Origin of the sequence: Citrobacter sp. RHB35-C21, assembly GCF_013816515.1 — a bacterium.
Classification (GTDB): Bacteria; Pseudomonadota; Gammaproteobacteria; order Enterobacterales; family Enterobacteriaceae; genus Citrobacter; species Citrobacter braakii.
The window spans coordinates 1,268,624-1,383,966 of sequence record NZ_CP057147.1 but is presented as its reverse complement, the minus strand read 5'-3'; the positions used below and the strand labels follow the sequence as shown (position 1 = coordinate 1,383,966).

The following is a 115,343-nucleotide window of genomic DNA, read 5'->3' as shown; positions in this document are numbered from 1 at the left end:
TTGTACCCGATGGCTTTGAAGTCAAATCTCTGGAGTCTCTGCAACTGGCTCCGTCGCGTATTCGTCAGAGCGCTAACCTGATTTCTCCGGGTTCACTGATCGCTTACATCCAGCGATTCCGTGATGAACGTACTGTAGTTTTCGCGGATAAAACCAAAACGCGCATTGTCGCCGTGCTGGATTTCCACCAGAACGCAGACAATCCGAGCTGGGCTGCTCATAAAGCTGTTTATGACTGCCCGTTCTCCGACGAATGGAAATCATGGACTGCCAACGATGGCAGCAAAATGGACCAGATCAACTTCGCTGAATTCCTGGAAAACAATATTCAGAATGTTGCGCCGGTTAGTGATTCATACCAGGGCCCGTCCGGTACTGAACTACTCGAAATGGTTCTGGCATTCCAGGAGACTCGCAAATCTGAGTTTAAGTCTGTTAAACGCCTTTCTGATGGTACCTGCCAGTTCCAGTTCAGCGATGAAAAATCAGGTTCTGGTAATACCAAAATGCCGGAAAAAATCAGCCTGGCAATTTCGCCATTCCACAACGGCTCTCCTTACCAGGTCGATGCACGTATCCGCTACCGCCTGCGTGATGGTCAGTTAGTCCTCTGGTATGAGCTGATCGAACCGAAGAAAGTTGTTGAGCACGCATTCCAGGAGATCGTCACCGATATGGAAAGCCAGCTTGGCGAAGACCTGCCTATCTACGAAGGCTCTGTTTAATCCCACCGTGTGTTGTTTTATGCGCCTGCCCTGCGGGCGCATAGCAAAGCACTCTCCCACTACATGAAGGAGTAACCATGCCCAGTTTAGGCCAGCTCTATAATGATAAAGAAGCCGGGTTAACTACCCGCAAAACCTACAATGTTCCGCTGGATAAAATTTACGCCGAAGAAGGCTACAACGTTCGTGAACTTAATCGGGCGCATGTTGAAGAATTCCGCGATGCGTTTATTGCCGGTGAATATATCCCGCCGCTGGCCGTGGAAGTTACCGAGCGGGGCGTGAAGGTTATCGACGGCCATCACCGCTATCACGGTGCGCTGGCTGCTATCGAAATGGGCCACGACATTGTGCGCCTGGAATGCAAAGATTTCGTCGGTAGTGAAGCCGACAAGATCGCCTTCATGGTAACCAGCTCGCAAGGATTGGCGCTTACTCCTCTTGAACGTGGCGCTGCATATCATCGCCTTCAGAATCAGGGCTGGAGTCCTTCAGAAATAGCGGCAAAAGTTAAACGTTCTGAGTCCGATATTCTGCAACACCTTCAACTTCACGAATGTACTCCATATATCAAAAAACTCGTTCGTGATGGTTCCATGAATTATGCCATCGCCATCGGTATCTCCCGCGAGCATGGTGTGTATGCCGATCGCGAAGCTTCACGTCTGATGAAGAAAGCAGAAGCGGCAGGAAAGAAAAAAATAACCAAGAGCATCGCCAATCCCCAATTTAATGCCGGAAAAGCAAGAAAGTTTCTTGAGCTTATTTCTTCATGTGCTGAGGACTCTGGCGAAACGTTGACCATTGAAGTGCCACCAGCAATGCAGGCTGAAATAATCTCAATTCTTCGCGAATTTCGTCACGAGGCTGATGGGGTGACCTCATGAAAAAAGTTTCTGAACTGGTGATGTGGACACTGCTCTTTTCTTCTCTTACCGGAATTGGTTTAACCGCGGGGTTCTATTGTTTCATCGCCACGGCACGACTTATAGCGAGGGTTATTTCATGAATATCGAATACCAGGATAAGGGTGCTGCGGCAAACATCATCATCACCAGTACCGTTTTTGAGTTTCGTCGTCATGTTCGCGTCGTTGATATGGTTCTGATGTGTACGCCGGGGGTTATTGCCGAGCGTTGCGGCTTCTTCCTGATGAAGACTGTGATCTCAGGTCGCTCTAAAGAAATGCTTCGAGCCAATAAGACGGCGAGGCGGGAGGCGGCGCGATGACGGTTTTTGAATACATCCAGGCTCATCCAAACACCACCAGCGGTGACATCGCCAGAGGGCTGAACAAGAAGACACCCGCTGTATCAGGCGCAATATCCCAGCTTTATACCACTGGTCGCGTTGTGAAATCAGGGATGTGCAACGGTGTCCCTACTTACCGCGTTAACGATCTCCCTTATGGGTGTGGTAACGCAATGCTAATTCAATTCAATCAACTACTGATGGAGTGTCGCCGTGAAGCAGTCTGATTTACCAAGATGCCCTACGTGCGGAAATATGCCCGAGTACTCGCTGAAACCCAATCATCTTGGCTGGGTTTGGGGTGGTATCAGATGCCCGTATGACCATTACAGCGTGAAGCTCAACGGACCTGCCAGTAGCCGCGAAAAAGCAGAAAATACACTGGCACCGAAGTGGATTGAGTTAGTCGAAAAAGTTACCCAGGAGGCAGCCCAATGACGGCACTCAACAAACAGGCGCTGCGGAGTAAGGCGCGGTCAGCAAGCGCAGGCGAATGGATTAAAGAGTCTGGTGATGGTTGGGAGGCTATTTGCAGTTCTGACGACCAGGCCAACGGCAACTTCATCATCGCGCATTTTGAAGGCCCAGATGCGAAAGCTAACCGTGAGTTTTCGCAGGCCGCCAACCCCGATACCGTGCTGGCGCTGCTGGATGAGCTGGAAGCCGCAAATGAGTTGGTAGAGCTTCAACGCTTCAAGCTTGAGCGACAAGCAGAGGATTTACACCAAGCTAAATCACTGGAAAGCATCCACCGGGATAAGCGATTAGAAGTAGAACGAGAGTTCCGTGGCTACAAGGACCGCGCTGAAAGCAACTCAATGAGGCTGGCTAAAGAGGTGTGTCGTCTCGAAGATGAACTACAGGCCGCTGGCATTGGCGTGAAGGGGGAGTGAGATGGCATTAACTCATAACGAACTTTGCCAAATAGCGTACTTATTCCTTAAGCGCAATGGGTTCAAGGTTTGCTTTCATGATCGATTTATTGCGGTAACAAGCACAGGTGAGCAGCCTGATGCTATGGGTTTCAGAAATTTTGCATCTTGCCTAATCGAAGCTAAGTGCTCGCGTGCAGACCTTCTTGCTGACAGGAAAAAGAGATTTCGTCAGCAACCGGAATTGGGGATGGGTGACTGGCGATTCTTTATCAGTGAACCAGGAATTGTCGAAGTTAGTGATTTGCCTGACGGATGGGGTTTATTGCATGTGGTTAACGGAAGGGTCCGTAAAGTGCATGGGTGGCCGCAGGGTAATTGTTGTTGGGGGAACCCTGAAGATAAGCCATTTACAGGAAATAAGCAGGTCGAATGCGATTACATGCTATCTGCTCTGCGGCGCATGGAGCTGCGTGGACATCTCAATGAAATCTATGACGGTGTGATAGTTAACAAATCAGAAGGAACCGAAGCATGACAACTAACCACCCGGCGCACGGTCCTGTATCACTCGATCGCCTGCACCAGATACGTGAACACCTGCTGCATGATACCCAGTACTCAAACGGGGGGAACAGAGCTTACATTCTCGCTGATGTATTGAAGGTGATTGATGTGGCAATAACATCGTTTAGCGCTGAGCCTGTGACGTGGACAGACGAGGAGGAGTTGCGCGACGCGAAAGTTGCTGGAATCGGTTATTTGTTTGGCATTGACAAAGATGCCAATAAATTTGCTGACCCACGCCGCCAGATAATGCTCTATCGCCACGCACAGCCAGTTCCGGTAGTGCCAGATGGTTACGTTATTGTGCCGATTGTTCCTACCGAGGACATGATTATTAACGGCTTCGAATCGGTTCCAGACCCGCACTTCAGCGATGAAAAAAAGTGGGAGGAATACGAAGCATTGAGTGGATGCCGACAGGCGGCGCGCCGGGCTGAGTTGTGCTGGGCAGCAATGATTAAAGCAGCACCGAAACAGGAGAATATTTAACGTGAACAATTTAATGATCGACCTTGAAACTATGGGGAATAAACCAAATGCCCCCATCGTCTCTATCGGTGCTGTGTTTTTTGATCCTTCAACTGGTGAACTGGGCCCTGAATTTTACCGGGTTGTTAGCCTGAAAAGCGCGATTGCTGGAGGTGCCGTTCCTGACCCTGAAACAATAATTTGGTGGATGCGGCAAAGCGAAGGAGCTCGAATGGCTATTTGCGATGAGGATGCGACAACGATTTCAGCCGCCCTGATAAAGCTGAATACCTTTATTCTTGATAACTCTGACATTGATAAAGTTCAGGTCTGGGGTAATGGCGCTACCTTTGATAATGTAATCCTCCGCTCCAGCTATGACCGTGAATTAATCCCCTGCATGTGGAAATTCTGGAATGATCGTGATGTCCGAACTATCGTCGAATTAGGAAGGAAAATAGGAATCAACCCACGCCGGGACATACCGTTTGAAGGTGACATGCATAATGCCCTAGCCGATGCAAAACATCAGGCTAAGTATGTCTCAGCTATCTGGAAGCGGCTCATCATCACCATCGATAACAGTGAGGAATAACATGACTGAACAACCTGATGATCTCCTCACTCCGGACGAGGTATGCCAGAAATTAGGGATTACGCAAAAAACATTATGTAAATGGAATACAGAACACCGGCACCGTTCTACATTAGCCCCTGTAAAATTCAGCGCTAAAGTCGTTCGCTATGAGCGCCGTAATGTAGAGGCTTTTATCCAGAAATGCCGGAGCCAGTATTAACCCCGTCGTCTTAGTAGTGCAACCTGCGCGAGTATGCTCCGCTCGTGAGCCTCAAATGCCTCGCGCTTTAACGCAATCTCTTCCTGCAAAATCTCATCTGAAAAGTCGTAGTGTTCTGCCATCGGGTCATCTGACTTGCTGGAATGGTGAAGACACAGGAGGCTTACTTCCCTTCTATCTGATCGGGAGTAGCCTCTTTCCTTCATCAGGGCAATAACATTGCTCTTAAGGAATTTACGGCACATCGTATTAAATGCCCCTTCTTTCCCTTTTATTGTCCCGTCATGCTTCATACCCTTTACCGCCCCTTCCGGGCTGTATGTTTTCACCAGTTTATCCAGTGATCGTTTTGAAAATGCTTGCATAGGGTCGCGCGGCTGCAAGAACACATAATTTTTATTGCACTCAGGAACTGAATCGCGCCAGGTTTTCTGCTCGTCGATAATCCTCCTGATCTCTGGCGTTATCGGCAGGCGGAAAGCCTTTTGTGTTTTCATCGCCCCGCGCATACCGATCACGCCTTCTGGATAAACGATTTCATCTGCATCTTCGTTGACGTAATCCCAGCGCAAGTTATTAATGTTTATCGGGCGAACGCCAGTAATAATCATGAATCTAACGGCATTTTTCTGGTGTATAGAAGTGCAGGCAGCCACATTGAGCCAAAGACGGGCGATTGATTCAATATCCGTAAATAGTCGCGTTGGAGTTGGTTTCTGCACACGAGAAGAAACATAATCATCTGGCAAACTGGCGGCAATGTTACGCCCATTGCAAAGTGTAGGAGCACAAAATTTCCAGAACCGACGAAGCTCACCAAATAACTCTAGCGCGTTATTATTGGAACGTGTTGCGATCCACTCATCCAGAACATCCACCAGCCGACTGTATGTCACATCACTGAACACTTCACGCTCTCCGAACGTCGCTTTGATTCTGTCTATACGTACCCCGTAGGTCGTGAAGCTATCAGGACTTAACTTCTGCCGGTCAACTTTTGCTTTAAGGTCGTCACGGTACATTTCCAAAGCGACGTGAACAGATTCAGCACGCAACCCACCCTCTGCCATTTCTGATGCTTTCTCTCTGGCTATTTGAATTGCGAGTTCGGGCCATTCACCAAGTTTTTTACCTTTCAGTCCCATCTTTTTAGGGAACTCGGCGTAAAATGTCACCTTACCTGCTTTACTAAAATCAATACGGAGATAATTTTCTTTTTCGTATTTGGAGCGACGGGCGACGCCAGAAGCGGAGAGGATAGTTTTGGCGGCAGCAACACAGATTTTCATGTGTGAGCTGGTATAGGGGGGTTTACAGGCATCCCACTTTTCAGACGAGGCTAAAACATCGTCATTATTGGGGCTATCCGGTTTATGTGTTACAGTGCGCGGCATTCTCAATCCTTATCTGTGAAGGCACAGAAAACAAGCTCACACATGCAGGTCTTTTCAGCGTGACAAAATGCAATGTGTTGCGGCTTTGTGTTACTGGACTGAGTTTATCAGGGTTAAATACACTGTATCAACATACAGTAAGTAAATAATAGAGAGCGATAGAGAAACTCTTTAACTTGCTGATTTTAAAATGATTTGACGGTAATTCATTGAAATGTCTTTACTAATTACTAAACGCTGTATCAATTGCGATATGTGCGAGCCCGAATGCCCGAATGAGGCGATTTCGATGGGTGACAGCATTTACGAGATTAACAGCGACAAGTGTACTGAATGCGTAGGCCATTACGACACGCCAACCTGCCAGAAGGTGTGCCCGATCCCTAATACTATTTTGAAAGATCCGGCACATGTCGAAACGGAAGAGCAGCTGTGGGATAAGTTTGTACTGATGCACCACGCCGATAAGCTGTAACGTTGCCTGATGACGCTATGCTTATCAGGCCGATGAAACGTTAGCTCTCGATAATCACCGTGGCGCAGGCGTAGTGACGCTCATCGGCCAGCGTCACATGCATATGTGCGACACCGAGTTTTTCCGCCAGTTTTAACGCCTCCCCCCATAACCGCAGACGCGGCTTACCGAGTTCGTCGTTAAAGACCTCAAACTGATTAAACGCCAGACCGTTGCGAATACCGGTACCAAAGGCTTTTGCTGCCGCCTCTTTGACCGCAAAACGTTTCGCCAGAAAGCGCACCGGTTGCTGATGCGTCTCCCAGATTGCCCATTCGTTGTCGCTGAGCACGCGTCTTGCCAGACGGTCGCCGGAACGGGAGATCACCGCTTCGATGCGGGCAATCTCCACGATATCCGTACCTAATCCCAGAATCGCCATTAGCCACGCGCTTCCAGCATCAGGCGCTTCATTTCGACTACTGCATCTTTCAGACCGCTCATCACCGCGCGGCCGATAATGGCATGGCCAATGTTCAACTCGTGCATTTCCGGGATCCGCGCGATGGCTTTAACGTTATGGTACGTCAGGCCGTGCCCCGCATTCACCTTCAGACCAAGGCTGGCGGCAAAGGTCGCCGCTTTGGCGATACGCGCCAGTTCGCTGGCCTGTTCAGCGTCGGTTTTCGCATCGGCGTAACAGCCGGTGTGAATTTCGATGTACGGCGCGCCGACTTCAGCAGCGGCCTTAATCTGTTCGTCATCAGCATCGATAAACAGCGAAACCAGAATGCCTGCGTCCGCCAGGCGTTTGCAGGCATCACGCATCTTGTCACGCTGACCGGCGACGTCCAGGCCACCTTCAGTCGTCACTTCCTGACGTTTTTCCGGCACCAGGCAGCAAAAATGCGGCTTAGTCTCAACGGCAATCGCCAGCATCTCTTCGGTTACCGCCATTTCCAGATTCATACGCGTATCCAGCGTCTGGCGCAAAATGCGCACGTCGCGATCGGTAATATGGCGACGATCTTCACGCAGGTGCACGGTAATGCCGTCTGCGCCCGCCTGCTCAACGATAAACGCCGCCTGAACCGGGTCAGGGTATGCGGTGCCGCGTGCATTACGTAAAGTGGCAATGTGGTCAATGTTGACGCCTAACAGTAATTCGGCCATGGCAATCCATCCTCGTTAATCATTTTTTGTTTTTACTGCGCGTTTTGGCATAAATTGCCGGAACAGTTCCCGGCTTTTTAACGGCTTACCACCAAGATACGGCTTTAACGCCATGCGGGTAAAGCGTTTCGCGGCGCGAAGCGTATCAGCATCCGGAAATTCCCGCGATTCGAGTGCTTTCAGATGGCGTCCGGTAAAGGTGGCGTTATCAATCACTACGCTTGCGATAAACCCTTTTTCTTCCCGGTAACGATAGGTCATGGTGTCGTCCACCGGCTCGCCACTACCCGCACAGTGGGTAAAATCGACGCCGTACCCCAGATGTCCAAGTAAGGCCAGCTCAAAGCGACGCAGCGCAGGCTCTGGCGAACCCGTCGCGCCAGCCAGCGCCTGAATACAGTTCAGGTAGTCGAAAAAGAGTTCAGAAAAGCGGGTCTCATACTCAAGCACACGAGAGATAAGCTCGTTGATATACAAGCCGCTGTACAGTGTGATACCGCTAAGGGGGAGAGCCAGAGAAACGGCTTCGGCACTGCGTAAGGTTTTGACCTCACCACGTCCACCAAAGCGAAGCAACAACGGAGTAAAAGGCTGGAGCGCGCCTTTGAGATTAGAACGTTTGGAGCGCGCGCCTTTAGCCACCAGGCGCACACGACCCGATTCTTCCGTAAAGACGTCCAGCACGAGACTGGTTTCGCTCCACGGGCGGCTATGCAGGACAAAAGCGCGTTGCCATCCTTCCATCATACCCGCCGTCTTTCAAGCTGCAGGTGTGTTGGCTGCGCCCACTCACCCCAGTCACTCACTTGAGTAAGCTCCCGAGGATCTGCGGTCTTGCCGCCTTCCTGCACCTCGAAAGCCATAACCTATGAAAAATTAGACGTCGTCGCCGTAACCGAGGCTACGCAGCGCGCGCTCGTCATCGGCCCAGCCGGATTTCACTTTCACCCACAGCTCGAGGTGAACGGGCGCTTCGAACATCTCCTGCATGTCTTTACGCGCTTCGATGCCGATGGTTTTAATTTTGGCCCCTTTGTTGCCAATAACCATCTTCTTCTGCCCTTCACGTTCAACGAGGATCAGCCCGTTAATATCGTAACCACCGCGTTCGTTAGAGATAAAACGTTCAATCTCCACGGTAACGGAGTACGGCAGTTCAGCCCCCAGAAAACGCATCAGCTTTTCACGGATGATTTCAGACGCCATAAAGCGCTGAGAACGGTCGGTGATGTAATCTTCCGGGAAGTGATGAATGGCTTCCGGCAGGTGCTTACGCACGATGCCCGCAACGGTATCAACATTCAGGCCGGTTTCGGCAGAAATCGGGACAATATCAAGGAAGTTCATCTGGCTTGCCAGGAACTGCAGGTGCGGCAGTAAATCGGCTTTTTCCTGAACGTTGTCAACTTTGTTCACAGCCAGAATAACCGGGGCTTTACCGTCGCGCAGCTTGTTGAGCACCATTTCGTCGTCCGGCGTCCAGCGGGTGCCTTCCACAACGAAAATAACCAGTTCAACATCACCAATCGAGCTGCTTGCCGCTTTGTTCATCAGGCGGTTGATCGCCCGTTTTTCTTCCATATGCAGGCCCGGGGTATCAACATAAATCGCCTGATACGTACCTTCGGTATGGATGCCAACAATACGGTGACGTGTTGTCTGAGCCTTACGTGAGGTAATGGAAATCTTCTGCCCAAGCAGATTATTCAACAGGGTGGATTTGCCGACGTTCGGGCGACCGACGATGGCAATAAATCCGCAGTAAGTTTTCTCTTCGCTCATTCCAGCTCCAGTTTTTTCAACGCCTGTTCGGCGGCAGCCTGCTCAGCCTTACGACGGCTCGAACCTGTGCCAACCACCGGTTCACTCAGGCCGCTGACCTGGCAGTGGATAGTAAATTCTTGATCGTGTGCTTCACCACGAACCTGCACCACCAGATAGGACGGTAGCGGCAGGTGGCGACCCTGCAAATATTCCTGCAGGCGCGTTTTCGGATCTTTTTGTTTATCGCCTGGGCTAATTTCATCCAGACGAGTCTGATACCAGTTCAGGATCAGTTGTTCAACGGTTTGAATATCGCTGTCGAGGAAGACGCCGCCGATCAAGGCTTCAACGGTATCTGCCAGGATCGATTCACGACGGAAACCGCCGCTTTTCAGCTCGCCTGGCCCCAAACGTAAACATTCACCGAGGTCAAACTCACGGGCTAATTCAGCCAGCGTATTGCCGCGAACCAGCGTCGCGCGCATGCGACTCATATCACCTTCATCCACACGCGGAAAACGGTGATACAGCGCATTAGCGATAACAAAGCTCAGAATAGAGTCGCCTAAAAATTCTAAACGCTCGTTATGTTTGCTGCTGGCGCTACGGTGAGTTAATGCCTGCTGCAACAGCTCCTGATGATTAAAAGTGTAGCCCAGCTTCCGTTGAAGCCGATTAATTACGATGGGGTTCATGCGATACCAATAAATGAATGCGTCAACAATTCAGCACACGAAACAGACCTGATATACGCATTTCGCTTAGCCATCCCGCTTCGGCTGAATGCATTTATACACAAACCAACGCTGTTTCGTGTGCCGTGGCAACCTGTCGGTGCCAACCTCAAACTTCGGGGGAATATTCTATACACAACGACAAGGGATGTCGTTAGTCTGCGGGAATTTATCCGAGAAATAATTCACGCTGTCGCCATAATGACGACAACGTGAACGATTATCAGCGATTAGTGAATGCCACCAATACGGCTTAAACGCACACCGGTCGGCCATTCGCCTTCTTGCTTATCGAAACTCATCCAGATAGCGGTCGCTTTACCAACCAGATTCGCTTCCGGCACAAATCCCCAGTAACGGCTGTCCGCGCTATTGTCACGGTTATCACCCATCATGAAGTAGTGTCCCGGCGGGACGATCCAGGTTGCCAACTGCTGGCCAGGCTGGCGGTAATACATCCCCACCTGATCCTGCGCGATTGGCACGGTCAGAATGCGGTGCGTTACCTCACCCAGCGTTTCTTTACGCTCGGAGAGGCGAATACCGTTATCTTTCGTTTCATTCAGCGGAACCTCAAAGAAGCCGCTGGTCGCTTCACCGCCGTTACGACGCGCAAATGTCTGCACAAAATCACTTGGCTGAACATCAGAGTACGTTACCGGCAGCGCGTTTTCACACGCCTGACCGGAACTGCATCCTGGCTGAATAGTTACCTCTTTCGCCACCGGATCGTACGTCACTTTGTCTCCCGGTAAACCGACAGCACGTTTGATGTAGTCCAGACGCGGATCTTCCGGGTATTTAAACACCACGATATCACCGCGTTTCGGATGGCCGGTTTCGATCAGCGTTTTCTGGTAAATCGGATCTTTAATCCCGTAGGCGAATTTCTCCACCAGGATAAAGTCACCGATAAGCAGTGTCGGCATCATCGAACCAGACGGGATCTGGAACGGCTCATAAATAAATGAACGCACCACCAGCACAATAGCTAAAACCGGGAAAACGGATGCCCCGGTTTCCAGCCAGCCCGGCTTAGGGGCCACTTTTTTCAGCGTTGCTTTATCCAGTGAATCACCTGCAGCAGCTTGCGCTGCTGCCTGACGCTCCCGGCGTTTTGGCGCGAAGATGAATTTATCTACGCACCATAAAATGCCCGTCACCAGTGTGGCAATCACCAGAATCAGGGCAAACATGTTCGCCATGCCAACTCCTTAAGATTATTTGCTGTCTTTACCGACATGCAGAATGGCGAGGAAGGCTTCCTGTGGCAGTTCGACGTTACCGATCTGCTTCATGCGCTTTTTACCCTCTTTCTGTTTTTGCAGCAGCTTTTTCTTACGGCTGATATCGCCACCGTAGCATTTCGCCAGAACGTTTTTACGCAACTGCTTAACCGTTGAACGCGCGATGATGTGCGTACCAATGGCCGCCTGGATCGCGATATCAAACTGCTGGCGAGGGATCAGATCTTTCATCTTCTCGACCAGTTCACGACCACGGCTCTGGGAGTTGTCGCGGTGGGTAATCAGCGCCAACGCATCGACACGTTCGTTGTTGATGAGAACATCAACGCGCACCATGTCAGACGCCTGGAAACGTTTGAAGTTATAGTCCAGCGACGCATAGCCGCGAGAAGTTGACTTCAGACGGTCGAAGAAGTCGAGTACCACTTCCGCCATCGGAATTTCATAGGTCAGCGCCACCTGGTTACCGTGGTAAACCATGTTGGTCTGTACGCCGCGCTTCTCGATACACAGCGTGATGACGTTACCGAGGTAAGCCTGCGGCAGCAGCATATGACACTCAGCAATCGGCTCACGCAGTTCGTATATGTTGTTCAACGGCGGCAGCTTGGACGGGCTATCGACGTAGATCGTCTCTTTCGCCGTGGTTTCGACTTCGTAGACTACGGTCGGCGCGGTAGTGATCAGATCCAGATCGTATTCACGTTCCAGACGTTCCTGAATGATCTCCATGTGCAGCAGACCGAGGAAGCCACAGCGGAAGCCGAAGCCCAGCGCGGTTGAGCTTTCCGGTTCATAGAACAGGGAGGCGTCGTTGAGGCTCAGCTTGCCGAGCGCGTCACGAAAGTTTTCGTAGTCGTCAGAGCTCACCGGGAACAGACCGGCGTAAACCTGCGGCTTCACTTTTTTAAAGCCTGGCAACGGCTTGTCCGCCGGGTTACGCGCCTGCGTCAGGGTATCGCCAACCGGTGCGCCCAGGATGTCTTTAATCGCACAAACCAACCAACCCACCTCGCCGCATTTCAGCTCGGTACGGTCAACCTGTTTTGGCGTGAAGATACCCAGACGGTCAGCGTTATAGACCTGACCGGTGCTCATCACTTTAATTTTGTCGCCTTTACGCATGGTGCCGTTTTTAATACGCACCAGTGATACGACGCCAAGGTAGTTATCGAACCAGGAGTCGATGATCAGCGCCTGTAACGGACCTTCCGGGTCGCCTTCCGGCGGCGGGATGTCGCGCACCAGACGTTCAAGAACGTCAGTGACGCCAACGCCGGTTTTCGCCGAGCAGCGAACGGCATCCGTCGCATCGATACCGACGATATCTTCGATCTCTTCCGCCACACGCTCAGGATCGGCGGCTGGCAGGTCAATTTTGTTCAGTACCGGCACTACTTCCAGATCCATTTCCATGGCGGTATAGCAGTTAGCCAGGGTCTGTGCTTCGACGCCCTGTCCGGCATCAACCACCAGCAGTGCGCCTTCACAGGCGGCAAGCGAGCGGGAAACTTCATACGAGAAGTCAACGTGGCCCGGGGTGTCGATAAAGTTAAGCTGATAGGTTTCACCATCAGATGCTTTGAAATCGAGCGTCACGCTCTGCGCTTTGATAGTAATACCGCGCTCACGCTCAAGATCCATCGAGTCGAGAACCTGCGCTTCCATTTCACGGTCAGACAGGCCACCGCAGATCTGGATAATACGGTCAGACAGCGTCGATTTACCGTGGTCGATGTGAGCTATGATTGAAAAGTTACGTATGTTCTTCATATAGTGTAATTATTGTGCCTTACGCCCGCCTGAGCAGGCTCTGAGAAGTCGCTGATCTGAGCTTAACGTCTGTTTAAGTGAAACGCCGCATTCTACACTACAACGCTGAGGCGAGGAAATGTTCATAGAGCAAGGATAGCGGGAACTGGAAACAACTTTGCAAAGTCGGTGAAACTTTTGCCGGATGGCGACACAAGCGCCATCCGGCAAAGCTATCACTGTTGGGTTTCGACGCGAATGAGATCGGGTGGGAGAGCAACGTTCAGAATGACCGGCTGCCAGGCTTCGCGCTCAGCAAGCTTACGAGAGTATCCACGGGCAATCAGGAATCCGCCCACGCCCCCCAGCACGGCTCCGCTTAATGCCGCAAGGTCGGAACCAAACAGCACCTGGAATAGCGCCGCGAAGAGAAAGAGCCCCGCCAACGGAGACATGTAGACCAACATCGCTGAACCCAGCAGGCTACCCTCGGCAATACCCAGTTCAACTTTTTGACCGGGCGCTAAGGGTTCGTCGCTGGGCACCACGATGGTATGCGTGTTCTGCGGCCCAAGTTTGTTCAGCACGCGGCTCCCGCATCCGGCCCGCGAAGCACAGCTGCTACATGATGCTTTAACATCACAGCTGACCGTCGCCAGACCATTTTGCCAGGAGACGACTGTCGCCCACTCTTTAATCATTGTGCAGCCCTGAACTTAATATTGTCCGCGATACGCTTCGCCGTTTGCGGTGGAAGCTCGCCCACAATCGTAATTTCCGCGTTATCACGCACGCTGGTACTAACCGTTCTACGCCCGGTTCGCAACAGCTGATCGGCGCTGTTTTGCATCGCACGGTTTACGTTCACGGAGAAACTGAACAGGCCATCAGAATATAGGCGCGATTCGATCGGCATGTTATCCATCGTCGGCAGCGGACGTCGACTGCTGGAAACTTCGCTGAAGCCTTGCGGCAACCACGACGGACTCCAATTGAAGTTGGTTTTCTCGCCCGCAGGAACTGACAGCAACGGCGGTAGATTGGCTTTCGCCAGCGCCTGCATGCTATCGCTAACGCCGTTGTTTACGGTAAACGCGATAACACGGAACTGTTCCAGCGTCTCACCATCACGGTCGAGAAGATCGACGCGCATCGGCAGCTTAGTCTCCGTGTCCATCCAGACGATATAGCTGTAACGCGTACCGTCACGGGCGACTACGCGGATCACTTCACAGAGCCGATCGGCAATGCGGGTGCGACCTACTGAGATAAAGTCATAGTAGGGAGCAAGACGTTTGAAGTCGGTGTAAATCAGAGAGGGCAGAGAGTCAACGATATAGTCGCCGTTCAGCGTGAACGGTTCGAGACCAGGCTCAAAATAGCTGATTTCATTGCCACGCTGCACCACTTCCCGGCGCGGTCCATCCATTTGCAACAGTTGCGCTAGCGGACGGTTATCCAGGCGGGCATGGCGATAACGTAGGGATTCAACACCCTGCTTATTGATGCTGACAAATGACAGCTCATAGGTTAGCGACTGGCTGGCCAGATTCATCTGCTGCAATAACGCCCCGGACGCAGGATTGGCCGAGGCGTTTACAGAGAAAAACAGGCTACCAGCCACAAGTGACATGGCAAACCAAAGTTGCTTCATTACTGCGATTGCGTTCCTAAAGTTTGAATTCCTGGCACCTGCACAGCGGCTTGCTGTGTTTGGGCCTGCTCAAACTGAAGCTGTTCAGAGTGCAGTCGACGTTGCAGTTCGTAGTCCTGCAACATGGCATTAATACGACGACGCTGCTCCTGTACCTGCTGTTGCTGACCGCCGCTGGCCGTCGCGTCAGAGGGTACACCCAAGCTTACCGGACTGGCTTTACCCATCATCGGTAATGTATTAAATACCGGCGTTTCGGGCTGCTGGGACGTTTCAGATTGCCCATTATAGTGCTGGACGCCAACAATAACTGCAAGTGATACACACGCGGCCACACCCATTTGGGTAAGCTGCGCAGCCCATGGACGCATTTTCTTCCAGAATGGCATTTTCTGCCACTGGTGCGGTGCTGGCTGGGCCTCAGGAATCAATGGCACCGTCTGACGTACTGGCTCATCCTGGATGGCAGCCATTACGCGGGCGGAAATATCGAAATGGAGAACGTCGGCGGTATCACCTCGCATAGAATCGCGAATCAGGTGATAACTCTCCCAGGTTTTTTGCATTTCCGGGTCCTGAGTCAGCTCTTTGAGTAACTCAGTATCCAGCGTTTCGCCATCCATTAAAGCGGAAAGTTTTTCTTTCTGCATGCCTAATACCTTTTCCAGTATCCCGCTATCGTCAACGCCTGATAAGCGGTTGAACTTTATTATCAATAGCTTCCCTCGCTCGGAAGATACGTGAACGCACCGTACCTACCGGACAATCCATGATAGCGGCTATCTCTTCATAGCTCAGGCCATCCAGCTCCCGCAAGGTTATTGCCATGCGTAAATCTTCCGGGAGGGACTCAATAGTCCGGAAAACTATCTGTCTCAGTTCTTCTGACAACATTAAGTTCTCAGGGTTCGAAATTTCTTTCAGCGCACCGCCACTTTCGTAATTTTCTGCTTCAATCGCATCAATATCACTGGAAGGTGGACGACGCCCCTGAGCGACCAGGTAATTCTTCGCTGTATTGACTGCAATACGATACAGCCAGGTATAAAAAGCACTATCTCCCCGGAACGAGTCCAGCGCACGATAGGCCTTGATAAATGCTTCTTGTACTACATCGGGTACATCGCCCGACGGTACATAGCGAGAAACCAGACTCGCCACCTTATGCTGATAGCGCACTACCAGTAGGTTAAAGGCTTTCTGATCTCCCTTCTGGACCCGTTCTACCAGGACCTGGTCCGTTAACTGCTCGCTCATCCGAGGTAAAGTCTCCCCAAACCAAATTTCCACGCGCCTTCGAAACGCCACTCCATCAGCTTCACTATGAGCAAGCAAATGCTTAGAGTGCTCAAGTTTCGTAAAGTTCCGTTACGCATTGTTTTTTGTTTGTCATGTTGTAGACAGGTCTTATCTCTCATTATAAGTCTACATAATCCGATCGACGCACTATCTGTTTAGAAATGCCCATTTCACCGCTTGCAGAGTAACCCAACGGCCACTTTATTTCATCACATAATCTGGTGCTAACGGCCTGCTTCACAAAATATTTTTGCTCATTTCGTCCTCGTCATGCTTTTTTTTCATGTTTAGTCACTGCAACACATTTAAAAATAAAACGTGCAGTATCGCGCAATGTGGTGCTATGGTGACCAAACAGTGTTTAGTAAATTAAACAAAAATCATGAATACGACTCCTGAATTATCCTGTGACGTGCTGATCATTGGCAGCGGGGCTGCCGGACTCTCACTGGCGCTGCGCCTGGCCGAAAAACATCAGGTTATTGTCCTGAGCAAAGGTCCGGTCAGCGAAGGCTCGACATTTTATGCCCAGGGCGGTATTGCCGCGGTGTTTGATGAAACCGACAGCATCGATTCCCACGTTGAAGATACTCTGATTGCCGGGGCCGGCCTGTGCGATCGCCATGCGGTTGAATTTGTCGCCAGCAATGCCCGCACCTGCGTTCAGTGGCTTATCGATCAGGGCGTCTTATTTGATACGCAGGTTCAGCCCAACGGTGAGGAGAGTTATCACCTGACCCGTGAAGGCGGTCATAGCCATCGACGCATTCTGCACTCTGCGGATGCCACCGGTAAAGAAGTCGAAACCACCCTCGTCAGCCAGGCACAAAATCACCCCAACATACGGGTTCTTGAGCGCAGTAATGCCGTCGATCTGATTGTCTCCGATAAAATCGGTCTACCGGGAACGCGTCGGGTTGTCGGAGCCTGGATCTGGAACCGTAATAAAGAAGCCGTAGAAACCTGCCATGCCAAGTCAGTAGTGTTGGCCACCGGCGGCGCGTCAAAGGTGTACCAATACACCACCAATCCAGATATTTCCTCGGGTGACGGGATTGCGATGGCCTGGCGCGCGGGATGCCGTGTCGCCAACCTGGAATTTAACCAGTTTCACCCGACGGCGCTGTATCACCCGCAGGCGCGCAACTTTCTGCTAACCGAGGCGCTGCGTGGCGAAGGTGCACATCTGAAGCGCCCGGACGGTTCGCGCTTTATGCCCGATTTTGACGAGCGTGGCGAACTAGCTCCCCGCGATATTGTTGCCCGCGCCATTGACCACGAAATGAAGCGCCTGGGCGCTGACTGCATGTTTCTCGACATCAGCCATAAACCGGAAGAATTTGTTCGTCAGCATTTCCCGATGATTTATGAAAAATTGCTGGGACTGGGCATCGATTTGACCAAAGAACCGGTTCCCATCGTTCCTGCCGCGCACTATACCTGCGGCGGCGTGATGGTGGATGACTTTGGCCGTACGGATGTCGACGGGCTGTATGCGATCGGCGAAGTGAGTTACACCGGCCTGCATGGAGCCAACCGGATGGCGTCAAACTCATTACTGGAGTGCGTGGTTTACGGCTGGTCCGCGGCTGAAGATATCGACAGGCGAATGCCTTATGCTCGCAGCGTCAGCACCCTCCCGGATTGGGATGAAAGCCGGGTAGAAAACCCGGATGAACTGGTTGTGATTCAGCATAACTGGCATGAGCTGCGGCTATTTATGTGGGATTACGTCGGTATCGTGCGCACAACTAAACGTCTGGAGCGCGCCCTACGCCGTATCACCATGTTGCAACAGGAAATCGACGAGTATTACGCTCATTTCCGCGTGTCGAACAACTTGCTGGAACTGCGCAATCTGGTGCAGGTTGCTGAGCTGATTGTCCGCTGCGCGATGATGCGTAAAGAGAGTCGGGGCCTGCACTATACGCTGGATTATCCAGAACAGCTTCCAGAGGCGGGCCCGTCCATTCTCTCACCGCTAAGTCATCACATGAACAGATAAAACGCCTGGGTCAGCGCTGTGTAACCTTCAGAGTAACGTTGGTCTGGCCCACGGATCACCAGCCTGTCACTAAAGCACTCCCCGGCCTGCGGGGAGAATGCCAGCAGTACCCGATTCGGTAGTCGGGCCTCGGTTTCTGCTACATCCGTGCGCAATCGCAGATGCCAGCCCATGCCCAGTGCCTGCTGGGAAAATGCGTTACCAATCTGTTCGGGCAGCACCACACAGAAAAAACCTTCTTCCGTAATGCTGTCTGCCGCCAGCGTCAGCAATACTTGATGATCGAGCGTGGTGGTGTAGCGAGCCTGCTCGCGCTGCGGCGTGGCACATTCCACTCCCTGTTCATAATAGGGAGGGTTGCTGATGATCAAATCAAAGCGCACGGTCTGGCGCGGTACCCACTGCTGCACATCTTCCGTATGAACGTTCACGCGATGCATCCACGGGGATTGCGCGATGTTCTCCTGCGCCTGCTGCGCGGCATCAACATCAAGCTCCACAGCGTCAATGATGACGTTTTCATCTGTGCGCTGGGCCAGCATCAGCGCCAACAGGCCGCTCCCGGTACCAATATCCAGGATCCGCTTTACGCCAGCAACAGGGGCCCAGGCCCCCAATAAAATGCCGTCCGTTCCGACTTTCATTGCACAACGATCGTGTGCCACAAAAAACTGCTTAAAAGTAAATCCATTACGTCTAAGTACGGATGTAGACTGGGGCATGAAGAACAACCTTCCTGGAAAAAAAACGATAACATAGGATAAAAACAATACCTGAGAAGGTATATCCATACAAACAGATGAAGATTGCAGCCGTAACGTCTATAATCAGCGCCCCACTCAGAGGTAGAACATGACTGTAACGACTTTTTCCGAACTTGAACTCGATGAAAGCCTTCTGGATGCCCTCCAGGAAAAAGGTTTCACTCGCCCGACCGCCATTCAGGCTGCCGCCATTCCGCCTGCGCTCGATGGCCGTGATGTACTCGGTTCTGCGCCGACAGGCACCGGTAAAACGGCGGCATATTTGCTGCCAGCGTTGCAGCACCTGCTCGACTTCCCGCGCAAGAAATCTGGCCCGCCGCGCATTTTGATTTTGACACCGACGCGCGAACTGGCGATGCAGGTTGCCGAACACGCCCGTGAACTGGCGAAGAATACGCATCTGGATATCGCCACGATTACCGGCGGCGTGGCTTACATGAACCACATGGAAGTCTTTAGCGAAAACCAGGACATCGTGGTCGCCACTACCGGTCGTCTGCTGCAGTACATTAAAGAAGAAAACTTCGACTGCCATGCGGTTGAGACACTAATCCTCGATGAAGCAGACCGCATGTTGGACATGGGCTTTGCCCAGGACATCGAGCATATCGCTGGAGAAACCCGCTGGCGTAAGCAAACTATGCTGTTCTCCGCCACGCTGGAAGGCGATGCGATCAAAGATTTTGCTGAGCGTCTGCTGGAGGATCCGGTCGAAGTTTCGGCGGATCCGTCTACCCGCGAACGCAAGAAGATTCATCAGTTTTACTACCGTGCCGATGACATCGAGCACAAAACGGCCCTGCTGATCCATTTGTTAAAACAGCCGGAAGCGACTCGCTCGATTGTCTTCGTACGTAAACGCGAGCGTGTGCACGAGCTGGCAGGCTGGCTGCGCCAGGCGGGCATTAATAACTGCTATCTCGAAGGCGAGATGGTGCAGAACAAACGTAATGAAGCGATCAAACGCCTGACCGATGGTCGTGTGAACGTGCTGGTAGCAACCGACGTTGCCGCTCGTGGGATCGATATTCCTGACGTCAGCCACGTGTTTAACTTCGACATGCCGCGCAGTGGCGATGCCTATCTGCACCGCATTGGCCGTACCGGTCGTGCAGGCCGTAAAGGTACTGCGATCTCTTTGGTTGAAGCCCACGACCATCTGCTGCTCGGCAAAGCGAGCCGCTATATTGACGAGCCACTGAAAGCACGCGTCATCGACGAACTGCGTCCAACCACGCGCGCGCCAAGTGAGAAATCTAACGGTAAGCCATCCAAGAAAGTGCTGGCGAAGCGCGCCGAGCAAAAAGCAAAAGAGAAAGAGAAACCGCGGGTGAAAAAACGTCACCGCGACGCCAAAAATATCGGCAAACGCCGTAAGCCGAGCGGAGCTGCTACCCAGCAGTCCGACAAAGAGTAAACCGAATGCCGGGCCGTTTAGCCCGGCATTTTATGTGCACAAAAAAGCGGAAGATACGTTGGCATCTTCCGCTTTCAGATTCTCTGCCAGACGGGGTTATTCCCCGTGAGCCTTACAGGCTCTCAGTAAAGGTACGAGCAATAACGTCGCGCTGCTGTTCTGGCGTCAGAGAGTTGAAACGCACGGCATAACCAGAAACACGGATGGTCAGCTGCGGATATTTTTCCGGATGCTTAACCGCATCTTCCAGAGTTTCGCGGCGCAGAACGTTCACGTTCAGGTGCTGACCACCTTCCACACGGACTTCCGGCTGTACGTCTACCGGTACTTCACGGTATTCGATTTCACCCAGTTTGCTGACAGCAACGACTTCATCAGCATTGAAACCTGCTTTAGCAACGATGCAGCGTGCTTCGCCTTTTTCGCTGTCCAGCAGCCAGAAAGAGTTCAGCAGGTCGTCATTTGCAGCTTTAGTAATCTGGATACCTGTAATCATTTGATGCCTCCCCGGCAAAATTATTTGATCTCGGTTGGCCGTCATCCGGCCAATTGGTAAAACCATTGTTGCTTGAGTGTATATATACCCCTCACACACCCTTGAATCTTTGATTTAAATCAATAAAAACCACACACGGAAAGTGGTGGTAGGTGGATTTTATTGTTTTACATCAACTTACGCCACATGCACAGCTAAACTTTTTACATAAATTTTCAACTATCTTTAAGGGGTAGACCCTTGAGAAACGTACAGAATTTTGCGACACCGAAAGAAGCAGTTAAGCTAGGGGGATTGAAAATTCGCAGGAGAGCGAGATGGCCACCGAATTAACCTGGCACGATGTGCTGGCAGAAGAGAAACAGCAGCCTTATTTTATTAACACGCTGCATACTGTGGCGGGCGAGCGTCAGTCAGGTATGACAATTTATCCGCCACACAAAGATGTATTCAACGCTTTTCGCTTTACCGAACTTGGCGACGTGAAAGTCGTCATCCTGGGGCAGGATCCATACCACGGTCCGGGCCAGGCACACGGTCTCGCGTTTTCTGTCCGCCCCGGTATTGCCACCCCGCCCTCGTTGCTGAACATGTACAAAGAGCTGGAAGCAACGATTCCTGGCTTCACACGCCCAACGCACGGATATCTGGAAAGCTGGGCACGCCAGGGTGTGCTGTTACTCAACACCGTGCTTACCGTCCGTGCCGGGCAGGCACATTCGCACGCCAGTCTGGGATGGGAAACATTTACCGATAAAGTCATCAGCCTGATTAACCAACATCGGGAAGGCGTGGTATTCCTGCTCTGGGGTTCACACGCACAAAAGAAAGGTGCGATTATTGATGCGCAGCGTCACCATGTATTGAAAGCGCCGCACCCATCACCGCTCTCTGCGCATCGCGGTTTCTTTGGCTGCAATCATTTTGTACTGGCTAATGAGTGGCTGGAACAGCGAGGTGAAAAGCCGATTGACTGGACGCCGGTATTACCAGCAGAAAGCGAGTAAAAAAATGCCAGCGAATCGCTGGCATTTTTGTTATCAGGCTTTGTTCTGACGCCACCACTCCGCGAGCAGCACGCCGGTCGCAACAGAAACGTTGAGCGTTTCTACGTTGCCCGTACCGTCTATCGCCACGCACAGGTCGTCGGCTGAGCATGCTGCTTCTGGCAGAGCCTCGCGCTCACGCCCTAATACCAGCACCATTTTTTCCGGCAACGTGGTAGTAAACAGCGGCTTACCTTTCACGCTTGAGGTCATCACTACCGTGTAACCCGCATTACGGAAGTCGTCCAGCACATCGACAATACTGTCACCGGTGATCGGCTGAACGTGCTCAGCTCCGCCTTCAGCGGTGCGGATAGCCGCACCTGATTCCAACAGCGCCGCATCCTGTACCACCACGCCTTTCACACCGAAGTGCGCGCAGCTACGCATCATGCCGCCCAGGTTGTGCGGGTTAGCAATGTCTTCGAGGGCCAGCACACAATCCTGCGCCCCGGCCTGACCAACCCACTGCTTAACAGTGGTACCGTTACGTTTTTTGATCAGGAAACAGACGCCGCCATGGTGTTCAGTGCCGGAGGCTTTCGCCAGCTCGGCTTCGTCAACCACGTGGTAGGCTTTGCGGTTCGCCGCCATCCAGCGTAATGCTTCTTTAAAGCGCGGGGTTACGCTCTGAACAAACCAGGCGCGAACAATCGCGTCCGGACGACTCTGGAACAGAGCCTGACAGGCATTCTCACCGTAAACGCGGGTTTCTTCCGCGCGCTGACGACGTAATACTTCAGGATCGATAAAGCTTTTGCCGCTGATACCACCGTGATCGGCTTTGTCTGCTGCATCATCATTCGGTGCGCGGGACACGGTACGCCATGGTGAATCGTCACGTCCACGATCGCGTTCTACATCGCGGCCACGACCACGTTCACGACCACGTTCGCTGTTCGGACCCTTTCTGTCATCACGGGCAGGGCGACGACCGCCTTCGGCTCGGGAAGTACCGGGGCGACCGCCGCCTTTACCAGTACGTGGATTTTGGGTGCGTTTGTCCGAGTCATCGTCACTGCGGACGTACATCACTTTGACCTTGCCGTTTTTATTCTTCAGTTCGTCGCTCATGTTTTTCTCCACCTGCTCTGCGCGAAGCGCGAAGATTACCCGATGTGCACGTCGTTAGCCATTATTTCATTTAAAAGCTAAGGACTATTGTACTCATTGAATAAAACGCATTGTTGTTTAGAACAGACTCCCCGATAATATGTAACATAATAGAAACATACTGGCGTTACTGCCGTGAAGTCCACTCCACTCATCCAGAGGTTAGTTATGAATACCGTTTGTACCAGCTGCCAGGCTATCAACCGCATCCCCGACGATCGTGTCCAGGAAGCGGCTAAATGCGGACGCTGTGGTCACGACCTGTTTGATGGGGAGGTGATCAATGCGACCGGTGAAACACTGGATAAACTGTTAAAAGACGATCTCCCGGTGGTGGTTGATTTTTGGGCCCCCTGGTGTGGTCCATGCCGTAACTTCGCCCCGATTTTTGAAGATGTCGCGGAAGAGCGTAGCGGTAAAGTGCGTTTTGTTAAAGTGAATACAGAAGCCGAGCGTGAACTCAGCGCCCGTTTCGGTATCCGCAGCATCCCGACCATTATGATCTTCAGAAAAGGTGAAATCGTTGACATGCTTAATGGCGCCGTACCTAAAGCCCCGTTTGATAGCTGGCTTAACGAATCATTATAATCTCTACGGGGCGCATCTTGTGCCCCGTTTTCACCTCTGCGACAATAGCGTTTTTCAACGTGTTCTCCCATGACCGATAACGCTGTTCTTCAGTTACGCGCTGAGCGCCTCGCGCGCGCCACGCGCCCTTTCCTTGCCCGAGGTAATCGCATTCGCCGCTGTCAGCGCTGCCTGCTGCCGCTGAAGCTCTGCTTGTGCGCAACGCTGGTGCCGTCTGAGGCCAAAAGCCGCTTTTGTCTGGTGATGTTTGATACCGAGCCGATGAAGCCCAGCAATACGGGACGTTTGATTGCCGATATTTTGCCCAATACCACGGCTTTTCAGTGGTCACGCACCGAACCGCCGCAGGCGCTGCTCGAACTGGTGAAAAATCCGGATTACCAGCCGATGGTTGTATTCCCGGCATCCTATGCGGGCGAAGAGCGTGAAGTGATTTTCGCGCCACCAGCCGGTAAACCGCCGTTGTTTATCATGCTTGATGGTACCTGGCCTGAAGCGCGTAAAATGTTCCGCAAAAGCCCGTACCTTGATAACCTGCCGGTGATCTCTGTTGATTTATCGCGACTTTCCGCTTACCACCTGCGTGGCATTCACGCCGAAGGGCAATACTGTACTGCCGAAGTGGCCATTGCGTTGTTGGATCTGGCGGGCGATACGCAAGCCGCGGAGGGGTTGAGCGATCATTTCACTCGCTTTAAAACCCGCTACCTGGCAGGAAAAACTCAACATCAGGGAAGCGTCACAGCAGACTCGCCAGAAAGCGTTTAAAATCATTCGGTCACTGGTGTCATTAAGGAAGCCGATATGAGTCAGCGTGGTCTGGAAGCACTACTGCGACCAAAATCCATTGCGGTGATAGGGGCGTCAATGAAGCCTAATCGCGCTGGTTACCTGATGATGCGTAACCTGCTTGCCGGCGGTTTCAATGGACCTGTTTTACCAGTGACGCCAGCATGGAAAGCGGTGTTGGGCGTCCTGGCCTGGCCCAATATCAACAGCCTGCCTTTTAGCCCAGACCTTGCCGTGTTGTGCACCAATGCCAGCCGCAACCTGGCATTACTCGAAGCGCTTGGCGAGAAAGGCTGTAAAACCTGCATTATTCTTTCAGCTCCCGCATCGCAGCACCTGGAATTGTTGGCCTGCGCCGCACGCTACAACATACGTCTGCTAGGCCCCAACAGCCTGGGGCTTCTCGCGCCCTGGCAGGGGCTTAACGCCAGCTTTTCCCCCGTTCCCATCAAGCGCGGTAAGTTGGCATTTATTTCCCAGTCAGCGGCGATTTCCAACACCATTCTGGACTGGGCTCAACAGCGCGACATGGGTTTTTCCTGGTTTATCGCGCTGGGCGACAGCCTTGATATCGACGTTGATGAACTGCTGGATTACCTGGCACGCGACAGTAAAACCAGCGCGATATTACTTTATCTCGAACATTTAAGTGATGCCCGGCGCTTTGTCTCCGCCGCCCGTAGCGCCTCGCGCAATAAACCCATTCTGGTGATTAAGAGCGGTCGCAGTCCGGCTGCGCAGCGTTTACTGCATACCAGTGCAGGGATGGACCCTGCGTGGGACGCGGCTATCCAGCGCGCCGGTTTATTACGCGTACAAGACACTCACGAGCTGTTCTCTGCGGTAGAAACCCTGAGCCACATGCGTCCACTGCGCGGCGACAGGCTGATGATCATCAGCAATGGGGCCGCGCCTGCCGCACTGGCATTAGATGAGCTATGGTCAAAAAATGGCAAGTTGGCGACATTGAGTGAAGATACCTGCCAGAAATTACGCGATGCGTTACCTGAACATATTGATATCGCCAACCCACTGGATCTGCGTGACGACGCCAGCAGCGAACACTACGTTAAGACGCTGGATATCCTGCTCGCCAGCCAGGATTTCGACGCACTGATGGTGATTCACTCACCCAGCGCAGCCGCCCCGGGAACAGAAAGCGCGCAAGCGTTAATCGAGGCGGTAAAACGTCATCCCCGCGGTAAGTTCGTCTCGTTGCTGACCAACTGGTGCGGAGAGTTTTCCTCCCAGGAAGCCCGTAGACTGTTTAGCGAAGCCGGATTACCTACCTACCGCACGCCAGAAGGCACCATCACCGCGTTTATGCATATGGTGGAGTACCGGCGTAACCAGAAGCAACTGCGGGAAACCCCTGCGCTGCCCGACTACCTGACCACCAACACCGCCGAGGCGCATAATCTGTTACAGCAGGCGATTGCTGAAGGAGCAACGTCGCTGGATACCCATGAAGTGCAGCCGATTTTACAAGCCTATGGCTTACACACGCTGCCGACGTGGATCGCCAGCGACAGCGCTGAAGCCGTACACATCGCGGAGCAAATCGGTTACCCGGTGGCGCTAAAGCTGCGTTCTCCTGATATCCCGCATAAATCAGAAGTTCAGGGGGTAATGCTCTACCTGCGGACGGCAACAGAGGTGCAGCAGGCAGCCAATGCGATTTTTGATCGGGTAAAAATGGCCTGGCCGCAGGCGCGCATTCACGGTTTATTAGTACAAAGTATGGCGAATCGCGCTGGCGCTCAGGAGCTGCGCGTCGTCGTTGAACATGACCCGGTATTTGGCCCGTTGATTATGCTTGGTGAAGGCGGAGTTGAGTGGCGACCAGAAGAGCAAGCCGTGGTGGCGTTGCCGCCATTGAACATGAATCTGGCGCGTTATCTGGTGATCCAGGGGATCAAAAATAAAAAGATCCGCGCTCGCAGCGCATTACGCCCATTGGATATCGCCGGGTTAAGTCAGCTTCTGGTACAGGTCTCCAATCTGATCGTCGATTGTCCGGAAATTCAGCGTCTGGATATTCATCCGCTGTTGGCCTCCGCCGGTGAATTTACCGCGCTGGATGTCACGCTGGACATTGCCCCTTTCACGGGCGATAACGAAAGCAGACTGGCTATACGTCCCTACCCCCATCAGCTTGAAGAATGGGTGGAGTTGAAGAACGGCGAGCGTTGCTTGTTCCGCCCTATTTTGCCCGAGGATGAACCTCATCTGCAGCAGTTCATTTCTCAGGTAACAAAAGAAGATCTTTATTATCGCTATTTCAGTGAGATCAACGAATTTACCCACGAAGATTTAGCCAATATGACGCAGATCGACTACGATCGGGAAATGGCCTTTGTTGCGGTACGCTGTAAAAACAATCAGCAAGAGATCCTCGGCGTAACGCGAGCAATCTCGGATCCTGATAACATTGACGCCGAGTTCGCCGTGCTGGTTCGTTCAGATCTCAAAGGGCTTGGACTGGGTCGCCGGTTGATGGAAAAATTAATTGCATATACCCGAGATCACGGACTTAGACGTTTGAATGGTATTACGATGCCAAACAATCGTGGGATGGTCGCCCTGGCCCGGAAACTCGGGTTCGCTGTTGACGTCCAACTCGAAGAGGGAATTGTTGGGCTAACGCTTAATCTGGCCCAATTTGAGGAATCGTGAGTAAGGTACTGGAAATGTTGACCACATTAATAGGTACTGGTGGTATCATTACCCGCTTATGTCGTCTGCATAGCACAGAGGACCCTTCAATGAACAGAGAAGAAATGCACTGTGATGTTGTCAAAATTTAAGCGTAATAAACATCAACAACACCTTGCCCAACTACCCAAGATTTCTCAGTCAGTTGATGATGTAGATTTCTTTTATGCTCCCGCTAATTTCAGGGAGACTCTGCTGGAAAAAATAGCCAGCGCGACGCGACGGATCTGCATTATTGCGCTGTACCTGGAACAGGATGACGGTGGCAAAGGCATACTCGACGCGCTCTATGCGGCAAAACGGCAGCGTCCTGAACTGGATGTCCGGGTGCTTGTCGACTGGCACCGAGCCCAGCGCGGACGTATTGGTGCTGCGGCATCGAATACCAACGCTGACTGGTATTGCCGGATGGCACAAGAAAACCCAGGTATTGATATTCCTGTCTACGGTGTTCCGATTAACACCCGAGAAGCGCTTGGCGTCCTGCATTTTAAAGGCTTTATCATCGATGACAGCGTCCTGTATAGCGGGGCCAGCCTGAATGATGTTTATCTGCATCAGCATGATAAATATCGCTATGACCGTTATCAGTTGATTCGCAACGCGCAAATGGCCGATATCATGTTCGATTGGGTCACGCAGAACCTGATGAACGGTCGCGGCGTTAATCGCCTTGATGATATTAATCGCCCTAAAAGCCCGGAAATTAAAAACGACATCCGCCTGTACCGTCAGGAACTGCGCGATGCGTCATTCCATTTTCAGGGTGATGCGGATAATGAACAGCTCTCGGTAACGCCTCTGGTAGGCCTTGGAAAATCCAGTCTGTTAAATAAGACCATTTTCCACCTTATGCCCTGCGCGGAGCACAAGCTCACAATCTGTACCCCTTATTTCAACCTGCCCGCTATACTGGTGCGCAATATCATTCAGCTGCTGCGTGAAGGCAAAAAGGTCGAGATCATTGTCGGTGATAAAACCGCCAACGACTTTTTCATTCCAGAAGATGAGCCATTTAAAATCATCGGCGCGCTACCCTACCTGTATGAAATTAACCTGCGCCGTTTCCTGAGCAGACTGCAATATTACGTGAATACCGACCAACTGGTCGTGCGCTTATGGAAAGATGATGACAACACCTATCATCTGAAAGGCATGTGGGTTGATGATAAATGGATGCTGCTCACCGGCAACAACCTTAACCCTCGCGCCTGGCGTCTGGATCTGGAAAACGCCATCCTTATCCACGATCCGAAGCAAGAGCTGACTCCCCAGCGCGATAAAGAACTGGAGCTTATTCGCACGCATACCACCGTCGTTAAGCACTATCGCGACCTGCAAAGCATTGCCGACTATCCAGTCAAAGTGCGTAAGCTCATCCGTCGACTACGCCGTATCCGTATCGACAGATTAATTAGCCGTATTCTGTAACCAAGACCCCGTCAAGTGACGGGGTTTTTCCTATGGAGGCAACGGTGCGCTTGTTTATTCTTTTCAGTATCCTGGCCATTTCTGGCTGCAGCCACATGGCAAACGACCGCTGGAGCGGACAAGACAAGGCTCAACACTTTATCGCCTCCGCTATGCTCTCCGCAGCTGGAAACGAATATGCTCAACATCAGGGCAACAGCCGCGATCGCAGCGCGGCTATCGGCCTGATGTTCTCTGTCAGCCTGGGCGCATCAAAAGAGTTATGGGACAGCCGTCCCGCTGGGAGCGGCTGGAGCTGGAAAGACTTCGCCTGGGATGTTGCAGGTGCGTCTACCGGCTATGCGGTCTGGCAACTGGCACATCACTAGAGGCGCAGACCTTTCCCCTTCCCATGCAGCATCAGCGATACCAAAAATGCGACTATTGCCAGTGCTGTAACGTACCAGAAGAATGTTGTTTCCATACCGACAGACTTCAGGGATAACGCAACATATTCGGCTGAGCCACCAAACAGAGCATTGGCCACCGCATAAGATAATCCAACCCCCAGAGCGCGCACCTGTGCCGGGAACATCTCGGCCTTTAGAATACCGCTGATTGACGTATAGAAACTCACAATCAGCAAGGCACACATCACCAGAGCAAACGCCATATACGGGGACGTCACGCTTTGCAACGCTGTCAGAATGGGGACGGTGAAAATCGCGGCCAACGCGCCAAAACACAGCATTGAAGTACGTCGGCCAATTTTATCTGACAAGGCACCGAACAACGGTTGCACCAGCATAAACACACACAGTGCCGCCGTCATAATCCCACTGGCTACGTTGGCATGCATACCGGCGGTGTTAACCAGGTACTTCTGCATGTAGGTTGTGAACGTGTAAAAACACAGCGAGCCAGCAGCGGTAAAGCCAAGCACCATGATGAAGGCTTTGCGATTACGCCACAGACCTTTCAGAGAGCCAGCTTCTTTCAGCGCGCGAACGTCCTGTTTCGAGGTTTCATCCAACTGTCGACGCAGCCATAACGCAACAATAGCCAGTACGGCGCCCAACGCAAATGGAATACGCCAACCCCACGATCTTAGCGCTGAGTCTTCTAACGTTTGCTGTAATATGACCACAACCAGCAGTGCCAGTAACTGCCCGCCGATTAACGTCACGTACTGGAAGGAAGCATAAAAACCTTTCTTACCTTCAACGGCTACTTCACTCATATAGGTAGCGCTGGTCCCGTATTCACCACCGACAGACAGCCCCTGAAATAACCTAGCCAGCAGCAATAGAGCAGGAGCCCAGGTACCGATGGTTTCATATCCCGGAAGACAAGCGATCACCAGCGATCCCATACACATCATACAAACTGATAGCAGCATCGACTTTTTACGCCCGTGCTTATCAGCGATGCGACCAAACAGCCAGCCGCCAATCGGTCGCATCAGAAAGCCTGCAGCAAAAACTCCGGCTGTTTGTAAGAGTTGCGTAGTGGTGTTTCCTGATGGAAAAAAGATATGAGCAAAATAGAGAGAGCAGAAAGAATAGATATAGAAATCAAACCATTCGACCAGATTCCCTGACGATGCTCCGACAATCGCCCATATACGACGCCGAGTATCGCCGTCTGCCAGCGCCCCGTTCTCAGTTACACTGCTATCAGCCATTAGAATTGTACCCCTGCCAACGATTGCATTAATTTATCAATGGTGGTTGTGTCTTTTTTGGTGAAATAAATGTTATATAATTGTTATAATTTATTATGAGAGAAAGATCACGGTTTTCATTAGCAGAGAAAGGATTCAGATATGTTCGAGAAAGAGAAAAATCGGTTTGAAATAGAGTGGGCTTTTATGGGCTGGATAAAACGGTACGCTGCATCCGGCAGTTTTCACTCCCTGCAGACGCAAAAAAGCCCATCCGGCAGGATGGGCTTCTTCACTTGTTTGATGCCTGGCAGTTCCCTACTCTCGCATGGGGAGACCCCACACTACCATCGGCGCTACGGCGTTTCACTTCTGAGTTCGGCATGGGGTCAGGTGGGACCACCGCGCTACAGCCGCCAGGCAAATTCTGTTATCAACACACCTCTCGGGTCTGTCGATGTAATCTGTAATCAAGCTGAATATCGTGTCTCTTCGCCAAAACATCTTCGGCGTTGTAAGGTTAAGCCTCACGGTTCATTAGTATCGGTTAGCTCAACGTATCGCTACGCTTACACACCCGACCTATCAACGTCGTCGTCTTCAACGTTCCTTCAGGACCCTTAAAGGGTCAGGGAGAACTCATCTCGGGGCAAGTTTCGTGCTTAGATGCTTTCAGCACTTATCTCTTCCGCATTTAGCTACCGGGCAATGCCATTGGCATGACAACCCGAACACCAGTGATGCGTCCACTCCGGTCCTCTCGTACTAGGAGCAGCCCCCCTCAATTCTCCAGCGCCCACGGCAGATAGGGACCGAACTGTCTCACGACGTTCTAAACCCAGCTCGCGTACCACTTTAAATGGCGAACAGCCATACCCTTGGGACCTACTTCAGCCCCAGGATGTGATGAGCCGACATCGAGGTGCCAAACACCGCCGTCGATATGAACTCTTGGGCGGTATCAGCCTGTTATCCCCGGAGTACCTTTTATCCGTTGAGCGATGGCCCTTCCATTCAGAACCACCGGATCACTAAGACCTGCTTTCGCACCTGCTCGAGCCGTCACTCTCGCAGTCAAGCTAGCTTATGCCTTTGCACTAACCTCCTGATGTCCGACCAGGATTAGCTAACCTTCGTGCTCCTCCGTTACTCTTTAGGAGGAGACCGCCCCAGTCAAACTACCCACCAGACACTGTCCGCAACCCGGATCACGGGTCTACGTTAGAACACCAGCCATTAAAGGGTGGTATTTCAAGGTTGGCTCCATGCAGACTGGCGTCCACACTTCAAAGCCTCCCACCTATCCTACACATCAAGGACCAGTGTTCAGTGTCAAGCTATAGTAAAGGTTCACGGGGTCTTTCCGTCTTGCCGCGGGTACACTGCATCTTCACAGCGAGTTCAATTTCACTGAGTCTCGGGTGGAGACAGCCTGGCCATCATTACGCCATTCGTGCAGGTCGGAACTTACCCGACAAGGAATTTCGCTACCTTAGGACCGTTATAGTTACGGCCGCCGTTTACCGGGGCTTCGATCAAGAGCTTCTCCTTACGGATAACCCCATCAATTAACCTTCCGGCACCGGGCAGGCGTCACACCGTATACGTCCACTTTCGTGTTTGCACAGTGCTGTGTTTTTAATAAACAGTTGCAGCCAGCTGGTATCTTCGACTGATTTCAGCTCCATGAGTAAATCACTTCACCTACATATCAGCGTGCCTTCTCCCGAAGTTACGGCACCATTTTGCCTAGTTCCTTCACCCGAGTTCTCTCAAGCGCCTTGGTATTCTCTACCTGACCACCTGTGTCGGTTTGGGGTACGATTTTGTGTTACCTGATGCTTAGAGGCTTTTCCTGGAAGCAGGGCATTTGTTACTTCAGCACCGTAGTGCCTCGTCATCACACCTCAGCGTTAACAAGACTCCGGATTTACCTGGAATCTCCGCCTACATGCTTAAACCGGGACAACCGTCGCCCGGCTAACATAGCCTTCTCCGTCCCCCCTTCGCAGTAACACCAAGTACAGGAATATTAACCTGTTTCCCATCGACTACGCCTTTCGGCCTCGCCTTAGGGGTCGACTCACCCTGCCCCGATTAACGTTGGACAGGAACCCTTGGTCTTCCGGCGTGCGGGTTTTTCACCCGCATTATCGTTACTTATGTCAGCATTCGCACTTCTGATACCTCCAGCATGCCTCACAGCACACCTTCAACGGCTTACAGAACGCTCCCCTACCCAACAACACATAGTGTCGCTGCCGCAGCTTCGGTGCATGGTTTAGCCCCGTTACATCTTCCGCGCAGGCCGACTCGACCAGTGAGCTATTACGCTTTCTTTAAATGATGGCTGCTTCTAAGCCAACATCCTGGCTGTCTGTGCCTTCCCACATCGTTTCCCACTTAACCATGACTTTGGGACCTTAGCTGGCGGTCTGGGTTGTTTCCCTCTTCACGACGGACGTTAGCACCCGCCGTGTGTCTCCCGTGATAACATTCTTCGGTATTCGCAGTTTGCATCGGGTTGGTAAGTCGGGATGACCCCCTAGCCGAAACAGTGCTCTACCCCCGAAGATGAGTTCACGAGGCGCTACCTAAATAGCTTTCGGGGAGAACCAGCTATCTCCCGGTTTGATTGGCCTTTCACCCCCAGCCACAAGTCATCCGCTAATTTTTCAACATTAGTCGGTTCGGTCCTCCAGTTAGTGTTACCCAACCTTCAACCTGCCCATGGCTAGATCACCGGGTTTCGGGTCTATACCCTGCAACTTAACGCCCAGTTAAGACTCGGTTTCCCTTCGGCTCCCCTATTCGGTTAACCTTGCTACAGAATATAAGTCGCTGACCCATTATACAAAAGGTACGCAGTCACCCCATAAAGAGGCTCCCACTGCTTGTACGTACACGGTTTCAGGTTCTTTTTCACTCCCCTCGCCGGGGTTCTTTTCGCCTTTCCCTCACGGTACTGGTTCACTATCGGTCAGTCAGGAGTATTTAGCCTTGGAGGATGGTCCCCCCATATTCAGACAGGATACCACGTGTCCCGCCCTACTCTTCGAGTTCACAACACATGCACTTTTGTGTACGGGACTATCACCCTGTACCGTCGGACTTTCCAGACCGTTCCACTACCACACATGCTGATTCAGACTCTGGGCTGCTCCCCGTTCGCTCGCCGCTACTGGGGGAATCTCGGTTGATTTCTTTTCCTCGGGGTACTTAGATGTTTCAGTTCCCCCGGTTCGCTTCATTACGCTATGTATTCACGCAATGATAGTGTGACGAATCACACTGGGTTTCCCCATTCGGAAATCGCCGGTTATAACGGTTCATATCACCTTACCGACGCTTATCGCAGATTAGCACGTCCTTCATCGCCTCTGACTGCCAGGGCATCCACCGTGTACGCTTAGTCGCTTAACCTCACAACCCGAAGATGTTTCGTAAAACACTTCAGTGTTGCGAAAATTTGAGAGACTCGAACACACCGCTTTTCATTTCTTGTTTACGGAGAAATGAAACAGTGTGTCGTTTCAATTTTCAGCTTGATCCAGATTTTTAAAGAGCAAATATCTCAAACGAGACTCGAAAGTCTGTTTTGAGATACTTCGGTCGGCGACTTTCACTCACACATACCAGCAAGTGGCGTCCCCTAGGGGATTCGAACCCCTGTTACCGCCGTGAAAGGGCGGTGTCCTGGGCCTCTAGACGAAGGGGACACTGAAGTCTCAATCGCAAGACGCCTTGCTATTTACTTTTCATCAGACAATCTGTGTGAGCACTACAAAGAACGTTTCTTTAAGGTAAGGAGGTGATCCAACCGCAGGTTCCCCTACGGTTACCTTGTTACGACTTCACCCCAGTCATGAATCACAAAGTGGTAAGCGCCCTCCCGAAGGTTAAGCTACCTACTTCTTTTGCAACCCACTCCCATGGTGTGACGGGCGGTGTGTACAAGGCCCGGGAACGTATTCACCGTGGCATTCTGATCCACGATTACTAGCGATTCCGACTTCATGGAGTCGAGTTGCAGACTCCAATCCGGACTACGACATACTTTATGAGGTCCGCTTGCTCTCGCGAGGTCGCTTCTCTTTGTATATGCCATTGTAGCACGTGTGTAGCCCTACTCGTAAGGGCCATGATGACTTGACGTCATCCCCACCTTCCTCCAGTTTATCACTGGCAGTCTCCTTTGAGTTCCCGGCCGAACCGCTGGCAACAAAGGATAAGGGTTGCGCTCGTTGCGGGACTTAACCCAACATTTCACAACACGAGCTGACGACAGCCATGCAGCACCTGTCTCAGAGTTCCCGAAGGCACGTTCGCATCTCTGCAAACTTCTCTGGATGTCAAGAGTAGGTAAGGTTCTTCGCGTTGCATCGAATTAAACCACATGCTCCACCGCTTGTGCGGGCCCCCGTCAATTCATTTGAGTTTTAACCTTGCGGCCGTACTCCCCAGGCGGTCGACTTAACGCGTTAGCTCCGGAAGCCACGCCTCAAGGGCACAACCTCCAAGTCGACATCGTTTACGGCGTGGACTACCAGGGTATCTAATCCTGTTTGCTCCCCACGCTTTCGCACCTGAGCGTCAGTCTTTGTCCAGGGGGCCGCCTTCGCCACCGGTATTCCTCCAGATCTCTACGCATTTCACCGCTACACCTGGAATTCTACCCCCCTCTACAAGACTCTAGCCTGCCAGTTTCGGATGCAGTTCCCAGGTTGAGCCCGGGGATTTCACATCCGACTTGACAGACCGCCTGCGTGCGCTTTACGCCCAGTAATTCCGATTAACGCTTGCACCCTCCGTATTACCGCGGCTGCTGGCACGGAGTTAGCCGGTGCTTCTTCTGCGAGTAACGTCAATTGCTGCGGTTATTAACCACAACACCTTCCTCCTCGCTGAAAGTACTTTACAACCCGAAGGCCTTCTTCATACACGCGGCATGGCTGCATCAGGCTTGCGCCCATTGTGCAATATTCCCCACTGCTGCCTCCCGTAGGAGTCTGGACCGTGTCTCAGTTCCAGTGTGGCTGGTCATCCTCTCAGACCAGCTAGGGATCGTCGCCTAGGTGAGCCGTTACCCCACCTACTAGCTAATCCCATCTGGGCACATCCGATGGCAAGAGGCCCGAAGGTCCCCCTCTTTGGTCTTGCGACGTTATGCGGTATTAGCTACCGTTTCCAGTAGTTATCCCCCTCCATCGGGCAGTTTCCCAGACATTACTCACCCGTCCGCCACTCGTCACCCAAGGAGCAAGCTCCTCTGTGCTACCGTTCGACTTGCATGTGTTAGGCCTGCCGCCAGCGTTCAATCTGAGCCATGATCAAACTCTTCAATTTAAGTTTGATGCTCGTGAATTAAACTTCGTAATGAATTACGTGTTCACTCAGAGACTTGGTATTCATTTTTCGTCTTGCGACGTTAAGAATCCGTATCTTCGAGTGCCCACACAGATTGTCTGATAAATTGTTAAAGAGCAGTGCCGCTTCGCTTTTTCTCAGCGGCGCGGGGTGTGCATATTACGCCATCCCGCTACAGAGTCAAGCGTTTATTTTCGCTTTTCTCCGCTGACCCGGCGGTTTGTAATCCGTTGTTCCGTGTCAGTGGAGGCGCATTATAGGGAGTTATTTCAGGCTGACAAGTTAAAAATACAAAAAACTTATCAAGCGACTACTTTTCAACCATTACATTGATTTTTGCTTTGTTTTTAAACAAAAACGAGCCCCGCAGGGCTCGTTTATTGTCGTTTTGTGACTTACTGCACTGCCACAATGCGATCGTCATTCACTTCCAGCCGAATCGTTTTGCCTGGAATCAGCTCACCAGACAGAATTTGCTGCGCCAGCGGGTTTTCGATCTGTTGCTGGATAGCACGTTTGAGTGGACGTGCGCCATACACCGGATCGTAACCATTCGCACTCAGCAGTTTAAGCGCCTCGTCAGAGATATGGATTTCATAGCCACGCTCTTCCAGACGTTTATACAGACGTTGCAGTTGGATCTGTGCAATAGAAGCAATGTGCTGCTCACCCAACGGATGGAATACAACAACTTCATCTATACGGTTGATGAATTCCGGGCGGAAATTATGGCTCACGACGCCCAGGACCATATCCTTCATGTGGCCGTAGTCCAGCTCACCGAAGCGTTCCTGAATCAGATCGGACCCCAGGTTCGAGGTCATGATGACAACCGTATTACGGAAGTCGACCGTTCTCCCCTGCCCGTCAGTCAGACGACCATCGTCAAGCACCTGCAACAGAATATTGAACACATCCGGGTGCGCTTTCTCCACTTCATCCAGCAGGATGACAGAGTAAGGACGACGACGTACCGCTTCTGTCAGATATCCACCTTCCTCATAGCCGACATATCCCGGAGGCGCCCCGACCAGACGAGACACCGAGTGTTTCTCCATAAACTCGGACATATCGATACGCACCATGGCATCATCACTGTCGAACATAAAGTTTGCCAGCGCTTTGCACAGTTCAGTTTTACCGACACCGGTTGGGCCGAGGAACAAGAACGAACCAATCGGGCGATTTGGATCGGACAAGCCAGCACGGCTACGACGGATGGCGTTAGAAACGGCTTCCACCGCTTCGTTCTGGCCAATCACGCGGCTGTGCAACTGCTGCTCCATACGCAACAGTTTTTCCCGTTCGCCTTCCAGCATGCGAGCAACCGGGATCCCGGTCCAGCGCGCCAGCACTTCTGCAATTTCTGCATCCGTGACTTTATTACGCAGCAGACGCATGGTTTTGCCTTCAGACTGGGTGGCTGCTTCCAGCTGTTTTTCCAGTTCAGGAATTTTGCCGTACTGCAGTTCAGACATCCGCGCCAGGTCGCCGACACGACGCGCCTGTTCGATGGCGATTTTCGCCTGCTCCAGCTCAGCCTTGATAGTTTGCGTTCCCGAAAGGGATGCTTTTTCAGCTTTCCACTCTTCTTCTAATTCAGAATACTGGCGCTCTTTATCGTCCAGCTCTTCGTTGAGCATATCGAGACGTTTTTTACTCGCCTCATCAGACTCTTTCATTAATGCCTGCTGTTCCAGTTTGAGCTGGATAATACGGCGGTCGAGTCTGTCGAGTTCCTCCGGCTTGGAGTCAATCTGCATACGAATGCTGGATGCCGCCTCATCGATAAGGTCGATAGCTTTGTCCGGCAACTGGCGATCGGCAATATAGCGGTGAGACAGCGTAGCTGCCGCAACAATCGCCGGGTCAGTGATCTGCACATGGTGGTGCAGCTCATAACGTTCTTTCAGGCCACGCAGAATCGCGATGGTATCTTCTACTGAAGGTTCGGCCACAAATACTTTCTGGAAACGACGTTCCAGCGCCGCATCTTTTTCGATGTACTGGCGATATTCATCAAGCGTTGTTGCGCCTACACAGTGCAGTTCCCCGCGTGCCAGCGCCGGTTTCAGCATGTTCCCGGCGTCCATTGCGCCATCGGCTTTACCCGCCCCAACCATGGTATGCAGCTCATCAATAAACAGGATGACATTGCCTTCCTGTTTCGAGAGATCGTTCAGCACGCCTTTTAAGCGTTCTTCAAACTCACCACGATATTTGGCCCCAGCCACCAGCGCGCCCATATCCAGCGCCAGCACACGGCGACCTTTTAAGCCTTCCGGCACTTCACCATTGATAATTCGTTGGGCCAGCCCTTCAACGATGGCCGTTTTACCGACGCCTGGTTCGCCGATTAACACCGGGTTATTTTTAGTACGCCGCTGCAGTACCTGAATGGTACGGCGAATTTCTTCATCACGGCCGATAACCGGATCGAGTTTGCCCTGCTCGGCACGTTCGGTCAGGTCGACGGTATATTTTTTCAAGGCCTGACGTTGGTCTTCAGCCCCCTGGTCATTCACGCTTTCACCTCCACGCATTTGTTCAATTGCCTGAGTGATATTCGCGGTCGTCGCACCTGCTGATTTTAGTAAATCGGTCAGCGTACCGCGTGACTCAAGCGCCGCCAGTACGAACAGTTCTGACGAAATAAAGTTGTCCCCACGTTTTTGCGCCAGCTTGTCGCAAAGATTCAGTACACGCACCAGATCCTGAGAAGGCTGCACATCACCGCCGGTACCTTCTACCTGCGGCAACCGGCTCAACGCCTGGTCAATGGCTGTACGTAACTGGCCAGCATTAATGCCAGCAGACGTTAATAAAGGACGTACCGATCCCCCTTCCTGATTCAGCAAGGCGCTCATTAGATGAAGTGGTTCGATGAATTGATTGTCGTGCCCCAATGCGAGTGACTGGGCATCGGCAAGAGCAAGCTGGAATTTATTAGTAAGACGATCCAGACGCATAACTCCTCCCATAACAGGTCAAAATTGCTACTGGAGATTAAATGAGGTCATCCCTCAATTATTCAAGGTGAATGACCTGAATTATGTGAAAAGAAAATTACACGTACCGGATCGTCTTGATTCTTTAGGTTATATCAGCCAAATAAAACTTGCCATACGACCCGTGGTATTGTCGCGACGATAAGAGAAGAACGTCTCACTTTCGCTGAAGGTGCAACGGTCGCCACCGTAGATGTTCTCTACTCCGATATTTGCCAGACGCTGACGCGCAAGCTGGTAAATATTCGCCAGATATTTATCACCATGCGGTATAAATGCGAGGTCCGCTTGCGGATCTTTCGCCATGAACGCTGCGCGAACTTCTGCTCCCACTTCAAACGCGTTCGGGCCAATCGCCGGGCCTAGCCAGGCAATAATGTTTTCAGGTTTGTCGGCAAAACACGCCACCGTATCTTCCAGCACGCCGGCGCATAATCCGCGCCAACCCGCATGTGCCGCCGCGACTTCCGTTCCAGCGCGATTGCAAAACAGCACCGGCAGACAGTCGGCCGTCATCACTGCACACACGGTGCCCGGCGTATTGCTGTAAGAAGCATCCGCACGTTTGGAGGCGTAAGGCTCGCCGGTCAGTTTCAGGACATCCTTACCGTGGACCTGCTCCAGCCAGACTGGCTTTGACGGCAGATTGCCCGCAGCAAACAGCCGCTTGCGGTTCTCTTCAACATGCTCCGGGTTGTCGCCGCAATGGGCGCCCAGATTCAGCGAATCATAAGGCGGCATGCTAACACCGCCAATACGGGTAGAACTACACGCCACAACACCTTGCGGTATCGGCCACTGCGGGACAATTAGCTTACTCATAGCCAGGCAATATCATCCTTATGTTCTTCGAAATCAGCGCGCATCACTTCAATCAATTGCACCATATCTTGTGGAATCGGTGCATGCCATTCCATTTCGATACCTGAAATTGGGTGATATAAACGCAGCATAGTCGCGTGAAGCGCCTGACGATCGAACTTACGCAGCACGGAGATAAATTCGTCAGAAGCGCCTTTCGGTGGACGCGGACGACCGCCGTAGACCTGATCGCCCACCAGCGGATGGGTGATATGCGCCATGTGCACGCGGATCTGGTGCGTACGTCCGGTTTCCAGACGCAGCCGCAGACGCGTGTGCACACGGAAGTGTTCCATTATGCGATAGTGCGTCACCGCCGGTTTCCCCATCGGGTGTACCGCCATGTGCGTACGCTTGGTCGGGTGGCGGCTAATCGGTTCCTCAACGGTTCCGCCTGCCGTCATATGACCAATCGCCACGGCTTCGTACTCACGGGTAATTTCACGCAGTTGCAGCGACTCCACCAGACGCGTTTGCGCCGGAACGGTTTTTGCCACCACCATTAATCCGGTCGTGTCTTTATCCAGACGGTGCACGATACCAGCACGTGGAACATCCGCGATTGGCGGGTAGTAATGCAGTAATGCATTCAATACCGTGCCATCAGGATTACCGGCCCCCGGATGCACTACGAGGTCACGGGGTTTGTTGATGACAAGAATATCGTCATCTTCATAAACGATATCCAGTGGGATATCCTGAGGTTCAAAACGAACCTCTTCATCAATTTCTGCAGTGATGGAGACGCGCTCTCCACCCAACACTTTTTCTTTCGGTTTATCGCAAAGATTGCCATTTACCAGTACGCGCTGGTCAAGGATCCATTCTTTTATGCGCGATCGTGAATAATCAGGGAACAATTCGGCCAAAGCCTGATCTAAGCGTTGACCGAGCTGATTTTCGGAGACTGTTGCGGTGAGTTCTACTCGTTGTGCCATAAACTGCTTCTTCGTTTAACGTTGGGTTTTACGGCTTTGCCGTTTAATATAGTGTGCTATTGTAGCTGGTCTTAACCGGGAGCAGGAACAGAGAATCTCCCGTAAAACATTTTGAGGAAAGTCAAAACGTCATGACGCGCATGAAATATCTGGTGGCAGCAGCCACGTTGAGCCTGTTTTTGGCGGGTTGCTCTGGTTCAAAGGAAGAGGTGCCCGATAATCCGCCAAATGAAATCTACGCGACTGCTCAGCAAAAGCTGCAGGACGGTAACTGGAAACAGGCAATAACGCAATTAGAAGCGTTGGATAACCGTTATCCATTTGGACCGTATTCTCAGCAGGTGCAATTAGATCTCATCTACGCCTACTACAAAAACGCCGATCTGCCACTTGCTCAGGCTGCCATCGATCGTTTTATTCGTCTTAACCCGACACACCCTAACATTGATTATGTCATGTATATGCGTGGCCTGACCAATATGGCGTTGGATGATAGCGCACTGCAAGGATTCTTTGGTGTTGATCGCAGCGATCGCGATCCGCAACATGCCCGAGCTGCGTTTAATGACTTTTCCAAACTGGTACGTGGCTATCCGAACAGCCAGTACACCACCGACGCCACCAAACGTCTGGTATTCCTGAAAGACCGTCTGGCGAAGTATGAATATTCCGTTGTGGAATACTACACTGCCCGCGGTGCATGGGTTGCCGTGGTAAACCGTGTGGAAGGCATGCTGCGCGACTTCCCGGATACCCAGGCAACACGCAATGCCTTGCCGTTAATGGAAAATGCTTATCGCCAGATGCAGATGAATGCGCAGGCAGAAAAAGTAGCGAAAATCATTGCCGCCAACAGCAGCAATACCTGATTTATCTCAGAATGCAAACGGCAGCCCAAAGGCTGCCGTTTTTTTATCCGTAAACACCACAACTGAAGCGGTTTAGCCGCAACGCATCTCATCAAATATGGCCTGCTTTCAGGTATTCCTCAAGTAAAAAATCGCTTGTTCCTGCGGTGCCTCACAAAAAGGTTTTCTTGACAAAAAGCGACAAAAAAATGTGATAAATATCACACATTTTGACATTGGGAACGGTATGCTGGAATCACCAAGACGGGAAAGACAAGAGGTAAAATTTATGACAATGAACATTACCAGTAAACAAATGGAAATTACTCCGGCAATTCGCCAGCATGTCGCAGACCGTCTCGCCAAACTCGAAAAATGGCAAACTCATCTGATTAATCCACATATCATTCTGTCTAAGGAGCCGCAGGGTTTCATTGCTGATGCCACCATCAATACACCGAACGGACATCTGGTCGCCAGCGCAAAACACGAGGATATGTACACCGCAATTAACGATTTGATCAACAAGCTGGAACGGCAGCTCAATAAAGTGCAGCACAAAGGCGAAGCCCGTCGTGCAACAACTTCAGTCAAAGACGCCAACTTCGTCGAAGCAGAAGAAGAGTAGTCCCTTACATTGAGTGTATCGCCAACGCGCCTCCGGGCGCGTTTTTTGTTGACAGGGTGAAAACAGTACGGGTACTTTACTGACGTAGCCAAAGGAAAATTACATGAAACTTGTCCCGTTCTTCTTCGCATTCTTTTTTACCTTCCCCTGAATGGGAGGCGTTTCGTCGTGTGATAAAGAATGCGAAGACGAACAATAAGGCCTCCCACAACGGGGGGCCTTTTTTATTGATAACAAGAAAGGCAACACTATGACATCGGAAAACCCATTGCTGGCGCTGCGCGATAAGATCAGCACGCTGGATGAAAAATTACTGGCCCTGCTGGCTGAGCGACGTGGACTGGCCGTAGAAGTTGGCAAAGCTAAGCTGCTTTCACATCGTCCAGTTCGTGATATCGACCGTGAGCGCGATCTGTTGGACCGACTGATTCAGCTTGGCAAAGCACATCATCTTGATGCTCACTACATCACTCGCCTGTTCCAGCTCATAATCGAAGACTCCGTCCTGACTCAGCAGGCACTGCTCCAGCAGCATCTGAACAAAATTAACCCACACTCAGCACGCGTTGCTTTCCTTGGGCCAAAAGGGTCATATTCTCATCTTGCCGCACGTCAGTATGCTGCCCGCCATTTTGAACAATTTATAGAAAGCGGCTGCGCGAAATTTGCCGATATCTTTAATCAGGTCGAAACCGGACAAGCTGACTACGCAGTGGTTCCGATTGAAAACACCAGTTCCGGTGGGATTAACGACGTTTACGACCTGCTACAGCACACCAGCCTGTCTATCGTTGGCGAGATGACTATCACGATTGACCACTGCCTACTGGTGTCCGGCACGACAGATCTCGAGACCATTGAAACGGTATATAGCCATCCGCAGCCATTCCAGCAGTGCAGCAAATTCCTGAGTCGTTACCCGCACTGGAAGATTGAGTACACCGAAAGCACCTCGGCGGCGATGGAAAAAGTTGCGCAGGCTAACTCACCGCGCGTGGCGGCTCTGGGGAGCGAAGCCGGAGGCGTACTATACGGTTTGCAGGTTCTCGAGCATATCGAAGCTAATCAGACGCAAAACATCACCCGCTTCGTGGTACTGGCGCGCAAGGCAATCAATGTTTCCGATCAGGTGCCAGCAAAAACCACGTTGCTGATGGCGACAGGACAACAAGCCGGTGCGCTGGTAGAAGCCCTGCTGGTACTGCGCAACCATAATCTGATTATGACTAAACTGGAGTCACGCCCGATTCACGGCAATCCCTGGGAGGAAATGTTTTATCTTGATATCCAGGCCAACCTGGAATCACCCCAGATGCAAAAAGCATTGAAGGAGTTAGGTGAGATTACGCGCTCGATGAAAGTACTTGGCTGCTATCCAAGTGAGAATGTGGTGCCGGTCGATCCAAGCTAACGTTTGACAATGCCGGATGGCGCTACGCTTATCCGGCATTCTATTTAGCCGATCCTTGTATGACTGATACAACGCATCAGCGTTGCCATCAAGCATCGTATTTATTGGCGACTATCGTTAGCCTGGCGCAACAAAGTACGGCTTTCGTTCTGGAAGCGTTTCGCATAATCACCAAACCAGTGCTCCACCTTACGGAAGCTGTCGATGAACGCTTGCTTATCGCCCTGCTCCAGTAAACCGATCGCCTCACCAAAACGTTGGTAGTAGCGTTTGATCAGCGCAAGGTTACTCTCAGACGACATAATGATATCGGCATAGAGCTGCGGATCCTGGGCAAACAGACGTCCGACCATCGCCAGTTCAAGGCGATAAATTGGCGAAGAGAGTGCCAGTAACTGCTCCAGTTGAACATTCTCTTCCGCTAAATGCAGACCGTAAGCAAAGGTCGCAAAGTGACGCAATGCCTGAATAAATGCCATGTTCTGGTCGTGTTCAACAGCACTGATCCGATGCAGTCGCGCACCCCACACCTGAATCTGTTCCAGAAACCACTGATAGGCTTCCGGCTGACGTCCGTCACACCAGACGACGACCTGCTTTGCCAGACTGCCGCTGTCCGGGCCAAACATGGGGTGTAATCCCACCACCGGGCCGTCGTGCGCCGCCAGCATCGCCTGCAAAGGACCATTTTTCACCGAAGCCAGATCCACCAGGATGCAGTCGGACGGCAGACGCGGTAATTTGGCGATCACCTGCTCAGTGACGTGGATCGGCACGCTGACGATCACCATGCCAGCATCTGAGACGATCTCCGGCGCACGATCCCAGTCCTGCTGTTCCAGGATCCGTACCTGATAACCTGACAGGGTGAGCATTTTTTCGAACAGACGTCCCATCTGACCGCCGCCGCCGACAATCACCACCGGTCGCAGAGAAGGACAAAGCGTTTTAAATCCTTTGTCGTTCTCACTGGAGTAAGACTCGCGCATAACCCGGCGCAGTACATCTTCAATCAGGTCCGGCGGCACGCCAAGGGCTTCCGCTTCCGCCCGGCGGGAGGCCAGCATAGAGGCTTCCCGTTCCGGCACGTAGATAGGCAGCCCAAAGCGGCTTTTTACTTCACCGACTTCGGCCACCAGCTCCAGGCGACGTGCCAGTAAACCCAGCAGCGCCTTGTCGACTTCATCAATTTGATCGCGTAATGCGGTCAATTCAGCAACCATAACCAACCTCTTATGCTACACGCGCCGACAGCTGGCCGTTTAAATCCTGGCTAATTTCACGCAGTAGCGCATCCGTCATTTCCCAGCTAATGCAGGCATCAGTTACAGACACGCCGTATTTCATTTCGCTACGCGGCTGTTCAGAAGACTGGTTGCCTTCGTGAATATTACTTTCAATCATCAAGCCAATGATCGAGCGATTGCCATCTTTGATTTGTGCAATCACGGATTCAGCCACGGCAGGCTGGCGGCGGTAATCTTTATTGGAGTTACCATGACTGCAATCTACCATCAGAGAAGGTCGTAGTCCCGCCTGCTCCATCTCTTTTTCGCACTGGGCGACATCTGCCGGGCTGTAGTTCGGCGCTTTACCACCGCGCAGGATCACGTGACCGTCTGGGTTACCCTGAGTTTGCAGCAGTGCAACCTGTCCAGCCTGGTTAATACCAACAAAGCGGTGCGACTGTGCCGCCGCGCGCATCGCGTTAATGGCGGTCGCCAGGCTACCGTCAGTACCGTTCTTAAAGCCGACCGGCATCGAAAGACCGGAAGCCATTTCGCGGTGAGTCTGCGATTCCGTGGTACGCGCACCGATTGCAGACCAGCTAAACAGATCGCCAAGGTATTGCGGGCTATTGGGATCCAGCGCTTCAGTTGCCAGCGGTAGTCCCATATTCACAAGTTCAAGCAGCAGCTGACGCGCAATTTTCAGGCCGGCTTCAACATCAAAAGAGCCATCCATATGAGGATCGTTAATTAACCCTTTCCAGCCGACGGTGGTACGGGGTTTTTCAAAATAGACGCGCATCACCAGGTAGAGGCTATCGCTGACCTCTGCGGCAAGGGCTTTAAACCGACGAGCGTACTCAATAGCCATTTCAGGATCGTGAATGGAACACGGGCCACATACCACCAGCAGGCGCGGATCGCGACCAGAGATAATATCTGAAATGGTTTTACGCGACTGGGAGATTTGCGCTTCTTGCGCCTGACTCAGCGGGAATTCAGCTTTCAGCTGCTCTGGAGTCATCAGAACCTGTTCGTCGGTAATATGTACGTTGTTCAGCGCGTCTTTTTGCATGGTGGTGATCCTGTTTAGCTCGTTTGCGATAGTTGATCCTCAGCGAGGAGGTGATAACGATAACACAACAGGTAAAGATTTCAATCCACAAACCGTAAATTTTAATTTACAACACACACTTTAATGACAGAATACGCCCTCCATTGCGTACATTAAAATTTACACCATCCGGTATTGAGATCCACTATGCTTAAAAAAAACGAGGGAGTACAGGCAATGAAGCAACTCATCGGCACCCTATTTCTATTACTTCTTAGCGGATGTCAGATAGATCCTTATACCCACGCCCCCACATGGACGGGAACCGCCTGGTACGACGCCGGAATACAAGATGCCATTTCGGGGTATGCCGTTAAAGATAATGAAACTCTTGCCGACAACTACAATGACCCCGAAGTCGATCGTACGGAATATCTTAAGGGTTATGCCGAGGGACAACGTAAAATCTGCCAGCCGGATTTTGTTTACGCCAGAGGTTTGACCGGGAAAACCTTTCCCCCAAGTTGTGATACGGTCGAAAATATTGACCAGTTACACAGTGCCTGGCAAAAAGGAGCAAACGAAGGTGCCACCTCAATAAGATTAAATTAAACAATAGCTTATATTTTATAAATTACTAAGATTTAACTTAAATCACTAATAGCTTTCCACCTGGCATAATGACGGCTTAGGAAAATAATGTTATTTTGTCCTAAATAATCTTGAATGTATTTCGACGTTTTACGGCAAACGCTGGTAGGTAACTATTCATGAGCTATTCTTACCGACTCATACTTCTACTGGCACTGCTCCTGACCGGATTACCGCTGTACGCCCAAAGCGTTACGGAAGAAGCAAAATCTGTACGCGCTATGGTTTCCGGCATCGTCAGTTATACGCGCTGGCCTGCACTGTCCGGGCCCCCCAAACTGTGTATTTTCTCTTCATCGCGTTTTTCCAGTGTCCTGGGAGATACCAGTGCCGGAGCATTACCCTATCTTCCCGTCATCATTCGTACGGAACAAGAAATATTAGTTTCGCAGTGTGATGGCTTTTATTTTGGAAAAGAATCCCCTACTTATCAGGTGGAATTAAAGAATAAATATCCGTCTAAGGCATTGCTATTAATTGCCGAACAGAACCCCGAATGCGTTATTGGCAGCGCCTTTTGCCTCATAATTAAAGATGAAGATGTGAGATTTTCCGTAAATATGGATTCCCTTTCACGCAGTGGCGTAAGGGTCAGTCCGGACGTATTAATGCTTGCACGGAATCAGAAGCATGGATAAGGGCCATTCTCCCATAACACGCCCGACGTTTAAGCGGACATTACGGCGTATCAGCATAATCAGCGTTCTGGTAACTATGACGCTGATCTGGCTGCTGCTCAGCATTTCTTCGGTGCTGGCATTGAGACAGTATGCGCAAAAGAACCTGGATCTGACCGCTGCAACCATGACCCGCACGCTTGAAGCAGCATTAGTTTTTTCTGATGGCGTCGCAGCAACTGAAACGCTGGCAGCACTGGGCCAGCAGGGGCAATTTTCCGTTGCAGAAGTTCGTAATAAAAACCAGAAGGTGATCGCCACCTGGCGCTATAACGCGCAGGATACCACTGAAAAAATCAGCGGACTTATCAGCCACTGGCTGTTCCCACAACCGGTCACTCAACCTATTTTGCATAATGGCAACGTCATCGGCGAAGTACGATTGACTGCGCGCGATAGTGTTATCAGCCATTTCATCTATTTGTCGCTGGCCGTCCTTACCGGGTGCATTCTGTTGGCCTCTGGCATTGCATTAATGCTCACTCGTTATTTACATAATGGCGTCGTGGAAGCCCTGCAAAATATAACCGAGGTGGTACATGATGTTCGTACCAACCGTAACTTTTCACGGCGAGTTTCAGAAGAGCGCATTGAAGAGTTTCACCTTTTTGCCCAGGATTTTAATAGTCTGCTGGACGAGATGGAGGAGTGGCAACTTAAACTGCAGGCAAAGAACGCCCAGCTTTTGCGTACGGCGCTACACGATCCGCTGACCGGACTGGCGAATCGCGCCGCATTTCGCAGCAGCATTAACGCCCTGATGAATGACCATGCCGCCCACAGCAGCTCCGCACTGTTATTCCTTGATGGTGATAATTTTAAATTTATTAATGATACCTGGGGCCACGCAGCGGGGGATCGGGTCCTGATTGAAGTTGCAAACAGGCTGTCCGAGTTTGGTGGTAATCGACATCACCCCTACAGACTTGGCGGCGATGAGTTCGCTATGGTGCTGTACAGCGTTCACTCTGAATACGAAGTTCAGCGGATCTGCGCGGCACTGTCACACGAGTTTAACCGACCTTTTGACCTGCATAACGGTCATCAGGCAAGCATGACACTCAGCATTGGTTTTGCGCTGACGTGGGAACATGCCTCTGCCGAGAAATTACAAGAACTTGCCGATAAAAATATGTATCAGGCCAAAAATTTGCGTTCTGAACGCATTATTAAAAAATAAGGACTTACACATGCTAAAACGTCTATCATCCCCGTTTCTTCTGCTTTTACTGATTTTGGCAGGCTGTCAGGCACCTCAGGGAAAATTTACCCCGGAGCAAATTGCAGCCATGAAATCGTACGGATTTACCGAAGCTTCCGGAGACTGGTCTCTTGGTCTGTCTGACAACATCCTGTTTGACAAAAACGACTATAAGCTCCGCCCTGAAAGTGAAAAGCAGATCCAGGAAATGGCATCCAAACTGGCAGCTACCGGGTTAAACCATGCGCGTATGGATGGTCATACCGATAACTACGGCGAAGACAGCTACAACGAAGCGCTGTCGCTCAAACGCGCGAATGTGGTTGCCGATGCGTGGGCACAGGGCGCCAACATTCCCCGCACTAATCTGACAACGCAGGGACTCGGAAAGAAATACCCGATTGCCAGTAATCAGACGTCAAAAGGTCGTGCTGAAAACCGCCGGGTTGCAGTCGTAATCGCTACGCCGTAAAAGTCCTCAACTGGCTGCGCGGCGCGCAGCCATCCAATTGCAATAAAACAAAAGAGTAAGGTCGGAATAAAAAAAGGGCCAGCCTTTCGGCCAGCCCTTTTCTAACAGGATGTCGCTTGCGCGAATCTTAGTTAAGACGCTCTTTGATACGAGCAGACTTACCAGTGCGCTCACGCAGGTAGTACAGTTTAGCTTTACGAACAGCACCACGACGTTTAACAGCAATGCTGTCAACTACCGGAGAGTGAGTCTGGAAGACACGCTCAACGCCTTCGCCGTTGGAAATTTTACGAACAGTGAATGCAGAGTGCAGACCGCGGTTACGAATAGCGATAACCACGCCCTCGAATGCCTGCAGACGTTTTTTGGAACCTTCAACAACCCATACTTTCACTTCCACGGTATCACCCGGACGGAAGGAAGGTACGTCCTGCTTCATCTGCTCTTGTTCAAGTTGCTTAATAATGTTGCTCATAATTTAATCTCTTATCCTGGGTAAACTGATATTTGGGGGTCTCAGACCAGCCCATCATGTTTATGCTGCTGTTGTGCGTGTTCCGTTTTGAACTCCGCCAGCAACCTTGCTTGCTCTTCAGTCAGAGCCAGGTTTTCCAGAAGTTCAGGTCTTCTAAGCCAGGTCCGGCCCAGCGACTGTTTTAAACGCCAGCGACGTATCTCAGCGTGGTTCCCCGACAGTAACACTGCCGGTACTTCCATCTGTTCTAACACTTCAGGTCGAGTATAGTGCGGGCAATCCAGCAACCCATCAGCAAACGAATCTTCGATTGCCGAAGCTTCATGACCCAGAACTCCCGGAATAAACCGAGAAACGGAGTCGATCAGCGTCATTGCCGGTAACTCACCACCGCTGAGAACGTAATCGCCGATTGACCATTCTTCGTCAATTTCGGTTTGAATCACGCGCTCATCTATTCCTTCATAGCGACCACACACCAGAATCAGCTTTTGATTCGTGGCCAGTTCGCTAACGCCCGCTTGATCAAGCTTGCGTCCCTGAGGTGACAGATAAATCACCTTTGCGCCTTCACCAGCCGCAGCTTTTGCTGCATGAATGGCGTCCCGTAAAGGTTGCACCATCATTAACATCCCCGGTCCGCCGCCGTAAGGACGATCGTCCACGGTACGGTGCCGGTCATGAGTAAAGTCACGAGGACTCCAGCTCTGGATGTTCAGCAGGCCATTTTTTACTGCCCGGCCAGTTACCCCGTAATCGGTAATTGCGCGGAACATTTCTGGAAACAGGCTAACGATACCTATAAACACAAGCCAATCCCCATAACGCCGACTTTTACCGTTTATCCGGTGGTTTAAAAACCAGGATCCCAATCTACTTCGATAGTACGAGTAGCGAGATCGACTTTCTTGATAACCTGCCCATCGAGGAACGGTACAAGACGTTCCTTGATACCAAACGCATCTTTCAGGTTTGCCTTAATGACAATGACGTCATTCGAACCGGTTTCCATCATATCGACGACTTTACCGAGATCGTAACCTTCAGTGGTCACTACCTGGCAGCCCATAAGGTCTTTCCAGTAGTAGGAACCATCTTCCAGCGCTGGCAACTGCGAGGAATCCACGACAATTTCGCAATTAGTCAGTAGATTCGCCGAATCACGATCGTCAACGCCTTTCAGCTTGATGATCAGATCCTGATTGTGGTGCTTCCAGCTTTCCAGCTGTACTTGCTGCCACTGACCCGCCTTCTGGATAAACCAAGGCTGATAGTCAAAAATGCTTTCGGCGTCTTCAGTGGAAGAAAACACTCTGAGCCAACCACGGATACCGTAAGAAGACCCCATTTTCCCCAAAACGATGGGTTCCACAGGAGCCTGCGCGGCGAGTTGCTTGCTCATCATGACCACCGTGACAGATTAAGCTGCTTTGTTTGCTGCTTTGATCAGCGTAGCTACGCGATCAGAAATAGTCGCGCCCTGGCCAACCCAGTGAGCGATGCGATCCAGATCCAGGCGAGTGCCTTCTTCTTTTTCGCTAGCGATTGGGTTAAAGAAGCCAACGCGCTCGATGAAGCGACCGTTGCGTGCATTACGGCTGTCGGTAACAACAACCTGGTAGAACGGACGCTTTTTAGCGCCGTGACGAGCTAAACGAATAGTAACCATAACATCCTCTTGTGTGAATAAAACACCCAGGCCCCATCGAGGAACGGAGCCCGGGTGTCATATTAAAAGCCCGAAAATTTTACTGATTTCTGGGAAAAAAGCAATCAACATGTGATGAGGCTTTATACCAGGGCGTTACCGTTGCAGCCAGTTTGGCGTCGGCGTGCGCGCAGAAAGCGGAACGTACATGCAGTACGTGAGCATTTCGAGCCCACCCCGACGTCAAAAAGGCAAATTAGGTAGCCCGATATATTTATCTACCAGGGAAGCCTGGCGGCATCATACCCTTCATGCCACGCATCATCTTCGCCATACCGCCTTTCTTCATTTTCTTCATCATGCGCTGCATGTCGTCGAACTGTTTCAGAAGGCGGTTTACGTCCTGTACCTGCATACCGCAGCCGGCAGCAATACGGCGTTTACGGGAACCTTTGATGATTTCCGGCTTAGCGCGTTCTTTCATCGTCATCGAGTTGATGATGGCTTCCATACGCACCAGCACTTTATCGTCCATCTGCGATTTCACGTTGTCTGGGATCTGCCCCATGCCCGGCAGCTTGCCCATCAGGCTTGCCATGCCGCCCATGTTTTTCATCTGGTTGAGCTGCTCAAGGAAATCGTTGAGATCGAAGCCGTCGCCTTTTTTCAGCTTGCTGGCTAATTTCTCTGCCTGCGCGCGGTCAACCTTGCTTTCGATATCTTCTATCAGCGACAGCACGTCACCCATGCCGAGAATACGCGAAGCAATACGATCCGGGTGGAACGGCTCCAGCGCTTCGGTTTTCTCGCCGACGCCGAGGAATTTAATCGGCTTGCCGGTGATATGACGAATAGAGAGCGCCGCACCACCACGAGCATCACCATCAACTTTGGTCAGCACGACACCGGTTAACGGCAGCGCTTCGTTGAAGGCTTTTGCGGTATTCGCGGCATCCTGACCGGTCATGGCATCGACCACAAACAGCGTTTCAACCGGCTTAATAGAAGCGTGGACCTGTTTGATTTCGTCCATCATCGCTTCATCAACGTGCAGGCGACCGGCGGTATCCACCAGCAGCACGTCGTAGAATTTGAGTTTGGCTTCTTTCAGCGCGGCATTGACGATATCGACCGGCTTCTGGCCGACATCCGACGGGAAGAAGTCCACACCGACCTGCTCGGCCAGCGTTTCCAGCTGTTTTATCGCCGCCGGGCGATAAACGTCCGCGGAGACCACCAGCACTTTCTTCTTGTGCTTCTCACGCAGGAATTTCCCCAGCTTACCGACACTGGTCGTTTTACCCGCCCCCTGCAGACCAGCCATCAGCACAACGGCTGGCGGCTGTGCAGCCAGATTCAGGGTCTGGTTTTCTTCGCCCATTGCCGCAACCAGTTCGTTACGGACAATCTTGACGAACTCCTGACCCGGCGTCAGGCTTTTGTTAACTTCATGACCAACCGCTTTCTCTTTTACGCGATTGATAAACTCACGCACTACCGGCAGCGCTACGTCAGCCTCCAGCAGCGCCATGCGCACTTCGCGCAGCGTCTCTTTAACGTTGTCTTCAGTAAGGCGTCCACGGCCACTGATATTGCGCAGCGTGCGCGACAAACGATCGGTTAAATTATCAAACATTGTCTCTCGCCTGGGGTGGAAACGGTCGGTCGCGACAGCGACACATCAACAGAAATTTGTCGCAGTATAACATGAAGCCGCCTTTGTTGTTATGCAACGGTTGGAGCAGCGGTCACGTAACGCTATACTGCTTTTCTTTATCACTGGCCAACTGTCGACACCTATATGCCCGTTTTTGCTCTGCTCGCCCTTGTCGCCTACTCAGTCAGCCTTGCGCTGATTATTCCCGCTCTGCTGCAAAAAAACAGCGGCTGGCGGCGTATGGCTATTCTCTCCGCGGTCGTCGCGCTGGTAAGTCATGCTATCGCCCTGGAAGCGCGAATTCTGCCCGGCGGTGAAAGCGGACAAAACCTGAGTCTGTTGAACGTCGGCTCACTGGTTAGCCTGATGATCTGTACGGTAATGACTATTGTCGCTTCCCGCAATCGTGGCTGGCTATTACTGCCCATTGTCTACGCCTTTGCGCTGATCAACCTGGCCTTCGCCACGTTTATGCCTAACGAGTTCATCACCCATCTCGAAGCTACGCCGGGCATGATGATTCACATCGGGCTATCGCTATTCGCTTACGCCACGCTGATTATCGCCGCACTCTATGCGCTGCAACTGGCATGGATTGACTACCAGTTGAAAAACAAAAAACTGGCCTTCAGCAATGAGATGCCGCCGCTAATGAGTATTGAGCGGAAAATGTTTCATATCACCCAAATTGGCGTGGTTCTGCTGACGCTCACCCTGTGCACTGGCCTGTTTTACATGCATAACCTGTTCAGTACCGAGAACATTGATAAAGCCGTTCTCTCTATCGTGGCATGGTTTGTCTATATCGTTCTGTTGTGGGGGCATTACCATGAAGGCTGGCGCGGACGTCGCGTCGTATGGTTTAACGTCGCAGGCGCAGGCATTCTAACGCTGGCCTATTTCGGCAGTCGTATCCTGCAGCAGTTCGTGAGTTAAATCTTTAAGGAACCCTACGTGGAACACATCTCCACCACCACGCTCATTATCACGCTTCTCATCATGGTGGTCATTTCCGCCTATTTTTCCGGTTCTGAAACCGGAATGATGACCCTGAATCGCTATCGTCTACGTCATCGGGCCAAGCAGGGAAATCGTCAGGCAAAACGCGTTGAAAAGCTACTTCGTAAGCCGGACCGCCTGATAAGCCTGGTGCTCATCGGTAATAATCTGGTGAATATTCTGGCCTCCGCGCTCGGCACCATTGTCGGTATGCGCCTGTATGGCGATGCGGGTGTCGCTATTGCCACTGGGGTACTGACGTTTGTCGTGCTGGTTTTTGCCGAAGTACTGCCCAAAACTATTGCAGCACTGTATCCGGAAAAAGTCGCCTATCCGAGCAGTGTACTGCTGGCTCCACTGCAGATTCTGATGATGCCGTTGGTGTGGCTACTCAACACCATCACGCGGCTACTTATGCGCATGATGGGCATCAAAACGGATATCGTGGTGAGCGGTTCGCTGAGTAAAGATGAACTGCGAACGCTGGTGAATGAATCGCGCTCGCAAATCTCACGCCGTAACCAGGATATGCTGCTGTCAGTGCTGGATCTGGAAAAAGTCAGCGTCGATGACATCATGATCCCGCGTAACGAAATCATCGGCATTGATATTAACGATGACTGGAAGTCAATCGTGCGTCAGCTTTCGCACTCTCCACACGGCCGTATTGTGCTGTACCGCGACTCGCTGGACGACGCCATCAGTATGCTGCGCGTACGTGAAGCCTGGCGATTGATGGCAGAGAAAAAAGAGTTCACCAAAGAGACCATGTTACGTGCCGCCGACGAAATTTATTACGTCCCGGAAGGTACGCCTCTCAGCACCCAGCTCATTAAGTTTCAGCGAAACAAGAAGAAAGTGGGTCTGGTTGTTAATGAATATGGCGATATTCAGGGGCTGGTCACGGTCGAAGATATTCTGGAAGAGATTGTCGGCGACTTCACCACCTCAATGTCACCCACGCTTGCCGAAGAGGTAACGCCGCAGAATGATGGCTCGGTGATCATTGACGGCAGCGCCAACGTTCGTGAAATCAATAAGGCGTTTAACTGGCACCTGCCGGAAGATGACGCACGTACCGTGAATGGTATTATTCTTGAAGCGCTGGAAGAGATCCCGGTTGCCGGCACGCGTGTGCGCATTGGACAGTACGATATCGATATTCTCGACGTGCAGGACAATATGATTAAACAGGTGCAGGTATTGCCGGTCAAACCGCTACGGGAAAGCGTGTCGGACCAGTGAGAGTAATTCAGGCCGGGTAGCGCGTGAGCATTACCCGGCCTGAAGGCTGATTAGCCTTTGGCTTTCGCCACAGAGACCATCGCGGCGCGGATGGTACGTCCGTTCAGGGTATAGCCTTTTTGCATTACCATCAGCACATTACCGGCAGCAACGTCGTCGGACTCTACCATTGCAATTGCCTGGTGCACGTTCGGGTCCATCGGCACATCGATATCCGCAACCACCTGTACACCAAACTTCGCCACGACATCCAGCATTGACTTACGGGTCAGCTCAATACCTTCAACCATCGCCGCCATAGCGTCATTATCTTTATCCGCAACTTCCAGCGCACGGTCCAGGCTATCCAGCACCGGCAGCAGTTCGTTGACGAATTTTTCCAGCGCAAACTTATGCGCTTTTTCTACGTCCAGTTCGGTACGACGACGCAGGTTTTCCATTTCCGCTTTGATACGCAACACGCTGTCGCGCTCGCGAGTTTCGGCCTCAGCAAGCTGAGCTTCCAGATTCGCAATTTTTTCATCGCGCGGATCCACCTGCTCAGCAGAAGCGTCTGATTCAACCGCCTCAACTTCTTCGTGCTGATCCATGATAATTTCTTCCGGGGCTTGCCCCTCAGGCGTTTTCTGTTCTTTACTACTCATGAATTTCTCCGCGTTTTTTTCGCATTCATCTCGCTAACTTGGCTTATTATGGGGATCAGATTCAGGGATTCAAGGGAAGTACTCACATTGTCACTAATCTTCGTTACAAGGACCTCGAGAAAATGAACAAACATTTCAAGTGTATTGGCATTGTGGGGCATCCACGTCACCCCACTGCACTGACCACACATGAAATGCTCTACCGTTGGCTGTGCACCAAAGGTTATGAGGTTATCGTTGAGCAACAAATCGCCCACGAACTGCAGCTGAAAAATGTGAAAACCGGCACGCTCGCAGAAATTGGCCAACAGGCAGACCTCGCCGTGGTAGTCGGCGGCGACGGCAATATGCTGGGCGCCGCACGCACCCTGGCACGTTATGACATCAAGGTTATTGGCATTAACCGCGGCAACCTCGGTTTTTTGACCGACCTTGACCCAGACAATGCCCAGCAACAGTTAGCTGACGTGCTGGAAGGCCACTACATCAGCGAAAAGCGCTTTTTACTCGAAGCTCAGGTGTGTCAACAGGATTGCCAGAAGCGCATTAGCACTGCCATCAATGAAGTTGTGCTGCACCCCGGGAAAGTGGCGCACATGATTGAATTTGAAGTCTATATCGATGAAATTTTTGCCTTCTCCCAACGTTCAGATGGGCTGATTATCTCGACGCCGACCGGCTCTACCGCCTACTCGCTCTCTGCCGGAGGCCCAATTCTGACGCCTTCTCTGGATGCCATTACGCTGGTACCCATGTTTCCGCATACGCTTTCCGCGCGACCGCTGGTGATCAACAGTAGCAGCACCATTCGCCTGCGCTTTTCCCATCGCCGTAACGATCTGGAGATCAGCTGTGACAGCCAAATCGCCCTACCTATACAGGAAGGTGAAGACGTATTGATTCGCCGCTGTGATTATCATCTGAACCTGATACATCCAAAAGATTACAGCTATTTCAACACATTAAGCACTAAGCTTGGTTGGTCAAAAAAATTATTCTAATTTAACGCCAACCTCTTTACTGTATAAAAAACCAGTTTATACTGTATGAAATCACAGTTATGGTTTTTCATACAGGAAAACAGCTATGTTGGCACAACTGACCATCAGCAATTTTGCTATCGTTCGTGAACTTGAGATCGATTTCCAGAACGGAATGACCGTTATCACCGGTGAGACCGGTGCGGGTAAGTCCATTGCCATTGATGCTCTCGGTTTGTGTCTGGGCGGACGCGCAGACGCAGACATGGTGCGTGCAGGCGCCATGCGAGCCGACCTCTGCGCCCGTTTTGCCTTAAAAGATACCCCCGCAGCCCTGCGCTGGCTGGAAGAGAACCAGCTTGAGGAAGGCCGTGAGTGTTTGCTGCGTCGCGTTATCAGCAGCGATGGCCGCTCCCGTGGGTTTATTAACGGAACCGCCGTTCCGTTATCGCAGTTGCGCGAGCTGGGCCAGTTACTTATTCAAATCCATGGCCAGCATGCGCATCAGCTCCTTACAAAATCAGAACACCAAAAATCCCTGCTTGATGGTTACGCCAATGAAGCGTCTCTGACCCAGGAAATGGCTGCGCGCTACCAACTGTGGCACCAAAGTTGTCGTGACCTGGCGCATCATCAGCAACAAAGCCTGGAACGCGCAGCCCGGGCGGAATTGTTGCAATACCAGTTAAAGGAACTGAATGAATTCAATCCGCAGCCGGGTGAGTTTGAGCAAATTGATGAAGAGTACAAGCGCCTGGCTAACAGTGGGCAATTGCTCACTACCAGCCAACAGGCGCTGGCTATCCTGGCAGATGGTGAAGACATCAATCTGCAAAGCCAACTGTACACCGCAAAACACCTGGTCACTGAACTGGCAGGCATGGACGGCAAACTTTCAGGTATTCTGGATATGCTGGAAGAGGCCACCATCCAGCTCAGCGAAGCCAGCGACGAGCTGCGCCACTATTGCGATCGTCTGGATTTAGACCCTAACCGCTTGTTCGAACTCGAACAGCGTATCTCCAGGCAAATCTCGTTGGCGCGTAAGCATCATGTTGCCCCTGAAGTGCTGCCACAGTTCTATCAGTCGCTGCTGGATGAACAACAGCAACTGGACGATCAGGCCGACTCGCTCGAAACCTTAACCCTGGCAGTGAACAATCACCACCTGCAGGCGCTGGAAACGGCAAAAATGCTGCACCAACAACGTCAGCATTATGCGCTGGAACTGGGACAACTTATTACAGAGAGCATGCATGCTCTCTCGATGCCGCACGGTGTCTTTTGCATTGATGTGAAATTTGAGGAGCACCATCTGAGCGCAGACGGTGCCGATCGCGTAGAGTTTAAAGTGACCACTAACCCAGGTCAGCCGTTACAGCCAATTGCAAAAGTCGCTTCCGGCGGGGAACTGTCACGTATTGCGCTGGCTATTCAGGTCATTACAGCACGTAAGATGGAAACGCCTGCGCTAATTTTCGATGAGGTGGATGTTGGTATCAGCGGCCCGACGGCTGCGGTAGTGGGTAAAATGTTGCGACAGTTGGGCGAGTCAACGCAGGTAATGTGTGTGACTCACCTGCCGCAGGTTGCTGGCTGTGGTCATCAACATTTCTATGTCAGCAAAGAAACAGATGGCGCGATGACGGAAACACACATGCAGCCGCTTGATAAACGCGCTCGCCTGCAGGAATTAGCCCGTCTACTTGGCGGTAGCGAAGTGACGCGCAATACCCTCGCAAATGCAAAAGAACTGCTGGCGGCATAAACTTTTTTACCTTGTGAAGGTCTGAGTTCAACATAAAATCGCCGACCGACCCGACAGCAAAAGGTTTTAAAGTGGTGAAAGGTCTATTATCATCGGCATATTACATATGAGCCGCGTACTGCTCGGGCCCGAAAAGGAATCAAATCACTATGCGCTGTAAAACGCTGACTGCTGCTGCAGCAGTACTACTGATGTTGACTGCAGGCTGTTCCACTCTGGAGCGAGTGGTTTACCGCCCTGACATCAACCAGGGAAATTATCTGACACCTACCGATGTCGCTAAAGTGCGCACGGGTATGACGCAACAGCAGGTTGCTTATGCTCTGGGTACACCAATGATGTCCGATCCTTTTGGCACTAACACCTGGTTTTATGTGTTCCGTCAGCAACCTGGACATGAAGGCGTAACCCAGCAAACGCTGACGCTGACCTTTAACAGCAGCGGCGTATTGACCAACATTGATAACAAACCCGCTTTGACCGATAACAAGTAGGTTTGAGAGATCAAAAAAAGGTGCTCAATGAGCACCTTTTTTATTGTTTGTTACTTTTTAGCGGATTTCTCTGCTCGCTGTCTGCGCAGCTCTTTTGGGTCAGCAATCAGTGGCCGGTAAATTTCCACCCGATCGCCGTCATGCAGAACATCAGCAAGCTTTACCGGACGGCTGTAGATACCCACTTTATTTTTACTGAGATCGATATCGGTACGTAATTCCAGCAGCCCGGAAGCGCGGATAGCCTCTTCCACCGTTGCTCCCTGCTGCAGCGTTACGCGCTGTAAATACTGTTTCTCGGGTAGCGCGTACGCCACTTCAACAACAATTTTAGCCGACGCTGACACTGTAAACCTCTTTCGCGCGAACCGTGAAGGCCTGCACCATATTTGAAGCCAGTTCTTTAAAAATACGGCCAAACGCCAGCTCGATTAACTTATTGGTGAACTCAAAATCGAGGTGAAATTCAATACGACACGCTTCATGACTCAGTGGCGTAAACTTCCAGCCGCCAATCAGTTTCTTGAACGGCCCATCGACCAGATGCATCAGAATGCTCTGATTACTGGTCAGTTGATTGCGCGTGGTGAACGTTTTGCTGATCCCTGCTTTCGAGACATCCACAGCAGCCGTCATTTGTCCCGGAGTCGACTCCAGTACGCGGCTACCGGTGCAACCCGGCAAAAACTGAGGATAGGACTTAACATCATTCACTAGCTGATACATCTGTTCCGCACTGTAGGGTACTAAAGCGGTCCGGCTAATCTGAGGCATAACAATTCCCATCAATATCAATCACACAAATAATACCATTTATCACCCGCTAAAAAAAACGCTATAGCCTAACTCGTGCTAAGATAGCGCCTTGCGCCCCGCTGGATGAAATGGGGTGTTTTTCGATTCCAGATTACCTATACTGAGCGGCATTATGACGAAGAAAAAAGCACACAAACCTGGCTCAGCCACAATCGCGCTAAACAAGCGCGCACGACACGAATACTTTATTGAAGAAGAGTTCGAAGCAGGACTCGCCCTGCAAGGTTGGGAAGTAAAATCCCTGCGCGCGGGTAAAGCCAACATCGGCGACAGCTATGTCATACTCAAAGACGGCGAAGCGTTCCTGTTTGGCGCCAACTTCACGCCAATGGCGGTGGCCTCAACACACGTGGTATGCGACCCAACCCGAACCCGTAAACTGTTGTTAAACCAGCGTGAACTCGACTCCCTGTATGGTCGTATGAATCGTGATGGTTATACCGTCGTTGCGCTTTCGTTGTACTGGAAGAATGCCTGGTGCAAAGTGAAAATTGGCGTTGCGAAAGGTAAGAAACAGCACGACAAGCGCTCTGATGTGAAAGAACGCGAATGGCAGTTAGATAAAGCGCGTATCATGAAAAATGCTGGCCGCTAAATGCTACTCCCCTGTGACCAGTCTCTCCTCCTGAGACTGGTTCTTATTTTTTAGTTATCGAAACCCACACAATACATTCACCGAATTTATAGTTTATTTATGCTGAATCGTTCAGATATGAAATAACCCCCCTGTCATTACCGTTGCGGTCTATAGTCCAATAATATAAAAGTTCAAGACCATAGCATTCATATTTCCATTTATTTAATAACACTATTATTACTGTTGTTTATTATATTGATGTTCATTTCAATAAAAACAAACATATTTAAATACAATTAGTTACCATAAAAACAATCGTTAAAAGCAAACTGGAAAGTATCCTTTTCAAATGACTAATTACTTTTTTAATATGGATAAGTTGCAGAATACTTTCTTTCTGACTATATCATCTAATACGAAAGAACTATTCAGCCGAAAGGGCCCGGACGTATTTAATCAATAAACTAACATCTATGTGACCTAATCTAATCAATGAAATTACATGTGTAAATTCATCTTTATGATGAACGGAGCCCCTGTCTGCTCATTTTCCCAGCGCGCTGTTGCGGATTAATACTCCCGGCATGCCATCAGGAGTGAACATATGCGTCTACTCGCCGTTGTATCAAAATTAACTGGCGTTTCCACAAATGTTGAAGCCGCTGAAATTACGCTCAGTTCACCTTCTATCGTGAAACTGTCTGTGTCGCGTGAGGAGGTGAGTCAACTCACGCGCGTTAATCAGGATCTGGTTGTCACACTCCGCTCAGGTGAAACCATCACCATTAAAAATTTCTACCTCGGAAAAGGCGAAGCGCAAAACCAACTTGTTCTGGAAGACAGTAATGGCGCACTGTGGTGGGTTCAGGATACTGACGGAGCATTCCATTTCCAGCACCTGGACGATCTCACACCGCTGATGACGGCCGAAGGCAGTCATGAAGGCGGCGCCGTCTGGCCGTGGGTTCTTGGCGGGATCGCTGTCGCTGGCGGGATTGGCCTCGCTGCGGGTGGTGGTGGTGGCGGCGGCGGTGGGAGTGATAATAACGCTGGAAACGGTAATGCCGGGAACGGCAATGGTAGCGGCGGCAATGGCAACGGCGGCAACGGCGAAGGTAACGGTAATGGTGACGGTGACGGTGACGGTGATGGCGGCACACCGCCAACGACAACTCCTAACAGGCCAGACGTCCCCGTTATCACCAGCATAATCGATAACCAGGACCTGATTACTGGCCCTGTCAATCAGCAGGAATCCACCAACGATAATACGCCGACACTCCAGGGCATCGGCCCCGCGAATGCCACATTACATATTTTTGATAACGGCGTCGAAATAGGCCAGGTCACAATCGATGCCAACGGCAACTGGTCGTTTACGCCATCCTCTCCTCTGGCAGACGGCACACACCAGTTTACCGTCAGCGCTTCAAACGGTGCTGGCAGCAGCGGCATGTCGGACAGTTGGGAAATTATTGTCGATTCGCTTGCCCCCGACGCCCCCGTGGTCACTCAGGAAACCGACAATGTCGGTTCCATTACCGGCTTTATCGCCAATAACGGCGTAACCGACGATGCTACGCCGACGCTCACTGGTACAGGCGAAGTAGGTAGTTTCATCAGCATTTCTGATAACGGCATTCTGATCGGCATGGTCTGGGTGGATGACAATGGGAACTGGACATTTACACCGGACATTCCGCTCAGCGATGGTGTTCACAATCTGACGCTGACGCAAACTGACGCCACAGGTAACGTGAGCGCGGAAACGCGCGTGCCGACATTCACCGTTGATACCACCCCGCCTGCAGCCGCAGTCATTTCCTCCGTTAATCCGGAAGGTACAACGGTAACCGGTAGCGCTGAGGCGGGAAGTCTGGTCATTATCATCGGCAGTAATAATCAGGTTTTGGGTTCAACAACGGTCGGTCAAACCGGCAATTTCGTCATCGCGATTTCGCCCTCACAGACGCACGGTGAAGCGCTGATCGCGAAAATTCAGGACCAGGCAGGCAACATCGGGCCAGATACCTCTTTCAATGCCACCAATTCTGGCTACCCGGGCGTGCCCGTTATCGTCAGCATAATGGATGATTTTGCACCCTCAACCGGACCATTGAGCAATAATCAGGCCACCAACGACCAAACGCCTACGCTCTCAGGTACCGCAGACGCCAACAGCACGGTGACTATTTACGACAACGGCACAATTATCGACAGCGTACTGGCTGACGGTAACGGTAACTGGACATGGACTTCCAGCTCCCCGTTATCAGATGAGCTACACGCCTTCACCGCCACCGCGACAAACCAGTCAGGTACAGGAGGTATGTCACCAGCGTTCAATATCAGCATCGACACACAACCACCGTCAGCGCCGGACGATCTGAACGTATCTGCCGATGGCACTGTTGTTACCGGGACGGCCGAGCCGGGCAATACCGTGGTTATCACCGGCAGTGGCGGAACTCAGATCGGCAGCGGCGTCGCCGGAACGGATGGCTCATTTACCATTATCATTAACCCGCCGCAGACCAATGGCGAAACCATTGAAGCCATCGCAACCGATCCGGCAGGAAACCCAAGCCTGCCAGAAACGGCGCTTGCACCAGACATTACCGCGCCACAGCCCCCAACAAACCTGCTAGTTAATGGCACTGGCGACCAGGTCACCGGCAAGGCCGAACCCAACAGTACGGTCAATATTCTGGATCCAGATGGCAATATCATTGGTACGGCAACTGCCGATACGGATGGGGATTTCACCGCAACGCTGGTTCCGCCGCAAACCAACGGCGAGACCCTTACGGCAAATGCGACCGACACCGCAGGTAACAAGGGCGACAACGCTTCTGTCACCGCACCGGACACCACGGCACCTGATGCGCCAACCGGCGTCACCGTCGCCGGAGACGGCGGTTCTGTAAGCGGACATGCTGAAGCGGGAAGCACCGTCACCGTTAAAGACAGCAACGGTAACCCGATTGGCATAGGCCAGGCTGACAGCGGCGGCAATTTCACCGTGTCTATAGCGCCGTCGCAAAAGAACGGCGAAACGGTAAAAGTCACCGCAACGGACAGCAGCAATAACGAGAGTCAGCCTACCTCCGCGTTGGCTCCGGATATCACTGCACCAAACCAGCCAGTTATTATTGCCGTTACTGATGATGTTGACGATTTCACTGGCCCCATCAATAACAATGGGTTAACCAACGACGATAAACCGAAAATTGAAGGCATCGCCGAAGCAGGTTCGCGGGTCAAAATTTATGATAATGGCACCCTGCTTGCGACCGTTAACGCTGATAACAACGGTAACTGGAACTATACGCCCACCGCAGCACTAGGCCAGGGCGCGCACGTATTTACGGTGACGGCAACAGACGCTGCCAACAACACCAGCAGCGCCGCCAGTTGGAAAATTATTGTCGATAGCATCGCCCCAACCGTTCCAGTAATAACGTTGGTTAACGATGATGTTGGCAGCATTACGGGCAACGTTGCAAATAACGGTTGGGTCACCAACGATAACACGCCAACCCTCTCGGGTACCGGTGAACCAGGTTCACTGGTGAGCCTGTACGATGGCAGTCTGTTGATGACGGTTATTCTTGTCGACAGTTCAGGCACCTGGAGCTATACCGTTCCGGGAAATCAGGTGCTCAGCGATCGCACTCATCAGTTTACGGTATCGGCAACCGATGCCGCCGGTAATGTCATCACCTCACCCACAGTGGTCAGCGTTACCGTAGATACTCAACCGCCAGGCGATCCTGTCATTTTGGCTGCCACCGACGACGTTGGGAATGCGCCGTTCGATCTGCTTTCCGGAAGCCGTTCAAACGATACCTTACCAGAGCTGAAAGGAACCGGAATAGCCGGTTCTACAATCACCCTCTATGAGGGTTCCACGCCAATTGGCAGCACAACGGTTTTACCCGCCGGCACCTGGAGTATTCAACTCAGCCAACCGCTCAGTGAAGGCGCACACAATTTATCCGCTATCGCCACGGACGCTGCAGGCAACGCCAGCAATGCAGGGAACTTTACGCTGACGATTGATACCACCCCACCAGTTGCCCCGGTTATCAGCTCTGCAGAAGGTCTGATTGGGACAAATCTACAAACGCTGAGTAACGGCAGCAGTACCAAGAGCTCGAATCCCGAACTCTCCGGAACCGGCGAGCCCGGCGCGAAGATTACGATTTATGATAATGGCGGTTCTATTGGCACCGTCACCGTACAGCCAGACGGCACCTGGACATTTACCCCAACCTCACTCGCCGACGGGCCGCATAAATTCACCGCCACGGCGACTGACGTTGCAGGCAACACGGGGATCCCGTCGGCAAGCTTTACTCTGACAGTAGACAATACGCCTCCCGCACAACCAGCCGCGCCAATCATTACCGACGATGTGGCTCCGGTAACGGGTGTGGTCACTAATGGCAACACCAATGACACCACGCCAACTTTTAGCGGCACGGGGAACGTCGGGGATCTGATTACCCTCTATCTTGCTGGTACTCCCCCATTGCAGGGAACAGCAACAGTAGGTGCAGACGGTACCTGGAGCTTCACTCCGTCAGCACCGGTTGCTCCTGGTAGTTATCAGGTAACTCTCACCGCAACCGATCCAGCAGGCAACGTCAGCCTGCCATCTAACGCCATAACACTGAACATCGACACGACGCCGTCTGCACCTCCGGTGATTATCGCCGCCAACGATAATGTCGGTGACGCCACGGGCGACCTTGCGCCAGATGCCGTGACTGATGACACCACGCCAACCATTCGCGGTACTGGCACAGACGGGGATACCATCACCCTGTATAACGGGGGGACGGTGATCGGTACTACAACGGTGGCTGGCGGAACCTGGAGTATTACGCCAGGGACTGCGCTGGCGAATGGAAGCTACACGTTAAGCGCCACCGCAACCGATCCGGCAGGTAACATCAGCGACAATTCAAACAGCATTTCGTTTACGGTTAACAACACGAAGCTGACGTTGCCGCAGGTAACGGATATTCAGGATAACGTTGGAATCTTTACCGGTTCGCTAACCAGTGGCAGCGTCACGGACGATACCTCCCCGACCATTAGCGGGACCGGCACACCGGGCAGTACGGTGTTAATTTTCGATGGCAATAATCCCGTCGCAATTGCTACGGCTACGGTTGCTGCTAACGGCACCTGGAGTGTGGATGTTCCCCTCACGCCGAACGTCACTCACACACTGACGTTCGGCGCAGTGGATGCTGCAGGTAACTCACTGGCTGCAGATAACCCGCTGACGTTGATTGTCGATACCCTGCCGCCTGCAACGCCTACGGTTACCAGCGTAGATCCTAACGGGACGCTGGTAAGCGGTACGGCCGATGCCGGCAGCACCGTGATTATTCGCAGCGGTAACACCATTCTCGGCCAGGGGGTGGCAGACGGTTCTGGTAACTTCTCTGTCACCATTTCGCCAGCGCAAACAACCGGTCAGGCGCTCAACGCCATCGCTCAGGATACCGCCGGAAATCAAAGCGATCCGACAACGTTTAACGCCGCTACCTCCAGCGTTCCGCATCCACCGACTCTTGAGATCGTTGATGACATCGCGCCCATCATGGGGGTGATTGGCAACGGTAAAACCACCAACGACACCTTACCGCTGCTGCAAGGGACGGCCACTGCTGGGGCATCGGTGACTATCTATCAAAATGGCGCATTCATCGCCACGGTAACCGCCGATGCCGTGTCTGGCGCATGGAGTTATCAGCTACCCACTGCGCTGACTAACGGCATTACCTATAACTTCACGGTTTCACAAACGGTGGACGGTACCCCAAGTGGTCTGTCGCCCAACTACGCAATCACCATCGACACCACGCCCCCGCAGGTGCCAACTATCACCAGCATTATTGACGATATTGCCCCCGGCACCGGATCGTTGGATAAAGGGCAAATTACCAACGATTCACGCCCGACGTTTAACGGAACCGGCGAAGCGGGGGCAACCATCACCCTTTACGATAATGGCATCGCTTATGCCACTACCACGGTAAACAGCAACGGATTCTGGAGTTTTACCCCGACCGCTCCGCTGGGAGAAGGCGACCATATCTTTACCGCTCGCGCAACAGATGCCGCAGGCAACCAGGGAGATCCATCCGGTGATTTCCAGATCATTGTCGATACCCTGGTGCCGAATGCCCCCTCTATTGTGACAGTCACAGACAACGTTGGTACAACCCAAATCCTAACCTCCGGGCAGTTGACCAACGATAATACCCCAACGCTTGCTGGCGTTACCGAGGCGGATTCGCTTGTTACCATCCGCGATAACGGGGCGGTCATCGGCACAACCATCAGCGATGAAAACGGCAACTGGAGCTTTACGCCTGCGCCTGCTCTCGGTGAAGGCAGCCACTCGCTGACTGCCACCGTCACAGATGCCGCGGGCAATATCAGCCCGGCAACGCCGCCGTTTGTGGTTGTCGTCGACACGCTGCCGCCAGCGGCACCGACCATTACCTCCGTAATTGACGATCAGCCCGGCAATACAACACTGGCTAACGGACAACTGACAAACGATGCGCAGCCTACGCTGAACGGCAAAGGCGAGATCGGCACCATCATCACGATCCTTGATAACGGCGTCGCCATCGGTACAGCGCAGGTGGACGAGTCAGGCAACTGGCGCTTCACACCGGATGCACCGCTGGGACAGGGACAACATATATTCACCACCGTTGCCACCGATCAGGCAGGTAACTCCGGCGGAGTATCATCATCGTTTACTATTGAGCTGGACTCAGTTGCCCCGTCAATCCCAGTCATCAGCTCAGTTCAGGACAGCACCGCACCGACAACAGGCCCGATAACCAACGGGCAGACCACGAATGAATCCCGTCCGGCCCTGAGCGGCACCGGTGAAATTGGCGCGACCATTACCGTCCTGAGCGATGGTCAGCCCATCGGCACCACCACCGTTGGGGCTAACGGCACCTGGAGCTTAACCCCAACGGATGCACTCAGTAACGGCCCGCATACGCTGACCGCCACCGCCACCGACAGCGCCGGTAATACCAGCCAGCCATCCAATAGCTTCACGCTTATCGTGGATACCGTGTTGCCTGGTACGCCAGCGATTACTCAGGTTGCAGATGATGTCGGCCCGCTGATCGGTAATCTGAACAACGGTCAGGCCACGAACGATCCACTCCCGACGCTTAGCGGCACGGCTGAAGCCAATTCCACGGTAAGAGTTTACGATAACGGATCGTTTATCGGCTTTACCTCAGCGGATGGCACGGGCGCCTGGAGCTTCACGCCAGGAACCGAGCTTGGCAACGGTAACCACGCGCTGACAGTGACAGCCACCGACGCTGCCGGAAACGTCAGCCTCACGTCCGCTGGATTTAACATCGTTGTTGATACCGTCGCCCCGCTTGCGCCAACGATTATCCAGGCTTTTGATGACGTGCTACCGGGAACCGGAACGCTGTCGAGCGGGGCCTTTACCAACGACACCCGTCCCGTACTCAACGGCTCGGCGGAAGCCGGTGCCCGGGTAGCCATCTACGATAATGGCACACTGCTGGCAACGGTAACTGCGGCGATAGACGGCACCTGGGAATATCTGCCTGCCGCGCTGGGTAACGGTCAGCATGTGTTTACCGCTATCGCCACCGATGCCGCCGGAAACGTAAGTCCTACCTCCGGCGGGTTTATTATTAATGTCGACACCATTGCGCCATCCGCCCCGCTGCTGGTCTCAGTGGTGGATGATATCGCAGGCGGCGTGTTCAATGCGGCGCTCAACAACGGACAACTGACCAACGATGCGCGCCCGACGCTGAACGGTACCGCCGAGGCAGGCAGCACCGTCAGCATCTATGATGGAAGCACCCTGCTGGGTACGGCGCTGGTGCAAAGTAATAACAGTTGGTCGTTTACCCCAACTACGCCGCTGACGAATGGATCGCACACCTTCACCGTCACCGCGACTGATGCGGCGGGCAACACCAGCAGTGCGACGGCAGGCTTTAGCGTGGTGGTCGATACCACGGCGCCGACGCAGCCTTCAATCAGCAGCATTATTGACGACGTCGGGCCAAACACCGGGGCGATTGGCGCTAATCAGCCAACCAACGACGCACGCCCAACATTAAACGGCACCACAGAAGCCAACGCGCGGGTCGATATTTACGATAACGGCAGCTTTGTCATCAGCGTGACGGCGGACGGCAGCGGTAACTGGAGTTACACTCCAACCACCGCGCTGGCACAAGGTACTCACTCCTTTACCATCACCGCAACGGACAGTGCGGGTAATACCAGTGGCATATCGTCTGCGGCAGCGATCGTGGTCGATACCGTCGCCCCGGGCATTCCTACAGGGCTGGCGGTAAACGCCAACGGTACCACGCTCACCGGCGTTGCCGAGCCAAACAGCACGGTCATTATTACCTCCAGCGGTGGAACGGTGCTCGGCACGGCAACCGCCAACGCCTCCGGTAATTTCACCTTCACGCTGAACCCACCGCAAATCAGTGGGCAAACGCTGCAGGTCAGCGCCCAGGATGCCGCAGGCAACATCGGCACGGCGGGTAACGTTCTGGCACCGTTTACTGGCGTACCGCCTGCGCCGGTTATTGCCAGCGTACTTGATGACGTCGGTACGATCACGGGGCCCGTCGCGGCGGGCAAAACCACCAATGATACGCTGCCAACGCTCAACGGAACGGCGCAGGCTAACGCCATCGTCAGCCTGTACAACAACGGCGTGCTAATGGGCACCACGACCGCAGACGGTAACGGGATCTGGAGCTTTACCCCATCCGGGGCGCTCAGCGAAGGTAACCACGCGTTTACCGCCACTGCAACAAACGCCAACGGCGCAAGCGGGTTGTCCAGCTCGTTCAGCGTGATTGTGGACACCACGCCACCGACCGCGCCAACGATACTGATCAGCGCCGATGGCGGCACCGTCAGCGGCGTCGCCGAAGCGGGAAGCACGGTCACTATCTCCCTGCCCGGCGGCACCAGCGTGACGGCAATCGCCAACAGCAGCGGTGTCTACAGCGTCAACCTGCCGGTTCGCCAGATTGAAGGTCAGTCGCTGTCCGCCACAGCGACCGATGCGGCGGGCAATACCTCATCGCCGACAAGCGCTATCGCACCGGTATTACCGCTGCTGGCTGAAGACAATGTCACCAGTCTGCCGCTGCAAACCGATGTCATCGTCAGCACCGATCATCAAAGCGATTATGGTTTCCTGCTGGTTAATGCGTTGGGGAATGTCGCCAACGTGCTGGGGAACGATACGGCAAGCGTTAATTTCAGCATCGCTTCTGGCGGCAGCGGGTCCATTACGATCAATGCCGCCGCGACCGGCGTGGTGCTGTCGCTGTTAAACACGCTGGAGATCGTCATCCAACGCTTTGACACCTCGCTGAATGCCTGGGTAACGGTGGTGGATACCGGTAAATCAGACTTTGCCAGCTTGCTCACCCTGGGCGCCTCGGGCGTAACGCTCAATTACGGCGGGCTGACTGGCGGTGATTACCGCGTGGTCAGTTACAACACCAACCTGCTGGCGACCGGGGCATACACCAGCCTTGATGTCTCGGTGGTAAAAGCCAGCGCAGGGACCATCATCGGCGGTACCACGGAATCCGGGAACATCATCACGGATACCGATCCCGCCAACGGGCAGGATAATGCGCCTTCCGGCACGTTGGTCACCTCCATCACCGACGGTAACGGCAACGTCGTGAATATCCCGGCGGGCGGCATTGATGTGCAGGGGAAATACGGCATCCTGCATATCAATCAGAACGGTAGCTACACCTATACCCTGACCAATACGTCAATCTCGGTGTATGGGCGCTCCGAAAGCTTCACCTACACGCTGACGCATGGCAGCGATCACTCCTCGGCAAAACTGGTGGTAACGCTCGGTCAGGCTCCAACCACCAGCACGGTAACCGCGGCAGACGATGCAGCAGTGCTGACTTACGGAACGCAGGTCATCGCGGTTGACCACTTGCCATCACAACAAACCGGCTTCACGCTCGCCAGCGTCGGACTCGGCAATGTGCTGGACGTCAGTCTGGTCAACGGTCTGACTAACCCGATTAAGTTCAACGTTGACGATGGCGCAACCCGCACGCTGACCGTACAGGCGAATGTTCTCGGCGTGACGCTTGGCGGCTTCGATCTCTATGTTTATCGCTTCAACGAGTCAATTCAGCAGTATGAGCAGTACCGGGTACAGCCAAACTGGGTCACTGCCCTACTGGGCGGAAGTTCGTCAGCGTATACCATTACGCTACCGGGTGGCGATTATCTGTTCCTGCTTAACGCTTCCGGCGGCCTGACGCTGCTGACCAGCTATACCCTGAATATTCAGGCCGATCACACCTACGCCGTCGACAGCATGAGTGCGACAACCAATGGCAATCTGCTGGTCAACGACTCGGCTCCGGCCAATACCGTTATCACCGAAGTAAACGGTATTGTCGTTAACGGGACGGGCACTACCACTATTAATGGGCAGTACGGCACGCTGACTATCGATGCGAAGGGGAACTACACCTACACGCTAAGAAGCGGACTGGGTGCAGACGGTATCAACACCCCGGACAGCTTCGTGTATAAGGTCAGAGCACCAAACGGCGATACCGGCAGCGCCTCGCTGAATATCAAACCAACGCCGCAGCCGTTGGACGCCGTAAATGACATCAGTAGCACGATGGCAGTCACCACGCAGGCGGACACCTCCAGATTGTTTGCTGACAACAGCGTCGGGAACGCCAGTTGGAACGCCCAACTCCTTTCTCCCACCTCACAAAATGGCACTGGCGTCATTGAGGTCGCGACGGGAACGGCGGTGCAAAACGCCATACTGCATTTTAACGTTGCTTCAGGTCTGACGCTGGGCGGACTGACCGTCACCTGGGCGCTGTATGACAGCAACAACGTCAAGGTTGCCAGTAACTCATTCAACGGTGGATTGCTTATTGGCGGCAATATCGATATTGCCCTGGGGATCATGTTGCACCCCGGTAACTATCGACTCGACTACACCGGCAGCGTCGGGGCTTTAGGGCTGGGGAATATCACCATCACCCCTAGCGTGAAAGGCACGATAATCGACCTGCAGAACGTCGAAACGTCCGCGGCAAACAGCGTCGCCGGCAACATTTATGATGGGGACCATATTGCCAGCGTGCATACCTTGCTGACGGTGAACGGCACGGGTGGTAGCACCGCCACGCTGGATCCGCTGAGCAGCACGACCAGCGCCATCATTAATGGACTGTACGGCAAACTGACCATTGGCATTGATGGTCATTACACCTACGCCCTCAACAGCGATGTCTCACTTTCCACCATCCTCACCAAAGAGACATTTACTTACACCCTAAACGATCAGAATGGGCATACCGATACCGCTACGTTGACCATCAACATGAATCCGCAGGTTGTAAGCACCGTGGATGCCGATCGTTTTACCGGCAGTGTCTACGGCGATACGCTGATTTATCACCTGCTCAACGCCAACGACGCTACCGGTGGTAACGTTGGCAATGTTGGCGTTGGACCTACCGATACCTGGACCAACTTCTCGCTGGCCCAGGGTGACAAAATCGATATCGGCGACCTGCTGGTGGGCTGGAACGGGCAGAACGCTACGCTCGGCAACTACCTCACCGTGACCACCAACGGTAACAACACGGTGATTGCCATCGACCGCGACGGTACCGGCAACACCTGGCACTCAATCAATCTCATAACGCTGGAGAACGTACACACCACGCTCGATGAGCTGGTGCAACAAAATCACATTGTGCCCTGAAGCTAACGCATAACGTTAAAGCGCCATAACTACAGCCCCGGATGCCATGACGTCCGGGGCAATAACAGTCGTCGCTGCTGTATTTTGTAAGGGATAAACTATGAGAAATGTCGCGCCTGTTGCCTTACTGCTGGCATTAACGCTCTGTACCCTGCGGGTGAATGCCGAAGATGAACCGCAAATTATTACGCCGGAAGGCCTGGCCACCAGCCAGATGCTGCCCTCGCTGGACGGCGCGGTTGCAGATCTGCCGCTGAGCGCCGCCGCCCCCGGCAGCCTGACGCTCAACGACGCAGTGAGCCGCGCCGTGAGCTGGCATCCTTCTATTCGTGAATCCATCGGCAAACTGCTCTCACAAAATGAGCAGATCGACGTGGCGAAATCAAAATATTACCCGCAGGTTTCTGCCGGGATGAACAACGGTTACAGCAATACTTACACCGATCACGGCTTTAGCCCGGCCCTGGTTATTTCAGTGTCGCAAATGCTGTACGACTTCGGCAAAGTGGCAAGCCAGGTCCGCGCTGAAACCGCCGGATCCGCACAACAGCAGGCGAATGTGTTACTCAGTATTGATACCATCGCCCACGCAACCGCCAACGCGATAGTCCAGGTGCAGACGTGGCAGCAAATGGTGGACGCCGCCGAAGAGCAGCTCAGCGCCTTGAACGGTATTGGTCGGCTGACCCGTCAACGCAATGATGAAGGGGCAACCTCGCTATCCGACGTGGTGCTAACCGATGCGCGTATCGAGTCTGCACGTTCTCAGTTGGCGCAGTATCAGGCCAATCTCGACAGCAGCAAGGCAACGCTGATGAGCTTCCTCGGCTGGAACTCGCTTAACGGCATCAGCAACGAATTTCCGGTCAAACTGGACAGCAGTTGTGATGTGGTCAAACCGGACGATAAGCTGGTTCCTGCGGTGCTGGCGGCATGGGCGCAGGCGAATGTGGCCCAGGCAAATCTCGATTACGCCAACGCGCAGATGACGCCCACTATCTCCCTGGAGCCGTCGGTTCAGCACTATCTCAACGACAAATACCCCAGCCATGAGGTGCTCGACAAAACCCAGTACTCAACGTGGGTAAAAGTCGAGATGCCGCTGTATCAGGGGGGCGGACTCACCGCCAGACGCAACGCCGCCAGTCACGCGGTAGAGTCTGCACAGTACTCCATCCAGCGTACCCGACTTGAAGTACGGCAGAAATTACTGGAATCCCGCAGCCAGGCGATGAGCCTCGCCACTGCCCTGCAGATCCTGCGTCGCCAGCAACGGCTGAGTGAACAAACGCGCGAGCTTTATCAACAGCAGTATCTGGACCTCGGGTCACGCCCACTGCTCGACGTGCTTAACGCCGAGCAGGAGGTATATCAGGCCCGTTTTGCTGAACTCCAGACTCAAAACCAGCTGCGCCAGCTCCAGTTGAACTGCCTCTATAACACCGGCTCGCTTCGCCAGGCGTTCGCCTTAAATAACCGCAGTATTCAATCGGTGGAGATAAAGCTATGAGCGACGTCGATACACATGCGGAAGATGCGATTGGCGAACACGCCCTGAGCCAGTGGGCGCAGGCGATGACGCATATTGCCAGCCACTATCGCGTTGCCTGTTCGCCCGGTGCAATCCAGGCCAACGCCCCGTGGTTTGCGGGAAAAAGCCGAGCTATGGCCCTGTCGCAGCTGGCGCGTCAGGCGGGGCTGTCATTTCATGCGCTGGATACCGCCACGCAGGCGTTCGGCCAGTGGCGTCTGCCGGTGGTGGCGGAACTGCGCGACGGCCAACTGATGGTGATAGAACATTTCAACGGTGAAGATACGTTGGATGTTTTTATCATCGCCGAAGAGGGCCAGCGTAACCGACTCACAGTTGCAGAACTTCTGCCGGAGATCGTGAGCATTACCGCGCTGCGCCCGCTGTCGGCGCTGAAGGACAGTCGGGTAGACCGCTATATTTCGCGCTTCAAGCCCGACTGGATGCGCGAACTGGTGTTACAGGACATCCGCCCTTACCTGCCGGTCATGATTGCCGCCTTTCTGATTAACGTCCTGTCGCTTGCCGGGATTATCTTTTCGATGCAGGTCTATGATCGGGTGATCCCCGCCCAGTCTTATCCAACGCTGTATGTTCTCTCCACCGGCGTTCTGGTGGCGGTGCTGTTTGGCTTTTTGTTGCGCGAAGCGCGTACCCACATAATGGACCTGCTCGGCAAACGCGCTGATATGCGCATTTCCGATCGCGTGTTCAGCCACGCATTGCGGCTGCGCAACAGTGCCGTCCCCCGCTCGACGGGGAGCTTTATTTCTCAACTGCGCGAGCTGGAACAGGTTCGCGAGATGATCACCTCCTCGACCCTGTCGACGATTGTCGATATGCCGTTTTTCTTTTTGTTTATCGTGGTGCTGGCCTTTATCGCCCCGCCGCTGGCGTGGATAGCCCCCGTCGCGGCCCTGCTGATGATCCTGCCCGGTTTGCTGTTACAGAAGAAACTGGCGGTACTCGCCAACCAGGCAGCGCATGAATCCACCCTGCGCAACGCGGTGCTGGTCGAGAGCGTTCAGGGGCTGGAAGATATCAAGCTGATGCAGGCGGAAAACCGCTTTTTACAACAGTGGAACAGCTACATCCGTATTACCGGAGAGTCCGGACTGCGCACGCGCAAGCTGACTCAAGGGCTGATTGGCTGGGGCATGTCGGTACAAAGCCTGGTCTACGCCGCCATCATTATGTTCGGCGCACCGATGGTCATTGAAGGCACAATGACCACCGGGGCCGTGGTGGCCGCGTCGATGCTCGGTTCCAGAATGATTGCCCCGATGGCGAACCTGTGCGGCGTGCTGGCCCGCTGGCAGCAGGTCAAGGCGGCGAAGATGGGGTTAGACAGCATCATGCAGCTTCCCACCGAAACGCAGTACGATGAAGACCGTGTGCATCAGGAGATTTTTCACGGCCATTATCTGTTTGAAAACGCGCACTTTCGCTACCACAGCGACGATCAACGCGTTCCGCTGCGCATCTCACGTCTGGAGGTCATGCCCGGCGAACGGGTGGCGATCCTCGGGCGTAACGGCGCCGGGAAATCAACGCTGCTACAGGCCATGGCGGGCGGCGTGGAGATTATCCAGGGCGATGTCCGACTCGATAACCTGAGCCTGGCGCAGATCGATATGGCCGATTTACGCCGCAATATCGGTTTTCTCAGTCAGAATGCGCGGCTGTTTTTCGGCACCCTGCGCGAGAACCTGACCCTCGGCGCACCGCATGCCAGCGACGCGCAGATCTTCGAAGCACTGGAGGTCAGCGGCGCGGCGGCTTTCGTTAAACAACTCGCCAAAGGGCTGGCGCACCCCATTATGGAGGGCGGCAACGGCCTGTCCGGTGGACAACGGCAGTCGATCCTGCTGGCAAGAATGCTGCTGCGATCGCCCAATATCGTGCTGCTCGACGAACCCAGCGCCTCGCTGGATGAACATACCGAACGAGAGTTTATTCAGCGCCTGAACCAGTGGCTGGGCAACCGAACATTGATTGTCGCCACCCATCGCGTGCCGGTTCTGGAGCTGGTCGAGCGCGTAGTGGTGTTAAAAGAAGGGCAACTGGTCATGGATGCCCCGAAAGCTCAGGCGCTGAATGCGAGCCGGGCACCAGCCCCTACTCACGGTCGGGAGTGGAAAAATGAAAACCAATCCGCATGACGCTGCCATGGACGACCTCGATATCCGCCGCGAGCACCGTTTCTCCGGGGCCAGCCGCATTATTCTGCTCAGCACGCTGCTGTTTGCCGTCCTGGGTATCTGGGCGTATTTCGGCAAGCTGGATGAAGTCTCGACCGGCAGCGGGAAGGTAATCCCCAGCTCGCGCGAGCAGGTTTTGCAGTCGCTGGATGGCGGCATTCTCGCCGAGCTCACGGTACGCGAAGGAGATAAAGTACAGGCTAATCAGATTGTCGCGCGCCTCGACCCCACTCGCTCTGAGTCCAACGTTGGGGAGAGCGCCGCCCGCTATCGCGCCTCACTGGCTTCCAGCGCAAGGCTCAATGCCGAAGTTAACGATCTGCCGCTCGTGTTTCCCGCTTCACTACGCGCCTGGCCGGATCTCATCGCCTCCGAAACGCGCTTGTATAAAAGTCGCCGCGCGCAGCTCGCTGATTCTATGGCAGAACTGCAGGATGCGCTGGTCTCGGTAAATAAAGAGCTGGCCATAACCCAACGGCTGGAAAAAAGTGGTGCCGCCAGCCACGTTGAAGTGCTGCGCCTGCAACGACAAAAAAGCGATTTGGGATTAAAAATCACCGATCTGCGCTCACAATACTTCGTGCAGGCGCGGGAAGCGCTGTCAAAAGCCAATGCCGAAGTGGATATGCTGGCGGCTATTTTGAAAGGACGCGAGGATTCCGTCACCCGCCTGACCGTGCGTGCGCCGATGCGCGGTATTGTGAAAAACATCCAGGTCACTACCATTGGCGGCGTTATCCCGCCCAATGGCGAGATGATGGAGATTGTACCGCTGGACGATCATCTGCTGATTGAAACTCGCCTGTCTCCGCGCGATATCGCGTTCATCCACCCCGGCCAACGGGCGCTGGTGAAGATAACCGCTTATGACTACGCGATTTACGGCGGTCTGGAAGGCGTAGTCGAAACTATTTCCCCGGATACTATTCAGGACAAAGTGAAACCGGAAATATTCTACTACCGCGTGTTTATCCGCACCCATCAGGACTTCTTACAGAACAAACTGGGACGTCATTTCTCCATCGTACCGGGAATGATTGCCACAGTGGATATAAAAACAGGTGAAAAAACCATCGTCGACTATTTAATCAAACCGTTTAATCGCGCAAAAGAAGCGCTGCGCGAGCGGTAAATCCTTGAGGATTAGGGGTTGCGGGGGCTGGTCACGCGTGTCACAAGTCTGTTATACTTGCTCTAACACATTGGGGCTGATTCTGGATTCGACGGGATTCGCGAAACCCAAGGTGCATGCCGAGGGGCGGTTGGCCTCGTAAAAAGCCGCAAAAAAATAGTCGCAAACGACGAAAACTACGCTTTAGCAGCTTAATAACCTGCTCTGAGCCCTCTCTCCCTAGCTTCCGCTCTTAAGACGGGGATCAAAGAGAGGTCAAACCCAAAAGAGATCGCGTGGAGGCCCTGCCTGGGGTTGAAGCGTTAAATCTAATCAGGCTAGTCTGGTAGTGGCGTGTCTGTCCGCAGGTGCCAGGCGAATGTAAAGACTGACTAAGCATGTAGTACCGAGGATGTAGGAATTTCGGACGCGGGTTCAACTCCCGCCAGCTCCACCAAAATTCTCCATCGGTGATTACCAGAGTCATCCGATGAAGTCCTAAGAGCCCGCACGGCGCAAGCCATGCGGGCTTTTTTGTGCCTTGAATTTGTCCCGCGAAGTCCGAAGAGAACTAATTAAATCCGAACCTTTTAGGCCCATTGATAGGCCCAACGAAAAGCTCTATTGTTTTCGTTGGGCCTAAACGCATGGAGACTTACACATACTTAATATATCCATGCTTAATAACGACAACCACTTATTATTTAACCTAACACTGAATGCGGCTTTTTGACCCACCACAAAATTACCGTATTGATCGCTCACAGCTGCACAAAATGGATAAATACCGTCATCAGCACTTACAGTTTTTTCCTAAAGCCAGCGCTTCGTTCGTGTGCCATGCTTAATCACGCTAATAACTTATAACGCTAAGCGAGGATATTATGAAAAAGACAATTATCGCATTATCTGCAATTCTGCTGGCTTCTCCCGTTATTGCCGCGACGACACACGCAACTGATAATGATGTAGCCGCCGCACACGAAAATGCCAATACCGCAAAAGAAAAACTGCATCAGGCGCAGAATCAGGGCGAAGAGCAACAGTTAAAAGCAAAACATGCTGCTGAAGGTAAACAAGATGACCTGAGCAGTAAAGTGAGTGAAGGCTCACAAAAAGCCTGGAATACAACCAAAGAAGGTACTGAAAAAGGTTGGAATGCAACAAAAGAAGGTACCGAGAAAGGCTGGAATAAGACCAAAGAAGGTGCTGCCTCCGTTGAGAAAAAAGTCAGCGAGTAATCTTCCAGCCATTCAATAATAAAAAGCCGCTTTCGCGGTTTTTTATTATTAGCAATCCTTATAATAAACGTAGAAACGCATTAAAGGGTATTGGTTTACTGAACAGATACCCCTGACCAAAGCTAACGTTAATCCGTCGCAGCCTCTCCATCTGTTCTTCACTTTCTATTCCTTCCGCCACCAGTGGGATCCTGGCCAGTTCAGACAGGTGAACAATATTGCTGATGATAGTATCACTCACGCCGCCTTTACCCAGTGAGTCGATAAACATCTTATCAACTTTCAAGAACCGCGGCGAAATACGTTGCAGCGCAGCATAGTTAGAATATCCGGTCCCAAAGTCATCCAAGGCTAGCGCAGCGCCTGCCTCTTTCAAGCGCCTCAGAACACTTTCACGGATCAGATTCTGCTGCCGTTCGGTGATTTCCAGCATTACGCCAATATGAAACAAGTTCATCCGCTGAATAAAAGCGATAGTGGCATCGGTAAATTCATTATCCTCCAGTGAAAGTGGAGGTACGTTAATACCGATATGAAATGGTATATCACACTGAGCCCTAAGGCACCGCATATCAACCTCTACCTGCGTCAACAATTTCAGCGTCAGCGCATTGATCAAGCCGCTATGTTCAGCCGTGTGGATAAATTCGTTAGGGGGAATAATTCCCTGCTCAGGGTGATTCCAGCGAACAAGCACTTCAGCCCCGACGATTTTTCCGCAAGCGAGTTCAACGACGGGCTGATAAAACGGAATAAATTCATCATTATTAATCGCACGCTGCAGTATTTTTATCGGTGATATCCGCTGTGCCCGGCGTAAGTGGAAATATAACAGCAAAGACAGAACCACAAATAAAATAAGAAGATAATGATTATCCCGCACATAATCCGCAATGCCATCCTGTGAATCCGTCACAATCCAGAAAGGATAGTTTTGCGAGGCCATCTGCACGAAAGGATGTTTTTCTGGATACAATAAAAAATGCACATCAATTTTTTCTTTACGGGCAAAATCCATGAGAATTTTATCGATCGCCGCTTTATATACTGCAACAGCCACCACCTGCCCCTGAAACGGAAAATAGATTATATACATCTCCGTGTTCAGCCGATAAATCTGTTCAATCATCAGTGAATGTGTGGTCGTTCCATTGGAAATAATCCCCGGCGATTCTCGACCTTCAAGAGAAGAGCAGTTCCACTCACCGTTCCTGATGATACTGACTGAACGAATCTTCTCGCCAGACGCCGTAAGAAGACGCAATTTTCGTAGCAGATCGTCAGTGCAATTCTCTTGTATATGTGCGCTGGCTAACACAGCCAGTGTATTTACGTCGTCAAATATCGTATCGATTTCTTCGACCAGACTATTTATCGCGTGTTCTCTGACAAGTTGTCCCTCTCTATCCCATTGCTGCCATGAAGTCAGCACACCGGCCAGAAGAAAAAGCAACACCAGCATGATGGGTGTGATTTTCTTGGTTACAGACATGATTAACTCGTGTTGTTGAACAGAACGCCCCGAAGGACGCTTTTTGAGATTATTTCAGGAGGAAATGGCCAGACTGACATGCGCCAGTCTGGCTGAACTTGCCCGGTAGAATCAGCTTAGAAGTTCCATTTCACACCTACCATCGCAGCGCTGTCGTTATACCCTTTGTCGCCAGCCTGAACCCCGATATTGCCCCACAGATTAAGACGAGGACTCACCTGTCCCTCCACACCCACTTTTACCTCGGCAATATTTTTCGCTCCATCCTGGCGCACATTCACGCCATCCATGGTCGTACTGAAATCGCGTGAATTGTGCAGCCAGTTCAGCTCGGCAAACGGCTGGAATTCACGCTCTTTAGCGTTATCCATCTGGTGATGGCTCTTAATCCAGGTTTTCAGGCCCAGTCTGGTCTGCACATTACCATTACCGTTGCTGGTGATACGGGTACCGTTACTTTCACGATGGTCGTTCGCCTTCACTCCCATCCAGACTGCCTGCGCCTGAGGTTGTATGTACCATTCGTTCAGCGTTCCGTGACTGCCGGCAAACTCGCCCATTTTTTGGGCATATCCCATTTCCAGCGAAGCGGTAACCCCTTTCGATTTGTACGATTCGCCTTGCAGGTCATCGCCTTTAACATTGTTATCAAACCAGCTGTACTGAGCCCAGCTGTCCAGCCAGGCGCCGTTATGCGACGCATCATTGGCATACCACGTGGCATAAACGCCGGTGCTGTAGCCATTCACTGAGCCTTTTGAACGATAGCTCGTGCGTGAAGACTGGGTATTGCTGTGATCGTTACCGTAGCCCGCCATCACGCCAAGGTGCCAGCGATCAAGCCCATTCTGGCTCCATTGCGCAATGTCGCCCCCCAGTTGCAATACGTAACGGTTGCTCTGGGTTTTCAACTGGCCGCTACCGTCACGCCAGTTGTTGTGCCCACCGACGTGGCGCATCCACATGCTGGTGACTTTCTGCTCGCCGGTCAGGGCATCGATATACTGCGTTTCGCCCAGACGATCGTGCAAACGGGTGACGAACATGTTGTTGGCTGCCGCCAGGTTAGCCGTGTAGCTGCCGCCTTCCGGACGCAGATCTTTATCGGGATCCGGATCCGGGTTTGGCTGCGGATCGGGATTGGTTTTACCGCTGGTCAGATACCAGTTGCCGCTGTTTTCATCCTGACCACGTCCAAGGCTGTAGTCATATGCCCCCGCCACAATACGGCCAGCCTGAATAAACTCACCATCCGATACGCCATCAACATGGATAACTTCGATACCATCAATCGTTGCGGCACCTTTCCCACCGGCGTTAGTGACGCTGACAGAAGTAGTGCCACTGGTATCACCTTTCACCACCAGCTTATCCGTAACGGAATTGTCATCCCCCAGCGCAGTGTTTAAGGAAAGATGACCATCATTACCCGTGTAATTGCCATTGACCACCAGTTGATTACCGGCCTGCTGACCATTCACACCGGTTGCGAGGATACCGCTGTTAACCAGGTTTCCCTCTACAGTGAACAGGAGGTTGTCACCGGTCCCGGTACCCACCTGCAGCACACCGGCGTTATTCACATTACCTGCGACTCCCCCTACGCCCGAGAGCATCCCCGCCGTAGCTATGTTGACCTCGGTACTGGCAAGCGTGACGGGAGATGTGCCGTCACCCAGAACCAGGCCGCCCTGCTCAATATCCGTTTTCCCCGTCCAGGCGGCGTTATCACCGACAGTAATGGATCCGGCTCCCAGCTTGGTCACGTCGCCGCTACCATAAACGTCGTTATTAAGCTGCCAGTCGGTATGACTGTCCAGCACCAGTGAACCGCTATTGCGCACCTCTGCGCTGCCCAGATTTTCTGCGGTGAACGCGGTGAGCCGGGAATCCGCATCAATAGCAAATTGTCCCGTAAAGGCACTATTATTGCCCACCAGCGCGACATCGCTTTCGGTAAGTTCAATCCGTCCGGCATCGCTGATGCTGTTGTAAAGCACACCTGCCGCCTTATTCATCGTCAGCGTTCCCGCCGCCACAATATCGCCCGTGCCGAGACCCAGCGTCGTGTTCATCAGCACGCGCGCACCTTCTGCAATGGTCGTTTTTGCCGTCAGCGTGCTGTTTTCACCGGTGATGGTCAGCGTATCGCCATTGATGTTTAGCGTGCCGTTTCCGGTCAATATTCCATCGGCTGTTCCGCCCTGCTCCAGGGTCAGGCTACCGCCATTGATGTTCAGCATTGAGTCAGCCCCCGCCGTCAGCTTACCGACACTCTGGCTATGACCATTCATGTCAAAACCGGTATCGGCGGCCAGACGTAGTTCACCGGTCTGTCCCAGAACATTATCGTTTTTCATCAGCAGGTTGCCGCTGCGCACATCGGTGATACCGGTGTAATCGTTATCCATATTCGATAGCGATACCGTCTGGCCTTTGGCGCTGTCAAACGCCAGATCGCCACTGCCAGTCACGCGAGCGCTCAGATCTGCGGCATTACCGGTTTTTCCGTTCGCATCCAGGACCAGTGCATTGTCTCCGGATGCGAGCAGTTCGACTTGTGTCAGACCATAGCTAATGTACAGTCCATCATCGTTATCCCCTCCGGTGAGGCGATAATCATAGGTTCCATTCGCAACAATCTCGCCATTTTGGCTGATACCGGCTTCAACCCCATCGCTGATGATATTGCCATTGCTATCGGTCAGCGTCAGATTGCCCGCACCGCCGGTGACGGAAGAATCAGATGTTGCCAGTTGAATCAGGGACTGCGCATCGTCCTGCTCAAGAAGTGATAGCGTGGTATCAGCCAGCGGACGATCGTTCGTAATCGTGCCGGTATCAACCTGCACGGTTCCACGTCCGGAGAGATCCATCGCGCCAGCATGAATTGTTCCTTCGGAACTGCTCTGCCCCGGCGTCACCCCGTCAAAGCTGATGGTGCCGCCGTTAAACGCCAGGCCTCCGATATTTTGCTCACCGGACCCCACGTGGGTGACGTTCCCCTCGCCTACATTTAATGTTGCCTGGCTCAGCGCCTGAGTATTTAATCCAGCCAGCTCAAAGGTGCTGTTCGTTAGCGCCAGCGTACCGTTGAATCCATCTGCCGCATTGTTGCTGGTAAAATCAAACGCATTACCGCTGGCATCAACAGCGACAGTTCCGGTTCCCGCCAGATGGCTATTAAAAGCCAGCGCAGCGTCAGAATTCAGCGACAAGGTGCTGGTCGTATCAATGTTGTAACCCGTACCGGTCGCATCGTTTTGGTTATCACCCAACGCAAAATCAACATTATTAACGGTAAATACTGAACCAGCAGTGAGATCGATATGCTCCATGCCGGTAATAGCATCGGCGTGATTGAGGATGTACTGTGCGTTATTCAACTGAAGTGTATCCTCCCCATCACCACCATTGAGGCTGGTAAACAGCGAGGTTTCTGTCTCTTTGACATCTTTCAGTAGGTACAGATCGTTACCACTGCCCGTCTTGATGTCGGTTGCGGTACTGCCAGACTCCAGCGTAACGGTGTTATCACCGCTCATCAGGTTAACCTGACCAACAATGCTGGCACCCGCCGCGTTAGTAAACGCGATGCCTGCCCCCGAGAGCATTTCTACCGCTTTTTGCGACGCATCCAGCGCTTTAATAACGCCTTTATTGATAAACGTTTCCAGGGAACCGTTATCAACATTCACCACTGCGTGGCTGGTCGATTTCGATGTCAACTCACCAGCCTGTTCAACATTTTTGGTCGTACCACCGACAATCAACGCTTCACCACCGTTAGCGTCGAGTACGTTAACGCTGACGCCCGTTTTCAGGTCGGTTGACGCATTGGTGACGATCCCTTTACCCGCAGCCTGCTCAACATTGATAACCAGATCGCGCGAGTCAGACATATCCAGCGTTTGATTCGTTTCGCTGCCGTCGATATTTTCAAACAGGATCCCCGTACCGCTCCCCGTAACATTAATCGTTCCGGAGTTGGTCTGCGCCAGGGATGCTCCGGTATGAATACCGATTCCATTCCCCACACTGATAGTTGTATCTTTTAGCTGGATACCCGCAATGTTGGCGACGTTTTCAATCGCGCTTCCTTTACCCGTACTGTCCATCGTGATGATGGCTCCATCGACCAGCAGACCTTTCGCACCGGCGGCCAACAAGATACCGTGCGCGTCTCCCGATGCTTTGGTTTCTCCCGAACCCGTCAAACTTAATGACGCATCATTGCCCACGAGATAGGCTGCGGTGCCATCCGTCGCGGTAACCGTCGCATTGTTGTTCACAACGGAATCAGCGCCTTCGATGCTGACCGCCACGCCATTAACCTTGATGTCGCCGTCGTTATTCAACGAACCACCGGAAACCAGCACGCCTGTGCTGCCCGCCTGGTCAAAGTCGATGCTGCCTTTATGGTTGAGCGTACCGCCGTTGCGGGCGATGTAGCCGAAAGCACCATCCGCCGTATTACTTGTATTCAGCGTGGCGTAACTGGTCAGGGTTGAGTCACCTTTCTGATTTTCATCGACATTCCCGGACAAGTCATAATAATTACCGTCCACAATCCCGGCGGTGGTGTCTTTACCGGAAAGTTTCACGATCACCGCGTCTTTGGTGATAACCCCATCCGCTCCGCCTTCAACCCGAATCCCGGTCGCGCCGTCACCCGTGATACTCAGCGATTGCGAGCCGGAATCAAAATGGCTCCCCGTCCCAGTCACCTGCAGAATAGTGCTGTCGGTGCCTGATGCCGTCATTGTCGTACCAGACGACCCGCTGCCATCAAAAGTCGCACCACCTTCTATGCGATATAATGTTGACCCTTCAGTCGAGACATCTTGCGTATTGGTAGAGGAGGCGTTAACTTTTGAACCTTCACCATAAATAAAATAGCCAATCTGGTTTTTGCCACTGGTAAATGAGACTTTGCCTGTATCGGTAATATCGATAACACCGCCGTCACGAACGTGCAGACCAATGGCGTTATCAGCAGCAAGATTCACACTCCCACTCATCGTGAGTTGAGACCCGGTCCCCTCGACCCAGGCACCAATATTTTTTAATGTATTATCCGTGGTACTACCATTGGTGATATTTATCGTGCCCGAATGAAGCGCCTGACTCCCTCCCTGCAGTTCAATACCGCTGGCGCTGTACCCATTGAGGTTAATCGTGCCGCTGTTTACCAGCCCTTTTGCACCGTTAATCCCCATCAGGCCAATATTTTGCGCTGAGCCGATGCCATTGATGTCAATGACGCCGTCCTGGGTAACGTTGATTGCACCAGGAGACGCACTGCCGTTTGCCTGAATGGCAACAGCATTCTCGACTTTTTCTCCGATCGTGATGTTCCCGGTGTTATTGATGGTTCCACTCTTCACAAACATACCAATGGCTGGAAGAGTGACCTGGACTTCACTGGTCGCCTCATCTTTTACCGCTTGTGCAGTGCGTCCGATGTAGAGCGTCCCGTTATTAGTAGCCACTGCATTACGTTGAACAAACACACCGTAGGTATAGACACCATCGGAAGATTTCGCAGGCTCACCTCCGGTGGCAATATTCATTACTCCGTTATTAATAAAGGTCGCCGTGTCATTCATCAGCACGCCATAGGCGTTATAGATATCCTGATGCGAGGCAAGGTTGATGACGCCGTCGTTCTGTACCTTTGTCGTCCCGGTCGCGAGAATCCCGGTATGGGCGCCAACCCACGCATTTTTCACATCAAGACTGGTACCCGCATCAATAATTCCATTGTTATTTACGATGCTATCACGCGCTGAAACGACATAATCACCACCGGATGCACCGGCGGCAACCCCCAGTGTGCCGTTGTTATTGAGGGTGGCTCCGTCGGTCAGCGTCACCACGGAGGTATCGCTAAAAACCGCCTGAATATTGGCATCAGCAGAAATATTGACGACAGAGCGCGCACCGGAAGCTTTAATAAAACTGTTCACATCACGATTCGCAGCCTGCAACACCGCATCGCCATCCGGGATATTGGTGTCGAAGTGAATGTTTTTCTGTTCCGTGGAATAGGCTTTATGAAGCTCAGCTTCGTAGTCCGTGGGCGAAAGTTGCCCAGCCTCTACGGCTTTCACCAGAGCATCATTGTAGTTTTTTAAATCATCAAGATTATTAACCGTATACTCGCCAAGCGCGCTGGAGAAGGTGCCGTTATAGGTTGCGGTATCAAAGTTATAATCTTTACCGGTATTTTTCGCGACATTACCAACGCTACCGCTTTGTACGATGGTTTTGGCGTTGTAATTCAGTACCGCGTCTTTAGTGTCACTGGCGCTGCTCTCAACGTTATAAACTCCAGAGACCTTGGTGACAGCATTGAAGATATTTGCCGAGTTTGATGCCCAGCCGCTTTCCGTTGAACCAACATTCACATCAAGCGTGCCGCCTGATGTCACTGTCGCCAGCTTCATATTCACATACTGCCCATCACCGACGCTGACCCCCAGATAAGTCGTCAGATCGCCAACGCTGGTAGAGGCAAAATTATCGCTGTCATACACCTGGACTGTACGCGAAGCCCCGGTGATGGGGTCAACGTATTGAATGCTGTGGGTACGACCACCTAAAGTCGTCTGCGTCAGATTTATATTTTCACTACCTGACGAAATATAACCATTATCCATTGCCTGCTGAATAGTCATCGTTTTAAAGCCCGATGCACCAGAGGCGATGCTGCCATATCCTTTAGTACCGGTGATAATATTCATGGTTTCACCGTCACCGACAACAAGTTGCCCTGCGCCATTAGCGTTAGTCGACGGTAAGTAATCAGGCAAGATGTAGTCAGCGGCAAAAGCATATATTGAATGCGTAGCCAGTACGGCACCTATTATACTTAGCGCAATTCTTGAAATATTAAATTTATGCGTTCCAGATTCAATGCGGGCAGAACTATTGGTTTCCACAGAAGCACCACAACGTTTTGCCAGTTCAGAAACAACAACCGCGCAAGAGTGCGAAACACTCCATACCACTTTAAAAATCTTGTTCATCATTACCATTCCGAATAATTCCACGAATACCCTTCCTGGGAAAAATTCGTGGTCACATAGCATTATGGGATGCTCATAATTACCCAGCGGTCAGATACCTCTTCTCTGGAGTTTTTTCCGCTGAAACATTGAGCGATCTGTACATGACGAATGGTATTACCACATCAACAACCAATCTATTTATACTGATAAATTTGCAATTTATAGATGTTTTATCTAAAAAGATAAGTGATTATAGATTTAAGTATCGATATCATCACAGGAACACATAAGCAACTGTTAATGAATTGCATAAACAATGTAATATGACGACCTAATTTTCTACACAATAAACAAACATTTCAAATTAAATAAAACGCATATTAATTTATTTCATACCCCGTAAAAAACATTTATAATCACAGCTCTTAAACAACAAACAACTTATAAGAGAAATCTTATTGCATGGGTTATATTGAAAAACATAACCCATTTGAGTTACTTAAATTATAACTGCGAGAAACAGGGATTTCAGTCAGTCGAAAACACACCTCGCGATAAGCAAGTTCCGCGGCATCTGTACCGCCAGGGGTTGAATGTAATAAGTGAAAAATATCAAAGCCTTTCTAATTGTTGTTTAAGACGCTTGATACCATACTATTTTTAGATTATTTTACTTAAGTAACTTTTCGTTTACTCATTATAAAAATGCCACTTACTAAAGTTACTGACAATTTGTAAATCAACCAGAGACTCAGAACTACGCAGTTCTCAAACCGGCGAATGATTATAATGGTCTATCTGAAAATAGTAGCACTCTTATAATTTAAGCAGAGTGAAGCAGGTATTTATACTTAAAATGAACAATTTCATAGTTTTTTATGCCAGAGGGGATATTTTATAATGCTCAAATGCCCCCTCCTCCTGCATCGGCCCTGACACCTCTCACGATACTGTAGTGAAGAAGAAATACCACTATGGTTTATAATTACGTAATACCCTGTTAATGATGAAAAAATGAAATATCTAATTAACAATGAAGTTACATTTAGGACTGATGATGGCGTTTTGGCGAGTCTGAGTCCGTCGGACAACTCACTCACCCTGTCTATTACCGCAAACAGGATCTTCACCTATCTCCTCGAGCAGGAAGGGAAAGTAGTCTCGAGAGAAGAGATGTTTACGAATGTCTGGGACAAAAATGGTCTGCAAGCCTCAAACAACTCATTAAGCCAGTATATTTCTTTGATTCGTAAAGGATTACAGGAGCTCGGTTGTGAACACGAGATTATTCAAACAGTACCACGGGTCGGCTTTTTCATCGCTGAAGGATTGGTAACCACCATAGAGGAATCGCCTTTGGTTTCCGCGGCGTCCCTCACTCCCGCAAAAGCCACGCCTTCCCTGTCAAAACGCGTAAAAATGATGCTGCTTGCAGCTGGGGGTGTCTCGTTATTCATGCTTCTTTACCCAGTCAACACATTGTTTAACAGCACTCAAAACAACCTTCCCGTCGTACAGTTGTATAAACTTGGCAATATCGACCTCTGTCCGGTCTATACCGTTTTTGAAAGCTCACGAGAAGTGGCAACTGCGAAACTTGAAAAAGCCAAAAAAATGGCTGATTTACACCTGAAGTGTCTGGCTGGCGCATTGTTTATTTTCCAGCCTGACGATCTGTACGTCTACGGCGAAAAAGGTCGCATATTTTTATCCCGCTGTACTTTCAATAATGCAGAAAAAACAAAGTTTGCTGGATGCAAGGACCTTTATATCCATGAATACTAAATATAAAACCAAGATATTACTTGCAGGAGCGGCCGTTCTGGTCGCTGTCAGCACCTTGTTAAGCGCGAATGGAATCAGCCTCATTCCAGTCAATCAGGGAATAAGCGTGCATTGCGTCTCCACACTTTCACTACCCGAACTGCCCGGGGGTGGGAAATACGATGGTAGCCTGATGATCCAGTTGCAAACAGATAACACTGGCGTCATTGATTTCTCAGGGATTATTACCACAACCCCACTGGCAGACAACCGCCCAGGACATCGCCTTATCCTGCAACGCTCCGTCAGTTTTAATTATCGGATAAAAGATAAAGGCGTCGTTTTTCTGCAAGACGTGAAAATGAGTAAACACAGTCTGGATAACGTGTCGGATGAGATGTTTATCCATAATATCTATGACCCGTTCACACCCAGTAAGCGTGCGCAAATATATAAAATTGATAATGCCTACCTGTTAGGCAATACCTTTTCGCCAACGAACGTCTGCGTTAGTAAATCGTAGTAATAAGCCGTAATCCAGGATTGCCTACCCGCCTGGCTAAACCAGAGCAGGGCACGGTAACGCATTGGCCCTGACTCCACGTGTGGCGACAGTAAATCGCTTTCCCTGTCGCCACACGCTTTCGCCCTTATCCAGCGACCAGATAAAATACAGTCCGTTATTACCATAAGCTACAATAATATTAATTTTAGATAATCAACGGCACGTTTGCTGACAATAATGAGCAAAGGGTTATTATTGGCCTGTCTTTTTTTTTAGCAGGAAAGTAAAATGAAAAAAACAAAAGGGTTGATAATTGTTGCCCTTGCTTTCACCCTGGCGTCATGTGCTTCAATTCCTGAGAATATCAAAGGTAATAATCAACCAGATATACAAAAAAACTTTATCTCCGTGCATAACCAACCGGGATTATATACCGGTCAGCAGGCCCGCTTTGGGGGTAAAGTCATCAATGTGATTAACACCAAAACGGATACATTACTGGAAATCGCCGTTCTGCCACTGAACAACTATGCTAAACCGCAAATAGACGCGAGCTATCAGGGGCGTATTCTTGCCCAGCAGAAAGGTTTTCTCGATCCGGTAAACTACAGAAACCATTTCGTTACTATTTTGGGGACAATTCAAGGAGATGAACCAGGATTCATCAACAAAGTCCCGTACAACTTTGTTAAAGTTGATTTACAAGGTATTCAGGTTTGGCATTTAACAGAGTCAGTCAACACCACCTATAATATGTGGGATTACGGCTATGGCGCGTTCTGGCCTGAACCCATGTGGGGCGCCCCCTATTACGCTAATACAGTAACTCAGGTAACTCCGGAGCTAGTGAAATAATCTCTGTAGTAAGATGGCGCGAATATATTCCGGAGTCGGGTACTGACAAACGCCCAGCACATCACCCCGCGTTGACCTTATTGCGCCATCCTGCTTTATGAGATCCTTCGCTTAGCACGCATTCTTCCTGTTACATATAATTTTACCCGCTAACACTTGAGCGAAAAAATGGGCTTTAGCCATCTCATGCCTGAGCATCTTTTGTTATTTACCGATAACTCTTCCACCCTGCCTGTAATAAAAGAACATCGGTGTTTACGATTTATTCAGGGATTACTATGAACAGAAAATGCTTACTGTTGATACCATTATTTTTTAGTAGCGTCATCATCACCGCCTGCGATAATAAACCTGCAGTAAAAACCACCGCGATGGAGCCCGAGGTCGGCGTTGTTACCTTAGCGCCCTCTTCAGTGAATATTAAAAGTGAACTTCCAGGTCGCGCGGTTTCATTCGAGATCGCCGAAATCCGCCCTCAGGTTGGTGGGATCATCATAAAACGCAACTTTATTGAAGGTGATAAAGTCAGCAAAGGAGAGTCACTGTATCAAATTGATCCAGCCCCGCTGCAGGCACGACTGGATTCAGCCAAAGGCGCGCTGGCAAAGGCACTGGCGACGGCCAATAATGTGCGTCTGACATTAAATCGGCAGTCAGCGTTAATAAAATCCAATTACGTCAGCCGTCAGGACTACGACACGACACGCTCACAGCTTAATGAAGCAGAAGCCAATGTCGCCGTCGCCAAAGCGGATCTTGAGCAGGCCACCATCAACCTTCGTTACGCTAATGTCACCTCACCGATTGATGGCATCAGCGGTAAATCCTCCGTAACCGTGGGTGCCCTGGTCACCGCAAATCAGGAAAACGCGCTGGTCACCATTCAGCGGCTGGATCCGATTTATGTTGATTTAACACAGTCAGTACAAGATTTCTTACGCCTGAAAGAAGAGAAAGCCAACGGCAAAATTGCCCAGCAACAAGGCAAAATTCCAGTTGAGCTGATGCTGGAAAACGGCAAACCCTATCGCCATACCGGTACGCTTGAGTTTTCCGATCCCGCCGTCGATGAGACCACCGGATCGGTGACTTTGCGCGCCGTGTTCCCCAATCCTGAAGGTGAAATTTTACCCGGCATGTATGTCACAGCGTTGCTGGACGAAGGCAGCCAGCAGAACGTTTTGATGGTCCCCCAACAAGGGATTACGCATAACGAACAAGGAAAAGCCACTGCGCTGATCCTTGACCAGCAAAACGTGGTGCAACTGCGCGAAATAAACGCCGTGAAGGCCGTTGGCAATCAATGGCTGGTGACCGCAGGATTACGCCCCGGCGATCGGGTCATTGTGTCCGGATTACAAAGAATTCGTCCGGGAATCAAAGCCCGGGTCCTCCCTTCAAAACTGACCACTCCTGACGCGGGAACTGAACAGTAATATTTCAGGTATTAAGGACACTTTCTTCATGGCCAACTTTTTTATTGAGCGCCCGGTTTTCGCCTGGGTGCTCGCCATTATCATGATGTTTACGGGCGGTATCGCGATAATGAACCTGCCGATCGCCCAGTATCCACAAATTGCTCCCCCAACCATTACCATCAGCGCTGCCTACCCAGGGGCAGACGCAAAGACCGTTGAAGACTCCGTAACTCAGGTGATTGAACAGAATATGAATGGTCTTGATGGCCTGATGTATATGTCATCCACCAGCGATGCGGCAGGTAATGCGTCGATTATCCTGACTTTCAAAACGGGCACGTCACCCGATATTGCGCAGGTTCAGGTACAGAATAAACTGCAGCTGGCGATGCCTTCTTTACCGCAGGAAGTACAGCAGCAAGGGATCAGTGTTGATAAATCCAGCAGCAATATTTTGATGGTCGCCGGCTTTATCTCTGATAATAACAGCCTGAGCCAATATGATATTGCCGACTATGTGGCCTCGAACATCAAAGACCCAATAAGCCGCACTGCCGGGGTGGGGAGCGTACAGTTATTCGGTTCGCAATACGCCATGCGTATCTGGCTGGATCCGCAAAAGCTCGACAAGTATAACCTCACACCTCAGGACGTCATTACCCAGCTCAAAGTTCAGAACAACCAGATATCGGGCGGGCAGTTGGGAGGCATGCCTCAGTCAGCCGATCAGCAGCTAAATGCGTCGATAATCGTCCAGACGCGCCTGCAAACTACCGATGAATTTGGCAAGATCTTTCTTAAAGTTCAGCAAGATGGCTCCCAGGTTCTGCTGCGCGATGTCGCGCGAATTGAGCTGGGTGCGGAAAATTATGCAACGGTTGCACGTTACAACGGCAAACCCGCCGCCGGGATTGCAATTAAACTTGCCGCTGGCTCGAATGCCCTGGAAACATCCCAGGCAGTCAAACAGGAGCTGAACAGATTATCGGCCTGGTTTCCGGCCAGCATGAAAACCGTTTATCCCTATGACACCACTCCGTTTATCGAGATTTCGATTCAGGGGGTTTTTCATACTTTGATCGAGGCAATCATTCTGGTATTCCTCGTCATGTATCTGTTTTTGCAAAGTTTCCGCGCAACGCTTATTCCCACAATCGCCGTTCCGGTAGTGATCCTTGGCACCTTTGCGATACTCGACGTCGCGGGTTTTTCGATTAATACGCTCACGATGTTTGGCATGGTGCTGGCGATAGGGTTGCTAGTCGATGATGCCATCGTGGTGGTTGAGAACGTAGAACGCATTATTGCCGAAGAACACCTGTCACCAAAAGCGGCGACCCACAAAGCGATGGGCCAGTTGCAGAGAGCGCTGGTCGGTATTGCCGTTGTGTTATCCGCCGTATTTATGCCGATGGCATTTATGAGCGGAGCAACCGGTGAAATTTTCCGTCAGTTTTCTATCACCTTAATCTCCTCCATGCTGCTGTCGGTGTTTGTGGCGATGAGCCTGACGCCAGCACTCTGCGCCATGCTGTTGAAATCCCACGAGGGAGAAAAAGCAAACACACATATTCTGTTTACCCGTTTCAATCACTTTATGGAGAAATGTACTCAGCACTACACGGACAGCACCCGTAAACTGCTACGTTGCACAGGCCGTTATATGGTCGTGTACTTAGTGATTGGCGCGGGCATGATTGTGCTGTTTCTACGTACCCCGACCTCCTTTTTGCCTGAAGAAGACCAGGGGGTATTCATGACCACCGCGCAATTGCCTTCGGGCTCAACGATGGTGAACACCAGCAAAGTGCTCGGGGAAATAACGGATTACTACCTGACGAAAGAACAGAAAAATGTCGCTTCGGTTTTCACCGTAGGCGGATTTGGTTTCAGCGGCCAGGGGCAAAACAACGGTCTGGCGTTTATCAGCCTGAAACCGTGGTCAGAACGCGTTGGTGAAGAAAACTCAGTTACCGCCATTATTCGACGGGCGATGATGGCCTTAAGCACCATCAATAATGCCGTCGTTTATCCGTTTAATTTACCCGCTGTTGCAGAACTGGGAACGGCTTCAGGTTTTGACATGGAGCTGCTGGATAACGGTAACCTTGGGCATGAAAAAATGATGCAGGCCCGAAACGAGCTTCTGGCGCTGGCCAACCAGTCGTCCGGTGAGGTCGACGGGGTGCGCCCGAATGGTCTGGAAGATACACCGATGTTCCGCATTCATGTTAACGCCACGAAGGCGGAAGCCATGGGCGTTGCATTATCGGATATCAATCAGACCATCTCCACGGCGTTCGGTAGTCGCTATGTCAATGATTTCCTGAATCAGGGACGCGTTAAAAAAGTGTATGTCCAGGCCGATACGCCGTTCCGTATGTTGCCGGATAATATTAATCACTGGTACGTACGTAATGCCTCCGGCGCTATGACGCCGCTTTCGGCCTACTCATCCACCGAATGGACCTACGGTTCTCCCCGCCTTGAACGCTACAACGGTCAGCCTGCAATGGAAATTCTGGGCCAGCCGGTCGAAGGGAAAAGCAGCGGCGATGCGATGAAATTTATGGCATCGCTGATAAATAAACTGCCTGCGGGCGTCGGCTATGCCTGGACCGGTCTGTCTTATCAGGAGGCGCTGTCCACAAACCAGGCACCAATGCTGTACGGCATTTCGCTGATCGTCGTGTTTCTGGCACTGGCGGCACTGTATGAAAGCTGGTCGATACCGTTCTCGGTAATGCTGGTTGTGCCAATCGGGGTGGTCGGCGCTTTGCTGGCGACCGACTTGCGCGGCCTGAGCAATGATGTTTACTTCCAGGTAGGCCTGCTCACCACTATGGGGCTCTCGGCTAAAAACGCCATTCTGATCGTCGAGTTCGCCGTCGAGATCATGCAAAAGGAAGGAAAAACGCCGCTTGAAGCCGCAGTAGAGGCCGCGCAAATGCGCTTACGACCTATTTTGATGACGTCACTGGCCTTTATCTTAGGGGTTATCCCTCTGGCAATAAGCAACGGCGCGGGCTCTGGCGCGCAAAATGCCGTCGGTACGGGTGTTATTGGTGGGATGCTGGCCGCGACAGTGCTGGCGATCTACTTTGTTCCGCTGTTCTTTGTTCTCGTAGAAAACATGCTGGCGCGATTCAAAACACGGCGCTGATTCCCTGCCCTCGTACGTGATTATCCCTGGGATAAGTTTATTAAATCCCAGGGATTCTCAATGCTCTCTCAGAGAAAGGGTTCCATTCACCTTAAGTTCTTCATTTCATTACAGCGACGATACTGTGACTACGTTAAGAGTGGCATTCTCCACCACACTTGAGTCCCTCTGCTCTGCGGGTAATCAATGCCCGGTGGCGCTTCGCTTATCAGGTCTACGGTTGTTAGCGGGCCCTGCTATCCAGCGAATTTCTCGCGGATAGCAGGGTAAACATTACGGGGATTTTTTCTTGTAGGGTAACAACTAAGGTAGGTACAGAGGTTGTCAATTCTGACTCATGCCAGGCTATCAAAACGGGTAATCAATAGTGCAGACCGGAACCCTTCAGATTTACGGCCAGCTCGCCCAATTTAGTATCAGGGTGTCGATGACACATTTTAATCATCTTGGGTACAGCGACAGTTTCCACCTCATGCAGGGGAACATAATCATCGCCTTTAAAGTCCGAATTTTTATTAACAATCACAAAGGCAATTGCTGTCATGTATTGCCGACTCATATCAACGAATTCTTTACAGGTCATATCTTGTGGCGCCGCTTCCGTTGCCTGTGTAGCAAAAGCACGGCTCATCGGCGCCATAACAGAGGCCATAAGAATAGCTGTAGAGACAATCAATTTAATATTCACAATGCGCTCCAGAAGTAGCATTAATTTTTATCGGCGAGTTTTTCAGTTTGTACCAACGACGCATTTCTGCGCAGACTGATAAAAGCCAAAGAACTAAAGATCATCTCAACGCCTATAAAGATGGAGGTAAACACATAAGAGCGGTCGGGATCCATATTCAGCCACACGGCTGCAATAAGCAGGTCAAAAATACCGATAAAAATATTCCATCCATAGCCCGGACTGCGGAACATTTTGACGCCGGAAGCAACACGAAAAATCCCGCCAAGAATAAACAGGCAGCAAAAAACCATTGCCAATGAATTCATACCTATCACAGGATTTTCGAGGAAACAGTATCCCAGCAGCAACCATGCGATAGCAAAAAAGGCATAGGTAAATTTGGCTTTCAACTGCTTTTTACCTGAGGAAAACAGGCTGTAAATAGAATAGAAGCCGCACACCAGGAACATAAAACCTGTTGCATAGCTCAAGTAAACACCTGCAGCGATTGGATAGATTAAGCAGCAGATGCCACAAACCAACAACAGCACGGCCATGATTGTGGCGTGTCTTTTATAATGAAATAGTGTTTTTTCATTAAATGCTTTCAGGCTACGCTGATTAAAAACAAACATACATCCTCCGTTACATAGAAACGCAATGTAACCTACTAATAAAAGAGTAATATTCAATTAATACATATCACTTACAATGGGATGATAAGACTTTCACTCCGAATTCGTATATAAGAATAAAGGAATGTCATTATCCGTATAATCCTACACGCGTCAGACGTCTGACACCTGTAAGATTAAACGCTCATTATTCTATCCTGGCTCTGATTCCACTCTTCGAAGTTATTTAATATGCTTATTTCGTTTGGTGAGATATACCAAATTTATTCAGGAGAAAGTAATGAAAAAGATTATTCTTGCAGGTCTACTTGCAACCATGATGGGCTCAGCCCCGGTACTGGCAGCTACCACTACCACGCCGGCACAAACTGCTACCGCCAATGTACAAAAAGAAGCTGCCGATATTATGCAGGTCGCAGTACAAGGTGCAAACGCGATGCGTGATATTCAGCTTGCCCGTCTGGCCCTGTTTCATGGACAGCCTGACAGTGCTAAAAAATTAACCGATGACGCCGCTTCCCTGCTTGCAGGTGACAGCCACGACTGGGCGAAATTTGTAAAAGCTGCGCCTAAAGCCAAGATGATTGACGATCAGTACGTGATTATTAACGCTACGATTGCGCTGTCAGAAGACTATATTGCCACCCCAGCTAAAGAATCTGCTATCAATACAGCGAATGGCAAAATGGCTAAAGGCGACTGGAAAGGTGCTGTGGATACCTTGCAACTGGCGGGTATCAGCGTGCTTCAGACCCAATACCTGATGCCCCTGAATCAGACGCGTAAAGCCGTTGCCAGCGCTCAAAAACTGCTGTCTTCAGGTAAATACTATGAAGCAAACCTTGTGTTAAAGGGTGCTGAAGAAGGCATTGTGATCGATAGCGAGATGCTGGGCGCAGGCCAGTAATACTCAGCACTACGGAGTGTTGAACCAGGACTTTCTCTCCTGATCGGGTTGCTACGGCAACCCGATCAGGGGGGTTAATGGCTAATCAGACTGTTAATCTCAATCTCAATTTCCCGCATGACGGCAACAATCTTCTGTAATGCTTCCTGGCGTACTGCCAGAGGAAGATCGTCATGTCGCATCGATTCAAAAGGTTCGCATAGCGTCTGAAGAGCAGTAATGCCCAGAATTTGCGCCGAACCATGCAACCGGTGAAGGGCTCGCAAAAACAGCTGGGGTTCGTCTTGCTCAACGGCTTTCTCGGCCGCCTGTAAATCGCTAAACGTTGCCTCGCGGAATGTTTCGAGTATCTCGTTCATTAATGCGCGATCGCCGCCAGTATTTTCCGTCAAGACATTGAATTTCAGATGCCGGATTGCACAAGGAGACGAATAACCGGTTTCGATTTTACTTAATTCATGCGTCAGTGTCTGAATCGACACGGGCTTAAACAGACACAAATTCATGCCGTTTTGCAGACACCTGTCACGTGACTGTGGGAGCGCGCTGGCCGTCAGTCCCCATATTTGTAAATGAGGCTGCTGACGACGTAACGAAGCCGCAAGATCAAACCCGTCCTTCTTCGGCATATTCACATCAGTTATCAACAGGTCGTATGATTTTTTAGCCAGTTTGGCTTCGGCTTCCTCACCATCACACGCTTCATCCACGCTGTAACCAATGGCGTTCAACTGTCGCTTAAGCAGCAGGCGATTGGTCGGGTTGTCATCTGCTATCAAAATAGACAGACACGGCAGCGGCAACAGCGCCCCCGGTGTGTTGCTATCCGGTACAATTGACTGGCGGGCAGTCTCAACCGGCAGCGTTATGGTAAACGTGGTTCCTTGCGCCGGTACGCTCATCAAATCCAGCGTACCGCCCATCAGCGTCACCAGCTCTTTGCAGATAAATAATCCCAGACCAGACCCCGTTTGTTGACGCCCACAGCGCCCCTGAGCGTAGCGACGAAACAGCCCGGCCTGCTCCTCTTCGCTAATCCCGCAACCGGTATCGCTAATGGCGATGGTCAGGGTACCGTGATTCTCCCCGTCAGGTGTTAAACGGGCCGTCACATGAATGCTACCCTGCTCGGTAAACTTCAGCGCATTGCCCACCAGGTTGGTGAGAATTTGCCGCAAAGCTTGTTGATCGACAAACACCCTCTCGTTTGCCGGCAACTGGCTTACGCAAGCAAGCGTAACGCCTTTCTGTCTGGCTAAGGCATCAAAAGAGTGACACTGCAATTCAATGAGCTGCGAGAGATCCGTCCATTGAGGAACAACCTGATATTTACCAGACTCAATCTTATCAACGTCCAGAATCTTACCGATCAGCCCAAGCAATGACTGGGCTGTCGCTGCGGTAAGAGCAATCGCCTCTTTTCGTTGTGCCGGGCTGAGTTCTGAGCTCGACAGTAATTCCAGAAAGCCCACAATCGAGCTGACAGGGGTACGTAATTCATGGCTCATGCTCGCAAGAAAGCGACTTTTGGCCTTGGTTGCTTCAATCGCTTTATTTTTTTCGGTTTCCAGTTCTTGAGACAGTGCCTCTTTGAGATGAAGCTGCTCTTCCAGCTGCCGCTGCGATTGTTTTCTTTTATTTACCTCACGGGAGAGTGAGATCCCCCAGATCAGGCTAATTGCTATCAGCAACAGCGCAAACACCACCAGTTGATAGAACTGTTTGCTATACCGACTCCAGAGATCGACCTGCGTATTAGAAATTTTCGACCACTTCTCCGTCATCTGCAAAATCTCACGCGGCGGTATCGCCTGCAGCGCTTTATCCATTACGGACTTCAACATGGGCTCGTGGGGAGAAATCGCAAAGCTCACCGACGCACCAGGCATATCCGGTAGCCTAAAAAAGTGCATATTTTTCTGGTAGTCATGATCGACCATGAACCTTGCCGACAATTCGGTAGCAATTGCCGCGTCAACCTTGCCATCCCTGAGCATAGTCATCGCGACGCTGCCAGTATCAGCATCCACCCAGGTGGCCTGCGGGTAGCGTTGTTTCAGGTCACTTTCCAAAACATGTCCGGCGGGCAACGCAATACGGATCGGTGTATTCAGTAACGAGTCGGCCGTTTCATCGCGGGAAGTGATAATCACAAACGCCACATTCATCAGCGGATCGCTAAAGGTCGAATTGTGCTGATTTTGATTTGTCAGGGTGATAGTGGGATACATATCCCATCGTTCGCCGCTTATTTGTTTTGTCTGTTCACTTTTGGTGTTGGCCAAAACCGGCTCAAAATCAATCCCCGTTTGCAGATGAATAATATTCAGCAAATCGCCAAGAATTCCACGTAACTCACCGCTGCGATCGACAAGCGTGTAAGGCGGATAATCTGGATTGATAAGAATGCGAATAGTATGTTTCTTCTTCAGCCACGCTTTTTCCTGATCGGTAAAAGGAATAGGCGCATTCAGAAAAGCAAGGTTACCGCGGTTCAGCCAGTTCTGCATGACCTGCATATGAATTTCATTACTGATTGACGTAATGAAACCATCAAGAATATTTCTTAATACTGGCTGGTCGTCCTTCACCACAAAATAATTATATTGCTCTTGTTTATCAAAGTAGTGCGTAATAACCAGTGATTGCGAAAAATATCGGGAGACACAATGACTGCTGGTGATATTGTTCCCAATATAATATTGGTTATCACCGTTCACTACCGATGCCATGGCCTGATACTCGTCGTCGTAAAATGAGACTTTAGCTTCAGGAAAAGCATCCTGGATAACATCAAGAAAAGGACAATCTCGCACACACGCGACGCTAACCGGATGCTCCGAGGTCAGCGGCAGCATAGTGTTTTTTAGCGAGGTCACAAGCGTCGGCCACGTCGTCAGTAATGCCGAAGTGCGCAATAAATGGCCGCCGACATCTTGTCGCCGGGACAGCTGAGTTATCAATGTATCTACATCGTTACTGGCAAGTGCGTTCAGCGCTTCATGCTCATTATCATACTGCTTTATAACAATTTTTATATTGAGATTCTTTTGCATTAGCGCAAGATAATCCGCGTTGACGCCCCGATAATATTCACCGCTATTTTGATAAACAATGGGGGAGACTTCCGGTAACCAGGTGCCAACAACCAAGGTTTTTTTATGCGCTAACCAGTTTGTTTCTTCCCTGTTCAAGCCGATATGTTGTACTGAGGTATTATAGTTACTTTTTAGCTCAACTTGCCGGGCTGAGCTTACACCCGTAGAAAACCCGATGGTAAATATGACCATCAAAAAAATAAACAAGCGTTCCAGCATTACTCTATCCTATTTTATTTCTTTGCGCATAATCATAAATTTCCATTAATGACGAGCAATCTAATTTCTCCATCAAACGGCTTTTATAGGTGCTTACCGTTTTATTACTGATGTTCATTTTGCTGGCAATAGTGCTGTAATCCATACCGTTAAGAATATAACGCAACACTCTCATTTCCTGAGTCGACAACGTATCAAGCTTATCCTGTTCGCTGACAGATGAGCCAGTAAAATGCTCAAGGGAAAAGGGAAAATAGCTATACCCATTTTTTGCAGCTTCGATTGCGGCAAGAATATTATTCATACCTTCTTTTTTACTCACAAATCCGTTGGCACCGTATTCGGCGCTACGTTTGCCGTAAAAAAATTCATTTTTGGCTGAAATGATAATGATTACACCAGCATAGTGCCGCTTTCGCAGTTGTTCCAGCACTTCGATGCCGCTGATGCCCGGAATATCCACATCAATAATCAGTAGCTCCGGCTTAGTTTTTTCAACGGTTTGGACCACATGCTCTCCGCTGTCGAGCTCGGTGGTTACGGTAATACCATTAGTATCGAGTAAGTTGCGGATGGCTATGCGAGCTAATGGGTGATCATCAACGATTATCGCGTTCATTGCGTACAAGAATCCCGATAAATAAAGAGAGGCGATGGCTATCGAGCAGGTGAGCCTTAAGCATTATAATTTATAAAAATAAGGCGTTATCAGGTAAATCCTAACACATTCACACGTATATTTATTAGTTTTTTATAAAAACGAAGAATAAGGTATAAATGCAACACTGCATTTTACAAATTTTAAACCTTGAGCCTATCTAAATATCAAACCATTAACACAACCAAAAGGAATATTCCTACATGTGTAGGATTAATCCCTCATCTATTATGATTCATTCTTAATGGCCGGGGTCATATAACCAGGGGGGGTCATCACAACGGCAAAGGTGTATATGCAGAATAGCTATCTAAGAATCATTTTTATACCAGGTCAAATCTGGAGAAAAAGATAATAAACCTGCTGATTTGATAGTAAAACGCCCTGTGGCTCAGGAAACAACAGAGCCACAGGAGTCAGTCATGAATCAGGCTTTACTGGGCAACGCCCCAATAGCATGGGAGCTTTTCACGGTCAGCGTAACGACGGCAGAACACAACAGCGCGGCAATCATAAAGATAGATGAGTCCGGTAGAGTACCGGACTCTGACAGAGTAACAATGAAATTACAGTGTCCAGGTATAGGGGTTCAGTGCACGGTGAGCCTCTCTTGCACGTTCACGGGTATCTGAGCCTCAGAGAATTGATATCACTGAGGTGAACGGAACCCTGAGCCGGAATCACATGTTCTCCATACATGCTTAACTGAACGGTATTGCGCGTAGCGCGGGCTTGTGGTGGTTAAGTACAGGGATACTTAATCAAACACACCATTGATAACCGCGGTGACAATTGCCGTGCTCAGTGCAATCAACACCAGATTGTCGCCAACAACCTGCCATTCATAACCCGGGTAATACGGCAGTTGATTCAGCATCGAGGATGGGACACTTTTCTTAGCGATCCCCGGAGGAAGTGGTTTTCCTCGCGCCAGATTTTTGGCGATGCCCGGAGGCAGTGACTTATATCCCGTCAAACCATATCTGACGGCGTACTGCCTGGCCACGTTATAGCTAATATCACTATCAACATGGTCCGGCTTGCCATAATTTTTACGCTGTTCCGATTGCGAGTTGTTTTTTGGGCCTGGGTTTCCTTTCTGGCTATGACTGCTATTACCCTTATTCCCACTATTACCATGGTTGCCGCTATTACCATTTCCGTTGCCATTACCGGGGTTAGCCGAAACGGGGATAGCGCACATCGACATCGCGGCAACGGCAACTAAAGCCGTTGCTAAAGTACGGAGCCTGGACATGATGATTCCTTAAGATATGGATACATACAAAATGTATGGTATTGCGTGAATATTGGCTATCGCTATGAATCCGATTTATTGGCAGAAAAACGCTGTCGCTTTGCAAAGTGAGCAGCTTTGATTGACCGTTTTTAAAATTAAAACCCGCCATTCCCGTTAACTCAGATCGGCAAGCGACAGGCACAGGATCTGAGTTTTTGGGAATAACTTCGCGAAAATGGAGAGAAAACGGCGTTTTTTTTCGGTTAAGCTATGTTCATGCTTTGGCGCTACCCATGGTCAGATTCACTATTCAGGAACCCACCCATAATGGCAAAAAGTACCCCGCAGCTGCCGCTCGACCCACATATGTGTCGCAGCTATGAAAAAAAGTCGCGAAGTCCGCTGGCGCTCTACTCAGAGTATCAGCGGATGGACGTCGAGCTGCGGGCTCCGCTAGCCATGACCTACAGCCACTGGCACGGTCAGGTTGAAGTGAATGTGCCGTTTGATGGCGATGTGGAGTACCTTTTCAATGACGAAGTGGTGAAAAGCAAACAGGGCTTTATCACGCTGTTCTGGGCCTGCACACCCCATCAGCTGACGGATGCCGGGCACTGTAAACAGATGGCCATCTTCAACTTACCGATGCATCTGTTTTTGTCCTGGCCGCTGGACAGGGAACTGATCAACCACGTGACGCATGGGATGGTGATCACGTCGCTTGCCTCGCAGCAGCTGAGCGCTTTTGAAGTGCAGCGTTGGCAGAGTGAACTCAACAGCAACAATGAGCAAATTCGTCAATTAGCCATTGATGAGATTGCCCTGATGCTCAAGCGATTTAGCCTCGCTGGCTGGCGGCCAGTGCTGGGTAACAAAACATCGCGCACCCAGAAAAACAGTATTTCACGGCATTCACAGTTTTACGTCAGCCAGATGCTGGAGTTTATTGCCGCAAACTGCGACAAACAGCTTACGGTCGATGCTATTGCCGAACACGTTAAGCTCAACCCAAATTATGCGATGGGCATTTTTCATCGCGTGATGCAACTAACCATGAAACAGTATATTACCGCAATGCGCATCAACCATGTGCGGGCTTTGCTTAGCGATACGGATAAAACAATTCTGGATATCGCTACAATTGCAGGTTTCCGATCCAGCAGCCGTTTTTATAGCTCATTTCATAAATACGTCGGCATGCCGCCGCAGCAATATCGCAAACTGAGCCAACAGCGCCGAAATCATTCACCTTATGCCGAGGGGTAATTTATTCGTCAAACTCACTCTTACCTTACAACCAAAATATAAACATCAGAATAGCAGGTCAAAATAGATAATCTGCAGCAGTTAATAAAATAGGGTTCAGCCATGAACTCTGGCAACTATGTTACTCAGTTATGGGTGACCTGTAGCAGGTATTTATTTGACGTGTTCAACCATTAACGATTGGGATGGAATTATGGAATTAAATAGCTGCACCGCCAACAACAGAAAGCCATTGTCTTTCTTTTGGTCAGTTTTACCCATGATAGTCATGCTGGGTGGAATTAGCATCGGATATTTTATCTTCAATATTCGAGCTGAACCCATGATCCTCGTGGGAACCGCAACCGCCTCGTTTATCGCCATCGCTCACGGCTACACGTGGGATGACATTCTACAATCTATTTGCAATAAAATATCTGAAGCGCTTCCTGTCATATTAATCGTCGCCAGTATCGGTTTCTTAATTGGCGCATGGATGGTGTCAGGCACTATTCCAATGATGATTTATTATGGTCTGAAGTAGATTAACCCGCAGTATTTCTATATTTCAGCATTTATGCTGGGAGCGCTGATCTCAGTCTGTACCGGCACCTCCTGGGGATCTATCGGAACCGTCGGGATCGCCATGATTGGCGTAGCGATTGGTCTGAATGTTTCGCTGCCCATTGCTGCTGGCGCTATTGTCTCCGGCTGCTGGTTTGGTGATAAGCTTTCTCCGGTTTCTGACTCAACCAACATGGCGGCGCTGGCTGCCGGTGTAAACCTGTACTCGCATATCGGCCATCTGCTGTGGACCACCGGCCCGGGATTTATTATTTGCTGCGTCGTATACAGCTATATGGGCATGGGCATTGATGCCTCATCCAGCGCGCCAGCTAATATCACCAACTTGATGAACGCTATCGGCCAGATTTATCACTTTAACATTCTGCTACTGTTGCCACCGATCATCGTTTTGTATGGCTCACTGTCAAAAAGACCGCCAATCCCGATGCTCTTTTTATCCACAATAGTCTCGATGATTCTGGCATTAGCCTTTCAGCAATTTACCGCATCATCGGTTGGCGAATCCGTGGTTAGCGGTTTTAAGCTCGCGATGCTCACCGGAGATAACCTGCCAACACTGTCATCAGATGTTTCGCGCTTACTGGAACGAGGCGGCGCCATTTCAATGTTTAGCAGCTTCGTCACCGTCTTCAGCGCCTTCAGCTTTGCCGGCGCAATGAGTGCGACAGGCTCTTTGCACACCGTGATAAACGCGCTCACGAAAGGCGTTAAATCCACATTCCGCCTGGTGGCCACCACGATTGTGACGACGTTCACCATCTGTGCCTGTACGGCAAATGGAACCTTGCCACTGCTGCTGTGCGGCGATGCCTTTAAAGAAGAATATAAAAAACGAGGACTTGCGACAAAGAACCTCTCGCGTACTACCGAAGATGCCGGAACCGTTGTCGAACCGATTATCCCCTGGTCTGCCTCAGGCGTTTATTGCGCCACGATGCTGGGCGTGGCGACGCTTGATTATTTGCCATGGGCAATCCTCTGCTACAGCGGCATCATCTTTGCCCTGCTGTGGGCGGCCACCGGTATTGGTATTGCTAAATATGAACCAAATGAAGCTACAGAGCATATGGTTGAGCAAAAATCATAGGCTAATAAATAGCTAAATATTGGCTACCACCAGGGTAAATTTAATATATCGATTAGATATACAGAAATATTCTTCACTGTTGCGTTGCTTAAACTATTTTTCAGAGACTGTCCAGGAGTCAGCAATGTCTTTGTTTGATGATATTGTCATAAGGGATGTTAATTGCCGTAAATACGGTCAATTACAACAGATGTACGGCACCACCGATGTATTACCGTTGTGGATTGCAGATATGGATTTTGTGACGCCAGAGCCAATCATGAGCACACTGCGTTCAGTGGTATCGCAGCCAGTACAAGGCTACAACCTGGATTATCCGCAATGGAAAGAGTCCGTTATTCATTGGTATGCGCAACAGTATGATGTCGACATAAAGCCACACTGGTTGCATTTTATTCCCGGCGTCATAAAAACTATCGTGCTCTCTCTGATGGTGTTTACCCGACCAGGTGAGAATATTTTAACCTGTACGCCAATATATGACCCCTACCATAATCTGGTAAATACCAGCGGCAGGAATTTGATTCAAACGCGCCTCATTGAGAAAGATGGTCATTACGAATTTGACTGGCATGATTTCAGCGAAAAACTCAAGCAGTGCAAAATGTTTCTTTTCCCTTCGCCGCATAATCCGGGCGGTATGGTGTGGTCGCGGGAAACGCTGGAAAAAGTAAGTCACTATTGTCAGCAAGCTGGCGTCATTATTGTCTCAGATGAAGTGCATAGTGATTTAACCCTACCAGGCAAGCACCATCTGCCGTTTTTTACTTTAGACGAAGCGACAGGGAGTCAGTCAATCGTGCTGACCTCAATCAGTAAAACCTTCAACACGGCGGCGATCCAGGGCGGAATTGCCATTATTAAAAATGATGAATTACGCCATCAGTTCTATGGTTTCCTGGATAACTGCTACCTTGCCGAGACACATTCATTACAGCAGGCGGCCATTTACAGCGCCTTTACCCATTGTGGCGACTGGCACCAAAAATTATTAGCCTACCTGGCCGACAATGTGGCGTTTGTTAAAAGTGAAATTGAAAAGCACTGTCCCTTAATCTCCATTGTGTATGGCGGCGCATCGTATCTTCTGTTTCTGAACGCGGAAAAAATGAATCTTAGCGATGAACGGCTAAGCGCATTTTTTGTGCAGGACGCAAAACTGGGTCTGTCACCAGGCGCGCAATATGGCCCGGGCGGAGAGGGTCACATGAGACTCAACGTTGGGTGCCCGCGCTCGGTACTGGTAGAAGCGATGAACCGACTGAAAGCGGCGTACCAAAAACGACAGAATGCGTAGCGCACATCACACTCTTTGCCCCGCCACGGTGGGGCAAAACTATACAAAGATGTTGCAGAACTGCTATAAAGTTTTTCCGTTCTGTCGGCTGGTGTTAAACTGGAAAGTGTGATCTTCATCATAACCTGCTTAAACAGAGAAAAGAGACACTGCTATGCAACATATCATTGAGGGCTTCCTCAACTTCCAAAAAGAGATTTTCCCTCAACGTAAGGAACTCTTTCGCAGCCTGGCATCCAGCCAGAATCCCAAAGCGCTTTTCATCTCCTGTTCCGATAGCCGCCTGGTGCCAGAACTCGTTACTCAGCAAGAGCCCGGACAGCTTTTCGTTATCCGCAACGCCGGTAATATCGTTCCGTCTTTTGGACCGGAACCCGGTGGCGTATCTGCTACGATTGAATACGCGGTTGTCGCACTTGGCGTGACGGATATCGTCATCTGCGGACACTCCAACTGCGGCGCGATGAAAGCCATTGCTGATAGCCAGCCTCTGGATCCGATGCCCGCTGTGGCTCACTGGTTGCACTATGCCGATGCCGCGAAAGCCGTGGTTGAGAAGAAAACCTGGGATAACCCAATCGATAAAGTTAACGCCATGGTGGAAGAAAACGTTATCGCACAGCTCAATAATATTAAAACGCATCCTTGCGTCGCGGTTGGGCTGCGAAATAATGCGCTTCGTCTGCACGGCTGGGTATATGACATCGAAAGCGGTGAAATCCGTACCCTGGATAAAAACAGCAAAACCTACGTTTCCCTTGCAGATAACCCGCAGGTGCATTTCGAGTAAATCGTCCACTGGAGCAAGGATGCTCTGGAGAGCTTTTACCTACTTTTGTGCTATAGACAAAAAACATGCTTGCGACTAGTTTTAAAATAGCCACTGGTGTTCTCACATCAGTTTTCGCACATTCATACAACGTTGCGACAGGTCTCATGAACTGAGCCGCAAATAGCTGTTCATACATGATGCAGGCGATAAAAAGGAGCGAGTACGAATGCAAGCAAAAATAAAAAGAATAATAAATATGTTATTCTATCATGAGTCGTGGGATATCATGATTATTAAGGATCATGGTACACACTTATTCCCGAATAATACACTGGATATATTAAGTAAATCCGCTGCACAGCAGTTAAAAAAGAAATATACGTTTCAGGCCGATCCTTTTCTTATTGAAAAAGATGATAAACTGTTTGTTTTTTATGAAGCTTTTAGCTTTCGCAACTCGAAAGGCACGCTCCGATGCCGTATTCTTGATCGTGAACTGGTTGAAATTGATGACGTGAAACTTGAAGGTTTTGACGACCTGATGTGTCATTTGTCATTTCCTTTCCTGATTAATATTAACGATCAGCTCTTCATGATTCCTGAATCATCAGAAAGAAAAGAAGTGATACTGTTTCAGTCAGTAGAGTTTCCTACGCGCTGGAAGAAAATTAAAGTTCTAATCTCTGACACCGAAGTGACAGATAACATTTTTCTTTCAATGAATGAGACCTGCTATCTTATGTCGACCACCATGGATAATAAAATAATTATTCATTCGGCAGAGCATCTCCACGGACAGTGGCAAAGAATTACTCCTGCATTGAAGGTGAGCAATCATCATCATCGGGGAGCGGGTGCGCCTTATCTTGTCGATAACAAAATGTATTTCTTAACCCAGGAATGCACACCTGAAACATATGGAAAATCTATCTACATCAAAGAATTAGTTACACTGAATGACGCTACTTTTGATGAGAATCTGATCGAACAAATCAATTCGTCGATCAACCACAGTGACGGCGTTCACACGCTAAATTTCTCAAGTAATTATATTGCCTATGATACAAAAATAAATAAGTTCAGTCTGTTGGCAATCTTTAAAAAAATATCATATAAGTGTATGATAAAATATAGAAACGTATATCTTTCCCGGCAAAATAACTGATCCACTGGATCCTTGGGTGCATTGCTGGAAAATCGCTCGGGTTTTTAGCATTTTTCTGGAGTCTGTATGGCTATTCTTGTCACTGGTGGTGCAGGTTATATTGGTTCACATACTGTTTTAACGCTACTGGAAAGAGGCGATGATGTCGTTGTCATCGATAATCTGGCGAACGCCAGCCGAATCTCGCTGGACAGGGTTGCGGAACTCACAGGAAGGGAACCCATTGTCTATATCGCTGATGTTCTCGACAGGCAGGCATTAAAAAACATTTTCGCCAACCATAACATCACTGATGTCATTCATTTTGCGGGCCTCAAATCGGTTTCCGAGTCGATAAAAGAACCCCTTGCTTACTACGAAAACAACGTCACTGGAACGCTGGTATTACTGGATGAGATGCTGGCCGCAGGCGTTAATCGATTCATTTTTAGCTCATCAGCTACGGTATACGGTAATCCGGAAAGCGTGCCGCTGAGCGAGCAATCGCGTACGGGGGGTACCACCAATCCGTACGGTACCTCTAAATTAATGGTCGAACAGATTCTGGCCGATTTCTCCCGCGCGCAGCCCGATTTCCGCATTACCTGCCTGCGCTATTTCAACCCAGTCGGCGCCCATCCATCGGGTCGAATTGGTGAGGATCCCAATGGTATCCCCAATAACCTGGTGCCGTACATCTCCCAGGTTGCGATTGGTAAGCTGAAAACCGTGTCGGTGTACGGCAATGACTATCCAACCCCCGACGGCACCGGCGTTCGTGATTATATCCACGTCATGGATTTGGCGACCGGCCATTTAGCCGCGCTGGATAGCCAGAACAAAGGCGCTGCCTACAAGGTGATTAATCTCGGTACCGGGGTCGGTTATTCTGTGATTAATCTGATTGAGGCGTTTGAAAAAGCGGCGCAGAAAAAAATAAGCTATCAGTTTGTCGACAGAAGGCCCGGCGACATTGCCGAATGTTGGTCTGACCCGTCACTGGCATACAAAGAGTTAGGCTGGAAGGCCATCTACAACCTTGATGAAATGATGCGTGACACCTGGAACTGGCAAAAAAACAACCCGAATGGTTATAACATCTGATGTACTCGGCAACGAGCCTGAGCCTCAGGCTCGTTGCAGTGACGGGCTAGTGTGCCGTTATCGTTGATACGCGATACCAGCCGCTGCTCTGCTTTCCTTCGTTGGCAAAGTTAATTCTTGCCGCCCCGGATTTATCCAGCATCGAAACCTCAATGGCGTATTGCCCTTTCGCCAGTCGACCCGGCATGGGCAATGCGTAGCTAACCTGATAAACGCCCGGGAGCCAACGTCGTATATCATCCGCCGCATTCCCCTGCGCCACCACCTTATTGGCGCTATCCACCACACGAAATGCCAGCGTGTAGGGCAGATAAATCGGTGCGATACCTTCGTTATACCAGGTACTGTTCAACCTCAACGTTTGTCCGCCGTCCCACACGGACTCATGGCTCAGAGACGCTAAGCGAAACCGATAGCCCAGTTTGGTCAGCGCATCATCAACAATCGGTCGATAATCGCTGGGTATCGCTCTCGATTTCAGGTTGATCGTGCTGGCGTGCTGCTTGACCGCCCAGTCAAAAATGCCCTGCACTTCGGCACGCGTATAGTGGAAGGTGTTCTTCCAGTCCTGCATATATGAACAGATTTCCAGACTGACCGGCGCACGTTTCCAGGTATCATTAAACCCCGAATAGCTCTGCTGTGCTGCCAGTAATCGCTGCGGGTAATCATCGGCCATATGGCTCCAGGAGTCCGAAAATACGCGCAGGTCACCCCAGCAATCCGCCCGCCATCCAGCCCCTCGCGCCACCGCATTCGCCAGGCTTTGCCCACCGCTCATCAACATTATTTTCGGCGTCGAAGGGAAGGCAGAAAAGTGCATTGCGACGTAGCGGTCTAACTGCGCGGTGGTGTACTGCTCCAACAGTGGTTTCAGATCAGGGAAATTGCTGTTATGCCATTCACCCCAGGCCCCCACCATGCCGATATCCACAAAAGCGAGATTCTCATTACCGTCGTAGCGTTTTCCGAATGCGTTCAGCAGACGCTGGCTGTACTCAATAAACAGCGGGTCGCTTAAATCCGGAATAAATGTTTTATTATCGGGCGTCCAGCTGCCTTTCACGCCTTTTTTAATCAGCCAATCGGGAATTTTGGTGCCATCCCCCGGATCGGCAAGCACCATAAACCGCAGCCCGACATTCATCGCGGGACGATGCGCTGCCGCGTATTTGAAGGCATCATCCACCAGCGCAAAATTATACTGACCTTCAACAGGTTCCAGCTCTCGCCAGTAAAATCGCTCGTATTCAAATCCGGTATTGGGATAATCCGCCAGACCCAGCGTTTCACCGTACCCCTGATGAAAACTTGCCACGCCAATCCCCGGATTGGTTAGCGGGCCCGTTAATGCTTTGGGGGTTACGGTCGTTAATGCGGACATAACCGCCAACGGAAAGGACATCAACAACAGCGCAGAAACCCATTTACACTTCATCGCAGTGACGCCCTCCACAGGTTTGTTTACGCTAGCGGTTTTTCAGGCTTAACCACCAGTCCCATATGCCTACATGAAAATTTTGAAACACATCAATACCTAATGCTGATTTGATCATATACAGCGTCAGCAATACGCAGCAGGTAACGAACAACACGGCAATCAGCAGCAAAAAAGTGAGCAATATTCTCGACAGGGTCGATTCCTGACGATGCTGCCGACGCAAGTCTCTGCCAAACAAAAAAACCAGATAATAGCGTTTACTGAAAAAGGGAAAGCTTCGACGAATATCGATCTGATGCCGCGAAGTCAGAGTCGAGGCCAGGATCGCTTTTTCCACCCCTTCTTTTTGTTCAGGGGTCAACCCTTGCGCAATCGGCTCGTCAAGATGAGCATAAAATCGTTCGATGACGGGAGGACGATTTTGAGGACTGGTCAAAATTAACCTATATCTTTATCAATTGAGTGATAGACGTTAATCGTCTTTTTGGCGATTTCATGCCAGTTATAGTTTTGCAAATATACACGATAGTCCACGCTATTGGTTGCCGCCCACTCGGTTAATTTCTCGGCCAGGCTGGTCACATCCCCCACCTTAAAATAGGCCTCGGACGGCAGTTGAACTTCGAGGTTAGCCGGAATATCACTGACGACGGCAGGAAGAGAAAATGACATCGCTTCCAGCAGCGCAATGGGCAATCCTTCATGGTATGAAGGCATCACAAACAGCTGTGCCTGCGAAAACACCGCCTGAAGCTCATCACCACGCAAGAACCCCGTCATCACAACGCCAGGGGTGTCCGCGGCAAGCTTTTTGAGGCGAATGCTGTATTCGGTCGGATGATCCGCATCGCCAATTAACACTAACGGCATGGTCAAACCACTGTGTTGATAGGCGGCGATGGCATCATGCATCCCTTTTTCTTCCACAAATCGCCCAACCACCACGAGGTAGTTTTTCGGCTGCAGCCCAAAGCGGGAGAGCGTATTGTCGATGGTCAGCGCAGATAACGACCGCGGCTCGTTGACGCCATTGTGAATTAAATGCGCATCATAGCGAGCGTGTTTTTTCTGGATCAGTTGATTAATAACCTCAGAAATCACAATCACTTCGTTGGCATATCTCACTGCCCAACGCTCACCCAGCAGCAATATTTTTTTGGCAACGAATCCCCATTTTTGACGATCGTAATCAGGTCCATGGTGGGTGAACACCACCTTCTTCCCTAACATGCGTAATAAGGGGATCACAAGCCCAGGCCCGATAGCATGGACATGCACAATATCTGAATGGTCGATACTTGTCCTAAATGCCGCTAAAACGGAATGGACAATCGCTTCCAGCGCGCGCTTTTTGGGTGCCCACAGCGCGTAGGTTTCAACTTTCTTATATAACGATCGTTTGTAATTTACATACGGCGAGCGTGCAATCACGCAAATATCAACATCCAACTGCTGCTTAATGGCAGGATATAGATTCTGACAGTGTGTCTCCACCCCGCCCAATACATCGGGAATACCACGCGTACCAAAAACCGTTATTTTTTTACTCATACTATGGCCTGCTCAGCAGTTCTTTATAGAGCGCCAGTAGAGTATCCATATGTTTACTCAGCGCATATTTTTCACTCAATCGCGCACGCCCCTGTAAGCCCATGACCCGCGCCTTCTCTGGCGAGTCGGCCAGTGCATCCAGCGCATTTGCTAACTCCTGCGCATTGCCAGGTTCGAATAAAATCCCTTCGATACCGTCACGAATTTGTTCCGGGATGCCACCGATGCGCGATCCGATCACCGGCTTGCCTAAGGACATCGCCTCTAATATCGCCATAGAACAGTTTTCATAGCATTCTGAAGGAAGGATCACTGCCCGTGCATGCTTAATAAGGTTATCGAGAGCTTCCCCTTGTTGCACATAACCTAAAAACTCAACGTCCGGGTATTGGGCGACTAATTCATCGTGCAGTGGACCGTGCCCTACAATTTTCAGCGGCGCTTTGTTCTGCATTTTCTCATGCGCCGCCAATAACGTTGCCACGCCCTTTTCACGGCTCAGGCGACCGAAGTACAGCATATAGCCCGCATCGCTTACCTCACCCAGAGGACGGCTGTCATCAACGCCATTGACGATGACATCAATGCGCGAATTCGGCAGCGTACGCAACAATACGCCACGTAAAAAGACGCTCGGCGAAACGATCACATCCAGCGCCTGGTAATTTTGCGCAATATACTGCCAGGTCGCCTCTAAAGAGAGCAGGAGGCTTTTTGAAGCAGAGCCTTCCTGGCAACGATACCTGAAGGCATTGAAAACCGTCCCGGTAATACAGGAATCACACACTTTACCGTCGCGCAGCATGGAATAGGCAGGACAGACGATCTTATAGTCATGCGCGGTCAACACCGTTTTGCAGCCAAAATTGCGGGCCACTTTAATCAACGCCGGCGTTAACTGATGGTAAATGTTATGGAAGTGGACGATATCCGGACGCTCTTTTTGTAGTAGCGCCAGCATCTTTTTGCAGGCCTGCGAATTATGAATAAAGTTAACCGCCGTTTTGAGCCCGCCCAGCAGATTGCGCTCTTGGTGGTAGTCCACATTGCTGACGAAATAATCCGCATAGTCCGAAGGGAAATTGTTCTCATGCTGCATCGAGAAATCAATAACCTGTACTCCGGCCTGTTTCAGCATATCGCGCTCTTGAAAATAAACGGTTTCCGCGCCGCCTTTAATGAAAAAAAACTTATTCACTAATAAAACTTTCATTGCGCCAGCCTTAGTTATTCATGAATGATTTTACTGTCAGGCGGAGTCAACGGATCGCGTACTGGTTTAGTCAACCCTTTAACAAGTCCCGCAGAAAGCACGGCCAGGTTCATTACGCTCTGCAATCCGTTCAATAACGATCGATTCTGCACGGTTTTCAAGATAATAAAGGCAAGCAAGGGTAGAAATGCAATATCGAAAAGTTCGAGATTGAAGGTCACCGCCGCAATAAACAAGGCAATCAGATACACAGAAAAAATCGCCTCGTTCTTAACCATTTTTAACGCTTTGCCGAAATAAGGTTTTCCCCATGCACAACGTAAAAGCTCGCCCGGTGCCTGATAGTATCCACTTTTCCAGCGGTGCTTCAGCATCTGAAAGGTCGGCATGGTATGCGAAGTATGAATAAAATACGGAATATTCAGACGGCGTAGTTTATAACCCGCATCGAGCAAACGCAGGCCAAGTTCGGCTTCTTCATAAGCGTGCAAATTACGGTTGGTGAGATAACCAATTTTCTCAATCGCAGAGCGGCGATATAACCCACCACCGCCTAAATGGTCGCTATCTCCAAGCGGATAGATTTTACTAATACGCTGCTTACGCGATTTAAATTCATAGTTAACGGCATCGTCCATTTCAACGGTTCCCGCGACACCTGCATATTCCGGCTCAGCCTGCAAAAAAGCGACAGCCTGATCCACAAAGCCCGCTTCCAGCTCCATGTCGCCGTCCATCAGCAACAGATATTCCCCTTCACTATACAGATAACCTAACTGATGCCCGACGCCGCAGCAACGATCGCCTGGGTCAGTTAAAGAGACCACGGTCACCCCTTTATCGATCGCAAGCTGTTGGGTGTTATCCGTTGACAGGCTATCTGCCACTATAATTTTATGTGGATAATCAACAAGCTGCCTGCGGATACTGTCTATCGTTTTCTCAATACATTCAGATTCATTGAGTGTTTTAATACTCACTGAAATAAACGGTTTTTGGTCCATACAATTACCCTACACAGCGAAGGACGGTTCGACGAATCACTAAACTTGATCCTAGTGATAAATAGAACAGGAATTGTAACATCGGTGTAATCATCAGTATCTGGCTGTAAGGTAAGCTAATTAAGCAACTGATAGCAAAAGCGTTAAACGCCGGTGCAAAGCTCAGCAACTGAAGATCCTGCTGGTCCAGTTGTTCAAGCGTCAGTAATGGCTTTGGCTGACAAACTTTCAGGATATAAATGAATAAGCTAATAAAAAGTAACGTGCCGATCACCCCGACTTCCCACAGCAGCATACTCAGGGAAGTCGAGTCGAGAATTAAGTTATAAATGATATTCAAAAAGCCCGGCGACACCGTACTCCCGCTGTTTGTGGCGTTGAGCCCGTAACCAAATAACGTTCCTGAAAGCCCCCACAGATCGTTATTTTTCAACCAGAACAGGAACGTCGTAAAGCGCCCTAACTCCCCGGTAGACATGATGTAGTTCGGGTCAAAGATATAGCTTAAGGAGTCGATGAAAATGCTTAACGAGCTTTTCGACGGATCGCCGCCAAACGCGGAAGAATAATAGTACGCGAGGATCACTATCGACAGGCTAATAAGCAGCAGCATGCCCGCCACAATAACCAACAGCGTTTTCAGATTAACCTTACTGACGTCTTTGACGTAGCTCGGTGAGATCCACACCCACGCGAGGAACAGAGGTGACAGCAGAATAACGAACTTCACTTCACCAATAATACATAGCCCGATCCCAAGAACAATGTGCAACGCCATGGACTTGAACGTGGTCAATCCGTGCTTATACTCAGAGACTTTTAACAACATAATCAACAGGCAAAACAGCCCCATCGCAGCAGTGTTACCCCCCCCCATGGGGTCACCGCCAAACGTGCCAACCACGGAGTCCCATTTCTCATCTTCGCCACGCACCGCAACGCGCTGGGGAACGACCAATAAAACCTGATAAATCATTACCGGGATTTGCGCGTAAAACACCCAGTACAGATAGCGCGTTGCACGGTAAATCTGCGACTCCCGGCAAAATCCCAGCAGCAAACAGATCATCACCAGTGACAATGCGATTTCATTTTTAAATGCCACAATCGCGACGGTGATCCCACCCTGAATCAGCGTCGATGTTCCGGCCAGTATCAGGAACGAAAAATACAATGCCAGGACAATCGTCTCCTGCGCATCCAGCTGCAGCGAGCCATCACGCGTCTGCATCACCAATAATCCCACCATCAACAGGGTCAGGAAAAAGGGGATCCACAGCACCGACTGCATGCCGGTAAAGTATTGCACCAGGCCACACAGGATCAGCGTGACAAAGCTAAAAACCTGTAAATAGTATCCGGTATTCAGCGTCATAGTATCACCGGCTTGTCTTTCAGAAGATTGGCTCGCTTATTCATTTTCAGATAAATGAAGGCGTAGCGAATAAATGTCAGTGAAGAAAACAGGATAACCGACGTAGCATAATCTTTATGAAAATAGGGAATGACGACAA

94 protein-coding genes, 1 tRNA gene, 3 rRNA genes, 1 other RNA gene and 1 other annotated feature (2 of these 100 running past the window's edge) are annotated in these 115,343 nt (G+C 51.0%); of the genes, 51 read left to right on the top strand and 48 right to left on the bottom strand.

Annotated elements, in window-relative coordinates; all coding sequences use genetic code 11:
• The 9 genes from HVZ39_RS06665 to HVZ39_RS06620 form a co-directional block, all read left to right on the top strand.
• A protein-coding gene (locus tag HVZ39_RS06665; RefSeq protein WP_088731866.1) for a DUF2303 family protein crosses the window boundary here: on the top strand, window positions 1-725 show its 3' portion. It extends 88 nt beyond the left edge of the window; the window shows 725 of its 813 coding nt (coding positions 89-813); its start codon lies off the left edge, out of view; it ends in the stop codon at window positions 723-725.
• A gap of 77 nt (window positions 726-802) precedes the next feature.
• Entirely contained in the window at window positions 803-1,612 is an 810-nt protein-coding gene (locus tag HVZ39_RS06660) for a DNA-binding protein (protein ID WP_181633368.1), read from the top strand.
• Between the two features lie 118 nt (window positions 1,613-1,730).
• Entirely contained in the window at window positions 1,731-1,955 is a 225-nt protein-coding gene (locus tag HVZ39_RS06655) for a hypothetical protein (protein ID WP_181633367.1), read from the top strand.
• Window positions 1,952-2,203, top strand: a complete 252-nt coding sequence (locus HVZ39_RS06650; protein ID WP_116328953.1) for a hypothetical protein — start codon at window positions 1,952-1,954, stop codon at window positions 2,201-2,203. Before HVZ39_RS06655 ends, HVZ39_RS06650 begins: the two co-directional genes overlap by 4 nt.
• A 28-nt stretch (window positions 2,204-2,231) precedes the next feature.
• Complete coding sequence (locus HVZ39_RS06645) at window positions 2,232-2,414, top strand: hypothetical protein (protein WP_224776353.1); 183 nt, start codon at window positions 2,232-2,234, stop codon at window positions 2,412-2,414.
• Window positions 2,411-2,869 carry an ead/Ea22-like family protein gene (locus tag HVZ39_RS06640; protein ID WP_181633366.1) on the top strand — a complete coding sequence of 153 codons (459 nt, stop codon included), beginning with the start codon at window positions 2,411-2,413 and terminating at the stop codon, window positions 2,867-2,869. Before HVZ39_RS06645 ends, HVZ39_RS06640 begins: the two co-directional genes overlap by 4 nt.
• Before the next feature lies 1 nt (window position 2,870).
• On the top strand, window positions 2,871-3,386 hold the full coding sequence (locus HVZ39_RS06635) for a hypothetical protein (RefSeq protein WP_181633365.1): 516 nt from the start codon (window positions 2,871-2,873) through the stop codon (window positions 3,384-3,386).
• The gene (locus HVZ39_RS26565) at window positions 3,383-3,904 is read left to right on the top strand and encodes a hypothetical protein (protein WP_249419316.1); all 522 of its coding nucleotides are present in this window, start codon (window positions 3,383-3,385) and stop codon (window positions 3,902-3,904) included. Before HVZ39_RS06635 ends, HVZ39_RS26565 begins: the two co-directional genes overlap by 4 nt.
• A 1-nt stretch (window position 3,905) precedes the next feature.
• Window positions 3,906-4,478: a 3'-5' exonuclease gene (locus tag HVZ39_RS06620; RefSeq protein ID WP_116328933.1), complete on the top strand. Its 573-nt coding sequence runs from the start codon at window positions 3,906-3,908 to the stop codon at window positions 4,476-4,478.
• 198 nt (window positions 4,479-4,676) lie between these two features.
• On the opposite strand, the gene HVZ39_RS06615 is transcribed toward HVZ39_RS06620, so the two are convergent.
• A complete protein-coding gene (locus tag HVZ39_RS06615; protein WP_181633364.1) occupies window positions 4,677-6,074 on the bottom strand; it encodes a recombinase in 1,398 nt (465 codons plus the stop codon).
• Between the two features lie 214 nt (window positions 6,075-6,288).
• On the opposite strand from HVZ39_RS06615, the gene HVZ39_RS06610 reads away from it, so the two are divergent.
• Window positions 6,289-6,549: a YfhL family 4Fe-4S dicluster ferredoxin gene (locus HVZ39_RS06610; RefSeq protein WP_086529513.1), complete on the top strand. Its 261-nt coding sequence runs from the start codon at window positions 6,289-6,291 to the stop codon at window positions 6,547-6,549.
• 40 nt (window positions 6,550-6,589) lie between these two features.
• Here HVZ39_RS06610 and acpS read toward each other — a convergent pair whose 3' ends face one another.
• The 12 genes from acpS to rseD form a co-directional block, all read right to left on the bottom strand.
• Window positions 6,590-6,970, bottom strand: coding sequence for a holo-ACP synthase (gene acpS, locus HVZ39_RS06605; protein WP_003037588.1), 381 nt, complete (start codon window positions 6,968-6,970; stop codon window positions 6,590-6,592).
• A complete protein-coding gene (gene pdxJ / locus HVZ39_RS06600; RefSeq protein ID WP_016157172.1) occupies window positions 6,970-7,701 on the bottom strand; it encodes a pyridoxine 5'-phosphate synthase in 732 nt (243 codons plus the stop codon). Before pdxJ ends, acpS begins: the two co-directional genes overlap by 1 nt.
• 15 nt (window positions 7,702-7,716) lie before the next feature.
• Window positions 7,717-8,445: a DNA repair protein RecO gene (gene recO, locus HVZ39_RS06595; protein WP_016154047.1), complete on the bottom strand. Its 729-nt coding sequence runs from the start codon at window positions 8,443-8,445 to the stop codon at window positions 7,717-7,719.
• Between the two features lie 132 nt (window positions 8,446-8,577).
• Complete coding sequence (gene era / locus HVZ39_RS06590) at window positions 8,578-9,483, bottom strand: GTPase Era (protein ID WP_181633363.1); 906 nt, start codon at window positions 9,481-9,483, stop codon at window positions 8,578-8,580.
• Window positions 9,480-10,160 (bottom strand): ribonuclease III, encoded by a 681-nt coding sequence (rnc, locus tag HVZ39_RS06585; RefSeq protein WP_003037579.1) that lies wholly within the window; start codon window positions 10,158-10,160, stop codon window positions 9,480-9,482. Before rnc ends, era begins: the two co-directional genes overlap by 4 nt.
• Window positions 10,161-10,429: 269 nt before the next feature.
• The gene (gene lepB, locus HVZ39_RS06580) at window positions 10,430-11,404 is read right to left on the bottom strand and encodes a signal peptidase I (RefSeq protein ID WP_016154048.1); all 975 of its coding nucleotides are present in this window, start codon (window positions 11,402-11,404) and stop codon (window positions 10,430-10,432) included.
• Between the two features lie 15 nt (window positions 11,405-11,419).
• Window positions 11,420-13,219 carry a translation elongation factor 4 gene (lepA, locus tag HVZ39_RS06575; RefSeq protein ID WP_003037577.1) on the bottom strand — a complete coding sequence of 600 codons (1,800 nt, stop codon included), beginning with the start codon at window positions 13,217-13,219 and terminating at the stop codon, window positions 11,420-11,422.
• 215 nt (window positions 13,220-13,434) lie between these two features.
• Window positions 13,435-13,899: a SoxR-reducing system protein RseC gene (gene rseC, locus HVZ39_RS06570; protein ID WP_181633362.1), complete on the bottom strand. Its 465-nt coding sequence runs from the start codon at window positions 13,897-13,899 to the stop codon at window positions 13,435-13,437.
• On the bottom strand, window positions 13,896-14,852 hold the full coding sequence (gene rseB / locus HVZ39_RS06565) for a sigma-E factor regulatory protein RseB (RefSeq protein WP_016154050.1): 957 nt from the start codon (window positions 14,850-14,852) through the stop codon (window positions 13,896-13,898). Before rseB ends, rseC begins: the two co-directional genes overlap by 4 nt.
• Window positions 14,852-15,502 (bottom strand): anti-sigma-E factor RseA, encoded by a 651-nt coding sequence (gene rseA / locus HVZ39_RS06560; protein WP_019077408.1) that lies wholly within the window; start codon window positions 15,500-15,502, stop codon window positions 14,852-14,854. The genes rseB and rseA overlap by 1 nt, the downstream gene beginning before the upstream one ends.
• A gap of 31 nt (window positions 15,503-15,533) precedes the next feature.
• Window positions 15,534-16,109 carry an RNA polymerase sigma factor RpoE gene (gene rpoE / locus HVZ39_RS06555; RefSeq protein WP_003037573.1) on the bottom strand — a complete coding sequence of 192 codons (576 nt, stop codon included), beginning with the start codon at window positions 16,107-16,109 and terminating at the stop codon, window positions 15,534-15,536.
• Window positions 16,106-16,228 (bottom strand): rpoE leader peptide RseD, encoded by a 123-nt coding sequence (gene rseD, locus HVZ39_RS06550; RefSeq protein ID WP_223306697.1) that lies wholly within the window; start codon window positions 16,226-16,228, stop codon window positions 16,106-16,108. Before rseD ends, rpoE begins: the two co-directional genes overlap by 4 nt.
• A 305-nt stretch (window positions 16,229-16,533) precedes the next feature.
• Between rseD and nadB the strand changes: the two genes are divergently transcribed.
• Window positions 16,534-18,156: an L-aspartate oxidase gene (gene nadB / locus HVZ39_RS06545; RefSeq protein WP_181633361.1), complete on the top strand. Its 1,623-nt coding sequence runs from the start codon at window positions 16,534-16,536 to the stop codon at window positions 18,154-18,156.
• On the opposite strand, the gene trmN is transcribed toward nadB, so the two are convergent.
• Complete coding sequence (gene trmN / locus HVZ39_RS06540) at window positions 18,141-18,878, bottom strand: tRNA(1)(Val) (adenine(37)-N(6))-methyltransferase TrmN (protein WP_016154053.1); 738 nt, start codon at window positions 18,876-18,878, stop codon at window positions 18,141-18,143. The two genes, nadB and trmN, sit on opposite strands and share 16 nt — an antisense overlap.
• Before the next feature lie 130 nt (window positions 18,879-19,008).
• Between trmN and srmB the strand changes: the two genes are divergently transcribed.
• Entirely contained in the window at window positions 19,009-20,337 is a 1,329-nt protein-coding gene (gene srmB, locus HVZ39_RS06535; protein ID WP_016154054.1) for an ATP-dependent RNA helicase SrmB, read from the top strand.
• Window positions 20,338-20,449: 112 nt separating this feature from the next.
• Here the strand turns inward: srmB and grcA are convergent, their stop codons facing one another.
• Complete coding sequence (gene grcA, locus HVZ39_RS06530) at window positions 20,450-20,833, bottom strand: autonomous glycyl radical cofactor GrcA (protein ID WP_003037563.1); 384 nt, start codon at window positions 20,831-20,833, stop codon at window positions 20,450-20,452.
• Between the two features lie 317 nt (window positions 20,834-21,150).
• Between grcA and ung the strand changes: the two genes are divergently transcribed.
• Complete coding sequence (gene ung, locus HVZ39_RS06525) at window positions 21,151-21,840, top strand: uracil-DNA glycosylase (protein ID WP_181633360.1); 690 nt, start codon at window positions 21,151-21,153, stop codon at window positions 21,838-21,840.
• A 33-nt stretch (window positions 21,841-21,873) separates the two neighbouring features.
• On the opposite strand, the gene HVZ39_RS06520 is transcribed toward ung, so the two are convergent.
• Window positions 21,874-22,953 (bottom strand): tRNA/rRNA methyltransferase, encoded by a 1,080-nt coding sequence (locus HVZ39_RS06520; RefSeq protein WP_181633359.1) that lies wholly within the window; start codon window positions 22,951-22,953, stop codon window positions 21,874-21,876.
• Window positions 22,954-23,160: 207 nt separating this feature from the next.
• Here HVZ39_RS06520 and trxC point away from each other — a divergent pair, with 207 nt between their 5' ends.
• The 5 genes from trxC to HVZ39_RS06495 all read left to right on the top strand — a co-directional run bounded on the left by trxC (window position 23,161) and on the right by HVZ39_RS06495 (window position 28,883).
• Window positions 23,161-23,580: a thioredoxin TrxC gene (gene trxC, locus HVZ39_RS06515; RefSeq protein ID WP_003037559.1), complete on the top strand. Its 420-nt coding sequence runs from the start codon at window positions 23,161-23,163 to the stop codon at window positions 23,578-23,580.
• A 69-nt stretch (window positions 23,581-23,649) separates the two neighbouring features.
• Complete coding sequence (gene tapT, locus HVZ39_RS06510) at window positions 23,650-24,348, top strand: tRNA-uridine aminocarboxypropyltransferase (RefSeq protein WP_181633358.1); 699 nt, start codon at window positions 23,650-23,652, stop codon at window positions 24,346-24,348.
• A 36-nt stretch (window positions 24,349-24,384) separates the two neighbouring features.
• Window positions 24,385-27,045, top strand: coding sequence for a protein lysine acetyltransferase (pat, locus tag HVZ39_RS06505; RefSeq protein WP_016157179.1), 2,661 nt, complete (start codon window positions 24,385-24,387; stop codon window positions 27,043-27,045).
• Window positions 27,046-27,159: 114 nt separating this feature from the next.
• Window positions 27,160-28,515 carry a CDP-diacylglycerol--serine O-phosphatidyltransferase gene (gene pssA / locus HVZ39_RS06500; RefSeq protein ID WP_003835350.1) on the top strand — a complete coding sequence of 452 codons (1,356 nt, stop codon included), beginning with the start codon at window positions 27,160-27,162 and terminating at the stop codon, window positions 28,513-28,515.
• A 44-nt stretch (window positions 28,516-28,559) separates the two neighbouring features.
• Window positions 28,560-28,883 (top strand): YfiM family lipoprotein, encoded by a 324-nt coding sequence (locus tag HVZ39_RS06495; RefSeq protein ID WP_016157180.1) that lies wholly within the window; start codon window positions 28,560-28,562, stop codon window positions 28,881-28,883.
• Here the strand turns inward: HVZ39_RS06495 and HVZ39_RS06490 are convergent.
• The 8 genes from HVZ39_RS06490 to rluD all read right to left on the bottom strand — a co-directional run bounded on the left by HVZ39_RS06490 (window position 28,880) and on the right by rluD (window position 40,331).
• Window positions 28,880-30,178: an MFS transporter gene (locus HVZ39_RS06490; protein WP_016154060.1), complete on the bottom strand. Its 1,299-nt coding sequence runs from the start codon at window positions 30,176-30,178 to the stop codon at window positions 28,880-28,882. The genes HVZ39_RS06495 and HVZ39_RS06490 overlap by 4 nt on opposite strands.
• A gap of 284 nt (window positions 30,179-30,462) precedes the next feature.
• A 5S ribosomal RNA gene (rrf, locus tag HVZ39_RS06485) occupies window positions 30,463-30,578 on the bottom strand.
• Between the two features lie 95 nt (window positions 30,579-30,673).
• Window positions 30,674-33,580 (bottom strand): 23S ribosomal RNA (locus HVZ39_RS06480).
• Window positions 33,581-33,800: 220 nt separating this feature from the next.
• Window positions 33,801-33,876, bottom strand: a tRNA-Glu gene (locus HVZ39_RS06475).
• A gap of 85 nt (window positions 33,877-33,961) precedes the next feature.
• Window positions 33,962-35,503 (bottom strand): 16S ribosomal RNA (locus tag HVZ39_RS06470).
• The 16S, 23S and 5S rRNA genes sit together here with 1 tRNA gene alongside, the layout of an rRNA operon.
• A 416-nt stretch (window positions 35,504-35,919) precedes the next feature.
• Complete coding sequence (gene clpB, locus HVZ39_RS06465) at window positions 35,920-38,493, bottom strand: ATP-dependent chaperone ClpB (RefSeq protein WP_016154061.1); 2,574 nt, start codon at window positions 38,491-38,493, stop codon at window positions 35,920-35,922.
• Between the two features lie 129 nt (window positions 38,494-38,622).
• On the bottom strand, window positions 38,623-39,354 hold the full coding sequence (gene yfiH / locus HVZ39_RS06460) for a purine nucleoside phosphorylase YfiH (RefSeq protein ID WP_181633357.1): 732 nt from the start codon (window positions 39,352-39,354) through the stop codon (window positions 38,623-38,625).
• Window positions 39,351-40,331, bottom strand: coding sequence for a 23S rRNA pseudouridine(1911/1915/1917) synthase RluD (rluD, locus tag HVZ39_RS06455; RefSeq protein ID WP_016154063.1), 981 nt, complete (start codon window positions 40,329-40,331; stop codon window positions 39,351-39,353). The genes yfiH and rluD overlap by 4 nt, the downstream gene beginning before the upstream one ends.
• Before the next feature lie 131 nt (window positions 40,332-40,462).
• Here rluD and bamD point away from each other — a divergent pair, with 131 nt between their 5' ends.
• The 4 genes from bamD (at window position 40,463) to pheA (ending at window position 43,218) form a co-directional block, all read left to right on the top strand.
• Window positions 40,463-41,200 carry an outer membrane protein assembly factor BamD gene (gene bamD / locus HVZ39_RS06450; protein WP_016154064.1) on the top strand — a complete coding sequence of 246 codons (738 nt, stop codon included), beginning with the start codon at window positions 40,463-40,465 and terminating at the stop codon, window positions 41,198-41,200.
• A 268-nt stretch (window positions 41,201-41,468) separates the two neighbouring features.
• Window positions 41,469-41,807: a ribosome-associated translation inhibitor RaiA gene (raiA, locus tag HVZ39_RS06445; protein WP_003031244.1), complete on the top strand. Its 339-nt coding sequence runs from the start codon at window positions 41,469-41,471 to the stop codon at window positions 41,805-41,807.
• Window positions 41,808-41,909: 102 nt separating this feature from the next.
• Window positions 41,910-42,035: a sequence feature (Phe leader region), on the top strand.
• Window positions 41,911-41,958, top strand: a complete 48-nt coding sequence (gene pheL / locus HVZ39_RS06440) for a pheA operon leader peptide PheL (RefSeq protein WP_100250063.1) — start codon at window positions 41,911-41,913, stop codon at window positions 41,956-41,958. Its footprint overlaps the feature before it by 48 nt.
• A gap of 22 nt (window positions 42,036-42,057) precedes the next feature.
• The gene (gene pheA, locus HVZ39_RS06435; protein WP_016154065.1) at window positions 42,058-43,218 is read left to right on the top strand and encodes a bifunctional chorismate mutase/prephenate dehydratase; all 1,161 of its coding nucleotides are present in this window, start codon (window positions 42,058-42,060) and stop codon (window positions 43,216-43,218) included.
• 101 nt (window positions 43,219-43,319) lie between these two features.
• Here pheA and tyrA read toward each other — a convergent pair whose 3' ends face one another.
• Both tyrA and aroF read right to left on the bottom strand, forming a co-directional pair.
• Window positions 43,320-44,441 carry a bifunctional chorismate mutase/prephenate dehydrogenase gene (tyrA, locus tag HVZ39_RS06430; RefSeq protein ID WP_016154066.1) on the bottom strand — a complete coding sequence of 374 codons (1,122 nt, stop codon included), beginning with the start codon at window positions 44,439-44,441 and terminating at the stop codon, window positions 43,320-43,322.
• Window positions 44,442-44,451: 10 nt separating this feature from the next.
• Window positions 44,452-45,522 (bottom strand): 3-deoxy-7-phosphoheptulonate synthase AroF, encoded by a 1,071-nt coding sequence (aroF, locus tag HVZ39_RS06425; protein WP_016154067.1) that lies wholly within the window; start codon window positions 45,520-45,522, stop codon window positions 44,452-44,454.
• 216 nt (window positions 45,523-45,738) lie between these two features.
• Here aroF and HVZ39_RS06420 point away from each other — a divergent pair, with 216 nt between their 5' ends.
• From HVZ39_RS06420 to HVZ39_RS06405, 4 genes are all read left to right on the top strand, one after another.
• The gene (locus HVZ39_RS06420; RefSeq protein ID WP_049271065.1) at window positions 45,739-46,113 is read left to right on the top strand and encodes a DUF2799 domain-containing protein; all 375 of its coding nucleotides are present in this window, start codon (window positions 45,739-45,741) and stop codon (window positions 46,111-46,113) included.
• Window positions 46,114-46,271: 158 nt separating this feature from the next.
• A complete protein-coding gene (locus HVZ39_RS06415) occupies window positions 46,272-46,790 on the top strand; it encodes a YfiR family protein (RefSeq protein WP_016157185.1) in 519 nt (172 codons plus the stop codon).
• Complete coding sequence (gene dgcN, locus HVZ39_RS06410) at window positions 46,783-48,009, top strand: diguanylate cyclase DgcN (protein ID WP_047414892.1); 1,227 nt, start codon at window positions 46,783-46,785, stop codon at window positions 48,007-48,009. The genes HVZ39_RS06415 and dgcN overlap by 8 nt, the downstream gene beginning before the upstream one ends.
• A gap of 10 nt (window positions 48,010-48,019) precedes the next feature.
• Window positions 48,020-48,502 (top strand): OmpA family protein, encoded by a 483-nt coding sequence (locus HVZ39_RS06405; protein ID WP_016154071.1) that lies wholly within the window; start codon window positions 48,020-48,022, stop codon window positions 48,500-48,502.
• A gap of 127 nt (window positions 48,503-48,629) precedes the next feature.
• On the opposite strand, the gene rplS is transcribed toward HVZ39_RS06405, so the two are convergent.
• From rplS to ffh, 5 genes are all read right to left on the bottom strand, one after another.
• Window positions 48,630-48,977: a 50S ribosomal protein L19 gene (gene rplS, locus HVZ39_RS06400; protein WP_002914145.1), complete on the bottom strand. Its 348-nt coding sequence runs from the start codon at window positions 48,975-48,977 to the stop codon at window positions 48,630-48,632.
• Between the two features lie 41 nt (window positions 48,978-49,018).
• Entirely contained in the window at window positions 49,019-49,786 is a 768-nt protein-coding gene (gene trmD / locus HVZ39_RS06395; protein ID WP_016157187.1) for a tRNA (guanosine(37)-N1)-methyltransferase TrmD, read from the bottom strand.
• A 44-nt stretch (window positions 49,787-49,830) separates the two neighbouring features.
• The gene (gene rimM, locus HVZ39_RS06390; protein ID WP_003031230.1) at window positions 49,831-50,379 is read right to left on the bottom strand and encodes a ribosome maturation factor RimM; all 549 of its coding nucleotides are present in this window, start codon (window positions 50,377-50,379) and stop codon (window positions 49,831-49,833) included.
• A gap of 18 nt (window positions 50,380-50,397) precedes the next feature.
• Complete coding sequence (rpsP, locus tag HVZ39_RS06385; protein WP_003031228.1) at window positions 50,398-50,646, bottom strand: 30S ribosomal protein S16; 249 nt, start codon at window positions 50,644-50,646, stop codon at window positions 50,398-50,400.
• Window positions 50,647-50,899: 253 nt separating this feature from the next.
• A complete protein-coding gene (gene ffh, locus HVZ39_RS06380; protein ID WP_003031226.1) occupies window positions 50,900-52,261 on the bottom strand; it encodes a signal recognition particle protein in 1,362 nt (453 codons plus the stop codon).
• Window positions 52,262-52,426: 165 nt separating this feature from the next.
• On the opposite strand from ffh, the gene HVZ39_RS06375 reads away from it, so the two are divergent.
• Together HVZ39_RS06375 and HVZ39_RS06370 are read left to right on the top strand one after the other, a co-directional pair.
• On the top strand, window positions 52,427-53,218 hold the full coding sequence (locus tag HVZ39_RS06375) for an inner membrane protein YpjD (protein ID WP_003031224.1): 792 nt from the start codon (window positions 52,427-52,429) through the stop codon (window positions 53,216-53,218).
• Between the two features lie 18 nt (window positions 53,219-53,236).
• Window positions 53,237-54,526 (top strand): HlyC/CorC family transporter, encoded by a 1,290-nt coding sequence (locus tag HVZ39_RS06370; protein WP_008785520.1) that lies wholly within the window; start codon window positions 53,237-53,239, stop codon window positions 54,524-54,526.
• Between the two features lie 50 nt (window positions 54,527-54,576).
• On the opposite strand, the gene grpE is transcribed toward HVZ39_RS06370, so the two are convergent.
• Window positions 54,577-55,170 carry a nucleotide exchange factor GrpE gene (gene grpE, locus HVZ39_RS06365; protein ID WP_003031221.1) on the bottom strand — a complete coding sequence of 198 codons (594 nt, stop codon included), beginning with the start codon at window positions 55,168-55,170 and terminating at the stop codon, window positions 54,577-54,579.
• A 122-nt stretch (window positions 55,171-55,292) separates the two neighbouring features.
• On the opposite strand from grpE, the gene nadK reads away from it, so the two are divergent.
• From nadK to bamE, 3 genes are all read left to right on the top strand, one after another.
• The gene (nadK, locus tag HVZ39_RS06360; RefSeq protein WP_016154073.1) at window positions 55,293-56,171 is read left to right on the top strand and encodes an NAD(+) kinase; all 879 of its coding nucleotides are present in this window, start codon (window positions 55,293-55,295) and stop codon (window positions 56,169-56,171) included.
• A gap of 85 nt (window positions 56,172-56,256) precedes the next feature.
• The gene (gene recN, locus HVZ39_RS06355) at window positions 56,257-57,918 is read left to right on the top strand and encodes a DNA repair protein RecN (protein WP_181633356.1); all 1,662 of its coding nucleotides are present in this window, start codon (window positions 56,257-56,259) and stop codon (window positions 57,916-57,918) included.
• A gap of 149 nt (window positions 57,919-58,067) precedes the next feature.
• Window positions 58,068-58,412 carry an outer membrane protein assembly factor BamE gene (gene bamE, locus HVZ39_RS06350; RefSeq protein ID WP_003826401.1) on the top strand — a complete coding sequence of 115 codons (345 nt, stop codon included), beginning with the start codon at window positions 58,068-58,070 and terminating at the stop codon, window positions 58,410-58,412.
• 50 nt (window positions 58,413-58,462) lie between these two features.
• Here the strand turns inward: bamE and HVZ39_RS06345 are convergent, their stop codons facing one another.
• A complete protein-coding gene (locus tag HVZ39_RS06345; RefSeq protein WP_003839823.1) occupies window positions 58,463-58,759 on the bottom strand; it encodes an RnfH family protein in 297 nt (98 codons plus the stop codon).
• On the bottom strand, window positions 58,743-59,186 hold the full coding sequence (gene ratA, locus HVZ39_RS06340; protein ID WP_003031213.1) for a type II toxin-antitoxin system toxin RatA: 444 nt from the start codon (window positions 59,184-59,186) through the stop codon (window positions 58,743-58,745). Before ratA ends, HVZ39_RS06345 begins: the two co-directional genes overlap by 17 nt.
• A gap of 154 nt (window positions 59,187-59,340) precedes the next feature.
• Between ratA and smpB the strand changes: the two genes are divergently transcribed.
• The 7 genes from smpB to HVZ39_RS06305 all read left to right on the top strand — a co-directional run bounded on the left by smpB (window position 59,341) and on the right by HVZ39_RS06305 (window position 77,746).
• Window positions 59,341-59,823: an SsrA-binding protein SmpB gene (smpB, locus tag HVZ39_RS06335; RefSeq protein ID WP_003031211.1), complete on the top strand. Its 483-nt coding sequence runs from the start codon at window positions 59,341-59,343 to the stop codon at window positions 59,821-59,823.
• A gap of 586 nt (window positions 59,824-60,409) precedes the next feature.
• Window positions 60,410-71,662, top strand: a complete 11,253-nt coding sequence (locus tag HVZ39_RS06330; RefSeq protein ID WP_181633355.1) for a BapA/Bap/LapF family large adhesin — start codon at window positions 60,410-60,412, stop codon at window positions 71,660-71,662.
• Between the two features lie 100 nt (window positions 71,663-71,762).
• Window positions 71,763-73,172, top strand: coding sequence for a TolC family outer membrane protein (locus HVZ39_RS06325; RefSeq protein WP_181633354.1), 1,410 nt, complete (start codon window positions 71,763-71,765; stop codon window positions 73,170-73,172).
• Window positions 73,169-75,355: a type I secretion system permease/ATPase gene (locus HVZ39_RS06320; RefSeq protein WP_181633353.1), complete on the top strand. Its 2,187-nt coding sequence runs from the start codon at window positions 73,169-73,171 to the stop codon at window positions 75,353-75,355. The genes HVZ39_RS06325 and HVZ39_RS06320 overlap by 4 nt, the downstream gene beginning before the upstream one ends.
• Window positions 75,356-75,362: 7 nt before the next feature.
• A complete protein-coding gene (locus HVZ39_RS06315) occupies window positions 75,363-76,526 on the top strand; it encodes an HlyD family efflux transporter periplasmic adaptor subunit (RefSeq protein ID WP_085951071.1) in 1,164 nt (387 codons plus the stop codon).
• Window positions 76,527-76,598: 72 nt separating this feature from the next.
• Window positions 76,599-76,962, top strand: a transfer-messenger RNA (tmRNA) gene (gene ssrA / locus HVZ39_RS06310).
• A gap of 427 nt (window positions 76,963-77,389) precedes the next feature.
• A complete protein-coding gene (locus tag HVZ39_RS06305; RefSeq protein WP_016157245.1) occupies window positions 77,390-77,746 on the top strand; it encodes a hypothetical protein in 357 nt (118 codons plus the stop codon).
• A gap of 58 nt (window positions 77,747-77,804) precedes the next feature.
• On the opposite strand, the gene HVZ39_RS06300 is transcribed toward HVZ39_RS06305, so the two are convergent.
• A complete protein-coding gene (locus tag HVZ39_RS06300; protein ID WP_181633352.1) occupies window positions 77,805-79,238 on the bottom strand; it encodes an EAL domain-containing protein in 1,434 nt (477 codons plus the stop codon).
• Window positions 79,239-79,354: 116 nt separating this feature from the next.
• Window positions 79,355-86,269 (bottom strand): autotransporter outer membrane beta-barrel domain-containing protein, encoded by a 6,915-nt coding sequence (locus tag HVZ39_RS06295; RefSeq protein WP_249419340.1) that lies wholly within the window; start codon window positions 86,267-86,269, stop codon window positions 79,355-79,357.
• Between the two features lie 996 nt (window positions 86,270-87,265).
• Between HVZ39_RS06295 and HVZ39_RS06290 the strand changes: the two genes are divergently transcribed.
• The 5 genes from HVZ39_RS06290 to HVZ39_RS06270 all read left to right on the top strand — a co-directional run bounded on the left by HVZ39_RS06290 (window position 87,266) and on the right by HVZ39_RS06270 (window position 93,956).
• On the top strand, window positions 87,266-88,036 hold the full coding sequence (locus HVZ39_RS06290; RefSeq protein WP_047499516.1) for a winged helix-turn-helix domain-containing protein: 771 nt from the start codon (window positions 87,266-87,268) through the stop codon (window positions 88,034-88,036).
• Window positions 87,981-88,538 carry a hypothetical protein gene (locus HVZ39_RS06285; RefSeq protein WP_249419310.1) on the top strand — a complete coding sequence of 186 codons (558 nt, stop codon included), beginning with the start codon at window positions 87,981-87,983 and terminating at the stop codon, window positions 88,536-88,538. Before HVZ39_RS06290 ends, HVZ39_RS06285 begins: the two co-directional genes overlap by 56 nt.
• Window positions 88,539-88,808: 270 nt before the next feature.
• Window positions 88,809-89,375 (top strand): Slp family lipoprotein, encoded by a 567-nt coding sequence (locus HVZ39_RS06280; RefSeq protein WP_016154094.1) that lies wholly within the window; start codon window positions 88,809-88,811, stop codon window positions 89,373-89,375.
• A 278-nt stretch (window positions 89,376-89,653) separates the two neighbouring features.
• Entirely contained in the window at window positions 89,654-90,811 is a 1,158-nt protein-coding gene (locus HVZ39_RS06275) for an efflux RND transporter periplasmic adaptor subunit (RefSeq protein WP_149382225.1), read from the top strand.
• 28 nt (window positions 90,812-90,839) lie between these two features.
• Window positions 90,840-93,956, top strand: coding sequence for an efflux RND transporter permease subunit (locus HVZ39_RS06270; RefSeq protein WP_181633349.1), 3,117 nt, complete (start codon window positions 90,840-90,842; stop codon window positions 93,954-93,956).
• Between the two features lie 361 nt (window positions 93,957-94,317).
• Here the strand turns inward: HVZ39_RS06270 and HVZ39_RS06265 are convergent, their stop codons facing one another.
• Together HVZ39_RS06265 and HVZ39_RS06260 are read right to left on the bottom strand one after the other, a co-directional pair.
• Complete coding sequence (locus tag HVZ39_RS06265; RefSeq protein ID WP_223949840.1) at window positions 94,318-94,608, bottom strand: HdeA/HdeB family chaperone; 291 nt, start codon at window positions 94,606-94,608, stop codon at window positions 94,318-94,320.
• Between the two features lie 56 nt (window positions 94,609-94,664).
• Entirely contained in the window at window positions 94,665-95,261 is a 597-nt protein-coding gene (locus HVZ39_RS06260; protein WP_047358942.1) for a DUF308 domain-containing protein, read from the bottom strand.
• 280 nt (window positions 95,262-95,541) lie between these two features.
• On the opposite strand from HVZ39_RS06260, the gene HVZ39_RS06255 reads away from it, so the two are divergent.
• Window positions 95,542-96,168: a YfdX family protein gene (locus tag HVZ39_RS06255; RefSeq protein WP_016154099.1), complete on the top strand. Its 627-nt coding sequence runs from the start codon at window positions 95,542-95,544 to the stop codon at window positions 96,166-96,168.
• Between the two features lie 74 nt (window positions 96,169-96,242).
• Here HVZ39_RS06255 and HVZ39_RS06250 read toward each other — a convergent pair whose 3' ends face one another.
• The 3 genes from HVZ39_RS06250 to HVZ39_RS06240 all read right to left on the bottom strand — a co-directional run bounded on the left by HVZ39_RS06250 (window position 96,243) and on the right by HVZ39_RS06240 (window position 101,401).
• The gene (locus HVZ39_RS06250; RefSeq protein WP_181633348.1) at window positions 96,243-99,485 is read right to left on the bottom strand and encodes a transporter substrate-binding domain-containing protein; all 3,243 of its coding nucleotides are present in this window, start codon (window positions 99,483-99,485) and stop codon (window positions 96,243-96,245) included.
• Between the two features lie 4 nt (window positions 99,486-99,489).
• On the bottom strand, window positions 99,490-100,104 hold the full coding sequence (gene evgA / locus HVZ39_RS06245) for an acid-sensing system DNA-binding response regulator EvgA (protein WP_016157256.1): 615 nt from the start codon (window positions 100,102-100,104) through the stop codon (window positions 99,490-99,492).
• A 796-nt stretch (window positions 100,105-100,900) separates the two neighbouring features.
• Window positions 100,901-101,401, bottom strand: a complete 501-nt coding sequence (locus tag HVZ39_RS06240; RefSeq protein ID WP_016154103.1) for an anti-virulence regulator CigR family protein — start codon at window positions 101,399-101,401, stop codon at window positions 100,901-100,903.
• A gap of 309 nt (window positions 101,402-101,710) precedes the next feature.
• Between HVZ39_RS06240 and melR the strand changes: the two genes are divergently transcribed.
• The 7 genes from melR to galE all read left to right on the top strand — a co-directional run bounded on the left by melR (window position 101,711) and on the right by galE (window position 108,620).
• Window positions 101,711-102,649, top strand: a complete 939-nt coding sequence (gene melR, locus HVZ39_RS06235) for a transcriptional regulator MelR (protein ID WP_181633347.1) — start codon at window positions 101,711-101,713, stop codon at window positions 102,647-102,649.
• Window positions 102,650-102,842: 193 nt separating this feature from the next.
• Window positions 102,843-103,172 (top strand): hypothetical protein, encoded by a 330-nt coding sequence (locus HVZ39_RS26560; protein ID WP_249419308.1) that lies wholly within the window; start codon window positions 102,843-102,845, stop codon window positions 103,170-103,172.
• Window positions 103,173-103,205: 33 nt separating this feature from the next.
• Window positions 103,206-104,303, top strand: coding sequence for a Na+/H+ antiporter NhaC (nhaC, locus tag HVZ39_RS06230; RefSeq protein ID WP_249419306.1), 1,098 nt, complete (start codon window positions 103,206-103,208; stop codon window positions 104,301-104,303).
• A 124-nt stretch (window positions 104,304-104,427) separates the two neighbouring features.
• A complete protein-coding gene (locus HVZ39_RS06225) occupies window positions 104,428-105,600 on the top strand; it encodes a PatB family C-S lyase (protein ID WP_181633346.1) in 1,173 nt (390 codons plus the stop codon).
• 154 nt (window positions 105,601-105,754) lie between these two features.
• On the top strand, window positions 105,755-106,390 hold the full coding sequence (locus HVZ39_RS06220; RefSeq protein ID WP_016154107.1) for a carbonic anhydrase: 636 nt from the start codon (window positions 105,755-105,757) through the stop codon (window positions 106,388-106,390).
• A 208-nt stretch (window positions 106,391-106,598) separates the two neighbouring features.
• Window positions 106,599-107,537 carry a hypothetical protein gene (locus HVZ39_RS06215; RefSeq protein ID WP_049270986.1) on the top strand — a complete coding sequence of 313 codons (939 nt, stop codon included), beginning with the start codon at window positions 106,599-106,601 and terminating at the stop codon, window positions 107,535-107,537.
• A gap of 66 nt (window positions 107,538-107,603) precedes the next feature.
• Complete coding sequence (gene galE, locus HVZ39_RS06210) at window positions 107,604-108,620, top strand: UDP-glucose 4-epimerase GalE (protein WP_016154109.1); 1,017 nt, start codon at window positions 107,604-107,606, stop codon at window positions 108,618-108,620.
• Between the two features lie 46 nt (window positions 108,621-108,666).
• Here the strand turns inward: galE and HVZ39_RS06205 are convergent, their stop codons facing one another.
• The 7 genes in view from HVZ39_RS06205 to HVZ39_RS06175 are tightly spaced (at most 31 nt apart) and all read right to left on the bottom strand, a layout consistent with a single transcriptional unit that may run on beyond the window.
• Entirely contained in the window at window positions 108,667-110,058 is a 1,392-nt protein-coding gene (locus HVZ39_RS06205) for a DUF4832 domain-containing protein (protein ID WP_181633345.1), read from the bottom strand.
• Between the two features lie 31 nt (window positions 110,059-110,089).
• Window positions 110,090-110,497 carry a hypothetical protein gene (locus HVZ39_RS06200; protein ID WP_016154111.1) on the bottom strand — a complete coding sequence of 136 codons (408 nt, stop codon included), beginning with the start codon at window positions 110,495-110,497 and terminating at the stop codon, window positions 110,090-110,092.
• Window positions 110,498-110,499: 2 nt separating this feature from the next.
• The gene (locus HVZ39_RS06195) at window positions 110,500-111,612 is read right to left on the bottom strand and encodes a glycosyltransferase family 4 protein (RefSeq protein WP_181633344.1); all 1,113 of its coding nucleotides are present in this window, start codon (window positions 111,610-111,612) and stop codon (window positions 110,500-110,502) included.
• Window position 111,613: 1 nt separating this feature from the next.
• On the bottom strand, window positions 111,614-112,825 hold the full coding sequence (locus HVZ39_RS06190) for a glycosyltransferase family 4 protein (RefSeq protein ID WP_181633343.1): 1,212 nt from the start codon (window positions 112,823-112,825) through the stop codon (window positions 111,614-111,616).
• A gap of 14 nt (window positions 112,826-112,839) precedes the next feature.
• Window positions 112,840-113,829 (bottom strand): glycosyltransferase, encoded by a 990-nt coding sequence (locus HVZ39_RS06185; RefSeq protein WP_016157269.1) that lies wholly within the window; start codon window positions 113,827-113,829, stop codon window positions 112,840-112,842.
• Between the two features lie 4 nt (window positions 113,830-113,833).
• Window positions 113,834-115,204, bottom strand: coding sequence for a hypothetical protein (locus HVZ39_RS06180; RefSeq protein ID WP_016154115.1), 1,371 nt, complete (start codon window positions 115,202-115,204; stop codon window positions 113,834-113,836).
• A protein-coding gene (locus HVZ39_RS06175; protein ID WP_181633342.1) for an oligosaccharide flippase family protein crosses the window boundary here: on the bottom strand, window positions 115,201-115,343 show its final stretch. Its footprint extends 1,069 nt past the window's final position; the window shows 143 of its 1,212 coding nt (coding positions 1,070-1,212); the start codon falls outside the window, past its right edge; its stop codon occupies window positions 115,201-115,203. Before HVZ39_RS06175 ends, HVZ39_RS06180 begins: the two co-directional genes overlap by 4 nt.

What these genes read in the sequence shown, in the direction of transcription:
- HVZ39_RS06660 (WP_181633368.1), top strand. Translation starts at nt 803, where the DNA reads ATGCCCAGTTTAGGCCAGCTCTATAATGATAAAGAAGCCGGGTTAACT.
- HVZ39_RS06655 (WP_181633367.1), top strand. Translation starts at nt 1,731, where the DNA reads ATGAATATCGAATACCAGGATAAGGGTGCTGCGGCAAACATCATCATC.
- HVZ39_RS06650 (WP_116328953.1), top strand. Translation starts at nt 1,952, where the DNA reads ATGACGGTTTTTGAATACATCCAGGCTCATCCAAACACCACCAGCGGT.
- HVZ39_RS06645 (WP_224776353.1), top strand. Translation starts at nt 2,232, where the DNA reads ATGCCCGAGTACTCGCTGAAACCCAATCATCTTGGCTGGGTTTGGGGT.
- HVZ39_RS06640 (WP_181633366.1), top strand. Translation starts at nt 2,411, where the DNA reads ATGACGGCACTCAACAAACAGGCGCTGCGGAGTAAGGCGCGGTCAGCA.
- HVZ39_RS06635 (WP_181633365.1), top strand. Translation starts at nt 2,871, where the DNA reads ATGGCATTAACTCATAACGAACTTTGCCAAATAGCGTACTTATTCCTT.
- HVZ39_RS26565 (WP_249419316.1), top strand. Translation starts at nt 3,383, where the DNA reads ATGACAACTAACCACCCGGCGCACGGTCCTGTATCACTCGATCGCCTG.
- HVZ39_RS06615 (WP_181633364.1), bottom strand. Translation starts at nt 6,074, where the DNA reads ATGCCGCGCACTGTAACACATAAACCGGATAGCCCCAATAATGACGAT.
- HVZ39_RS06610 (WP_086529513.1), top strand. Translation starts at nt 6,289, where the DNA reads ATGTCTTTACTAATTACTAAACGCTGTATCAATTGCGATATGTGCGAG.
- acpS (WP_003037588.1), bottom strand. Translation starts at nt 6,970, where the DNA reads ATGGCGATTCTGGGATTAGGTACGGATATCGTGGAGATTGCCCGCATC.
- pdxJ (WP_016157172.1), bottom strand. Translation starts at nt 7,701, where the DNA reads ATGGCCGAATTACTGTTAGGCGTCAACATTGACCACATTGCCACTTTA.
- recO (WP_016154047.1), bottom strand. Translation starts at nt 8,445, where the DNA reads ATGGAAGGATGGCAACGCGCTTTTGTCCTGCATAGCCGCCCGTGGAGC.
- era (WP_181633363.1), bottom strand. Translation starts at nt 9,483, where the DNA reads ATGAGCGAAGAGAAAACTTACTGCGGATTTATTGCCATCGTCGGTCGC.
- rnc (WP_003037579.1), bottom strand. Translation starts at nt 10,160, where the DNA reads ATGAACCCCATCGTAATTAATCGGCTTCAACGGAAGCTGGGCTACACT.
- lepB (WP_016154048.1), bottom strand. Translation starts at nt 11,404, where the DNA reads ATGGCGAACATGTTTGCCCTGATTCTGGTGATTGCCACACTGGTGACG.
- lepA (WP_003037577.1), bottom strand. Translation starts at nt 13,219, where the DNA reads ATGAAGAACATACGTAACTTTTCAATCATAGCTCACATCGACCACGGT.
- rseC (WP_181633362.1), bottom strand. Translation starts at nt 13,899, where the DNA reads ATGATTAAAGAGTGGGCGACAGTCGTCTCCTGGCAAAATGGTCTGGCG.
- rseB (WP_016154050.1), bottom strand. Translation starts at nt 14,852, where the DNA reads ATGAAGCAACTTTGGTTTGCCATGTCACTTGTGGCTGGTAGCCTGTTT.
- rseA (WP_019077408.1), bottom strand. Translation starts at nt 15,502, where the DNA reads ATGCAGAAAGAAAAACTTTCCGCTTTAATGGATGGCGAAACGCTGGAT.
- rpoE (WP_003037573.1), bottom strand. Translation starts at nt 16,109, where the DNA reads ATGAGCGAGCAGTTAACGGACCAGGTCCTGGTAGAACGGGTCCAGAAG.
- rseD (WP_223306697.1), bottom strand. Translation starts at nt 16,228, where the DNA reads ATGCGTAACGGAACTTTACGAAACTTGAGCACTCTAAGCATTTGCTTG.
- nadB (WP_181633361.1), top strand. Translation starts at nt 16,534, where the DNA reads ATGAATACGACTCCTGAATTATCCTGTGACGTGCTGATCATTGGCAGC.
- trmN (WP_016154053.1), bottom strand. Translation starts at nt 18,878, where the DNA reads ATGCCCCAGTCTACATCCGTACTTAGACGTAATGGATTTACTTTTAAG.
- srmB (WP_016154054.1), top strand. Translation starts at nt 19,009, where the DNA reads ATGACTGTAACGACTTTTTCCGAACTTGAACTCGATGAAAGCCTTCTG.
- grcA (WP_003037563.1), bottom strand. Translation starts at nt 20,833, where the DNA reads ATGATTACAGGTATCCAGATTACTAAAGCTGCAAATGACGACCTGCTG.
- ung (WP_181633360.1), top strand. Translation starts at nt 21,151, where the DNA reads ATGGCCACCGAATTAACCTGGCACGATGTGCTGGCAGAAGAGAAACAG.
- HVZ39_RS06520 (WP_181633359.1), bottom strand. Translation starts at nt 22,953, where the DNA reads ATGAGCGACGAACTGAAGAATAAAAACGGCAAGGTCAAAGTGATGTAC.
- trxC (WP_003037559.1), top strand. Translation starts at nt 23,161, where the DNA reads ATGAATACCGTTTGTACCAGCTGCCAGGCTATCAACCGCATCCCCGAC.
- tapT (WP_181633358.1), top strand. Translation starts at nt 23,650, where the DNA reads ATGACCGATAACGCTGTTCTTCAGTTACGCGCTGAGCGCCTCGCGCGC.
- pat (WP_016157179.1), top strand. Translation starts at nt 24,385, where the DNA reads ATGAGTCAGCGTGGTCTGGAAGCACTACTGCGACCAAAATCCATTGCG.
- pssA (WP_003835350.1), top strand. Translation starts at nt 27,160, where the DNA reads ATGTTGTCAAAATTTAAGCGTAATAAACATCAACAACACCTTGCCCAA.
- HVZ39_RS06490 (WP_016154060.1), bottom strand. Translation starts at nt 30,178, where the DNA reads ATGGCTGATAGCAGTGTAACTGAGAACGGGGCGCTGGCAGACGGCGAT.
- clpB (WP_016154061.1), bottom strand. Translation starts at nt 38,493, where the DNA reads ATGCGTCTGGATCGTCTTACTAATAAATTCCAGCTTGCTCTTGCCGAT.
- yfiH (WP_181633357.1), bottom strand. Translation starts at nt 39,354, where the DNA reads ATGAGTAAGCTAATTGTCCCGCAGTGGCCGATACCGCAAGGTGTTGTG.
- rluD (WP_016154063.1), bottom strand. Translation starts at nt 40,331, where the DNA reads ATGGCACAACGAGTAGAACTCACCGCAACAGTCTCCGAAAATCAGCTC.
- bamD (WP_016154064.1), top strand. Translation starts at nt 40,463, where the DNA reads ATGACGCGCATGAAATATCTGGTGGCAGCAGCCACGTTGAGCCTGTTT.
- raiA (WP_003031244.1), top strand. Translation starts at nt 41,469, where the DNA reads ATGACAATGAACATTACCAGTAAACAAATGGAAATTACTCCGGCAATT.
- pheA (WP_016154065.1), top strand. Translation starts at nt 42,058, where the DNA reads ATGACATCGGAAAACCCATTGCTGGCGCTGCGCGATAAGATCAGCACG.
- tyrA (WP_016154066.1), bottom strand. Translation starts at nt 44,441, where the DNA reads ATGGTTGCTGAATTGACCGCATTACGCGATCAAATTGATGAAGTCGAC.
- aroF (WP_016154067.1), bottom strand. Translation starts at nt 45,522, where the DNA reads ATGCAAAAAGACGCGCTGAACAACGTACATATTACCGACGAACAGGTT.
- HVZ39_RS06420 (WP_049271065.1), top strand. Translation starts at nt 45,739, where the DNA reads ATGAAGCAACTCATCGGCACCCTATTTCTATTACTTCTTAGCGGATGT.
- HVZ39_RS06415 (WP_016157185.1), top strand. Translation starts at nt 46,272, where the DNA reads ATGAGCTATTCTTACCGACTCATACTTCTACTGGCACTGCTCCTGACC.
- dgcN (WP_047414892.1), top strand. Translation starts at nt 46,783, where the DNA reads ATGGATAAGGGCCATTCTCCCATAACACGCCCGACGTTTAAGCGGACA.
- HVZ39_RS06405 (WP_016154071.1), top strand. Translation starts at nt 48,020, where the DNA reads ATGCTAAAACGTCTATCATCCCCGTTTCTTCTGCTTTTACTGATTTTG.
- rplS (WP_002914145.1), bottom strand. Translation starts at nt 48,977, where the DNA reads ATGAGCAACATTATTAAGCAACTTGAACAAGAGCAGATGAAGCAGGAC.
- rimM (WP_003031230.1), bottom strand. Translation starts at nt 50,379, where the DNA reads ATGAGCAAGCAACTCGCCGCGCAGGCTCCTGTGGAACCCATCGTTTTG.
- rpsP (WP_003031228.1), bottom strand. Translation starts at nt 50,646, where the DNA reads ATGGTTACTATTCGTTTAGCTCGTCACGGCGCTAAAAAGCGTCCGTTC.
- ffh (WP_003031226.1), bottom strand. Translation starts at nt 52,261, where the DNA reads ATGTTTGATAATTTAACCGATCGTTTGTCGCGCACGCTGCGCAATATC.
- HVZ39_RS06375 (WP_003031224.1), top strand. Translation starts at nt 52,427, where the DNA reads ATGCCCGTTTTTGCTCTGCTCGCCCTTGTCGCCTACTCAGTCAGCCTT.
- grpE (WP_003031221.1), bottom strand. Translation starts at nt 55,170, where the DNA reads ATGAGTAGTAAAGAACAGAAAACGCCTGAGGGGCAAGCCCCGGAAGAA.
- nadK (WP_016154073.1), top strand. Translation starts at nt 55,293, where the DNA reads ATGAACAAACATTTCAAGTGTATTGGCATTGTGGGGCATCCACGTCAC.
- recN (WP_181633356.1), top strand. Translation starts at nt 56,257, where the DNA reads ATGTTGGCACAACTGACCATCAGCAATTTTGCTATCGTTCGTGAACTT.
- bamE (WP_003826401.1), top strand. Translation starts at nt 58,068, where the DNA reads ATGCGCTGTAAAACGCTGACTGCTGCTGCAGCAGTACTACTGATGTTG.
- ratA (WP_003031213.1), bottom strand. Translation starts at nt 59,186, where the DNA reads ATGCCTCAGATTAGCCGGACCGCTTTAGTACCCTACAGTGCGGAACAG.
- smpB (WP_003031211.1), top strand. Translation starts at nt 59,341, where the DNA reads ATGACGAAGAAAAAAGCACACAAACCTGGCTCAGCCACAATCGCGCTA.
- HVZ39_RS06330 (WP_181633355.1), top strand. Translation starts at nt 60,410, where the DNA reads ATGCGTCTACTCGCCGTTGTATCAAAATTAACTGGCGTTTCCACAAAT.
- HVZ39_RS06325 (WP_181633354.1), top strand. Translation starts at nt 71,763, where the DNA reads ATGAGAAATGTCGCGCCTGTTGCCTTACTGCTGGCATTAACGCTCTGT.
- HVZ39_RS06320 (WP_181633353.1), top strand. Translation starts at nt 73,169, where the DNA reads ATGAGCGACGTCGATACACATGCGGAAGATGCGATTGGCGAACACGCC.
- HVZ39_RS06315 (WP_085951071.1), top strand. Translation starts at nt 75,363, where the DNA reads ATGGACGACCTCGATATCCGCCGCGAGCACCGTTTCTCCGGGGCCAGC.
- HVZ39_RS06305 (WP_016157245.1), top strand. Translation starts at nt 77,390, where the DNA reads ATGAAAAAGACAATTATCGCATTATCTGCAATTCTGCTGGCTTCTCCC.
- HVZ39_RS06300 (WP_181633352.1), bottom strand. Translation starts at nt 79,238, where the DNA reads ATGTCTGTAACCAAGAAAATCACACCCATCATGCTGGTGTTGCTTTTT.
- HVZ39_RS06295 (WP_249419340.1), bottom strand. Translation starts at nt 86,269, where the DNA reads ATGAACAAGATTTTTAAAGTGGTATGGAGTGTTTCGCACTCTTGCGCG.
- HVZ39_RS06290 (WP_047499516.1), top strand. Translation starts at nt 87,266, where the DNA reads ATGAAATATCTAATTAACAATGAAGTTACATTTAGGACTGATGATGGC.
- HVZ39_RS06285 (WP_249419310.1), top strand. Translation starts at nt 87,981, where the DNA reads ATGCAGAAAAAACAAAGTTTGCTGGATGCAAGGACCTTTATATCCATG.
- HVZ39_RS06280 (WP_016154094.1), top strand. Translation starts at nt 88,809, where the DNA reads ATGAAAAAAACAAAAGGGTTGATAATTGTTGCCCTTGCTTTCACCCTG.
- HVZ39_RS06275 (WP_149382225.1), top strand. Translation starts at nt 89,654, where the DNA reads ATGAACAGAAAATGCTTACTGTTGATACCATTATTTTTTAGTAGCGTC.
- HVZ39_RS06270 (WP_181633349.1), top strand. Translation starts at nt 90,840, where the DNA reads ATGGCCAACTTTTTTATTGAGCGCCCGGTTTTCGCCTGGGTGCTCGCC.
- HVZ39_RS06265 (WP_223949840.1), bottom strand. Translation starts at nt 94,608, where the DNA reads ATGGCCTCTGTTATGGCGCCGATGAGCCGTGCTTTTGCTACACAGGCA.
- HVZ39_RS06260 (WP_047358942.1), bottom strand. Translation starts at nt 95,261, where the DNA reads ATGTTTGTTTTTAATCAGCGTAGCCTGAAAGCATTTAATGAAAAAACA.
- HVZ39_RS06255 (WP_016154099.1), top strand. Translation starts at nt 95,542, where the DNA reads ATGAAAAAGATTATTCTTGCAGGTCTACTTGCAACCATGATGGGCTCA.
- HVZ39_RS06250 (WP_181633348.1), bottom strand. Translation starts at nt 99,485, where the DNA reads ATGCTGGAACGCTTGTTTATTTTTTTGATGGTCATATTTACCATCGGG.
- evgA (WP_016157256.1), bottom strand. Translation starts at nt 100,104, where the DNA reads ATGAACGCGATAATCGTTGATGATCACCCATTAGCTCGCATAGCCATC.
- HVZ39_RS06240 (WP_016154103.1), bottom strand. Translation starts at nt 101,401, where the DNA reads ATGTCCAGGCTCCGTACTTTAGCAACGGCTTTAGTTGCCGTTGCCGCG.
- melR (WP_181633347.1), top strand. Translation starts at nt 101,711, where the DNA reads ATGGCAAAAAGTACCCCGCAGCTGCCGCTCGACCCACATATGTGTCGC.
- HVZ39_RS26560 (WP_249419308.1), top strand. Translation starts at nt 102,843, where the DNA reads ATGGAATTAAATAGCTGCACCGCCAACAACAGAAAGCCATTGTCTTTC.
- nhaC (WP_249419306.1), top strand. Translation starts at nt 103,206, where the DNA reads ATGCTGGGAGCGCTGATCTCAGTCTGTACCGGCACCTCCTGGGGATCT.
- HVZ39_RS06225 (WP_181633346.1), top strand. Translation starts at nt 104,428, where the DNA reads ATGTCTTTGTTTGATGATATTGTCATAAGGGATGTTAATTGCCGTAAA.
- HVZ39_RS06220 (WP_016154107.1), top strand. Translation starts at nt 105,755, where the DNA reads ATGCAACATATCATTGAGGGCTTCCTCAACTTCCAAAAAGAGATTTTC.
- HVZ39_RS06215 (WP_049270986.1), top strand. Translation starts at nt 106,599, where the DNA reads ATGCAAGCAAAAATAAAAAGAATAATAAATATGTTATTCTATCATGAG.
- galE (WP_016154109.1), top strand. Translation starts at nt 107,604, where the DNA reads ATGGCTATTCTTGTCACTGGTGGTGCAGGTTATATTGGTTCACATACT.
- HVZ39_RS06205 (WP_181633345.1), bottom strand. Translation starts at nt 110,058, where the DNA reads ATGAAGTGTAAATGGGTTTCTGCGCTGTTGTTGATGTCCTTTCCGTTG.
- HVZ39_RS06195 (WP_181633344.1), bottom strand. Translation starts at nt 111,612, where the DNA reads ATGAGTAAAAAAATAACGGTTTTTGGTACGCGTGGTATTCCCGATGTA.
- HVZ39_RS06190 (WP_181633343.1), bottom strand. Translation starts at nt 112,825, where the DNA reads ATGAAAGTTTTATTAGTGAATAAGTTTTTTTTCATTAAAGGCGGCGCG.
- HVZ39_RS06185 (WP_016157269.1), bottom strand. Translation starts at nt 113,829, where the DNA reads ATGGACCAAAAACCGTTTATTTCAGTGAGTATTAAAACACTCAATGAA.
- HVZ39_RS06180 (WP_016154115.1), bottom strand. Translation starts at nt 115,204, where the DNA reads ATGACGCTGAATACCGGATACTATTTACAGGTTTTTAGCTTTGTCACG.